At 36.1% G+C, this 115,343-nt stretch carries 104 protein-coding genes and 2 tRNA genes (2 of these 106 running past the window's edge); 63 read left to right on the top strand and 43 right to left on the bottom strand.

The features are described 5' to 3' along the window. Positions 1-683, top strand: the end of a protein-coding gene (locus ACMAZI_RS03615; protein ID WP_412473760.1) for a hypothetical protein. The gene continues 1,630 nt to the left of window position 1, outside the view; 683 of the gene's 2,313 nt are visible here — the last part of the coding sequence; its start codon lies beyond the left edge, outside the window; the stop codon is at positions 681-683. A gap of 36 nt (positions 684-719) precedes the next feature. Here ACMAZI_RS03615 and ACMAZI_RS03620 read toward each other — a convergent pair whose 3' ends face one another. The 3 genes from ACMAZI_RS03620 to ACMAZI_RS03630 form a co-directional block, all read right to left on the bottom strand. Beyond that, the gene (locus ACMAZI_RS03620) at positions 720-1,091 is read right to left on the bottom strand and encodes a hypothetical protein (protein ID WP_114705549.1); all 372 of its coding nucleotides are present in this window, start codon (positions 1,089-1,091) and stop codon (positions 720-722) included. A gap of 81 nt (positions 1,092-1,172) precedes the next feature. Beyond that, positions 1,173-1,814, bottom strand: a complete 642-nt coding sequence (locus tag ACMAZI_RS03625; RefSeq protein ID WP_114705548.1) for a hypothetical protein — start codon at positions 1,812-1,814, stop codon at positions 1,173-1,175. A 28-nt stretch (positions 1,815-1,842) separates the two neighbouring features. Continuing rightward, a tRNA-Arg gene (locus ACMAZI_RS03630) sits at positions 1,843-1,919 on the bottom strand. A 116-nt stretch (positions 1,920-2,035) separates the two neighbouring features. On the opposite strand from ACMAZI_RS03630, the gene rsgA reads away from it, so the two are divergent. The 5 genes from rsgA to ACMAZI_RS03655 all read left to right on the top strand — a co-directional run bounded on the left by rsgA (position 2,036) and on the right by ACMAZI_RS03655 (position 6,042). Next, on the top strand, positions 2,036-3,025 hold the full coding sequence (rsgA, locus tag ACMAZI_RS03635) for a ribosome small subunit-dependent GTPase A (protein ID WP_120405351.1): 990 nt from the start codon (positions 2,036-2,038) through the stop codon (positions 3,023-3,025). Positions 3,026-3,151: 126 nt separating this feature from the next. Then, positions 3,152-3,613, top strand: coding sequence for a PilZ domain-containing protein (locus tag ACMAZI_RS03640; RefSeq protein WP_114705546.1), 462 nt, complete (start codon positions 3,152-3,154; stop codon positions 3,611-3,613). Between the two features lie 47 nt (positions 3,614-3,660). Continuing rightward, entirely contained in the window at positions 3,661-4,734 is a 1,074-nt protein-coding gene (locus tag ACMAZI_RS03645; protein WP_412473759.1) for a hypothetical protein, read from the top strand. Between the two features lie 14 nt (positions 4,735-4,748). Continuing rightward, positions 4,749-5,492 carry a hypothetical protein gene (locus ACMAZI_RS03650; protein WP_334678044.1) on the top strand — a complete coding sequence of 248 codons (744 nt, stop codon included), beginning with the start codon at positions 4,749-4,751 and terminating at the stop codon, positions 5,490-5,492. Positions 5,493-5,502: 10 nt separating this feature from the next. After that, positions 5,503-6,042: a peptidylprolyl isomerase gene (locus tag ACMAZI_RS03655; RefSeq protein WP_412473758.1), complete on the top strand. Its 540-nt coding sequence runs from the start codon at positions 5,503-5,505 to the stop codon at positions 6,040-6,042. A gap of 7 nt (positions 6,043-6,049) precedes the next feature. Here ACMAZI_RS03655 and recJ read toward each other — a convergent pair whose 3' ends face one another. From recJ to ACMAZI_RS03670, 3 genes are all read right to left on the bottom strand, one after another. Further along, positions 6,050-7,780 carry a single-stranded-DNA-specific exonuclease RecJ gene (gene recJ, locus ACMAZI_RS03660; protein ID WP_334678045.1) on the bottom strand — a complete coding sequence of 577 codons (1,731 nt, stop codon included), beginning with the start codon at positions 7,778-7,780 and terminating at the stop codon, positions 6,050-6,052. Positions 7,781-7,826: 46 nt separating this feature from the next. Next, on the bottom strand, positions 7,827-8,069 hold the full coding sequence (locus ACMAZI_RS03665; RefSeq protein WP_114705541.1) for a hypothetical protein: 243 nt from the start codon (positions 8,067-8,069) through the stop codon (positions 7,827-7,829). Between the two features lie 148 nt (positions 8,070-8,217). Continuing rightward, positions 8,218-9,585 carry a hypothetical protein gene (locus tag ACMAZI_RS03670; protein WP_412473757.1) on the bottom strand — a complete coding sequence of 456 codons (1,368 nt, stop codon included), beginning with the start codon at positions 9,583-9,585 and terminating at the stop codon, positions 8,218-8,220. A gap of 148 nt (positions 9,586-9,733) precedes the next feature. Here ACMAZI_RS03670 and ACMAZI_RS03675 point away from each other — a divergent pair, with 148 nt between their 5' ends. Further along, on the top strand, positions 9,734-10,477 hold the full coding sequence (locus ACMAZI_RS03675) for an acyl-[acyl-carrier-protein] thioesterase (protein WP_158536748.1): 744 nt from the start codon (positions 9,734-9,736) through the stop codon (positions 10,475-10,477). A 1-nt stretch (position 10,478) separates the two neighbouring features. Here the strand turns inward: ACMAZI_RS03675 and ACMAZI_RS03680 are convergent, their stop codons facing one another. From ACMAZI_RS03680 to ACMAZI_RS03695, 4 genes are all read right to left on the bottom strand, one after another. Continuing rightward, positions 10,479-14,048: a fibrinogen-like YCDxxxxGGGW domain-containing protein gene (locus ACMAZI_RS03680; protein ID WP_412473756.1), complete on the bottom strand. Its 3,570-nt coding sequence runs from the start codon at positions 14,046-14,048 to the stop codon at positions 10,479-10,481. Further along, complete coding sequence (locus ACMAZI_RS03685; RefSeq protein WP_412473755.1) at positions 14,045-17,821, bottom strand: tail fiber domain-containing protein; 3,777 nt, start codon at positions 17,819-17,821, stop codon at positions 14,045-14,047. The genes ACMAZI_RS03680 and ACMAZI_RS03685 overlap by 4 nt, the downstream gene beginning before the upstream one ends. A 266-nt stretch (positions 17,822-18,087) precedes the next feature. Next, a complete protein-coding gene (locus ACMAZI_RS03690; RefSeq protein ID WP_334678049.1) occupies positions 18,088-18,879 on the bottom strand; it encodes a hypothetical protein in 792 nt (263 codons plus the stop codon). Continuing rightward, a complete protein-coding gene (locus tag ACMAZI_RS03695) occupies positions 18,879-19,358 on the bottom strand; it encodes a hypothetical protein (RefSeq protein WP_412473754.1) in 480 nt (159 codons plus the stop codon). Before ACMAZI_RS03695 ends, ACMAZI_RS03690 begins: the two co-directional genes overlap by 1 nt. Positions 19,359-19,525: 167 nt before the next feature. On the opposite strand from ACMAZI_RS03695, the gene ACMAZI_RS03700 reads away from it, so the two are divergent. Next, complete coding sequence (locus ACMAZI_RS03700) at positions 19,526-20,902, top strand: M48 family metalloprotease (RefSeq protein ID WP_412473753.1); 1,377 nt, start codon at positions 19,526-19,528, stop codon at positions 20,900-20,902. 32 nt (positions 20,903-20,934) lie between these two features. Here the strand turns inward: ACMAZI_RS03700 and ACMAZI_RS03705 are convergent, their stop codons facing one another. Further along, complete coding sequence (locus ACMAZI_RS03705; RefSeq protein ID WP_412473752.1) at positions 20,935-23,763, bottom strand: hypothetical protein; 2,829 nt, start codon at positions 23,761-23,763, stop codon at positions 20,935-20,937. Positions 23,764-23,829: 66 nt separating this feature from the next. After that, a complete protein-coding gene (locus ACMAZI_RS03710) occupies positions 23,830-25,020 on the bottom strand; it encodes an APC family permease (RefSeq protein WP_412473751.1) in 1,191 nt (396 codons plus the stop codon). Between the two features lie 71 nt (positions 25,021-25,091). On the opposite strand from ACMAZI_RS03710, the gene ACMAZI_RS03715 reads away from it, so the two are divergent. Further along, complete coding sequence (locus tag ACMAZI_RS03715; RefSeq protein WP_412473750.1) at positions 25,092-25,724, top strand: NAD-dependent epimerase/dehydratase family protein; 633 nt, start codon at positions 25,092-25,094, stop codon at positions 25,722-25,724. 186 nt (positions 25,725-25,910) lie between these two features. Beyond that, positions 25,911-27,764: a CheR family methyltransferase gene (locus tag ACMAZI_RS03720; RefSeq protein WP_114705530.1), complete on the top strand. Its 1,854-nt coding sequence runs from the start codon at positions 25,911-25,913 to the stop codon at positions 27,762-27,764. Between the two features lie 7 nt (positions 27,765-27,771). On the opposite strand, the gene ACMAZI_RS03725 is transcribed toward ACMAZI_RS03720, so the two are convergent. The 6 genes from ACMAZI_RS03725 to ACMAZI_RS03750 all read right to left on the bottom strand — a co-directional run bounded on the left by ACMAZI_RS03725 (position 27,772) and on the right by ACMAZI_RS03750 (position 31,527). Further along, entirely contained in the window at positions 27,772-28,524 is a 753-nt protein-coding gene (locus ACMAZI_RS03725) for a phosphoribosyltransferase (protein ID WP_114705529.1), read from the bottom strand. A 9-nt stretch (positions 28,525-28,533) separates the two neighbouring features. Then, positions 28,534-29,034, bottom strand: a complete 501-nt coding sequence (locus tag ACMAZI_RS03730; RefSeq protein WP_120405337.1) for a CBS domain-containing protein — start codon at positions 29,032-29,034, stop codon at positions 28,534-28,536. 262 nt (positions 29,035-29,296) lie between these two features. Next, positions 29,297-29,372, bottom strand: a tRNA-Gly gene (locus tag ACMAZI_RS03735). Between the two features lie 62 nt (positions 29,373-29,434). Further along, positions 29,435-30,364 (bottom strand): KamA family radical SAM protein, encoded by a 930-nt coding sequence (locus tag ACMAZI_RS03740; protein ID WP_412473749.1) that lies wholly within the window; start codon positions 30,362-30,364, stop codon positions 29,435-29,437. After that, positions 30,361-30,621 (bottom strand): hypothetical protein, encoded by a 261-nt coding sequence (locus ACMAZI_RS03745; protein ID WP_120405335.1) that lies wholly within the window; start codon positions 30,619-30,621, stop codon positions 30,361-30,363. The genes ACMAZI_RS03740 and ACMAZI_RS03745 overlap by 4 nt, the downstream gene beginning before the upstream one ends. 15 nt (positions 30,622-30,636) lie before the next feature. Beyond that, positions 30,637-31,527 (bottom strand): exonuclease domain-containing protein, encoded by an 891-nt coding sequence (locus ACMAZI_RS03750; protein ID WP_412473748.1) that lies wholly within the window; start codon positions 31,525-31,527, stop codon positions 30,637-30,639. A gap of 135 nt (positions 31,528-31,662) precedes the next feature. On the opposite strand from ACMAZI_RS03750, the gene lpdA reads away from it, so the two are divergent. Both lpdA and sucB read left to right on the top strand, forming a co-directional pair. After that, a complete protein-coding gene (lpdA, locus tag ACMAZI_RS03755; protein WP_114705524.1) occupies positions 31,663-33,051 on the top strand; it encodes a dihydrolipoyl dehydrogenase in 1,389 nt (462 codons plus the stop codon). Between the two features lie 24 nt (positions 33,052-33,075). Then, positions 33,076-34,728: a 2-oxoglutarate dehydrogenase, E2 component, dihydrolipoamide succinyltransferase gene (sucB, locus tag ACMAZI_RS03760; protein ID WP_412473747.1), complete on the top strand. Its 1,653-nt coding sequence runs from the start codon at positions 33,076-33,078 to the stop codon at positions 34,726-34,728. Between the two features lie 34 nt (positions 34,729-34,762). On the opposite strand, the gene ACMAZI_RS03765 is transcribed toward sucB, so the two are convergent. After that, positions 34,763-35,371: a hypothetical protein gene (locus ACMAZI_RS03765; RefSeq protein WP_412473746.1), complete on the bottom strand. Its 609-nt coding sequence runs from the start codon at positions 35,369-35,371 to the stop codon at positions 34,763-34,765. 92 nt (positions 35,372-35,463) lie between these two features. Beyond that, positions 35,464-36,186, bottom strand: a complete 723-nt coding sequence (locus ACMAZI_RS03770; RefSeq protein ID WP_412473745.1) for a methyltransferase domain-containing protein — start codon at positions 36,184-36,186, stop codon at positions 35,464-35,466. Positions 36,187-36,307: 121 nt separating this feature from the next. Between ACMAZI_RS03770 and ACMAZI_RS03775 the strand changes: the two genes are divergently transcribed. Beyond that, a complete protein-coding gene (locus ACMAZI_RS03775) occupies positions 36,308-36,439 on the top strand; it encodes a hypothetical protein (protein WP_255509250.1) in 132 nt (43 codons plus the stop codon). 54 nt (positions 36,440-36,493) lie between these two features. Here ACMAZI_RS03775 and ACMAZI_RS03780 read toward each other — a convergent pair whose 3' ends face one another. After that, positions 36,494-37,321 carry an endonuclease I family protein gene (locus tag ACMAZI_RS03780; protein WP_162929683.1) on the bottom strand — a complete coding sequence of 276 codons (828 nt, stop codon included), beginning with the start codon at positions 37,319-37,321 and terminating at the stop codon, positions 36,494-36,496. Positions 37,322-37,568: 247 nt separating this feature from the next. Between ACMAZI_RS03780 and ACMAZI_RS03785 the strand changes: the two genes are divergently transcribed. Next, positions 37,569-37,967, top strand: a complete 399-nt coding sequence (locus ACMAZI_RS03785) for a hypothetical protein (RefSeq protein WP_114705517.1) — start codon at positions 37,569-37,571, stop codon at positions 37,965-37,967. Here ACMAZI_RS03785 and ACMAZI_RS03790 read toward each other — a convergent pair. Beyond that, positions 37,964-39,202 (bottom strand): replication-associated recombination protein A, encoded by a 1,239-nt coding sequence (locus tag ACMAZI_RS03790; RefSeq protein ID WP_120405331.1) that lies wholly within the window; start codon positions 39,200-39,202, stop codon positions 37,964-37,966. The two genes, ACMAZI_RS03785 and ACMAZI_RS03790, sit on opposite strands and share 4 nt — an antisense overlap. A gap of 163 nt (positions 39,203-39,365) precedes the next feature. Here ACMAZI_RS03790 and rpsU point away from each other — a divergent pair, with 163 nt between their 5' ends. Next, positions 39,366-39,590: a 30S ribosomal protein S21 gene (gene rpsU, locus ACMAZI_RS03795; protein ID WP_114705515.1), complete on the top strand. Its 225-nt coding sequence runs from the start codon at positions 39,366-39,368 to the stop codon at positions 39,588-39,590. 112 nt (positions 39,591-39,702) lie between these two features. On the opposite strand, the gene ACMAZI_RS03800 is transcribed toward rpsU, so the two are convergent. From ACMAZI_RS03800 to ACMAZI_RS03835, 8 genes are all read right to left on the bottom strand, one after another. After that, entirely contained in the window at positions 39,703-40,521 is an 819-nt protein-coding gene (locus ACMAZI_RS03800; protein ID WP_114705514.1) for a hypothetical protein, read from the bottom strand. Positions 40,522-40,560: 39 nt separating this feature from the next. Beyond that, on the bottom strand, positions 40,561-41,109 hold the full coding sequence (locus tag ACMAZI_RS03805) for a hypothetical protein (RefSeq protein ID WP_114705513.1): 549 nt from the start codon (positions 41,107-41,109) through the stop codon (positions 40,561-40,563). A 142-nt stretch (positions 41,110-41,251) separates the two neighbouring features. Then, positions 41,252-42,094 carry a pyruvate, water dikinase regulatory protein gene (locus tag ACMAZI_RS03810; RefSeq protein WP_233500239.1) on the bottom strand — a complete coding sequence of 281 codons (843 nt, stop codon included), beginning with the start codon at positions 42,092-42,094 and terminating at the stop codon, positions 41,252-41,254. Between the two features lie 42 nt (positions 42,095-42,136). Beyond that, the gene (gene miaA, locus ACMAZI_RS03815) at positions 42,137-43,096 is read right to left on the bottom strand and encodes a tRNA (adenosine(37)-N6)-dimethylallyltransferase MiaA (RefSeq protein ID WP_412473744.1); all 960 of its coding nucleotides are present in this window, start codon (positions 43,094-43,096) and stop codon (positions 42,137-42,139) included. Then, positions 43,093-44,763 (bottom strand): DNA mismatch repair endonuclease MutL, encoded by a 1,671-nt coding sequence (mutL, locus tag ACMAZI_RS03820; protein WP_412473743.1) that lies wholly within the window; start codon positions 44,761-44,763, stop codon positions 43,093-43,095. The genes miaA and mutL overlap by 4 nt, the downstream gene beginning before the upstream one ends. A gap of 9 nt (positions 44,764-44,772) precedes the next feature. Continuing rightward, positions 44,773-45,678 (bottom strand): GGDEF domain-containing protein, encoded by a 906-nt coding sequence (locus tag ACMAZI_RS03825; RefSeq protein WP_114705509.1) that lies wholly within the window; start codon positions 45,676-45,678, stop codon positions 44,773-44,775. 114 nt (positions 45,679-45,792) lie between these two features. Then, entirely contained in the window at positions 45,793-47,019 is a 1,227-nt protein-coding gene (locus ACMAZI_RS03830) for a glucose-6-phosphate isomerase (protein WP_412473742.1), read from the bottom strand. Beyond that, positions 47,019-48,152, bottom strand: a complete 1,134-nt coding sequence (locus ACMAZI_RS03835; protein WP_114706233.1) for an acyl-CoA dehydrogenase family protein — start codon at positions 48,150-48,152, stop codon at positions 47,019-47,021. Before ACMAZI_RS03835 ends, ACMAZI_RS03830 begins: the two co-directional genes overlap by 1 nt. Positions 48,153-48,380: 228 nt before the next feature. Here ACMAZI_RS03835 and ACMAZI_RS03840 point away from each other — a divergent pair, with 228 nt between their 5' ends. Both ACMAZI_RS03840 and ACMAZI_RS03845 read left to right on the top strand, forming a co-directional pair. Then, complete coding sequence (locus tag ACMAZI_RS03840; protein WP_114705507.1) at positions 48,381-48,560, top strand: hypothetical protein; 180 nt, start codon at positions 48,381-48,383, stop codon at positions 48,558-48,560. A 131-nt stretch (positions 48,561-48,691) separates the two neighbouring features. After that, positions 48,692-49,384 carry a hypothetical protein gene (locus ACMAZI_RS03845; protein WP_114705506.1) on the top strand — a complete coding sequence of 231 codons (693 nt, stop codon included), beginning with the start codon at positions 48,692-48,694 and terminating at the stop codon, positions 49,382-49,384. Here ACMAZI_RS03845 and ACMAZI_RS03850 read toward each other — a convergent pair. The 3 genes from ACMAZI_RS03850 to ACMAZI_RS03860 are packed head-to-tail and all read right to left on the bottom strand — an operon-like array spanning position 49,381 to position 51,435. After that, entirely contained in the window at positions 49,381-49,932 is a 552-nt protein-coding gene (locus tag ACMAZI_RS03850; protein ID WP_412473741.1) for a hypothetical protein, read from the bottom strand. The genes ACMAZI_RS03845 and ACMAZI_RS03850 overlap by 4 nt on opposite strands. Continuing rightward, positions 49,919-50,650, bottom strand: coding sequence for a flagellar motor protein MotB (locus ACMAZI_RS03855; protein ID WP_412473740.1), 732 nt, complete (start codon positions 50,648-50,650; stop codon positions 49,919-49,921). The genes ACMAZI_RS03850 and ACMAZI_RS03855 overlap by 14 nt, the downstream gene beginning before the upstream one ends. Positions 50,651-50,652: 2 nt before the next feature. After that, complete coding sequence (locus tag ACMAZI_RS03860) at positions 50,653-51,435, bottom strand: motility protein A (RefSeq protein WP_120405323.1); 783 nt, start codon at positions 51,433-51,435, stop codon at positions 50,653-50,655. A gap of 299 nt (positions 51,436-51,734) precedes the next feature. On the opposite strand from ACMAZI_RS03860, the gene ACMAZI_RS03865 reads away from it, so the two are divergent. The 9 genes from ACMAZI_RS03865 to ACMAZI_RS03905 all read left to right on the top strand — a co-directional run bounded on the left by ACMAZI_RS03865 (position 51,735) and on the right by ACMAZI_RS03905 (position 70,086). Then, positions 51,735-53,627: a hypothetical protein gene (locus ACMAZI_RS03865; RefSeq protein WP_412473739.1), complete on the top strand. Its 1,893-nt coding sequence runs from the start codon at positions 51,735-51,737 to the stop codon at positions 53,625-53,627. 53 nt (positions 53,628-53,680) lie between these two features. Continuing rightward, on the top strand, positions 53,681-58,834 hold the full coding sequence (locus tag ACMAZI_RS03870) for a fibronectin type III domain-containing protein (RefSeq protein WP_412473738.1): 5,154 nt from the start codon (positions 53,681-53,683) through the stop codon (positions 58,832-58,834). Between the two features lie 14 nt (positions 58,835-58,848). Beyond that, a complete protein-coding gene (locus ACMAZI_RS03875; protein WP_412473737.1) occupies positions 58,849-63,837 on the top strand; it encodes a choice-of-anchor D domain-containing protein in 4,989 nt (1,662 codons plus the stop codon). Between the two features lie 163 nt (positions 63,838-64,000). Then, positions 64,001-65,302, top strand: coding sequence for a hypothetical protein (locus ACMAZI_RS03880; protein ID WP_412473736.1), 1,302 nt, complete (start codon positions 64,001-64,003; stop codon positions 65,300-65,302). A gap of 9 nt (positions 65,303-65,311) precedes the next feature. After that, positions 65,312-65,860: a hypothetical protein gene (locus ACMAZI_RS03885; protein WP_412473735.1), complete on the top strand. Its 549-nt coding sequence runs from the start codon at positions 65,312-65,314 to the stop codon at positions 65,858-65,860. Next, positions 65,847-66,734: a hypothetical protein gene (locus ACMAZI_RS03890; RefSeq protein WP_412473734.1), complete on the top strand. Its 888-nt coding sequence runs from the start codon at positions 65,847-65,849 to the stop codon at positions 66,732-66,734. Before ACMAZI_RS03885 ends, ACMAZI_RS03890 begins: the two co-directional genes overlap by 14 nt. Then, positions 66,724-67,350 carry a hypothetical protein gene (locus tag ACMAZI_RS03895; RefSeq protein ID WP_162929681.1) on the top strand — a complete coding sequence of 209 codons (627 nt, stop codon included), beginning with the start codon at positions 66,724-66,726 and terminating at the stop codon, positions 67,348-67,350. The genes ACMAZI_RS03890 and ACMAZI_RS03895 overlap by 11 nt, the downstream gene beginning before the upstream one ends. A 13-nt stretch (positions 67,351-67,363) precedes the next feature. After that, a complete protein-coding gene (locus tag ACMAZI_RS03900) occupies positions 67,364-67,960 on the top strand; it encodes a hypothetical protein (protein WP_120405315.1) in 597 nt (198 codons plus the stop codon). Further along, positions 67,960-70,086, top strand: coding sequence for a hypothetical protein (locus ACMAZI_RS03905; RefSeq protein WP_412473733.1), 2,127 nt, complete (start codon positions 67,960-67,962; stop codon positions 70,084-70,086). Before ACMAZI_RS03900 ends, ACMAZI_RS03905 begins: the two co-directional genes overlap by 1 nt. A 37-nt stretch (positions 70,087-70,123) precedes the next feature. Here the strand turns inward: ACMAZI_RS03905 and ACMAZI_RS03910 are convergent, their stop codons facing one another. Beyond that, positions 70,124-70,966: a hypothetical protein gene (locus ACMAZI_RS03910; protein ID WP_334678064.1), complete on the bottom strand. Its 843-nt coding sequence runs from the start codon at positions 70,964-70,966 to the stop codon at positions 70,124-70,126. A gap of 131 nt (positions 70,967-71,097) precedes the next feature. After that, entirely contained in the window at positions 71,098-72,240 is a 1,143-nt protein-coding gene (locus ACMAZI_RS03915) for an acyl-CoA dehydrogenase family protein (RefSeq protein WP_162929680.1), read from the bottom strand. Positions 72,241-72,422: 182 nt separating this feature from the next. Between ACMAZI_RS03915 and ACMAZI_RS03920 the strand changes: the two genes are divergently transcribed. Together ACMAZI_RS03920 and ACMAZI_RS03925 are read left to right on the top strand one after the other, a co-directional pair. After that, positions 72,423-74,150: a hypothetical protein gene (locus tag ACMAZI_RS03920; RefSeq protein ID WP_114705503.1), complete on the top strand. Its 1,728-nt coding sequence runs from the start codon at positions 72,423-72,425 to the stop codon at positions 74,148-74,150. Positions 74,151-74,152: 2 nt separating this feature from the next. After that, complete coding sequence (locus ACMAZI_RS03925) at positions 74,153-74,533, top strand: hypothetical protein (protein WP_114705502.1); 381 nt, start codon at positions 74,153-74,155, stop codon at positions 74,531-74,533. Here ACMAZI_RS03925 and ACMAZI_RS03930 read toward each other — a convergent pair. Both ACMAZI_RS03930 and ACMAZI_RS03935 read right to left on the bottom strand, forming a co-directional pair. Further along, positions 74,523-75,365 (bottom strand): endonuclease/exonuclease/phosphatase family protein, encoded by an 843-nt coding sequence (locus ACMAZI_RS03930; RefSeq protein WP_114705501.1) that lies wholly within the window; start codon positions 75,363-75,365, stop codon positions 74,523-74,525. The genes ACMAZI_RS03925 and ACMAZI_RS03930 overlap by 11 nt on opposite strands. A 103-nt stretch (positions 75,366-75,468) precedes the next feature. Further along, entirely contained in the window at positions 75,469-76,308 is an 840-nt protein-coding gene (locus ACMAZI_RS03935) for an endonuclease/exonuclease/phosphatase family protein (RefSeq protein ID WP_412473732.1), read from the bottom strand. 145 nt (positions 76,309-76,453) lie between these two features. Here ACMAZI_RS03935 and rlmN point away from each other — a divergent pair, with 145 nt between their 5' ends. After that, the gene (gene rlmN, locus ACMAZI_RS03940) at positions 76,454-77,518 is read left to right on the top strand and encodes a 23S rRNA (adenine(2503)-C(2))-methyltransferase RlmN (RefSeq protein ID WP_412473731.1); all 1,065 of its coding nucleotides are present in this window, start codon (positions 76,454-76,456) and stop codon (positions 77,516-77,518) included. 10 nt (positions 77,519-77,528) lie between these two features. On the opposite strand, the gene ACMAZI_RS03945 is transcribed toward rlmN, so the two are convergent. Then, the gene (locus ACMAZI_RS03945; RefSeq protein WP_114705498.1) at positions 77,529-77,801 is read right to left on the bottom strand and encodes a hypothetical protein; all 273 of its coding nucleotides are present in this window, start codon (positions 77,799-77,801) and stop codon (positions 77,529-77,531) included. Between the two features lie 159 nt (positions 77,802-77,960). Here ACMAZI_RS03945 and sppA point away from each other — a divergent pair, with 159 nt between their 5' ends. The 12 genes from sppA (at position 77,961) to ACMAZI_RS04005 (ending at position 88,904) form a co-directional block, all read left to right on the top strand. Beyond that, positions 77,961-78,920 (top strand): signal peptide peptidase SppA, encoded by a 960-nt coding sequence (gene sppA / locus ACMAZI_RS03950; protein WP_114705497.1) that lies wholly within the window; start codon positions 77,961-77,963, stop codon positions 78,918-78,920. 10 nt (positions 78,921-78,930) lie between these two features. Next, the gene (locus tag ACMAZI_RS03955) at positions 78,931-80,160 is read left to right on the top strand and encodes a hypothetical protein (RefSeq protein ID WP_114705496.1); all 1,230 of its coding nucleotides are present in this window, start codon (positions 78,931-78,933) and stop codon (positions 80,158-80,160) included. Next, positions 80,148-80,549: a hypothetical protein gene (locus ACMAZI_RS03960; protein ID WP_412475108.1), complete on the top strand. Its 402-nt coding sequence runs from the start codon at positions 80,148-80,150 to the stop codon at positions 80,547-80,549. Before ACMAZI_RS03955 ends, ACMAZI_RS03960 begins: the two co-directional genes overlap by 13 nt. Next, positions 80,549-81,424 carry a hypothetical protein gene (locus tag ACMAZI_RS03965; RefSeq protein WP_114705494.1) on the top strand — a complete coding sequence of 292 codons (876 nt, stop codon included), beginning with the start codon at positions 80,549-80,551 and terminating at the stop codon, positions 81,422-81,424. Before ACMAZI_RS03960 ends, ACMAZI_RS03965 begins: the two co-directional genes overlap by 1 nt. Position 81,425: 1 nt before the next feature. Then, entirely contained in the window at positions 81,426-82,229 is an 804-nt protein-coding gene (locus tag ACMAZI_RS03970) for a hypothetical protein (RefSeq protein WP_114705493.1), read from the top strand. Further along, positions 82,229-82,927 (top strand): MotA/TolQ/ExbB proton channel family protein, encoded by a 699-nt coding sequence (locus ACMAZI_RS03975; RefSeq protein ID WP_158536744.1) that lies wholly within the window; start codon positions 82,229-82,231, stop codon positions 82,925-82,927. The genes ACMAZI_RS03970 and ACMAZI_RS03975 overlap by 1 nt, the downstream gene beginning before the upstream one ends. Positions 82,928-82,936: 9 nt before the next feature. Continuing rightward, a complete protein-coding gene (locus ACMAZI_RS03980; protein WP_114705491.1) occupies positions 82,937-83,350 on the top strand; it encodes a biopolymer transporter ExbD in 414 nt (137 codons plus the stop codon). Between the two features lie 88 nt (positions 83,351-83,438). Then, on the top strand, positions 83,439-84,128 hold the full coding sequence (locus ACMAZI_RS03985; protein ID WP_334678069.1) for a TonB family protein: 690 nt from the start codon (positions 83,439-83,441) through the stop codon (positions 84,126-84,128). An 8-nt stretch (positions 84,129-84,136) separates the two neighbouring features. Beyond that, complete coding sequence (locus tag ACMAZI_RS03990; RefSeq protein WP_114705489.1) at positions 84,137-85,471, top strand: PD40 domain-containing protein; 1,335 nt, start codon at positions 84,137-84,139, stop codon at positions 85,469-85,471. A gap of 130 nt (positions 85,472-85,601) precedes the next feature. Then, positions 85,602-87,149 carry a sigma-54-dependent Fis family transcriptional regulator gene (locus ACMAZI_RS03995; RefSeq protein ID WP_114705488.1) on the top strand — a complete coding sequence of 516 codons (1,548 nt, stop codon included), beginning with the start codon at positions 85,602-85,604 and terminating at the stop codon, positions 87,147-87,149. 68 nt (positions 87,150-87,217) lie between these two features. Continuing rightward, a complete protein-coding gene (locus tag ACMAZI_RS04000) occupies positions 87,218-87,391 on the top strand; it encodes a hypothetical protein (RefSeq protein WP_158536743.1) in 174 nt (57 codons plus the stop codon). A gap of 82 nt (positions 87,392-87,473) precedes the next feature. Then, positions 87,474-88,904, top strand: a complete 1,431-nt coding sequence (locus ACMAZI_RS04005) for an HD domain-containing protein (RefSeq protein ID WP_412473729.1) — start codon at positions 87,474-87,476, stop codon at positions 88,902-88,904. On the opposite strand, the gene ACMAZI_RS04010 is transcribed toward ACMAZI_RS04005, so the two are convergent. Further along, positions 88,905-89,732, bottom strand: a complete 828-nt coding sequence (locus tag ACMAZI_RS04010) for a hypothetical protein (RefSeq protein WP_114705486.1) — start codon at positions 89,730-89,732, stop codon at positions 88,905-88,907. A gap of 169 nt (positions 89,733-89,901) precedes the next feature. On the opposite strand from ACMAZI_RS04010, the gene ACMAZI_RS04015 reads away from it, so the two are divergent. The 6 genes from ACMAZI_RS04015 (at position 89,902) to ACMAZI_RS04040 (ending at position 96,675) form a co-directional block, all read left to right on the top strand. Then, positions 89,902-90,660, top strand: coding sequence for a cell division ATP-binding protein FtsE (locus ACMAZI_RS04015; RefSeq protein ID WP_114705485.1), 759 nt, complete (start codon positions 89,902-89,904; stop codon positions 90,658-90,660). Further along, complete coding sequence (locus ACMAZI_RS04020; protein ID WP_114705484.1) at positions 90,648-91,445, top strand: hypothetical protein; 798 nt, start codon at positions 90,648-90,650, stop codon at positions 91,443-91,445. The genes ACMAZI_RS04015 and ACMAZI_RS04020 overlap by 13 nt, the downstream gene beginning before the upstream one ends. After that, entirely contained in the window at positions 91,430-92,494 is a 1,065-nt protein-coding gene (locus ACMAZI_RS04025) for a murein hydrolase activator EnvC family protein (protein ID WP_114705483.1), read from the top strand. Before ACMAZI_RS04020 ends, ACMAZI_RS04025 begins: the two co-directional genes overlap by 16 nt. Before the next feature lie 15 nt (positions 92,495-92,509). Further along, positions 92,510-93,862, top strand: a complete 1,353-nt coding sequence (locus ACMAZI_RS04030) for a S41 family peptidase (protein ID WP_412473728.1) — start codon at positions 92,510-92,512, stop codon at positions 93,860-93,862. A 66-nt stretch (positions 93,863-93,928) separates the two neighbouring features. Continuing rightward, positions 93,929-95,230: an exodeoxyribonuclease VII large subunit gene (gene xseA, locus ACMAZI_RS04035; protein ID WP_114705481.1), complete on the top strand. Its 1,302-nt coding sequence runs from the start codon at positions 93,929-93,931 to the stop codon at positions 95,228-95,230. Beyond that, the gene (locus tag ACMAZI_RS04040; protein WP_412473727.1) at positions 95,227-96,675 is read left to right on the top strand and encodes a histidine kinase dimerization/phospho-acceptor domain-containing protein; all 1,449 of its coding nucleotides are present in this window, start codon (positions 95,227-95,229) and stop codon (positions 96,673-96,675) included. The genes xseA and ACMAZI_RS04040 overlap by 4 nt, the downstream gene beginning before the upstream one ends. On the opposite strand, the gene ACMAZI_RS04045 is transcribed toward ACMAZI_RS04040, so the two are convergent. The 3 genes from ACMAZI_RS04045 to ACMAZI_RS04055 all read right to left on the bottom strand — a co-directional run bounded on the left by ACMAZI_RS04045 (position 96,672) and on the right by ACMAZI_RS04055 (position 100,239). Then, the gene (locus ACMAZI_RS04045) at positions 96,672-98,009 is read right to left on the bottom strand and encodes a PolC-type DNA polymerase III (RefSeq protein ID WP_412473726.1); all 1,338 of its coding nucleotides are present in this window, start codon (positions 98,007-98,009) and stop codon (positions 96,672-96,674) included. The two genes, ACMAZI_RS04040 and ACMAZI_RS04045, sit on opposite strands and share 4 nt — an antisense overlap. An 89-nt stretch (positions 98,010-98,098) precedes the next feature. Continuing rightward, entirely contained in the window at positions 98,099-98,920 is an 822-nt protein-coding gene (locus tag ACMAZI_RS04050) for a purine-nucleoside phosphorylase (RefSeq protein ID WP_114705478.1), read from the bottom strand. Next, positions 98,920-100,239 (bottom strand): thymidine phosphorylase, encoded by a 1,320-nt coding sequence (locus ACMAZI_RS04055; RefSeq protein ID WP_120405304.1) that lies wholly within the window; start codon positions 100,237-100,239, stop codon positions 98,920-98,922. Before ACMAZI_RS04055 ends, ACMAZI_RS04050 begins: the two co-directional genes overlap by 1 nt. A 167-nt stretch (positions 100,240-100,406) precedes the next feature. Between ACMAZI_RS04055 and ACMAZI_RS04060 the strand changes: the two genes are divergently transcribed. From ACMAZI_RS04060 to ACMAZI_RS04120, 13 genes are all read left to right on the top strand, one after another. Next, positions 100,407-100,799, top strand: a complete 393-nt coding sequence (locus ACMAZI_RS04060; RefSeq protein ID WP_162929679.1) for a hypothetical protein — start codon at positions 100,407-100,409, stop codon at positions 100,797-100,799. A 38-nt stretch (positions 100,800-100,837) separates the two neighbouring features. After that, the gene (locus ACMAZI_RS04065) at positions 100,838-102,052 is read left to right on the top strand and encodes a NupC/NupG family nucleoside CNT transporter (protein ID WP_114705475.1); all 1,215 of its coding nucleotides are present in this window, start codon (positions 100,838-100,840) and stop codon (positions 102,050-102,052) included. Between the two features lie 181 nt (positions 102,053-102,233). Continuing rightward, a complete protein-coding gene (locus tag ACMAZI_RS04070) occupies positions 102,234-103,805 on the top strand; it encodes an Rne/Rng family ribonuclease (protein ID WP_114705474.1) in 1,572 nt (523 codons plus the stop codon). A 47-nt stretch (positions 103,806-103,852) separates the two neighbouring features. Further along, a complete protein-coding gene (locus ACMAZI_RS04075) occupies positions 103,853-104,467 on the top strand; it encodes an LON peptidase substrate-binding domain-containing protein (protein ID WP_412473725.1) in 615 nt (204 codons plus the stop codon). A gap of 321 nt (positions 104,468-104,788) precedes the next feature. Continuing rightward, the gene (gene rpsR, locus ACMAZI_RS04080) at positions 104,789-105,400 is read left to right on the top strand and encodes a 30S ribosomal protein S18 (protein ID WP_158536740.1); all 612 of its coding nucleotides are present in this window, start codon (positions 104,789-104,791) and stop codon (positions 105,398-105,400) included. 53 nt (positions 105,401-105,453) lie between these two features. After that, entirely contained in the window at positions 105,454-106,464 is a 1,011-nt protein-coding gene (locus ACMAZI_RS04085) for a DUF2232 domain-containing protein (protein ID WP_114705472.1), read from the top strand. A gap of 1 nt (position 106,465) precedes the next feature. Then, positions 106,466-107,080 (top strand): 50S ribosomal protein L9, encoded by a 615-nt coding sequence (gene rplI, locus ACMAZI_RS04090; RefSeq protein WP_158536739.1) that lies wholly within the window; start codon positions 106,466-106,468, stop codon positions 107,078-107,080. 108 nt (positions 107,081-107,188) lie between these two features. Continuing rightward, a complete protein-coding gene (dnaB, locus tag ACMAZI_RS04095; protein ID WP_158536738.1) occupies positions 107,189-108,535 on the top strand; it encodes a replicative DNA helicase in 1,347 nt (448 codons plus the stop codon). Further along, positions 108,528-109,664: a chorismate-binding protein gene (locus ACMAZI_RS04100; protein WP_412473724.1), complete on the top strand. Its 1,137-nt coding sequence runs from the start codon at positions 108,528-108,530 to the stop codon at positions 109,662-109,664. Before dnaB ends, ACMAZI_RS04100 begins: the two co-directional genes overlap by 8 nt. 134 nt (positions 109,665-109,798) lie before the next feature. Then, positions 109,799-110,029 carry a hypothetical protein gene (locus ACMAZI_RS04105; RefSeq protein WP_114705468.1) on the top strand — a complete coding sequence of 77 codons (231 nt, stop codon included), beginning with the start codon at positions 109,799-109,801 and terminating at the stop codon, positions 110,027-110,029. Positions 110,030-110,259: 230 nt separating this feature from the next. Continuing rightward, positions 110,260-111,033 (top strand): motility protein A, encoded by a 774-nt coding sequence (locus ACMAZI_RS04110; protein WP_412473723.1) that lies wholly within the window; start codon positions 110,260-110,262, stop codon positions 111,031-111,033. A 50-nt stretch (positions 111,034-111,083) separates the two neighbouring features. Then, entirely contained in the window at positions 111,084-111,926 is an 843-nt protein-coding gene (locus tag ACMAZI_RS04115) for a flagellar motor protein MotB (RefSeq protein WP_114705466.1), read from the top strand. Then, entirely contained in the window at positions 111,886-112,812 is a 927-nt protein-coding gene (locus ACMAZI_RS04120; protein ID WP_167849479.1) for a pseudouridine synthase family protein, read from the top strand. The genes ACMAZI_RS04115 and ACMAZI_RS04120 overlap by 41 nt, the downstream gene beginning before the upstream one ends. Here ACMAZI_RS04120 and ACMAZI_RS04125 read toward each other — a convergent pair. Continuing rightward, positions 112,762-113,262 (bottom strand): hypothetical protein, encoded by a 501-nt coding sequence (locus ACMAZI_RS04125; RefSeq protein WP_120405299.1) that lies wholly within the window; start codon positions 113,260-113,262, stop codon positions 112,762-112,764. The genes ACMAZI_RS04120 and ACMAZI_RS04125 overlap by 51 nt on opposite strands. A 90-nt stretch (positions 113,263-113,352) precedes the next feature. Here ACMAZI_RS04125 and ACMAZI_RS04130 point away from each other — a divergent pair, with 90 nt between their 5' ends. The 3 genes in view from ACMAZI_RS04130 to ACMAZI_RS04140 are tightly spaced (at most 12 nt apart) and all read left to right on the top strand, a layout consistent with a single transcriptional unit that may run on beyond the window. After that, positions 113,353-114,138 carry a WYL domain-containing protein gene (locus ACMAZI_RS04130; protein WP_114705463.1) on the top strand — a complete coding sequence of 262 codons (786 nt, stop codon included), beginning with the start codon at positions 113,353-113,355 and terminating at the stop codon, positions 114,136-114,138. 12 nt (positions 114,139-114,150) lie between these two features. Further along, positions 114,151-114,741, top strand: a complete 591-nt coding sequence (locus ACMAZI_RS04135) for a septation protein IspZ (RefSeq protein WP_412473722.1) — start codon at positions 114,151-114,153, stop codon at positions 114,739-114,741. Then, positions 114,728-115,343 carry the 5' portion of a protein kinase domain-containing protein gene (locus tag ACMAZI_RS04140; RefSeq protein WP_114705461.1) on the top strand. It continues 131 nt past the right edge of the window, so only the first 616 of its 747 coding nucleotides appear in the window; its start codon is at positions 114,728-114,730; its stop codon lies off the right edge, out of view. Before ACMAZI_RS04135 ends, ACMAZI_RS04140 begins: the two co-directional genes overlap by 14 nt.

A 115,343-nucleotide genomic window follows, 5' to 3' on the forward strand; every position in this document is an offset into this window, starting at 1 on the left:
GTCCATCTCCTGAGAAATATTTAGTAGATGGTGTGAAAGGATTAAGTAATGTTGGCTTTTCAATCCCAGGCGGGTTTACTGGTGCCATGGTTGATGCAACAAATGGGCTAAATGGTGCTGATACAATAAGTCCAAAAACTCAACATGCGATTGATGTAATGGGTAAGAGTGCAAATGCTATAAATAAGCAAGCAGGGAAGGCTCTTAAAAAGACTTTAGAACGTATTAATAAACAGAATAATGGAAACAAAGGCACGAAAAGATTACTTGCTTCTTTAGGCAAGGGCTTTAATAACTTAAATAAGAAAGCTGGTGGTAAAGGTGGACTTATGTCGGCCCTTCCATACTTATCACAACCACCAAAACAAGATGGTGAAGAAAATGGTGATGAGACTGCTGGTCAGCAAGATGGATTAGCAGCAAAAGCTAAAGGTGGAAATGGAATAGGTAAGTATAAAGCACCTAAGGCAGAGAAGTTTAAGTTTGATTTTGGTGCAGATGATGCACAAGCGTATGCTGCTCAAAAACATGCAGAGTTTGATGAAACAGCTCAGGCCGTTGCAAATATGGAAGAGACTCCAGATGGTGAAATTATTGAAGATAAGAGTGTTGATATCTGGAAGGTAATTTCTGTGCGCTATAAAAAGACTGCATATGATCGATTATTAAAACGTATTGAATAATTAGAAAATAAAAAGGGCCTTGATGAGGCCCTTTTTTTATAGATCGATTTTCTTAATTCTCTTATCAATTCCTAAATTCTTCTTACGATATTTATCACCGAAGTTTCTTGGGCAATCGACTGATTCGTAAGTGAAGAGTTTTGTATCATTAAAATAAGAAAGATTCTTCTTTCCATTATAATACCACTGCGAATTTGACCATGAGCTAACTTTCATCTCTGGCTCTTTGCTCTTCTCGTTGATGACAATATCATCAACACGATAGATAGAGCTTGGAGTACGACCTGACTTTGCGTAACGAGTATCTATTTCCTTCACGCATGAGTCAACTTCATAAGCAATCTCATAACTAGGAGAGCAAGCTACAAGTGTCGATAATGTAAGGATAGCTAGGCTAATTCTTTTCATAGGTATCATATCGTCAGATGAAGTGATTTTCTTGAACTGTCTAAGTAATTTTAAAGAAAAATTAAGTACTTACGATATGAACTAGTTATAATATCTTAAGACAATGCCTAGAACGATATAGAAGAAGAAGTGGCAGCCGAGAGAAAGTAAGTAGCCACGATAGAAGTAAGCAATCAGGTAAGCAAAGAGCGTTCCCCCTAGAATTGAAGGAATAATAAAATAAAGGGCCTTCAGTCCAAAGATGTAAAATAGTGGGAGGTGGATAATTGCAAAGAATATTCCAAAGTATTTAACGCTATCTCTTCGATTAAAAGTCTTAATATAATATTCCACTAGAATATTAATTAGTATCTGTTGAAAGATAATATCACTAGATTTTGCAACGAAGATATTCCAACTAAAGAGTGGGAATAAAATCTTTGAATTTGTAATTTCTAATTTTTTAATAATAGAAATTGGAAAGATATAATCAATGCAAAGGGCAATGGCCAAAAAAATTGCAATGATCTTTAAGTAAGAAGCGATATGTTCTTTTGAGATCTTAAGAGAGTTTGTTGTGTAATTAAAAACAAGAGCACTTGATAGAAATATAAGTGAATTGATTGCCCATCCTGAGTCGTAATCTAGGCCATAGTTTTCTTTTAGAATTAAATTGAGAAATCCCATAATGAAAACCCAAAAGGCCCCTAGGATAACTGTAAATTTCAATGTTTCTTGTTTCATATTTTGAAGTGTAAAGTCGTAAGAAAAATGGCGCACTCGTCAGGATTCGAACCTGAGACCGTCCGCTTAGAAGGCGGATGCTCTATCCAGCTGAGCTACGAGTGCGTAACAGTGACTTTGTGTTCAGTTAAAATAATGGCACATGCCACATTTGTCAATATAAGATGTAAAATATGTTGAAGTGATGGTAAAGTTTATATATACAAAATCACTAGGAAATTATGTCAGAAAATGCAATTAAGGCCAAAATTATTCGCTCTCATCAGCGTGACTTCGACTGTCTGATCGAGGGGACGAAGGATGTTGTCAAAGCAACTGCCCTTGGTAACCTTTTGAAGAAAGGGGAGACCTTGGTGGTTGGCGATAATGTTTGTTTAGAGACGATCCCTGAAACGGGTGAGTATCTAATCAAGGAAGCCTTAGAGCGTAAGAATGAGATTTTTAGAGTTCTTGTAAGAGTTTCAAAAAAGAAAGTTACCGCAGCAAATTGTGATTATCTGGTCATTCTCTCAAGTGCAGCAAGGCCAAAGTTTAAAAGAGGAATCGTTGATCGCTTCCTTGTAAGAGCATTCCAATGGGGAGTCGAGCCTATCGTCGTCTTTAATAAGATGGATGGTTATGACCCTGAAGAATTTGATATTCAATACGAAGTACTACGTCTTAAAGAGTTAGGAGTGAAGTACTTTGAGATCTGTGCTCTAGATCAAGATTATGAAACTCAATATCTTAAAGGTGGTATGCACGAGTTTAAAGAGGCCTTAAAGGGCAAGACCGCTCTGTTCGTTGGCCAATCGGGTGTGGGGAAATCGGAGACGATTTCATGTCTTTCAGATGGTGAAGTGGAGTTAAAGACAAAGAAGGTTGGAAAAGTCGGTAAAGGCTCTCACACAACAACTTGGTCTGAAATTGTTGATTTAGGTGACTTCTATCTAATTGATTCACCAGGTATACGTTCATTTTCTTTAGATGATATCGATCCTGAAGAACTAATTGAGTACTTTCCAGACTTAAAAGAGATTTCACGCCACTGCCAATTCTCAAATTGTACCCATGAGCCTCACAATAAGGGCTGTGCCTTTTATTCTGAGGAATATGATCCAGATACAGAAGAGGGATTAATGATTCATTCTCGACTTGAGAGCTATCATTTATTCTATTCCGAGATCTCTGAGACCCCATTTTGGCAAAAGAAGAAAAAATATTCTAAGTGATTGATTTTATGAACTTGTTTGTATGGAATTTCTTGCCCAAGTACGAATTTATCTAATGTTTACCTCATGAAATTCTCCCTTTTGACGACAAGTAAGTCAGTAAATTTATCGTTATAAGGGGTAGAAATGTCTGACAATAAAGTAATCAACTTCCAAGCTAAAAGAGAAGAAAATATTGAAAAGAAACGTCGTAGTTTTGAGCGTATTTGTTTCAATAATTTTATGGGAGCTTACTCGGTAATTGAGTCAGATGGTTATTCTTATCCTATTAATATGGTTGATATCTCAAAAGATGGACTTTCATTTAATGTTCCATGGAATGAGAAAACAGATACAAAGATTAAGCTAGGGGAAGACCTTAAGCTTAAATTCTACTTCACTAAAGGTTCTTATATTCCTGTAATCGTTACGATTCGTCATAGCGCACTGACAGAGGGAGCTGATGGTGTCACTTATATGCAATATGGTTGTGAGTTTGATAAATCAATGCACTCATTCAAGGCCATGGAGCAGTTCATTAACTTTATCTACGCATTCTCAGAGTATTCAGTAGTGGATAATGGTGAGATGAAGTCACTGTTCATTTAATCGCTTATCTAATTGCAATTAGGCTTTGAACCTTATAATATCGGGCCATGAAAATAGCTATTTTAGGAAGTGATAGAGAGGCTCTTGACGCCTACCAGTATTTTACTGAGCTTGGTGTTCATGTGAAGCTTTTTGGTGAATTTAATCCATCTATGGATTTAAGTGGTGTTTCACACAAGAATGTGAAAATTGCTCGCGTACACAAAAGATTTATTGCCCCTTCTCATCGCTTTGAGAGTCGATCTCGAATGGCCGACACGTTTCGAGTTGTTTTCAACGTTAATGCAACCAGCGAAATAGAAAGACAGAAATTAGAGAATCCTGAGATCTTTGAAAAACTTGGAGAAGATGTTTTGGAGTCTCTAAAAAACTCAATTGAGTCCTTTGAAGACTTTGACTTCGTTTGTTTCTCAAATGAATTATATCGTCCCAATGCTATGGGAGCTGCGAATGTTTGTGCTCTTAATGAAAAGACATTAAGAAATGATGAGAGACTAACTTATCACAGTGAGCATCAGTCTTGTCTTGATGCAATTAAGCAAGCACGTAACTTATGTCTTGTTGGAAGTGGACGCGAGAACCTAAGACTCCTTAATGAGCTTAAGGATGTGTATCTCGAAGACCTAACAAAGACAATTCAACTTGTAACAAGTGAAGAGATCCCGTTTGATGGGATTGATTTAAAAGATAAAGAATTAATTTATGGTTTTAGAGATCTTCTTGCAAAAGATCGTGAACAATTTAATTCTGAAGTCACTGAATTTGAAAAGAAGATTATGGAGTGGCGCTCTCTTGAGCCTCATATTAAAGCAAAGACTCCAGCTCCGGCCGAACCAAAGCCACGTCTCATGATTTATAATAGTGCTGTTGTTTCATCAGTTGATAAACTGCTAGATCGAGAAGGACTTTTTGTTACGATCGAAGGTAGTGAACTTCTTGGAGGAGCAGAGCAATTAAAGACATTGGCCTGTGATCGAATTTGTGTTGATCAAGGTTTATATCTTGATACGGAGAAAATAAGAGGCTTAGATCACAATGAAGAAGGCTTTTATTCACTAATTGATATGTCATTAGATGAAATTAAAGAAGATATGTTAAAATACTTTTCTAAGCAAAATTAATTAAAGGTTAAGAATTGAAATATATTTCGCTATTACTATTAACAATCTTATTCTCGTGCTCAACTGTGGTCGAGCGTGACTTTGAGAGAGTTCAGACAGATGAGTATTATCGAGACTCTGGAGCGGCAGTATACTTTCTTCCTCTTATTCCTCAATGGCGTGACTATTCAAGTGCATCTCAATGTTCTCGCTCAACTCAAATCCGTTATTTAAATATTAAAAACTTAATGACGAGTTTTTCTCTTGATCACCAGAATGCTTCACAAATTCAATATGCCTTTAATAAAATCTACCGTGAAAAGGCAAAGGGAATGGATCGAAGTCCAACACTAAAAGAAGTCGAGCAAATCTTTTTTAGTGCAAATGACCTTGTAAGTGCAACAGGTGGATACTTAAAAAGACCAAAGTTTAAGAATGTTAATATTATCTGGTTTGATAGCTACCGAGAAAACTTATCGAGACTTTCTCGATTAATGAATTCTAAGTCAATGCTGCAAGGTAGACCTATTTTTGTTTCAACTTGTTTTCTAGAAGATGAAATGAAGTCAATGATGAAAAAGGCAAATGTAGTTTATGAAGGTGCTTTCTTTGTGGACTTTAGTTACTTAACTTACTTTGATGAAGCTGGAGAGTTAACATCAGAAGAGTCTTTATATATAAGAAGCTATTTAGAAAAGAGTGTTAAAAATATTAGAATATATTCTAATTCAAAACGTCCTTCATTCGTTAAAGGTCGTTATAAATTTATTAAATATTAAGGAGTAACCAATGTTTGGTTTAGGAACAAAGAAAGATTCTCACAAAGAAGAATTAGATCGTATTTACGCAAACTTCCAGACAAATATGGGAGATTTTAAAGTTGAACTTTATGCAAAGGAATGTCCTGAAACGGTATGGAATTTTGTTAACCTTGCAGAGGGAAGACAGAAGACTTCAGCAAAAGAAGGGCCATATTATGATGGGCTAATTTTCCACCGTGTTATCTCTGGATTTGTTATCCAAGGTGGATGTCCAGAAGGTTCGGGAATGGGTGGACCAGGTTATAAATTTGAAGATGAATGTCTTCCAGAACTTCGTCATGAAGATGCGGGAATTCTTTCAATGGCAAATGCAGGGCCTGGAACAAATGGCTCTCAATTCTTTATTACACTAGGTGCAACACCACATTTAGATGGACGCCACACTGTATTTGGTAAAGTGATTGAAGGAATGGATGTTGTGGAGAAGATTGGTGCAGTTCGTACAGGTATGCACGATCGTCCAATGCATGACATCGTTATGGAAAAAGTAACAATTGAGAGACCTTAGAATTTAATTAATTCATCTCAATTCGATCAACCATCAGTTGAATATACTTATTACCATTAAAGTAATTTAAAGCGAGCGTAAAGTAGACTTCTAATTCACAATTAGGGTCTGCTTGGCGCTCAAATATTTCATTTGGCGTAAGCGCTCCCCATTTTGTCATATAGTTGAAGCTAATTCCCTTAAGATTAATTTTCTGATTTGTAATTGAAGTGAAGTTCCAGCGAACGTGCACATCTTTTAGTAGATCATAACTCTTAAGCATTGCTCCTTTAAGCTTAAAGATAGGCTTTGCATTTCCCATCCCATAAGGCTCAAGGGCATCAAGTCCTCTTAGAAGAGCAGGGTCGATTTCATTAGGTGATATCTCAAGATCATAGAAGTTCTGTACCGTTCTTTGAATCAGCGGAATAGCACGAAGCTTTTCATTCATTGATTGTTTGAAGGCTTCATAATTTTCTTGTTTCATGGAAAGGCCTGCTGCAGCTTTATGGCCTCCAAATTTTAAGAAGAAATCACGATGCTCATTTAAGAGATGATAAATATCTAGCTCTCCAGCAGAACGAGCTGAGGCCTTGATAACACCTTCATCTTCAGCATCACTGAAAACAATGGCAGGTACTTTAAAAGTTTCAACAAGTTTTGAAGCTACAATTCCAATAACACCTTCATGAAAATGAGGAGCGTAGACGATGGAGATATCGTGATCTCCTCCACCTCTTTTAATTTCATCGATAACTTGTTGTTGGGCCTCTTCAAAGACTTCTTTTTGAATGGCCTTTCTCTCTGTATTACAATTAACAAGTTGGTGATAGTACTCACGTGCCTCGTTATAATCTTTTGAAATTAAAAGTTTTAATGCGATCTCAGGATGATCAAGTCGACCTTTCGAGTTAATAAGAGGGCCAACATTAAAAGATAATTTCTCACTTGGAATAACATCTTTTGAACGATCTGTAGGATCAAAGAATGCTTTTATTCCTTCGTATTGAGTATTTTTAATCAGCTTCATTCCATGACGAACAAGCTTCATATTCATTGGAGTTAAAGGAGCAAGGTCACAAATCGTTCCAATAGCAACATATTGAAGAAGATCATAAACTGAAGGAATATCTTCACCACGTGCAAGAAGGATCTTTCTAATTTCAACACAGATTGCAAATGCAACACCAACACCAGCTAGAGGTTTCATATCTGAGTCTGCCGGTTCATCACGACGAGAAGGATTAACAACGGCCACTGCATCTGGCATTGTTTCACGCCCATCTTTATGGTGATCTGTAATGATTAATTTAAGCCCTTTCTCTTTTGCATAAGCTGCGGCTTCAACATTGGAGATACCACAGTCAACAGTGATCATCAGATCAATGCCATCTTCAATAGCACGATCAATTGAACAATTATGTAGGCCATAGCCTTCAATAAAACGTGATGGTTGTATAAGTTCAACTTCACGATTTAATTTTTGAAAGAATTGATAGAAGAGAGCACATGAAGTTGTACCATCCACATCGTAGTCACCGTAAATTGCAATCTTTTCACCTGCATCAAGTGACTTGATAATTTCATTGGCCGCTACATCAATATCAATGAGCTCCCCAAAATTGGGCAAAGCTTTTAAATCCCAAGAAAGAAACTCACGAATATCTTCATGAGACATGCCTTTCTTGTTCAAAAGTCTTTGAACGACAGGGTGTAAATTAAAGGTATTTTCAGTACTTGTGTGTGTTGTGTTCTCCATTATTGAACGATATCACGTTAAGTAGAGAACGAGAATTAATAAAGTCTTACCAAATGACGGTAATACCCTTTATAACGTCTTCTTCGTGCAGGTCGTTAACTTCAGAGAAAAGCATTCTAAACTCTTGAGAATTAGAAGCATGAATCTTATTAAAGTAGTTTGAAGGAAGAAATGACTTCTTGCAGCTATGACATTTTTGAACTTCTGTAGCAGTGTCATGCATATGGCCACACATATGGCATTTCTTAATGAGTCTTTTTTTACTATGAGTTTTATTTAATTCTTTCATGAATAGACCTTATTTCTTAAATGTAACAAGTATCTCTTCGAAGAATAGATGAATAAGTTTAGTAAAAATGGCAAAAATTTCCATTAAATCACAAAAGGCCGACTATTGAAGTCGGCCAATGTATCAAATAAATGGAGGGGGTGGGGTATTAAAATAGCCTAAAGTCACCTGTACTAGAGGCATCTAAAACATTTGATTGGTTGTTCATAATTGGAGTATTGCCAGTTGAATTCATACCACCGTAGCTTCCTTTTGTTGCTGAAGCTCCTAGTCTAAAGTTTTGAGCTGGGATTTGTGTTCCCCATCCAAAACCGTAGCGTGAGTAATCATAATTCTTTACCTGAATCGCTTGATCTGGTGCCAATTGCGTTCCCCAAGGCATTGATTCACTGAATCTCATCATTGGTGCATCTTGTCCGTAATAGTCATTGTAACCGTAATTCCAATTGTTGGCCGCGTTCAAGCTCTGGATAAATTGTGTCTGCTGTCTTAAATCAAGCATCATAGACATATAATCACTTTGCTGATTATTAAAGGCATCAAATGATCCAAAGTACGAATTAATCTGAGGCTTTGTAAATGACTGGGCCATTGGATTAATTAGTTGTTGCATCATGAATGCTTGCTGCTCTTGTCTTTGTTGTGCAATTTCATTTTGCATTGATTGAATATACTCAATAAGGGCAAGTTCTGTTTCTGTAAATTCAGAATCATCTTTATCTTTCTTGTCTTCCTTCTCTTTTTTATCTTCTTTTTCTTTTTCAGATGAAGCTACTTTAGGAGACTCTTCATTTGAATCTTCTTTCTTATATTCATCAAGTTCAGCTGTAATCTTAGCTAACTCATCTTGAAGCTTTTTGATTTCATCAGTATTAACTTCTGATTTTGCATTTTGAATTTCACAAACAAGTTTTGCATTCTCTTCTTTTAATGCTTCATTTTCTTCTTGAAGAGTAATAAGTTTTTCACTTATTAGTCTTAAGTTTTCTTTTGTTTCTTCAAATTTAGAGATTGCCTCTTTTGCAGTTTCTAGCTCAGCTGTTCGAGCTTCGATAAGCTCTTCGAGGGCCTGAATTTTCTCTTGTTTGATTGCTTCATCGACATTGTCTGTTGATGATTGGACTTCACTCAATTGTGATTTAAATTTTGAAATCTCCTCACTACTTCTAGCAAGCTCTTCAGTCATTGTACTAGACTTCTCTTGCAATTCGCCAAAGCGTTTTGTGAGATCTTTATAATCATCGATTAATTTCTTATCTTTTAATTGAATCTCAACTTTTGTAACATGCTCAACCTTTCCAAAAAGTCTTGCGGAGTCAAACCAAAGGTCAAAGATTCCTTTTTGATGGACCTGGTAATTAGAGACCGTAATTTCTTGCACATTTTGCTCACCTGCAATTTCACGATAGTGTCCTGTGCGTTCTACGTTATTAGAAATCATCATTTCATTTTGTACGTAAGTACTCGATAGAAATAATGCACTCATAATAAATAGCTTTTTGTAACAAGCCTTCATAATTCCTCCCATTGATACAATTTATATGTTGCAATAGGCGTGCCAAGAAAATAGCCTCAAAAGCCTAAATATCGTGCAAAAATGCCATAGTTGGTGTTCATATTTTAGACACTGGCCAAAACCAATGCGCTTTTGCTTAAATATAGGCATGAAAGAAGCAATATATAAGAAGACCTATCAGGTTAGTATCAATAGCGTTAATATCAACAAGAAGCTAGGCCTCTACGGCATTTTAGGCTATTTGCAGGACATTGCTACAGTTCACGCTGAGGAGATGGGCTTTGGGCTTGAGGATATGATTAGAGACCAGTCTTTTTGGGTTCTTGTAAGACAAAAGCTTCGAATGACGAGATTTCCTGGTTGGAATGAAAAATTGGAAATTCAAACTTGGTCACGCGAGCCTCAGGGGATGTACGCTTTCCGCGATTTTGAAATTTTTCAAGATGGTGAAAAAATAGGGGATTGCTCAACAGTGTGGATGATCCTCGATGGAAAGACCAGAAAAGTTAAGAAGCCAGACTTTCCTTTAGAGAGAATTAATCCCCGCACAGATTATCAATTAGATTATATTGCACACAAGGTAGAGCCTCGTGAAAACTTTGAAAAAGTTAATACGATTGTCGTTAGAAATAGTGATCTCGACCTTAATATGCATGTGAATAATACAAAGTATTCTCAGTGGATCTTAGATTCAATTCCAATTGAATTACATAAAACAGCAAAGCTAAATGAGTTTGAAATTAACTTTATGGCCGAGACTCATCTAGGTGATGATATTGATATTTACCGCGCTCGAAATGAAGAAGGTGAACTTAATCACGATATTGTTTATAAAGGAGTTAGGCACTCGGATGGTAAGACTTGCTTTCTTGCTAAGATCTTAGCTAATTAAATTAGCGTAGATAGAATTCAAATGTACAAGCACCCTTTCCTGAGTAGCAGACTTCTGTTCCGTATGCTGGAACAATACCTTCGTTACCTGAGTTGATCGCGATATTAAAGGCATCGGCCGTAGTGTAGCTATCATTGGCATTTTGGCCTGTACAGCCGGCCGTACGACTGGTATGACGAAGGTTTCCGGTACAATCAGTATAGTCGTAATCCCATACCCCTGTACCATTTTCAATTATTGGTGCTCCTGCATTGTAAGAAGGTGAAATGAACATGGCATCAGTTGTTCCAACTGCACGTGAGAATTGCTCAGGATTAATAGATGCTCTTGTATTAGGAACACTTCGATGTACTAAGAGATGGTCAGCGACAGTGCTAACCATAATTGAGTTATCGAGATCTGTTACACCACTTGAGCGCACAACTAAAGTCCAGCCGCCACCGTCAGTTGTCATATCACAATAAACAGTTCTTAAAGTGTTGCCACCAGGTGTGAAGTTAATCGTGTAATTTCCTGAAGGTGCATTTGGATTTTCTTCGAGTATTTGTTTACAAGAAGACTTGTAATTACCATATGAGTTTGCTTCTCGGATCATAAGCCAGCCATTTCCTGCGCCAGCTGCAGTTGCTGGGTCAGTGGCCCAGGCTTTTGACGAGCTTATCCAATAAGCACCGTTATAATAGCCATTACCGCTTAATTCTCCTCCACCATCAATTTTCCCACTCCAGCATGCAGCATACCAAAAAGGTGTCGATGAATATAGTGTTCCACAATTATCAGTTGAATTACTATCATTATCTTGATCAATTGTTGTCCATGGATAACCTCCATGTGTGATAGCGATTCCTGGTTTCACTGAGCCAAGAACTTGTTGATAGGACTCAATATTTAAACGGTATTTATCAGCAGGATCAAAATTCTTTACTGTCATAATCGCCTGTTGCGATATTGGTTGGTCATAGTCATAAGACCAAGAATAGAGTAATTGAAAGTCATCATTGCCTGAAATTTTATCCCAGTGCTCCAGTCCTACAAAGTAATTCAAAGTTTCTAAGTATTCATTAGGAGATTCTGCTCCAATGCTTTGTCTTGAGATTGGAGAACATTTGCCTGTAAAGTCACTTGAAGTTGATCGATCATGAGAACAACGTGGCAGTGTACTAATTGAATTACTATAGCTAATACCTGTTGTTGGCTTATTTGTTCCTTCTCTTGTATTTCCCCATACAAGAGTCCAGCCACCACCTTGAGTTTCCATGTCACATATTGTCGGAAATGGATCATCTATTCCAAGTGGCCCATCAGGGTCAATTAAATAAACTCCTGTTCCAGCAGAATAGCCGCGATCAAGAATTTCACGGCACGATCTCATCGAAGGAAGTGAGCGGACCCATACTCTTGTTTCTTGGTATTGTTTAAGGTTTAGTCCAAGACCGGTGTCAGTTTCTGTTGATGTAAAGGCACTTGTACAATAGTTATTTCCTGAACTTGCACATGTCGATATATCGGTGGTCACAAAAGTGTCTCTAGGCACACATCGCTTACCGTAACCACCACCAAGGTATACTCGGTCTGTTGTAGCAGGGTCAACATTAATACAACTATAAAAGACTCGCCAGCCATTACCATAACCATAGAAGAAGTACTGACCAACTAAACCTACGTTTTCATTCCCATCCATATCCGCAAACATGACATTGGGATTAGTTGCATCCCCTAGGGCCGCTACTTGTTGAAAGTATTGTGGAATTGTCTTATCTAAGTATGCAGTCTCCCAGGTATTATCGGTAATATCAAAGCCTGTATTTACACCTTCAATACGCATTTGATTAAAGGCTATAGAATTTGATTTTGAATAAATTTCTGCTGAGGTTTCACCTCTGACTGCGTGAGTAGGGTAACCGTGCCATACTTTTGTCCAGCCGCCACCATCTGTCGTCATATCACAATCAACAGTAACAGCACTGCCTTCTGGATAAATTGTATAGCTTCCATTACCACGAGATTTACCACTTAAAAGAATATCCATACAGTTTTTAGGACGGTCATATTTCTCTCTTAAAAAGTAGCGCGCCTTAACATTTGCCTGACCAGTGTTAAATCCTCCGACACCTCTTGTTCGATAGATATCACCACTATTTGATGTATGATAGATATAATGTCTCGGTTGGTCGTGAACATCAGAAGTTGATGTTTGCGTATAACCTGGCAAGCAATCTCCCCATCCAAATCCTACCCAACGAGCGTGGCGATCAAGGTAATAATCAGTTCCATTACTATTTCTAAAGCGAAATTGAGAGCCACCTGTGAGCATGTCACAATCACCAGGGTTCGAACGATTTGGCCCCGATTGCATATCGACGACTAGATTAAAGTCGTTAGGGTTAAAGAACTCAACTGTTGAAAAGTCAGTTGCTCCCCAGTTTGTAATATCTCTTGCCATCATTTGAGTAGCCGAGAAATCAAAGAAGTTATGCATACCAACTGTGTTTATATCGCTGAAGTTCGTTGCGGTAATATTAATTCCTGAAAATTCATTTTTCATTTCATCATATGACTTCTTAGTCGTCATTGTAGCATCAGCAGCATTGGCATAGAAGAGAGTCCAACCACCATTATCGATATCCATTTCACAATATATTTGTGTAGGAGTTACTTGATCTGGATAAATCGTATAAACGCCTGAACCTTTTGATTCTCCCAAATCAAGGATATGTTGACACGACATAGGCCTCATCCCTTCATCATGTAGGTAGAGTTCAACAAGGGCAGTACCTGTATCATTATTATAAGTTGAAGGAATTCCAGTTTTATAAACTTGATCTGAACCAATGGCATAATACCAATTTGAGTGATTTACTGAACCATCAAGTAATGAAGAATTACCATTAGAGTAGGCGAAGGTATTATTACCTAACTCAAGTCCACCCCAACGCTGTTCATTTCTATCGATAGAGATGCCGCGATAGCCAGAGACAGGAGTATCATAGATTGGGTTTGTGTATTGTGACCAAATATTTCTCCATGATTCATTTGGATAATTAATTTTAAAAGTAAATCGATTGAGATTCTCAAATTCATCAATATACTGAAGAATTGAGTATAGGTTTGCTGTTGGAGTTGTTTGATTATATAAAAGAGCATCATTTACAGTTGGAAAGTATCCACCAGTAATATTGTGTTTGAAAACGCGGGTCCAACCACCACCGTCATTATCCATATCACAATAGACATTCATTGCACTTAATGGGCCTGCCCCATCGATATCAACTGAATAGACGCCACTTGCATAACTGCCTGTTTTATTCATTGTCGAACATGAAACATTACAATCTCTAATAACCAGGTCAGAGGGATTGTTAGCATAGAAATTCATCCACTCAACATTTGTTTTAGTTGCAACAAAGTGCTCTTTAGTTGATGAAGTATTCCAAACTTTCTTACAAGTTCCATGAGCTACTATCGTACGTAACTCATTTGAGGTAAGTTTAAAACCTGTATCAACAGTGTTAATCCCAAAGGCAGCTTGAGAGAAGATAAAAGTAAATAGAAGACCTATTTTAAAGTTCATTCTTTATTTGCTTTTTGTAACTCTTTGATAGCAGCACGCATCTCTTGCATTTCAGCTTTTAGTTGCTCATTCTCTTCTTTTAAAGAAGCGATTTCTCTTTTAACTTCCTCGTCATTTGAAAAGAGCTTGTCTAATTGCTCTGAGATTGACTTCACTGCTTCAACAAGAAGTGCAGTGATATTTCCGTACTGAACTGATTTATATCCATCCTTACTTGTTTTAACTAATTCTGGTTGAACTTTTTCAACTTCTTGAGCAATAAAACCAACAGTCTTCTCTTGCGGGAAGTTTCTGTCAGGAAACTCATCTGTCTTCCAGTCAAAAGTTACACCTCTTAATGACCTAACTTTATGAAGTGGATCAATAATGGTTTCGACATTCTCCTTGAAGCGTTCATCTGATGTATAAAGGTATGAAGCTGCAATCACATTTCCTGCAACATGTAACTTTTCAGATGGTGTAATTGTTCCTACACCAATATTTCCTAAAGTATCAATTGTCATATGTGTATTTTTATAAGAGGCGTCATCATTTCTTTGACCTAAGTATAATACTCCGTCATTGTTGTTAAATGACCAGATCTTGTTATCAACTCCACCAGAACGATCTTCAAGGTAAATATGAGAATTAAGTGCTCCGCTTACATGGAGAAGGTTTTGTGGTGTTGTCGTTCCAATACCAACGTTTCCAGTATTGAAATATATATTACTTCCATTAGTGGTCCATTGTGATTGGTTAATTGTCCCCATCTGAGTTGTTACATAATTTTTCACCGCACTAACAGATGGTGCTTGAGTCGTCTCTGTTCCAGCTGTTGAATTTACAACTGCTGCTGTTTGAGCACGTGCCGTTGTGAAATATAAATTTGTCCCTTCGGCCACGTCATCAGTATCAAGGCCTGTAATGGCCGTATAGTTTGCATTAATTTGTGCCTGTAATTTTCCGTAGGCATCAAGAACTGTATCAGTTGCTGCAAGTACTGAATTTGTTCCCACTGTATATCCCGTTAACGGAGTATTTAATACAGTCGTGCCATCAACAACTGATGATGGAACACGTCCAGACCCATCGAGTCTTAAGAGTTCATTAGCACCATTAGATGTATTAACTCCAATCTGAATGTCATTAGCATTCTCAGTTAAGGCTATGTCACTTGTTGCTGTTAATCCCTTAAATGGAAGGTCTGTTCCAGACTTTGCTAGAACGAGTGATGCTCCACCAGCACTTGATGCTGTATTTTGCTCACCGCTTGCCGCTACTACTGTTGATAAACAGCCACTACCGTCAATACAGATATCGTTTCCAGTAGTCACATTCATTCCACCATCTACCGTTAGCTTTTGAGTTGGAGTAGTTGTACCAATTCCGATATTTCCTGAGCTTAGAATATTAAATTCATCAACTCCATTTTTTGTTATTTTAAAATCATTACCATTTGAATTTATAATATAATCTGGTGTCATTGCTACGCCTGTTGGCGGTGTCCCTGCATCAACGGTTAGTGTCGGTATATTTGGCTTTGTTGAAGAGATATAAACATTATAAGCAAATGAATTTCCTGATTGCCCAAATCTTAGGGATGCCGTTTGAGTAGAAGAGTCAAAGTACCATTGGTAGCCAACAAAGTTATTGCTAATATTGGCAGAAACGACTTTAAAAGTATTACCGCCATTGGTAAAGGCAACATCAAATTCCATATTTATGATACTAGAGGAATCTGCAGTTGTTCTCACACTCCTAATAATTACTTTTGTGTTTTGTACACCTGGTGTCAGTGTCAGTAGGGCACGATTTCCTACAGAGGCATCAGCATGGGGAAGACTTATTCTCTGTGCCCATTGGTATTCGGCAGTATTTAATGAAATGTCCCCCGCGATATCCATCTTTGCTGTCGGAGTCGTTGTTCCGACACCAATGTCACCAGTGTTAAAGTATATATCACTACCTGTCGTCGTCCATTGTGATTCGTTAATAGCACCGGTTTGAGCAAGAACATAGTTTTTCATTGCATCGACAGAAGGTGCCTGCACTGTTTCTGATCCTGCAGTGGAATTAACAACAGCTGCTGTTTGGGCACGAGTATTACTGAAGTATAAATTTGTCGTACCTTCTGCTACATCATCAGTATCAGTGATAGCGTTACCTGCAATTGAGCTGGCATGAGCATCTAGTTGTGCCTGAACTTTTCCAAAGGCCTGTAGAACTGTATCTGTTGCAACAACGCTTGAAGCTGTTCCATTTGTAAAGCCTGTGAGTGCTACATCAATTGCTGGATTATAATTGATAATTGAATCAGCAAGTTTCCCTCCAGCACCTATTTGAGGTATTTGATTTGCACTTGTTCCAACATCAACATTGATTGTTCCTGTTGTTGTAATTGGGCCACCAGTAAGTCCAGTTCCAGTTGAAACAGATGTAACAGTTCCGTCACCAGAGCCAACTGTTGAAAGACAATTACCACCATCAATACAGATATCATTTGTTGTTGTTACATTTATATTTCCATCAACTGTTAGTTTCTGTGTCGGTGCAGCCGTTCCAACTCCGATATTTCCTGTATTTCCTTCTAACACTAATGCTGTATTATTAGCGCCATTAAAGAAGTTGAAATGAAGTTCGTTCTGACTAGAAGTGGCCACTGAGTTTGAACCAAATGCCATGATATCCCAGTAAGAAGCAGCAGAATTTCCTGTTTGCATTCTAATTGCACTCTTCTTATCTTCATGTCCAAGAAGGTTTAAGCTAGCTCCCGCAGCGGAAGTTGTACCTTCAATTCCAATCTCTGCCCATGTGGCATTTTGGACATGTAGTGGGTAAGTTGGAGTTGTTGTTCCCACTCCAACATTTCCTGAGTTGTAATAGATATCACTACCTGTTGTTGTCCATTGTGTTTGATTAACGTTACCAATTTCTGTCGTAACATAGTTTTTAACTGAATTAACAGAAGGGGCGATTGTCGTTTGAGTCCCACTCATATCATCAATAACTTTAGCATCAGCATATGTATCGACGTATCCTTTTACCGCTAATTCACTTGGTACTTGTGTTGAAGAATCAAGAGTTCCCGAGTTGTCGAGATCACTAGCAGGAATTTGAGCAACGTTTAAGACATTACCTAGGCCTACATAAGTTTTATCAATAGTTGGAGCGTTTATCTTTGACCATGAAATTGCGGCTGTTGAACTAATATCTGCATCAACAATAGACCCATCAGTAATATCTGCTGAACCCACTTCTGGGTTTGATCCACTTGTAACACGTCCATATTGATCAACTGTAACTGATGTATAAGTTCCCGCTGTACCAACTGTGGCCTGACCTAAAACTCCAGCATTATTTACTAATGTACTATCAACAGTTAATGCCGCGGTTTGATTGATACAATCAAACTGATTACCTGATTTAATTAAAACCTGATTATCTAGACAGCCGCCAACGAAGTCGAGGCTATCTGGAGTGATTGCCGCGTTAGCAATTGAATCCGCCGTTACGGCCTTATTTGCATAGAATGCCATCGGAACAGAAAGTATTTTTTGATAGTCAAAAGTGAGTCCATTAGTAACATCAGTTACTCTTATTAAAAGAGTTTCACTACCAGTAAGGTCTTCAACATGAGTTTGATAATTTGGTATTACAAGTTCTGTGCTATAGATTCCGTTTGAAAGTGTTACAGAATTAATATTAATTGTCTCAAGAAGAGTCGGACCTGTAGAGTTAAAGACTTCAAAGCGTAAGTCGACAGTTCCCGTAATAGGGGTTCCATCAGTTTGCACAAGCCTTCCCGAATATCCGATGAGGTCTGTAGAGGCACCTATATTAGAGCTAAGTATTAAGCTTAATGAGATGACTAAAGAATATATTAATTTTTCGCCAACGTTCAACTAAATCCCCTGTTAGTACAGTGGTTTATCGACATCTTAACTTAATTTTATTAACTAATTGAATATTAGTGACTTAGTGAAGAATTTCTTTCCGGATTGGCATTTATTAGCCAAGAAATTGAGGCTTAAACTCAATTTCTTGACAGAGATTTAATAACTTAAGGTGTTGCTTTACAAGGAGGGTAGTTTCTAACTAGCTCACCAATAGGCCCACCAGTTTGACTATGATTAGGTCTTAGCTTTTCCCAATAAGAATTAGTTGGAAAAATTCTACCTGAGCCGCGATATATTCCGCGTCTTCCTTTGAGGATTTCCATCATAATGTCCATGCTACATTTTATCTGATTCTCTGGTTTGATTGTTGCGGTATAACCAGTTTCAAACTTACAATTTTCTCCGCGCCACATTCTATTTCTTTTAACTTGATTGAGCTGAAATAGTCCCGTTGGACGATCTGTGGCATCAGGAACAGGCCCTGTATTTACTTTTGTCGGATCACATGATGACTCAACTTGTGCAATTGAAGCAAACATCCAAACCCAAAACCTCTTTCTTTGCTGGTTATTTAGATTGTACCAATTAGGGCAAGTGTATGGGCTTGCTGTCATTCCTCTCACTTCATCATAGAGGTAGATATCCGATGCTCCCTCTGTATTGTCGATATAATTAACAATCATATCTCCCCATACACCAAGGCTACCATCTTCTTTTACAAAGTTCTCACACATCTTATTAAAATAAAGAGAGCCTCGTCGAAATGTTGTCGGTAATGGATCTGCCTCTGAAATAAGATTATCTTCAACTTTACAGTCTATACATGGCTCTTCAGGTGGGGCCACGACTTGATCAATAACAACATTTATTTCTTCTAAAAATTGAGCTGTCGAATACGGAGTTGTTTCATTTGCGTATAAATTAAAGCTTAAAAAGAATATAACTAAAGTCTTCATTAGTTACCTCCCTTTTTGCGTTTGAATATACACTTGATCTTACTCTCGATTGAATTATAAGAGACTTGCTCATCACTAAAACTTAAAACCTGAGTACTTGTGGCTTCAAGCTTTTTAAACTTTTTAGGGCATTCTATGATTTCTGAAAATTGAGTTACCTTGTTATTTTCAAACTTATAACGAGATGTTGACTTGCAGCCATCAGAAGTCTTTTCAATTTGTTTTTCTTTTGAAAATGGGCCAAAGAAAATTGTCTGTCCAATTCTAAGGCCATCATTAGGTTTGCTTGAATTTAGAAAAGCGAGAGTACCCGAGTCACAAAATCGACTATTTGATTTGATGACTTCATATTCTCCAACATACTTCTTGGCCACATCCAAAAAGCTCTTAATCTCATCTCCAAAGCTTGGGAGAGTTATACAAATAACTAGTAGTAATTTCAGTGTGTTAAGCTTAGTGCTCTCTTGTCGATTTCTCATTCTTATTTCCTATTTTACCTACGGAAAACCTTGTAAATTATACCATCTTAAGAGGCTTTCTGAGGCCATAGAGTCATGATTGCCTCTTTTATTCCTATCTTATTTACACTTCAATGGCATAACTTCTTAAAGATTGATACTGATACTCCAAACATTAGGAGATAGGTATGAAGAATATAGGTATGCTAGCGGTTCTTGCGTTACTCGTATCGTGTAATGCAGAGAAGATAACAACGGTTAAAGTTGTACACTCTCTTGACTCTGATGCACTTAGTGGTGAGATCAAGGTTAATAGTCAAAAATTAAATTTCAATGGATCATCTGGTGAAACATTTGAAATCAAAGGAACTTATCCACGTAATCTTTCAATGGATCTAGATTACACTCATGCAGAAGCTTTCTATGCAAATAGTGTAAACAAGCTACCTGCTACAGAAATCAATATGAAGTTCGAGGTAAGAGGTTATAACTCTGAAAAAGGAACTGTTGATTTAAGAAGAGAAGGAAGTGTTAAGCTTCAAGGTGAAAAATTCAAACTTACTAATTGCTCTAATACTGTTGATTTCAAAGTTGATGCTAGTGAATTAACAATTGATATGTCTAAGTTTAAAAGTTTAGCTTCATGTAAGTTCGTAGGAAAATATAAGAACCACAATCGTATTGGAGAGAAGGGTAGACTACATAATGGTTTTGGACGTAACTTCTTTAAATTCGATTCAGATAAAGATATGGGTCTAGAGGCCAGTTATGCAATCCGTAGCCAATTTTCAGGTTATGTTTATAAAGACGGAGAAATGGCGGAGTATCTACAGAAGATGCTTACTAAAATTGCAAAAGCCTCAGATATGCCTGATCTTGAACCTAAGGTCTACTTCATCAATGCACCAATTGAGAATGCATTTGCTCTACCTGGTGGATATGTATTTGTATTTAGAGGTCTAATTGAAGCACTCGAAACAGAAGCTGAGCTAGCCGGTGTTCTTGGACATGAGTGGGCCCACGTTACTGAACGTCACGGAACAGAATCTGTTTCAAGAAACTTAAAAAATATTGCTACAAAGTATGTTGGAGCTGGACTTGTATGGGCACAGTTTAATATCTTTGGTGCAGCAGCAGCTTATTATATCTATGATAAATTAGAAGAAATTCCACTTATGGGATTTAGTCGTCTTCAAGAGCTTGAAGCGGATAAAATTGGTGTACAATACGCTCACGAGGCTGGTTATTCACCATATGGCCTATCAAAGTTTTTTGCAGCAATGGGTGATCGTCAAGAGTCTTGGTTAGAGTTACTTGTTTCAACGCATCCAAGACCTTCAACTCGTGTTGAAAAAATTGAAGAGCTTGTTTTTAATTATATTCCTTATTCAAGAGATGCTGTTGTAACTTCAGAAGATTACCTTGCAGCTAAGGAAACAATGAATGAAATTGAGCCAATGCCTTACTATATCGCTATGAGAGTGATGGCCCAGATGGGTGGTTTAGTTGAAGAAAGTATCAAGAGCTCAGTTAGAAAGAAATTTAAATTAGAAAAAGAAGACTAGATTAAAGGGCCCTCGATAGAGGGCCTTTTTTATTAGAAAGCTAAACTTGTTCCTAAGTAACCTTCGTATTCATCTTCTTGTGTTTCATACTTATGAATATATCTCACCCCAAAGTCCACAGGTAATGCCCTTAAGATATTTGTATTAAAGACGAGCTCAGCTCCATAACTACTTAATTGTATACTCTTTCTTGTATCTGATAATTTGGCCTTAGTGATATCATAATAGAGATTCATATAAATTCTCTTGAAATAAATTAGCGCCGCAATATTATAATCAGGATAGAAGAGTGGAAAGAGATAATTTGCACTCGATTTTAAATACTTCTTAGACGCAAAATAATCATATCCGCGAGAGTATGCATAACCCATAAATTCATTTGAAGATGGTTGGAAGCGATAGTTGTCACCATCACCATATTCTTCACCAACTACTGAGATCTTAATTCCATTATTTGTAAAAAGCCCTGGTGTTGTTATTGAAAACGATCCAAACCAGCGATAGTCATCTTCTAGTCCTGTTTCATCATCTGTTGAAGCATCTTGGTACATTCCAAGAAGTGAAAAGCTCCAAGGTGAAATAATTGAACGAGTGGTAAAGTCCTTATATAGACTTAATGATAGTGTTGTTGATAGTCTGATAAAATCCGCTTCACCAGAAACTTTAGTGTCGTATTGGATATATTCATCAGTCATGACTTGTTCAGCTTGATAGCTTAAACTCAAATTTAAATTATAAAGATTATGTTTTTGTACGAATGGTAATTCGACTTTTATACCATAAGCAACTTCATCCCATCCATAGTCATCAGAATCACTTGCAAGTTGACTTACCATTCTCTCTCTAAGATCAACGGTTGCACTTAGAATTGGCCAGTACCTTTTATAATAGACTATAGCTGATGAATAGGGAGAGTTTTCTGAAGCTTCATAACCTAAATTTACATTCCAGCTAAAGTCTCTAAGATAATTATCTGCATAGAGGCTAAGGCCGTAACCATTACCTACAAAGAAACTCCAAGAATGAGGTGTCGCAGACCTCCAATCAAACCCGCTATAATCTTCTTCTGTATAGTTATTTGAGTTCTTTGTTTGAATCTCTTTTCTATCTTTAATGTCAATTAATTCAAAGTTGTTATAGCTGTCACTTGGGTCATTCTTTGCAAAATACTGACTGCGATTAACTAGAGAATTGATTCCAAGATTTCGACATGAATTAAGAGAGCTGCTTCTTATTCTCTTTCCGTTAATTGTTTGTTCAGTAAAATAAAAATTACCATTTGAAAAGGTTGGCGAGTATGAAGCAATATTTGAGTCAGTACATTTCTCAAGCGATTTTGTCGTTGTGTTTAATTTGAAAACTTCAATTTTCCCTTTATATTGAGCTTCAAAAAGAACAGAGTTGTTACCATCATAATTTAATGCATAGAGATTGTTATATGTAGGTGGAATTAATTCTAGAACTCGATTGTTTGAATAGTTTGCTTTAACAATTGTCTTACCTTTCCCATCTCTTGTTGCTATGGCGATAACTTCATTATTATTTAGAATTATTGCTTCTAAGAAATCATATTTTGAATTTGTGATAGACCTAAGTTTCGCACCTTCTAAATTTAATTCTTGGATAATCCATTTTCCATTTTTATCAAAGTTTATAGCTGTAATTTTCGAGCCATCTTTGTTGAAATGTGGATTATATAATCTTTCACCTGATGTTATATACTTTATATCCCCATCTTTAAGGCTTATAAGTGATAGGTCAGAGTAACTTTTAAAACCATATCTCCAATGAGGTAAGAATTGTGATTGAATTGCATAATCTTTACTGTAGCTAAGTCTTGTGAAGTCTTCACTATAAGCAATATCTGTTAGAACTTCCTTTTCATCTTTTGATTCTTTTATAAGACGGTAATGGTTATCTAAGTCGTACTCAACGTAGAAAAGGTTAGCTCCATTCTTATATTGATTTGTTTTTACATTGTATTCAGAAATAGGAAGATTATTAAACTTATCTCCAATCCATTCTTTTCTTAGATCATCAAAGGCAGCATAGTAGAAATCATAAAAATCCACTCCTGAGGAATTTTCTATCGCTCCCACAATTCCATTTGGATAAGGCCTTGCTGTAACATTATTCATTACAACATTCCAGAATTGATCACCATATTTCTTATACCCATAAGAAACCAGTACATATCCATAGATATACCAGTTAACAAGTTGATCATTGTAGGAGCCACCAACAAATTGATCATAAGTTGGAGTCTCGCCTTTAAGAAGAAGCGCTTTAAGTCTTGCCATAAAGCGAGGAGAGCGTCCTCGACCTGCTGGTGTATACTTAGTCTCTGTATAGACGGCATCGCCTTCCATATACCAAGGCTTCCTTGCAAGAAATGAAAGAACCTGTTGTCCTGTATCTCCCATAAGAATATCAAAAAACTTCACTGTTTTCTTATTGAAAATATCTTGTTGAATAACGTGACGATATTCATGAATTGAAAGCATTTCGTGCCATTCTAAAGAACTAAGACGACTTGAAAATTGTGCCGAGTCAAACCATTCAGTACGTCGTGGAGCAAGAGTAACAAACCCATTTGGATTGGCCATCTCTGGTCGATAGATCAAGGCCACTTGTTCAGGCTTTTTTACACCATAAGAAAGTCCAACATATTTTGAATAATGCTCTATTAGGTTGGCCATGTAGATTGCTCGATCCTTATAGTTTTCTGGATAAATAACTTGGGCAAAATCATTTTCAATAGATTTCCAATTCATTGGAGTACTTTGTGACTCTGTGAATGAATATTGCGCATTTGTATTTAACGATAAGAAAAGAAGAATTAGTAAAACTTTAAGTTTCATTGCTGATGCCCCGTATTGGTATATGAAATATCTATTTATTAAATAATAATGGTTGTTGAATGTAAATTAGTAGAGAGCAGTAAAAGCTAGAAAGACGATATTTGATATACTGGCAATAATAGGAATGGTTAAGTACCTAAATTGGATTTCACGGTTTTTGATACGATAGGAAACAAGTGAAAGATTGATTAAGGTAAAAACGATTAGAATGATGAAGCTAGTGGATGCAGCTAGTGTCTTTATAGGAAAGAGACTTACTAAGAGTGAAATAATTATTGCAACGACAATAGTTGCATTAATTGGTGTCTGTGTTTTTTTATTAATTACTGATAAAAAATTCATCCATTTTAATGGGTGTCTAAGGCCATAAAGAATTCGAGAGGCCATTATCACTTGAGCAATGATTCCGTTAAAGATTGCAAAGATACCAATGGCGCTGATGACAAGGGCATTGCCTCCGTGATGGACGTACATATCTTTAAGGGGCGCTTTACTTTGATTGAGCTCATCTAAGGGAATACTTGCAATTGCAACTAAGGCCACAAAAACATATAAGATCGTCGATACAAGAACAGCTATATAAATAGAGCGACTTATAGTTGGGCCAGGAAAATTTGTTTCTTCTGCAAGGTTTACCATATCTTCAAATCCGATATATGCATAAAAGGCCAAGAATGCGCCTGATATAATCATTGGAAATTGGGACCACGAAAAATTTTGTAATAATGCAGGAAGCATGAATTCATTGGCAGAGAGGTCTTGCCATGCACTCCCACATATTAAAATAAGGCCAACAATCTCAATTATAGTGAAGAAGATAACGATGTTAATGGATTCTTTTATTCCTTTTATGGCCAGTGCAGTAACTAAGATAATAATTAGAAAAATAACTGAAAAATCTGACCAATGAATAAATGTTTGAAAATAGCCGACAAACCCTTTTATTAGTGTTGATGCACTGACGACACCAGTAAAGGCAATAAGCCAGCCAACAATATTTGAAAGTAATACGCTATGAAATCCTTGAAAGATATACTCGGCCTCTCCTGCACTTTTGGGAAATAATTTAACTAATTGAGTATAAGAGTAAGCAGTCATACTTGCTAAAATTGCCGAAACTATAAACGACAGTGGTGCCATCATTCCTGCTGTTGCTGAAATCTTTCCAATTAAGGCATAAATACCAGCACCAAGAATTGTACCAATTCCATACATTGTTACCTGAAAGGTATTTAAAGATCGCTTAAGTTTTACCATTTGGCTTGATTGTAGAAAAATATAGGATAAATTGAAATTATATATTTAGTTAATATTTGATACGAGGTCATATGAAAGTTTTAATTCTAGGTGCTACAGGACTTGTTGGAAGTCATATCTTGTCGATGGCCTTAAGTGATGATCGTGTAGAAAGAGTTATTGCACCTGTACGTAAAAATATAGATGCACATCCAAAGCTTTTTGCACCGATAATTAACTTTGATGAAATTACAAAAGAAGAAGTATGCTCTTGGAAATGTGATGTTGTTATCTGCGCCTTGGGGACAACAATTAAAAAAGCTGGATCGAAAGCTGCATTTAGAAGAGTTGATCTCGAGTATCCCCTGACTTTTGGAAAGCTTGCAAAAGAATGCGCCGCTAAGTCTTATGTATTAAATTCAGCAATGGGGGCCAATAGCGATTCGCTTGTTTTTTATAATAAAGTTAAGGGGCTAGTGGAAGAAGGACTTCAGTCTTTAAATTTTGATGCCTTAACAATTGTCAGACCGGGGCTTATTGGTGGCCAAAGGGATGAATTTCGTTTTGCAGAAGAAATTGCCAAGAGTTTTTTAAAAATTTTAGGTCCACTACTTCCTAAGAGGTTACGTCTAAATCCGGCCAAGAGGATTGCTCAGACAATGCTAGAATCCGCTTTAAGTGACCAATTAGGCGTAAAAATTATTTCATCAGATAAGTTAGTGTAAAAAACTCGAGATATTTTTTATTGGCTGCATACAAGATTTCAAAGCCTTACTTGAAGAATTCATTTCTATTTATTTAGAGTCAAAAAAATATGCATAAGTTGTCGTAATTACAGTAAAGTTTTTTATAAAGATGTCGAAAAGTTAAGGAACTTAATGTCGAGTTAGTTTTTTATTTGGAGTGCATCTGTGAGTGAAGCGTTTAAGAAGGGAAATGATTGGGATATCATCAGTTTAGCAAATTATGTATCTGAAATTGTTTCAAAAGAAAGTGGGAATATACTGGGGCCAGCGCAACAATCTATGGTTATGAGTCGTTTAAAAAAGCGCATGATGACCTTAGGTACTCATACTCCAGAATCTTATTATGAATATTTAACTAAGAACTATAATAAAGAGTCTTCGCAACTTATTTCAATGCTTACGACTCACCATACATACTTTTTTAGAGAATTTACTCATTTTGAATATCTCCTTACAAATCTTGATTCCATTGTAGCCAATGCGAAAAAGAGGGGAGATAGCACGATACGTGTTCTATCAGCAGCATGTAGTCGTGGACAAGAGGTTTATTCACTGGCCATGTTCTTTAATCATCACTTGAAGAATTACCCAGGTATGAAATATGAAATCGTTGGAACAGATATTGATCCAGAGAGTGTTAAGATTGCTCAAAATGGTGTTTATCGATACCGTGAAATTAAATCGATTCCTACTGTCTATTTAACAGGGAATTGGATGAGAGGGTCTGGAGAGATCTCTAAGTTTGCAAAAGTTAATTCTCATATTAAAGAAAATTGTAGCTTTGGTGTGATGAATCTTCTTGCACCAGAAAAGTTTATCGGTGGAAAGAAATTCGATATCGTATTTTGTCGAAATGTATTTATCTACTTTGACCAAACTTCCATTGAAAAGATTGTAAATAATTTCTCAAAGTTTTTACACAAGAATGCTCTATTTATAACTGGTATTAGTGAATCTTTAAAACATACAAAATTAGAGTTTCAAACAATGGCGCCAAGTGTTTATTGTCTTGATCCTGAAGAGAAAGTTGTTGAAAAACCTAGACCACTATCTATCGTTAAAGATAAGACGGTACCTAGAACTTCACCAATTGCAAAAACACCAATCATTCCTAAGCCTATTAGAATGCTTGTTGTTGATGACAGTTCTTCAGTTGTTAAGCTACTTTCAAAAATATTTGAAAAAGATGATGACTTTGAGCTTGTTGGAACAGCAATGAATGGTCTAGAAGCACAAGAGTTCTTAAAGAATAATAAGGTCGATGCCATGACTCTTGATATTCATATGCCTGAGATGGATGGTGTTGAATATTTGAAGAAGAACTATCGCTCTGGCCACCCAAATGTTGTTGTGGTTTCTAGTGCTTCACGTGAGGATACTCGTTATGCTCAAGAAACTCTTAATAACGGTGCATGTGACTTTGTTGAGAAACCAGCACTTAATAATTTAAAAGAAAGAGCAGAAGAAATTAAAAATAAGATTAAGATGTCTTTCTTAAATGCAGCTCCAGTTGTAACAAAAGTAGATCGTTCATTCCAAAAGAGCTTTGATATTAAGAATCCTGAAACTAAGGCCCGCTTCTTTGTTGGATCTTTCAGTGATAAGAAAAAGATCATTGCTTCACTTGATGAACTTCGTGGTAATCAACCTCCAGTATTTCTTTTCTTTGAAGGAAACGGTAATTTCTTAGAAATGATTAGCGAAGAATTTAAATCAGTTCCTAATATTCAAGTCTATGATGGAAGCACTGAACTTGAAAATAATAGTGTTTATATATGTGACTTTAAAGAACACTTTGAAGATATCAATTCTAAGACAAAGAGCTTTAAGAAAAGTCTCTCTGTATTTGGAATCGTTTCAAAGTCAGTAGAGAATGCGTTCTTTGATTTAAATGAGACACAAATTCTTATCGAAGATACAGGTGATATCAACGACAGTATAAAAGAAGTTGTCTCAGATATTTTCCCTTGGACGAGTTTTGCTCACCTTGGAACTGAATATTTAGCAGATGATGAATAATTAATTCTTATTTTGAATGGTAGTGCTTTTTATTAATCGTAAAGTCTTGTGATTCATAAATAGCACCACCTTCATTTTCAAATCTACGTATACTTTCTTTTTTTTCTTTCTGTCTTCTTAGCTCATTTGATGTCTCTAGATACTCACAAACTTCTTTGTTGGAAACTTGTGGAAATTCAAGATAGAACTCACCAACTGAAAGAAAATTATGTGGTGTCTCTAGGACTAAAATATCATCAACTAAATCTATAATTTCATTATATGACTGACGTGAACTAACTGGTGCAACTGCAAAAATATTTTTTATATTATGGTCTTTCTTTAAAAACTTTATGGCCGCTTTCATTGTTGCACCTGTTGCTATTCCATCATCAACGATAAAGATACTTCTCCCTGATAGGTCAATCGGTGGCCTGCTATTTCGAAATTCTTGAGCTTGCTTTTTTACTTCTTCTTTTTTCTGCTTTGTTAGACGATGAAGTTGTAAGTCATCAATATTTAAATGGTTAATTATCCTCTGATTAAGGTAGCCAATACCTTCTTCCGTAACTGCTCCAAGTGCTAATTCTTCATTATTTGGAGCTCCTACCTTCTTAACACAGAAAATATCTAAGGGTAGCTTATGCATTTTCGCAATTTCAAATGCGATGGGAACACCTCCTCTTGGAAGTGCAATGATTGCTACATTCTTAAATTCAAGTAGCTTCTCTTTAAATTCTTCACCTAAAAGTTGGCCTGCTTCTTTGCGATTCTTGAACATAGTTCTTTCCTAGATGACAATTTTTATCTGTGGATTGAGTTGGCGATCCTTTTCTACGGGACTTGAAATATAGGCTTCTTTTTCTATTTCTAGATTGATAATCTCAGATAGATCGTGAAGTTCATTTCCCAATCTCTGTATGACATCATCAGCAGAAATAATTCCTACAAGTTGATCTCTTTCATTAACTACTGGGATTCGTCTAACGCCATTGGCACGCATTTTCTTTATTGTATCGACGATACTGTCTTTAGGAGAGCACATCACTACATTTGGAGTCATGATCTCGCTCACTTTCGAGTAGGGTTCTATCTTTCCTTTCTTTCCAAAAGATAAGGCGATATCACGGTCAGTTAAAATGCCCATTGGAGTTTTCTTCTTTCCTTCTTTATGACCGACTACTATGATGGCCCCGACATGTTTTTCATACATCTGTTTTGCAGCATCGTGGATGGTAGCATCAGAGTTAATTGTTACAATATTTTTTTGGATAATATGCTCAATTGACACGTTTATCTCCTTTGAAAACTAGATTACGTCCCAATTATAATTGCATTCTCTTTTGCATATAATTTAATTCTTTCCAAAGAAAAGTTTCGATTAACTTGTAAACTTGTTCAAAAAAGCGAAGCAAGCGTTCGAAGAACGCAAATGTAACCGATTTCGAAATTAAGAGGAGCGCGTGATACCGAATGCGTAAGCATTCGGTTGTTTAGCAAGCGTTAGCGCTGCGTATCTTCGATGAAATTTAGTATCTTATTAAAAAAAAGAATGGAGCGCGTGACAAGATTCGAACTTGCGACATCCACCATGGCAAGGTGACACTCTACCAACTGAGTTACACGCGCTTATTTGAGTGGAAGAAATATATTGCTGAGGAAAAAAATTGTCAATACTCAAAATTAAAAAATTATAAGTTCTTCTTCCCCGACCCGTCAGGTGAGTCCAAAATATATTGCGGAAGAAGCCAACCTGGAATTTCACGACGCAGTTTACGATATATTTCACGTCCTTCTTCAATTGGTAGGTAAAAGTGCATGGCACCCTTGGCCTGATCTGGGTGGTGAAGATAGTAGGGACGAATATTTAATGCATGAAGCTTAAGAAATAAATCCTTTAAGTCTTTAACATTATTATTAACATCCTTTAAAAGGACAGACTGTGAGAGAAGGCCAAAGTGTGCCCCCAGTTTTTTGATACAGTCCATAGCGTCTGTTGTGATTTCTTGAATATGATTGATGTGGATAACTACATTTATATCGTTAAATCTGTTATTGAATTTGTGAATAACTTCAATAAATTCGTCACTAATATATTTTGGTAAAGAAATAGGTGTTCTAGTGTGAAAACGAATGAACTGTATATGTGATAATTTGCTAAATTCTTCAAGGTAGAACTTTATCTTAGATGCTGAAAGCATAAAGGGGTCTCCACCTGAGAAGATTATTTCATTTATTTCTGTATGAACTGATAAATAGGAAATAACTTTTTCAAAGTCGGCCTTAAAAATTTCGTGCTTGCTACTTAATTCATTTTTGCGAAAACAATAGCGACAAATGACCGGGCAAATAGTCGTTGGTGTAAACAGCGCTCGGTTATCGTAACGATGGATAAGCTGGGGGGCGACGTATTTTTGTTGATCTCCAATTGGGTCTTCTAGTCCATCGTCTGAGTTCTCTAAATTAGATGGGAGAAATTGTTTTGCGTGTATGCCCTCAAGTCCTTCTTTTTGAATTAGTTCATTCATGTGACTTGGAATGAATACTTCATATGAAGATGGTTCTAGATTAAGACCAAAATGCGAATTGACTTCATTTGTTGAGCGAAGTCCTTTTCTCATTTTTGATTATTTTCTTTATCTTGTTTGTCTTGAAGTTTTTTTATGTCATTGAGGTGATGCCATTTTGCCCAAGCGGCACATCCGCGAATTAGTAGAGCACCGTAGATTGCAATACCTGTGAAATGGGCCATCACTTTCATCGTTGATAGGGCCCCTGTGTTTTGAAGAAGCCAATAGATCCAATAGAGAAGTGCGATGTGAATAATGAAGATCACAACAAATTGGAGTTTATATGAAAGTGGTTTTCCTGCTAGCATGACGTCTTTATATAATTACTTTGAGTCTTTATCAACATGATCACGAAGATCTTGAATCTTTTTAATAGCAAAAGATTTGTAGATATCAGTGAGTAAACAATGGGCATAGAGTACATCTCCAGCTGGCATCGGTAGAAGAGCAACAGGTTTTATTGGTCTAAACTTACCCTTGTAGCTTCCACCTTTGTATTTGATATCGATTACTTCTTGATTTGCTATCTTCTTTTGTAATTGTTGAATAATCTCAGGTGCTTCGGCTATATTCGCCCTTGTGAAGTCACGGATATTTAAGATTTCGCCTTCTTTTAGCTGACGGTTTGATTTCACTTCATCAAGGGTCTTTGCAAAGACACGAAGGCAGGCAATTGTATCATCTAGTGCTCGGTGATGATTTTTTAGTGGAATTTCAAAGTGCTTACAAAGTGATGAAAGCTTATGATTCTCACTTCCTTTCACATACTTACGAGATAATTTACATGAACAGAATACCTTGGCCTTGTGAAGCTCAATCTTTTGCTGGTGCATGGCAAAGACAATAAAGCCAATATCAAATTTTGCATTATGAGCAACAAGTGGCGTATTTCCAGAAAATTCGAGAAATTTAGGTAATACCTCTTCAATTGAAGGTGAATCCTTAACCATGTCATCAGTGATTCCATGGATTTTCGTTGTAAATTCAGGAATTGGGTTTTTAGGTTTTACGAGGGACTCAAAAGTTTCTATTTTGTTTCCAACGACTTTAATAGCCGCAATCTCGATAATTTCGTCAACTAAAGGAGACAGTCCAGAAGTTTCTAAATCAAGTGCTATTAGCCCATCTGGGAAATACTTATTGATATTTTTAATTTCGCTCTGAGTAAAATTGATAGTAATTCCTTTAATGAAGCTAGTAGTAGGGGTTTCCAACGTTTTGTAAATATTGGTATGTCGTAGCAATGTGTCATGCCAATTTTAATTAATTTTAGTACGTTGAAGAACCTTAAAATTAAACTTTTAATACTGATTATGGGCCTTACGGTCAATAGTTTGAGGAAATATTTTATGAAGAAATTTGATGTTATTGTAATTGGTTCAGGGCCAGGTGGATATGTCGCCGCTATCCGTGCTGCCCAACTTGGAAAAAAGACTGCTATCGTTGAAAGTAAAGAATTAGGCGGAGTTTGTCTTAACCGTGGCTGTATTCCTACGAAAGCGGTTCTTAAAGCTGCTCACAGTGTTCACGAGCTAGCAGATATGAAAGATTTAGGTATCGATGTTGAGCTTAAGGGCCTAGACGGTGGTCAAGCTGTTAAACGCGCTAAGGGGATCTCAAATAAGATTTCTGGTGGTGTTGCTTACCTAATGAAGAAAAATAAAATCGAAGTTATCGAAGGTTACGGTAAACTTCGAACTAATACTCAAGTCGAAGTTACTTCAAAAAGAGGACATACTGAGACGATTGAAGGAACAAATATCATCCTTGCAACTGGTGCTCACTATCGTTCATTCCCTGGACTTGAGCATGATGGGAAGAGACTTATTGGTGCTTGGGAAGCGATTAAAATGGAAGAGCTTCCAAAGTCAATTGGGATCATTGGTGCTGGTGCTATCGGTGTTGAGTTTGCTTACTTCTGGAATGCATTTGGTGTAGACGTTCATATCTTTGAACTACAAAAACACCTTCTTCCAATCGAAGATGAAGAGTCTTCAAAAGCTGTTGAAAAAGCTTATAAGAAATACGGAATCAAGATGTCTCTTGGTGTTGAAAAAGTATCTGCTAAAAATAACGGAAATGACATTACAATCACGGAAGTTAAAGGTGGAAAGACTGTTGAACACAAATTTGATATGGGACTAATTGCTGTTGGTATGACTGGAAATATCGAAGGTATTGGACTTGAAACTGTTGGTGTAAAAACTGATAGAGGTTTTGTCGTAGTTGATAATAACTACCAAACAAATATTCCTAATATCTTTGCTATTGGTGACGTTGCGGGACCTCCTTTACTAGCACACGCTGCTTCTCACGAGGGAATCATCGCTGCTGAAAAAATTGCAGGTGAGCATCCACACCCACTAGATAAGATGAATGTTGCTGGTTGTACTTATTGTCAGCCACAAGTTGCATCTGTTGGTTACACTGAAAGAGCTCTTAAAGAGCAAGGTATTAAATACACTGCTGGTAAGGTTCCATTCTCTGCAAATGGTAAGGCCATGGCATCTAATGAAACTGATGGGTTTGTAAAAACTCTAATGGGTGAAGATGGTGAAATGCTTGGTGCTCACATTGTAGGAACTCACGCGACAGAATTAATTCATGAGTATGTTCTATTTAGACAAATGGAAGGTGTTGACGAAGAAATGTTTGCAACAATTCATCCACACCCAACTCTTGGAGAGTTCTTAGCTGAGTCTGTACTTAATGCTAAGGGAAGATCGATCAATTTTTAATTTTAATATATAAGGATAAAGATTATGAAAAACGATATCGTAATGCCACAAATGGGTGAGTCTATTACAAACGGAACGATTACAAAGTGGCACAAGCAAGTTGGTGACACAATTGAAATCGATGAGATTCTTCTTGAGATCTCAACTGATAAAGTTGAATCAGAAATTCCATCACCATATTCTGGAAAGATCGTTGAGATTCTTTTTGAAGAAGGTGAAACAATTGATGTTGGTGTAAAAATCGCAGCAGTTGACGATGATATGAATGCAGAGGTTTCAGCATCAGGTTCTTCTGAAGCAGCAGCTCCTGCTCCAGCGGCAGCTGAGCCAGCACAAGCAGCTCCTGCAGCAACAGGATCTTCAGATACTCTTGAAGATGTTGTTATGCCACAAATGGGTGAGTCTATTACAAATGGAACAATCACGAAATGGCACAAGTCTGTAGGTGATATGATCGAAATTGATGAAATTCTTCTTGAGATCTCGACTGATAAAGTTGAGTCTGAAATCCCTTCACCATTTGAAGGGCGTATTGAAGAAATTCTCTTTGAAGAAGGTGAGACAATTGATGTTGGTGTAAAAATCGCATCTGTTGAAACAGATCCATCAAAACCTCAGGGAAGCGCTGGGAGTTCTGCTCCAGTAGCAAGTGCACCTGCTGCTAACCAAGCTCAAGAATCAGCTCCGGCAGCAAGCTCATCTCAACCAAGTCCAACGACAAAAGGTGGACGTCGTTTCTATACTCCTTTAGTTAGAAACCTTGCTAAAAAACATGGTGTTGACCTTAATGAATTAGCACATATTGAAGGAAGTGGAGCAGGCGGACGTGTTAATAAGGCCGACTTCATGAACTTCTTAGAAAATAGAGGCTCAGCTCCTAAGGCAGCTCCTGCGCCAGCGGCTACAAAGTCAGCACCAGCAGCTCCGAAAGCAGCGCCAGCTCCTCAAGCCTCTTCTGTACCATCTTCGACAAGTGGTAGAGTTGAAGTAATCCCAATGGATAATATGAGAAAAGCGATTGCTAAGAATATGATCGCTTCTAAGATGACTTCTCCACACGTTAACTCGATGGATGAAGTTGATATGACAAAACTATTTAAGTTCAGAGAAGGATTTAAGCATCAGTTTAAGAAAGAAGAAGGTTTCTCTCTTACTTACACTCACTTCATCCTTTATGCTCTAGTACAAGCTCTTAAAGAGTTTCCAATGGTTAACTCTTCAATTGTTGGTGATGAAATCCACATGAAGAAAGATATCAACCTTGGTTGTGCTGTAGCTGTTCCAGGTAACGGACTTGTCGTTCCTGTTATCAAAGGTGCTGATAACTTAAATATTAGAGGAATTGCTAGAAAGCTAGATGAACTAGTACAAAAGGCAAGAGCTAAGAAGCTTACGCTAGATGATATGTCAGGTGGAACTTATACTTTCACAAATAATGGTTCTTTTGGAATCCTTATGGCAACTCCAGTTATCCTTCAACCACAACTTGGTATCTTCTGTGTTGGTACAATGAAGAAGCGTCCAATTGTTACTGAAGATGATGCAATTGCTATTCGTCAGATGATGTATGCAACTCACACATACGATCACAGACTAATTGATGGTGAAGTAGGGTCAAAATTCCTAAGACACGTAATCAACACTCTTCAAACAACAGATTGGGAAGGGTTATTCTAGGCGAATAAGAACATTTTAATATAGAAAAAGGACCTCAAATGAGGTCCTTTTTTATGTCTTTTAAGTTCTCTTTTATAGGAACATTGAATTGGCATTTATATTCGGATTTCTTCTCACCGGAATGCATATAGCAATTTAGATGCTTTCCACTTCTTAGCTCAAACTTTTTACCATTTATATTATGAAAACTATCTTTAATGAGATCAAGTTTAAGCCAGAACCTTTCGGCCAATTTTCCAGAAAAGTTTATTCTTAGATGGTTGTTATCGTAGCTGATTTTTGCTTTACCATTTTCACGCTTTGTTCCTAAGAACTCACTAATTGCCCCTTTTCCAAAATCAGTATCGGTATCATAGGCGGATAATTTCCCTTGTCCTAGGCCATTTAAGTAGAGGTGACAGTGAAATTTATGTGAAGGCTCTCTAACGCAAAAGAAGTATTTATGATAGCGAAAGACTAATCCATGTACGAGGTCCGCATAGGTGTTTTTCACAGGGAGTCCTAGAAAGATCTCCCTTGCATATTTTGAATCAACGATTGAAAACTCATTCACATGGCTTGAGATCGCAATATTATTGATTTCACTTGCAAAGGTTTTAAATGTTAGAAAGAGGGCAAAAGAGATGAGTACGATAGTCTTCATATTTTAAAATATAAAGTTTGAAGATATCAAAGTAAAACTAGTTCACAAAAGCCTGACAAATAAGACTCTTGGCCAACATTTCTTCTTTCTAACTACTTATAAATTGTTACTAGACTGCGATACATCTTTCCATTTTGGTGTGAATCAACATTCTTCTTGATTTCGTTGTACTTAGTATGAAATAGACTAGAATTACCTTCTTCAATAAAAGAAGACTTCATTTCTTCGAGAAGATCTTTTGCCTTATTGTTGAAGACCTTATCATCTTGAGTGAAGTCTTTTACGTCATGTTTTCGTTTTTTTAATGCCTTACCAAGACGAGATTTATCAAAAGGTCTCTCAGAGGTGTAGGTAAGAACAAACTTTCCCTTTGGCTTAAGACTATCCATTACTTTATTAAGAGTTCGATATAGATCATTTAGCATGTAGAAGCCATCTAATGAGATGACTAGGTCATACTCATTCTCTCCAAGCCATGTCGTTTCAAAATTGGCCTCTTTATATTTGAATTTACTTTCGACAAGGTCCATTCCTTTGGCCTTTAACTTATAATTCTTAGCAAAGTAGTCGGTGAGATCACCAGTTCCACAGCCGATATCTAGAACTTTCATATTGGGCTTAAAGTGTGCTGTGAGGGCCTCAAATTGCTTTTTTGAGAGGTTGTTTTGCATGAAGCACTCAATACCATGCATCTTATTGCAATAAGAGAGATACGATTTAGACTCTCTTGCAAAGCGATAGTAATTTGTGAATGCTCGTTTGGCCTTGGCGTTAAAACCTTTTTGATTTAATAGATTGCGTATAAATTGAAACATACTTTCTTATACTCCTATTTTCTTTAAAATTCTATCTTCACACAATCTTAATAATTTAGAATTTGAGAAAATTTTATACGAATGTTACAAATATATTATTAACGGGAAAAGGAGTCTCCCCATGCTCAAATTTCTATTCTTTCTTAGTGTTTTAGTAACATTGGCCAATGCAGCTGTTGCAACAGTCTTTCTTGAAGGACTCAATGAGAGAGGTCAGCAAGAAGTTCAAAAAGTAATAAGTATATTTAAATAAAAAAAGCCTTCTATTCAGAAGGCTTTTTAATTTTATATCTAAAAGTGTTGATTTCTAGAAATCACTGATTCTGTCAGCAAGGTTTGGAATATCGATGAATGGGTTTCTGTTGTTTTGAACTCTAAAGATTGTTTCATTTCTTTTTAGTTCTTCAGCATCGATTGGATCTTGCTTATCCCACTCTCTAAGTACTTGTTCTTGGTGACTTGAGATTTGGATATCGTATCTTACAGAGAAGTAGAAAAGTGCTCTTGCAACATTTCCTTTGTGTTTTGCAGGTGGCTCGAAAGCACCGTTTCCTTGAGTTTGAGAAGCTGTACAGTTCTCATAATCTACAGGGAAACCATCAACATTATCAAATTCATAATTTCCTCTTACTGAGTTCGCTCTTGAATCTGTTGGGTATAAGTGGTGAAGGTCTGATTTTTGAAGACCTTTTGAAAATCTTCTTGAGAATTTTGATTGTGGCCAAGTGTGCTCACAGTTTAAAACATTTGAATTAGGGATTTGTCCTGGTCCCATTGAACGTGTTTGACGTCTTCTAAGTTTCTTTTGGCAGTAAACATCTTCAATGAAATATCCATTGTTATCTTCTTGTAGGTGTAGCTTTCCGAAAAGAACTTTTCTAGCACCTTTATAACCAAGGCTTCTTTGTCTATAGCACTTTCCTCTTTTATTTGAGTCACATCCTAATAGGTCACGACCATTTGTTTCTTGGTGCATTGAATTTAGTACATCAAAAAGATGCTCTTTTAGAGCTTCACTATTATTTGATTTCATTGATAGGTGAAGTTCAGTTTCTTTTGGATAGTAGTTGTTTAATTCTGTTGCGTTAGTCGTAAGTGCGAAAAGTAGTGTTGCTAGTGCGATAGTGAATTTCATCATTTACCCCTCGGTTTTCCCTATGATGTTTTGTGTGTGTGGAGCATTTATAGGACAAAACTATTAAAATGGCTAATACTAAAATTAAGTATCTCTAATAAAATATCTATATCTACCTAATAACAGTGATTAGACGCGTTGCTAAGATGTCATTTTTTTAAATATATACGAAAAATGTAGATTTCTGAGGAGCTCTTTTGTATAAGACCCTCTAACAAAGAATATAGTTTATTAGGGCGAACTTATTATGAAATACATTTTACTAGCGTGTTTACTAATATCTTTTAATGCTACTGCTTACACAAAAGCATCTTTAAATTGTATTAAGAAATTAACATATGACCTAAATGTGGATAGTCGTGCCTTCAAAGTAAATATGGATGAAGTTGATATTGATCTTGAAGATAAGCCTCTTGAGGAATCAATTGCCCTTATTCGCGCAACTCTAGAGCTTTATGGTTGCAATAGTAGGAATGCGATTAACTTCTCAAAGACGCCATCAGGAAGGGCAAAGAGTCGATGCCTAGAGCTAGTTCCTGGTCAAGACTATTCAATGAGCTGCTATATTGAATCAAATATTGGTTTCTTCTTTATTACAAAAGATCTACAAACTGACGCTTTCATTATTTATTCGCGTTGGGATTAATCTCCCCACAGCTCAGATAAACGCTTCTTAATATTATTTTCCACACCAATTTCTTTTGGGTGATAAAACTTGGGCGTACCTTCTGGAGAGTATTGTTGTCTGACAAATGATCCTTCAAAGCTATGTGGATATTGATATTTCACTTTATGGTATTTATCTGGAAAGTTCTTTAAGTGCTCTGGAACTTCAATTGTTTGAGAGTCTTCTACGTAAGCGAGGGCCTCGTTTATGGCCATATAGGCAGCATTGCTCTTTACTGTGCTTGCTAAATAAGTTGTTGCTTGGGCCAGTGTAATACGTGCTTCAGGCATACCGATATTTTGAACAACATGAAGAGCATTTGTCGCCACTGTTAGTGCATTTAGATCGGCGTTTCCGACATCTTCACTGGCAAAAATGACGAGTCTTCTTGCAATAAAGACAGGATCTTCTCCACCATCAAGCATAACAGCAAGCCATAAAATGGCCGAGTTAGGATCGCTTCCTCTCATACTCTTTATAAAGGCCGAGATAACATCATAGTGACGGTCTCCACCGGCATCAAAGTTTCGAGAATTTTCTTTGATGATATTTTTTACTGTTTCAAAATCCACATCCTCATCAAGAGAATAGATAACCTCTAAGCTTCCTAGAGCTATACGTGCATCGCCATTAGCGTAATCGCAAATAAGATCAAGGTGTTCTTTTGAAAGTTTACGCTCTAGCTTTTCAACTGTTTTCGTAATAAGAGAGCGGATCTTTTCTGTGGAAAAAGATTTTAGCTCAATGATTTTCATTCGAGACAGGAGTGCACGATTTACACTGCGTCGGGGATTTTCAGTTGTTGCACCAATTAAGATGAAACTTCCTTGTTCAACGTGTGGAAGTAGAGCATCTTGCTGGGCCTTATTGAAACGATGAATTTCATCGATAAAGATAATCGATTTTCTTTGGTAGTCCTGAGACTCCTCTTGGGCCTTTTGAATGAGTTTCTTAAGGTCTGCCACTCCAGAGAGAACGGCACTGAATTCATAGAAATTAGCATTGATTTCATGGCCTAAAACCTTTGCCAAAGTCGTTTTCCCACTACCTGGAGGTCCCCATATTATTAATGAAGGTATATTTTCGCCACGTAAGAAAGGAAAACGCTTAGCAAGTGCGTCAAATCCTTCGTAGTCTTGCCTGCTTTCAGGCCTTACCTGATGAGCGAGGGGAGTTGATTTAGAATCTGGTGCGTTAAATAAACCTTGTTGCATAAATTACCTATTTTATACTGGCCATTGACACAATGTGGGGCCGTCGTGTAATTTAACATACCAATTTAAGCTAGACAAAATTTGCGGCGTTAAGCCACGAAGAAATCTCATTAAAGCTGTCGTTAAAGGTAGTGAGAAAAAAAAATAGAAGGAGGTGAATGTTATGTCTAAAGATTACTCAATCAAAATCGAGATCGATGAAAGATTAAGTGCGGAAAGAGCTCTTAAGAAATTCAAGAGATACTGCGAAGCTTTCGGTGTTATTAGAGAATACAGAAAGAGACAAGAGTATAAGAAACCTTCTATTAGAAATAAAGAGAAGCTACAAGCTGCTGAGAAGAGAAGAAAGAAAACTCAGACGAAGTACGGTAGAGGTTCTAAAATCTAATTAAGATTTAAATTTCTTATATAAAGAGAGGCTCCGTAAGGAGCCTTTTTTATGTCCAGGATGGACGGTATGTCGACGAGAGGCAGGAGCCGGAGTCGACCTCTATGCATGATTAGAACATCAGTTTTAAAATTGAATTCCAACGACGATGCATGATTTTTACGTTTCTAACGTATTCTTTTGGAAAACCAGTCTGACCTTTTTCAAGATCCATGTGAAAAACATTCCACTGCATATTTAAATCACCTAAGCGATCAAAGAACCAATCTTTATTCATTTGAGGAATCATATAAACTTCAACAGGGGAGAGGAAGTTATCAATAAATTGCTCGAAAGATGGTTTTAGTTCCGTAGGTAAAATATAAAGAAATGAGTCGTTAGCAAGATTATAAATTTGTTTTACATAGCTTCGATACTTATCAATACGTGGTGCATAGATAGCAAAGTTAGTCTTATCTGTTAGATGTAGTAGTTGAACATAAGACTGTATCTGTAAATTATAACTGTCGATTTGATCAAGATTTGAAAGTAGTGCTATGTAGCCATCAACTTTATCGTATTGCTTTTTTGGTAGTTTTATAAAGTCATCTCTAAGACTTTTTACATTTCGCTCAATTGCCTGGATTCTTCCCATGACATCTTTAAGGTCTTCATAACAAAGCTTTTGATTCCTACGACATTTTTCATAGGCTTCATCAAAGGCAAGGTTTAAATTAAGGCTATTTTCTCTTAAGTTGATAAAGTCTTGAGATGTATAGGTGATTCTTTTGACGACATAATAAAAGTCTTTCTTCATGGAACGAAGTTGAGGCCTAATATAGCGTCGATAGGTATATGAGTTTAACTTTAAGCTAGACGTATCAAAGTCTAGATAAGGATAATTGGCCAATGTACTGGCACAAATAAATAGAAGAAAGATTAGTTTTCTCACTAATTAAATGATTGAAGGAATGTCGCCAATTGTCAATGTTTAGCCAACGAGATCGAGGTCTTCTTGTGGTGAAATATGACTAAGTTCAATATGATCAGGAACTTTCTGTAGAGAACGAAAGTCTGTTAACCAACTTTCTGAATTACATATTGAAATTGAAACATTATGTCCTGGGAATCTATTCTTAGCTAATTGCTTTGGAAATAAACTCAGCGGAGCAGATTTCAACTTAAAATGGACATCAATATGTGATGGAATCTTTCCCGAGTAGATTAGTGCAAGACAAATAAGTGTACCTGCATGATCTGTTTCTACTTGAACTCTATCTTTCTTTGATTTTTTAATGAGTGTTAAAAGGTTGGTTGCGTATTTAGAGATTTCTTTTTGATTGAGATGTTGAAAGCGGTAGATGTCACGACGATTTTTTGCGGTTAGGACCCTTTTTTCTTCTTCGCTAAATTGCAGGTCCCTAAAATTTGTCATCATTATCTCATCAAGAGTGGGCTCTTTTGTTTCAAATTTATAGAGAACATCTGCCCCAGCTCCCTTGACCTTGATCTTACCAGAAAATAAACGCTTTAAAGACACGATGAACCCTTTGTTAAATACGTAACATTCACAGCCTATATATCTGTGTATACTCTTTTTCGGCTTAAAGGGTTATTTAATTTAGTAAAATAATAAGAAAAGCTAGATTAATTCTTATTGAGAGTTTCGTAATTCTAGTGACTTATTCGTCTGACTCACTCATAAGTTGTTTAAATATGTTATTTTTTCGCATTTGTAACAACTTCATAATATCAGTGGCCGTCTCTTCGAGAGCGCGGTCAGTAACATCAAAAACCGGCCAGCGTTTATTCTTATTAAAGATTTGATTGGCCCATTCGATCTCTTCGATAACTTTATTTGTATCGGCATAGTCACCAGTGTGCTCTGTTGCCCCAAGTTTATTTAAGCGATTTTTACGAATTGAATAAAGAGCTTCAGGATCAATTGTTAGAGCAAAGATTTTTCTTTGATCGATTTCATAAAGTTCTTTAGGAAGTTCTTGTCCATTAATGATTGGGATATTTACAACTTTAATACCATGTTGAGAGAGGTACACTGAAAGTGGTGTTTTCGAAGTACGAGAAATACCAACTAAGATTACATCTGCCAGATGAAGAGTTTCAACATTTCTTCCATCGTCATGATTTAGAGTAAACTCCATGGCCGCAACTCGATCAAAGTATTCAGAGTTTACCGCATGAAGTAGACCTGGTTCACTTTTTGGCTCTTGGTGAAAGTAGTTTGAAAAAGTTGTTAAGACAGGTCCCATAAGGTCCAGGGATCTAACATGCTTTTTCATTGAAATATCTTTTGTATATTCTCTTAATTCAGCTGAGACAATTGTATAGATGACGAGATCATGATGAATCGCTGCTTCATCAAAGATTGATTTGATTTGTTCTTTTGTTCGAACATTTTTAAAACCAGTGTAGAAGACTTCACTTTCTGGGAATTGTGTCATTGCCGCACGGCTAATGGCCTTTGCAGTTGATCCCGTTCCATCAGAAATAATAATAATTTTCATCTTCTTCAAAATTGACCTCTTTAATTTCTTTATTGTCTTACTTTATTCATTTATGAAGTTACAGGCAAGTTTAATGGCATCATTTCGCTCACTAATAGGATGAAATCGATTAAGTGGTAAAACTTTCTTTAAGAAAGTTTTTTGAGACTTTGCTAAGCGTCTCGTTGCAAAATAAATTTTCTCGCATAATTCCAGATGATCCTTAATTTCACCATCAAGAAATTGAATTGTTTCTTTATATCCAATCGTTTTTAATGCTTTTAGTTCTTTGTGATGGGCAGGGTCTTTCATAATTTGAAAGACTTCATCAATAAGGCCTTGGTTAAGCATATCTTTAGTACGTTTTAGAATAATTTCCCAATGCTCCTCCTTGGGAAGATCGAGACAAATATTCAAGGTATCCCAACCATGAATATTCTTTGAGAAGTCATATGCGCCTGCTTCATCAGCACTTTTCTTTTGATCAGAAATCTTCTTACCTGTCATGCGATGATATTCATAAGCTCTAATTCTACGATAGTGGTCATTCTCATGGAGGTTTTCAAGAGACTCAGGATCGTTCTTTAAAAGGTAGTTAACGATCGCCTCCATTCCACTTTCTTCATAGAGTTTCTTTGCTTCTTCTTGGATGGACTCATCAGTTGTGGGTGAGTCATACATTCCTCTAATAAGGCTTCGTAGATAAAATGCACTCCCTCCAACTAAAATTGGAACGATTCCTTTCTTATGGAGTTCATTAATTTTATTCTTAGCAAGTTCGACAAAATCAGAAGCATTGAGTTCCTGTGTGATAGGAGAGATGCTTACCAGATGATGAGTGACACCATCCATTTCTTTTTCGTCTGGCTTGGCGCTACCGATATTTAGTTCATTGTAGAAGAGGACGCTGTCAAAATTAATAACATGGCATTTTTCAGTACCTATTTTCTTGGCGAGATCGATACTTAATCCGGTTTTTCCAGAAGCTGTTGGACCTAATATGAGAATTAATTTATTTGTCATTTGAGTAACTTCTTCAGTTTTTTTGCACTAATGGTTTTAGCGAGTTTTAATTCCACAAGATCGTAGAAAGGAATGATGGATAAAAGCTTTCTAATATCACTTCCTTGAATGAAGACATCATTTATAATCTCTTCACCTTTTAATAAATTTTCACACATCTTTGCATAAGGTAGGTCCTCAAAGAGGTGAGAGACAGAGCGAAGAACACATGTATGTTCATCTAGACGGTCAACTTCAAAGCCGAATTTAAAGTATTGCGGAAGGTTTTCCATCTCTTTTTGATCATATGAAATTGGCTCAGAAATAAGAAGAGGAGTCATCTTATCGAGATCCACTACTTCCATTAGTTTCTCTATTAAATTCTGTGCATCTAGAAAGTATGCTCCGCGATCAATGTGACTTAAGAGAAATAAATTATCTCCAAGAGCACAAATTGTTAATTCGTGCTGAACACCAGAGTCAAATAAAGAGCTTTGACCATGGCCATCGATTTCTTGTTGAAAGCGAGAGAGATCTAAACTCGATTGATTAGAGTTTGATTCGATATGCCCAGAAAATCCTGTATTAAATAAACTATTTGAAAGTGAGTTTAAATTTGTTTCTTCTTCATCAATAGCAAGTGTATTGAGTTCTACTTTATCTTCATTTTCTGAAATTAACTTCTTTGCAGTAGCGCTGGTTAAAGAAAAAATCTCGTTTGCTTTTAAGAATTTAATAATCGTTTTATTTGGGTGTACATTTACATCGATCTCATTTTCTGGAACATGTAATTGCATGATATAGTCACCAGTTTGACCTGGTTGCCAAATCTTTTCCATATTTCGAATGATAATTTGATGAAGCTTCTTATCTGTGAAGAGTCGATTATTGACGAAGAGATACTGTTGTTTCCCGCTATATCCTTTAGACGAGTCTTTAGAGATATACATTTTACAGTGAGATCCAAGATATTCTCCATCAGTATCAAAAATCTCAGGGCGATGTTTTCGACTTTTCTTTTTAAAAATCTCGCCTATTCGAGTTTTTATATCATCTTGCGCTCTATATATTTCAGGGTCATTATCTTCCCATGTAATCGCAAATTCAACGTGAGGGTAGTTGATAAGAAATGAATTGATTACACGTTTAAGTGCATTCTTTTCACTCTGACCTGATTTTACAAACTTCAATCGTACAGGAGTGTTGAAGAATAAATCTTTTACATATGTAGAAGTTCCGCATTTGTGACTTGCATATTTTGAATGCTCGACAGTTTGCGCGCCATGAATGACAAATTTAGCTCCCTGTTCAGGATTCGCGCGAGGAGCGGAGTGACATGAGATTCTTGCAACAGATGAAATTGAAGCAAGTGCCTCGCCACGGAAGCCAAAGGTATTTAGGCGATATATATCTTCAAAGTTATTAATTTTAGAAGTTGCGTGACGACAAAAAGCGTAGGGTAGTTCATCAAAGAACATACCATCACCATTATCTTCAATAGCAATAAGATCAAGGCCATTATTTAAAATGGTAACTCGAACCTTACTCGAATTTGCATCGATTGAGTTTTCTAGTAATTCTTTTAGAACATTGGCCGGGCGCTCGACAACCTCACCGGCCTTGATTTGATCAATTAAGTGTTCAGGAAGAAGGTTAATTCTATTTTTAGTATTTTCTATTATTTCCATTAGTACGAACTAGTCGCGATAGAAATTAACCTGGTTTCTTCCTCCCTCCTTGGATTTGTAGACAGCAGCATCGGCTCTTTTAAAAAGATCTGTTCCGCTACTAACTCCTTGTCTGTAGTCGGAAACGCCAATAGATGCAGTTACAGGCAACTTATTATCGTCGTAAATAAAATCGTGAGTTTCAACTGCCTTTCTTAGGCGCTCAGCAATTTCGTATGATTGTTTAATATTAGTTTTTGGAAGTAAAACAACAAATTCTTCACCACCATAACGTGCAAAAATATCTGTTTCTCTAATTCCATTTGTACGAATAACTTCAGCTAGCTCTTTTAAAACATAATCACCAGCATCGTGTCCGTAGTTATCATTAAGTTTTTTGAAATGGTCTAGATCGAAAACAATTAAAGATAGGGGAGTTCCCGTTACTTTTGATTTTTTTACTTCTAAATCAAGTTTCTTATTAAAGTATGACTTATTATAACAAGAAGTTAATCCATCTGTATTAGCTTCTAGTTGAAGCTTGTCGTAAGTAAGCCTCTCTGGGTCTCCTTTTGGGAGATACTTAAGTGCAATAGCACCCATTTTAATAATGTCACCTTTTTGAAGTTCAGTAGGAGCTTCGATTTTACTATTATTTAAAAAAGTTCCATTACGTGAACCAAGGTCTTCTACATTATAACCTTCTTCAGTAGCGTTAAGCTTAAAGTGCTCTCTAGAGATACCATTGAACTCTAGTGGGATTTCACACTTTGCACTTCGGCCAACAGTAAGTTCTTGTTCTGTAAGATCAAAAAGAGTTCCGTTGAGTTCTCCTCCTACTACAAGAAGGGCCGCTGGCTTATCTTCAGCTTCTTTATTTGCCGAAGCTAAGGCTGCTTTAATATCAGTTAAAACTAGAGTAGCGTCATCACTCATTAAATTGTCCTTTCAATACTTTATGAAGTTCGTTATATACCCGTAAATTTTAACCACTGGCCCAATTTTAATCAAGATTGGAAAACATTTCTATGTGGATAAACCGAGTAATTCTCATAGGTTATCAAGCCATTCAAAACTATATATTTTCCCAGCCTCAACTCCCGGTTGATTAAAAGGGTCAATCTTTAGGCAAAAACCTGTGACGGCCGTTAAAAATTCAAAAAATATAACTAGTTTGGCCAAGTTTTCTTCATTAAGTTTATTTATATTAAAAACAATATGTGGAACGTTTTGTTCTTCAAGTGCTTTCTTTGTTCCAAAAAACTCTGAATCCATTAAATTCTTTAAAGTGAATCCACTGAGCTTTTGAAGTTTTGGGTGATCAAATTGATTTTCTAATTTTAAATCTTGCTCACTTTCTTTGATATTTATTAGAAGCATCACTTTATTAAGTGGGCCTTCCATGAATAATTGCATCTGTGAGTGTTGGTCTGTTGCACCGTAGCTTGGAATTGGTGTTAGTCCAACTCTTTTTCCATCTTTGTCTTTTTTCCCAAGACTCTCTGCCCACAGCTGAATAAACCAAAACGAAAGGTCTCTTAAGCGGCTTGAATAAGGCATAAAGACAGTTTGGTCATAACCATTTTCATGATGATTTAAAATCATGGATACCGCTTTTTTGAAGCTATCAAGATTTGATAATTCACTTCCAAATGAAAAAGCACTACGACATAATTCTTCGATATCAATTTCGGCAAATAGAGCAGGTAGTAATCCTACAGGAGTAAGAACACTGAAGCGGCCACCAACATTTGTTGGGATATCTAAAGTTGTAATTCCAAGGTCATCACCAAGCTCTCTTAATTGAGATGTTGATGGGTCACTGGCAAAGACAAAGTAATTAGCAAGCTCACTTTCTTTTACACCATGACTTTTTAGCTCATTAACCATAATGGCAAATGATGCGAGTGTTTCAGCAGTTCCACCAGACTTTGATACAACATAGAAAAGGGCATCTTTAAAATTAATCTGATTGATTTGCTGAGCAGTTTTATCTGGGTCGATATTATTTATGAAATGAAATGTGCGCTCTGTATTCTTTGATAGTGCCGAGATTAACATTTCTGGCCCAAGTGAACTTCCACCAATACCAATTTGAACAAAGTTTGAGCGATCTTTAAAGCGCTCAAAGATAGTATGACATTGATTTTGATATTTTTTATCAGATAGCGTTTTAACAAAGTCGAAACGTTCCGATGCAAGAAAGTTATCAACTTCCTTTTGGATTAAATCTGTCTTATCAGATTCTTGGATATATGAATTAAATTCGATTTGCATTATTGCCCATATTCCTTTTTAAGTTGTCTTGAAATAACAACTTTTTGAATCTGATTAGTCCCTTCAACGATCTGAAGAACCTTAGCATCTCTCATGAAACGCTCAACTGGATATTCTTTCGTATAACCAACACCACCAAGGATCTGGACGGCATCAGTTGTTACTTTCATGGCCGTATCACTTGCGCGCATTTTTGCCATTGAAGCAAGTTTTTGATTAGACTTTCCATCATCAATTGATTTAGCTGCTGCTTGAACTAGTAGTCTTGCAGCTTCTACATCACAGGCCATATCGGCCATCATGAATTGTAGTCCCTGGAAATCAAAAATAGCCTGTTTAAATTGCTGTCTTTCTAATGAATATTTAATTGCTTCATCAAGAGCACGCCCAGCACAACCAACTGAGATTGAGCCAATCGCAACACGACCTTTATCAAGCCCACTCATGGCAACTTTAAAACCTTCACCTTCTTTTTGAAGCAGGTTTTCTTCAGGGATAAAACAATTTTCGAAAAGTAGTTCACGAGTCGGAGAGATATTCCAACCCATCTTTTTTTCTTTCTTACCGTAAGTAAAACCTTCTGTTCCATCTTCAACGATGAATGCAGAAACGCCTTTTGCTCCTTCTCCACCAGTTCTTGCCATGACAACATAAGTTTTTGCAATTCCACCTGAAGTGATCCAAAGCTTTGAACCGTTAAGGATATATCCACCTTCAACTTTCTTAGCTGTAGTTTTCAAACTTGCTGCATCTGAGCCTGCTCCTGACTCTGATAGGGCAAAGGCACCAATGGCCTGACCACTCGTTAGAGGAGGTAGGTATTTTTCTTTTTGTTCTTTGTTTCCAAAAGTATTGATAATCGTTTGTACCATTGATGAAACTGAGATTGTTACAGCATAGGCAACTGATGATTTTGCAATCTCTTCAAGTGCGTAACTATAATCCTGACATGGTAAATCTAATCCACCGTATTCTTCTGAAGCTGTCATTCCTGTAAAGCCAAGTTCTCCAAGTTCGTTGAAGATTTCCATACGGAATTTACCTTCAAAGTCATCGTGCTCCATTAGAGGTTCTATTTTTTCTAGGCGAAAGCGCTTTAGGCCTTCAACGATTTCTTTTTGCATATCATTCATAGCTAAACCTTTAGAATTGTTCATTTAATTTTAAAATCCACATACACTACCAAATAAATCTTAAATGGTTAAATTTTATGAATTTAATGATCTAAGTCTGTTTTTTTAGTACGTGATTACAGTAGGTTATCATAATAACCATTTCACTAGGTTTTATTTAGTGGAAAACTACGTTACAATATAGAAAAGGGTGAAACTCCCTTCCACGCGCTAGCAAGGAGAATACTTATGAGACAACATGATGTTAATTTAGGCCATGGAGCTAAAGCCACAAGCGCCGAAGAATTTGAATTAACGAATTCGTTTCCTTACATGATAATTGTCACGTCTTTTGCAGTTATCACAATCATGCATTTACTTATTAATCCTATGGCAAAGCAATTTGCTAACCAGTTTCTTGGTCGTTAGGCCAATATTGTCCTAGGCCGCCAACTTTTTTGGCCTAGGATCTACTCCCAAAAATTACTCTAAGTATCTAATTTTACTTTTTCACTCTTAATATCCTTAGTTAATTTCCAGATCTTACTTAAAATAGGTACATGGAAACTTTAAAAGAATTTAGACCAGACAGTATTAAGAAGTATTCAACGACAACGAAGAAGCTTCGCAAATCTAGAACAAAGTCGAAGAAGAGTAGTGCATCTATTTTTTCGACGTCAAATATAGCTCTTTTAGTGGGTGTTCTACTATTAGGTTATGGTAAGTATCAAAGTAGTGTAAAACTTAAAAAGAAAAATCAAATCATCTCAAGTATGTCTCAAGAGCTTGATAAGCTTAAAATGGAAAAGATGAAATATATGGCCGATAAGAAAATTCAGGCCATTGCTAGTCAGACACTTGATAGTAAGAAAAGTCATATTGAGTCTTTAAAGGCCATCGTCGCTAAGAGTAAGAGTGATCTTACTAAAGTATCAAACGAATTATCGGAACTTAAAAAGCTAAAAATGACCGAGCTTCAATATAAGACTAAGCTTGCTCAAATAGAAAAGGATTACCAGCAAAGACTTGATGCTCACAATCTAGATAGTACTAGAACGATAAAAAAGATGGGACGCCAGATGATGGCCGAAGTTGATAAGATCAAAACAAGAGCACCTGCTTCAGCAAGTACTCATGTGGTAAATTATAAGTCATTTAAAAAAGTAAATAAGAGCCTTAAAGCTGTTCCTGCTAAATCAAGTCATGGTGATCTAGAGGTAGGAGAGTGGCACGATAGTAGTATGGAGTTTTAATTTCCATATTCAAAGCTAGCAATAGACTTTAAGGCCATTTCTCGACGATAGATAATTTCATTTGGAAGTCCTCTGAGATCAACTTCTCGTGCTTCTTTCTTTATTGAATCGACAAGCTTTTTCAGATCCTTCTTAGTTTTACTTATAAAGAATATATCAAAGAAATCAATCGAGTTTCGATCAACTTTTACTTCACGTGAATGATTTAGGTAAATCACAAGGTTTTCTAAATAGAGTAGATTAACAATTGCCTGTTTTTCATTTGTGGCAACTTTCTTTAGATCCATTTTATGTAGATATGAGATAAAGTCCTTAATATTAATAATATCAATAAGTCGTGCGGAGCCAATTAGCTGAATGAGATCTCGTCGATAACATTCTTGTATATATTCTTCACATCGTTTTAATCTATCTTCTTCTTTTAGCTCACTTATTGTTTCTTGCGCTTTAGACGGATTAAGATAGTAATATGTTGGAAGAGTTATCGCTAAGAATAATACGAATACAGTAATAAATTTAATAACATCTGATAATTTATTTTTTGTCATTAAAATATATCCCAAAACCAAATTTGATTTTACTCTTAGGGTCCTTTGGTTCAACGACCTTAATCATTACGCGACGATTAGGATTCCAAGCATTTGGATTCTTTTTCTTCTTAGCTTCAAAATCTTCTTCACTTAATAGTGGTTCAGAGTCACCTTTAGTAATTGCAAGTAGAGTCTTTGGTCCAAAACCATAGTACTCAAAGCGAGATAAGACTTTTGCTGCTCTAATTGCACCTATTTGCCAAGGGCCATTTATTCCCTGAGTTCTACTTTCTTCCTTTGAATCAGTGTGTCCTTCTATAATGATTCGATAATTTGGATTCTTTGTTCTAATAATATCAATCATCGTATCAAGTGATTCAATACTACTAGAGCTAAGCTCAACACTTCCTTCTTCAAATAGAATACTACTTGAAAAAGAGATCACTAATTGATTGTCTACAATGGAGATTTTTGAATTCTTATCAAGCTCAGGATGTTTTGAAATTTCTTCCCAAATCTCATTGAGTTTTACTTCGGAGGTTTTGTACTTTCCTTTTTGGAATGATTTAGAAAGTTCATTTGCTTTCTTATTAAAGCCAACCGGATCATAATTAGCAAAGGCCATCATAAGAATGAAGAAACAAGCAATTAGTGTCATCATATCTGCATATGAGACTAGCCAACCGCCTTCATCATCTCCTCCGCCTTGCTGTGGTGCTTTCTTCTTTATTGCCATAATTAGCTCGCAGATTTCCAATCAAGTCTTTCATTAGGTGAAAGGAAAGAATTTAGTTCCTCGGCCACTAAAACTGGATTTGATTTTTCTAAAATATGCTTAACACCCTCAAGTACAATATTGTCTTTAGCTTCCATTTTTCTTTGAATTTCTTCAAGATTTTCTGAAATAGGGATAAAGCCTAGGTTTGCAATGATAACTCCATAAAGAGTTGTAATTAGACAAACTCCCATGGCCGGACCAATCATCTTCATGGCATCTTCTCCACCAAGGTTTGCTAGAAGGACAATCATCCCAATAGTTGTTCCCATCATTCCAAATGCTGGAGGGAACTTTCCAAGAGTCTTAATCTTTCTTGTATCTTCACTTCTTAGTTGATTCATATTGTATGCACGTTGCTCAAGAATCTCGATAACTTTCTCTTTTGATAAAAAACCATCAGCAATTAACTCGAGTCCTTCTTTTAGAAATTCATCCGTTGCTTTACCTGGTAAGTTTTCTGCTGATTCACCCGATCGATATGCTTCACAAATCTGCATGATTTCTTTAATTACAGCAGGTGAGTCCACCATTTTTCCACCAAGAAATTGCTTGATAAATATCTTTAATAAACCACCAATTTTATTAAGTTGGAATGCAACAGATGTTGCTGCAAATGTCCCACCAAGAACAATAAATAGTGATGGACCATCAAAAAATAAATTTAAGTTATCAGAAGATAGCTTTAGGCCCGCAAAGAGGATCGCGGCAGAAATGATTAACCCAATGATTGAGAAAATATTCATTAAGAATTCCTTGTAAATAATTAATATTTCAAGTTAGATATCGGAACCTCTTAATATTACTTAAACACAATTTAAGAAATTCACGCCCCAGATTCTTTGCGCTTTATGAAAAGATTCAAAAAATGGCCAAGACATCGAGCATAAGCCGAGAGATAAGATCTCATCTCTAAGTAATTGAAATTATTGGTAGGTAAATAATTCCTTTGTATTGTCATCTGCCTGATTAACTGAATTTTCTAAATAAGATTACGATAGGTCTTATGAATTTTTAAACGAAATTTACTGGATTTACAAAAATTATGAAACAGCTTTTATTTATATTAACGATCCTGACGCTACTTTCTTCTTGTATAGGGAAGGTTGAGGATGCGAACTCGAAAGAGACTAAGGGAATCAACTCTGGTGATACAGTACTGAACTTCGAAGGGATTGTTGAAGCAGTACCAATTGCTCCTGATAAAGTTGAGGTTTACTTTGCTCCGTCAACTGTAGATGCAGCTGAAGTTACTTATGTCATTAATTACGATGGAGCAGCAAACCCTATAACAGTGCCAGGTGAAACTCTCATACCAGACTATCGAGGATTACTTCGCTATACAGTAAATGATCTAAATATTAACACCTCTTATCTATTTAATGTACAGGCCCAAGACAGTGACGGTGTTCAGTCTGTTAATGATGCCCTTCAAAGTGCTAAAACATTTTCAAATGAGACAGCAAACTTCTTTGGTGTCGGAAATGTTAGGAACCTATCTGGAGGGGATTCTAAAAACTCATTATTGGTAGAGTGGCCAGCTGCTGAAATTGTTGGTGGGTTTATTCCAGATGATGTCGACCCTTCAAAATACGAGGTAATTTTAATTAATTCTGACTTAGCAACACCTATTGCTTTTGATGATGACTCATTTTCACCACCAGCACGAATTGTAAATTATGTAAGTAGTTCAAAAGTTTCACAACAGATAAATGGACTATTACCTGGAACGATTTATTATGTAAGGGTACGAGCTATACATCACGGCTATAGCACATATGGAAGTGATCCAGACTATCTAAAAGAATCAAATAATCGCTACCTTATTGCGGAGACTTTAAGTGATGATGCATCTGAAATTAATGTTGATCTTGAAAGTTTAGAGGTTGAGGTTCCTGCAGACCAAACAGGTCGAACTTCATTAAATTTGTCTTGGTCTCAAGGTGTAGGTGCCATTGATCATTACCGAGTTTATTATAAAGAGAACTCAACTGGTTCAGGTTGGTCTATTTATAAAAATGGACGTGACGACATTTGTAATGGACAGGAAACAAGTGATCCTGCCTACTTCTGTAAGAAAGTATCTTTTGATGTTAACCAGACAAAGATAGTAGAACTTGAATCATATACTGATTACGAAGTATATCTTTTACTATGCTTAAATAGCACATGTACTCCAGGTAACTATATCGAGTACACGTCGTCAGGTGTACATCGTACAAGTCCTCCTAATGCATCATTTTCTGGAATTACTGAAATTAAAGGTCCAAAGAACTTTTGGGCATTAAATGAAGTATATCTTCAATATGATCCGGTTGATTTATCAACAGGTGTTTTAGACGGATTATTAGTTGAGGTTAAAGCTCGTTCAACAGGTGAGCCTTCTATTGATACATTTATCAACCATCCAGATACGAGTAATCCAACATCAATTTATAGTTCTGAAATTGATTTATTTAATGATGATGAAGTCTCTATTCGAGGTGTTGATATGAATGCATCTGAAGAATATTGTTTTTCACTTATTCCTTATGTCTACATCGACAATATCGTTACACCAAATCGTTCAAGTGAAGTTACAAGTTGTATTCTTCCTCGAATTGTTGCTCCAACTGTTGAAGACTTTGGAGGATTTGTTGGTAATTTACAATTTGATGCCGGAACAGGCTCGAGCACTGTCTCGTGGTTACCACCAGAAGAGGGTGTATTTGATCGTTATGTTATTTTTGTAAAAGTAACAGCTGGGCCATTTAGCTTTAGCGATGCAGTTAATGGCCATGCAGACTATTTACGTTATGAAATCGATTATACAGATATTAGCTTTACGCTTTCATTTATGCCTAGCGGTAACTATACGTTTGGTATTTTAACTTATTTATCACAAGAGGATTTATATTCTGAATATAATTCTGGCACTCAGACAGTGTCGATTCCTTAATGAGAAAGGTGTTTATTATAATGTTGAAAAGGATTTTTATTTCGATTTTACTAATGACTGCAATTACAAGTTGTATTGGTAAAGTTGAAGATGCAAATTTAGAAGAAGCAAGGAATGCTGAAAGTGGAAAGACGGCCATTTCATTTAGTGGTCTCACTAAAGTAATACCAATCTCACATGATAAGGTGGAATTATATTTTTACCCAGCAATTGGGCCAACTTCAGAATTAACTTATTTAATTAAAATTAATAATTCAATCGTACCAATTGAGGTTAAGGCCGACTCCCTAATGCTAACAGATGAAGGCTTATATATCTTTACTGCAACAGGATTAGACGTAAATACAGATTATACGTTCTCTGTTGGAGTACGTGATGGACGAGATGGTAGTCAAAGTGCAAATGATCGTACATTAGCAACTCGAACTTTCTCAAACTATACAGCAGACTTTGCTGGAATTTCATCAGTTGAGCCTGTCGTCGGTTCTGCCGGTCAAAATTCTGTTACTGTTAAGTGGGTACCAGCTGTGACTTTAGGATCAACATTTAATGCTAAACCAAATGATCCAGTAGCATATACAATTTCTTATATAGCAGCAGAAGATGGTGGTGTTTCAGATTTAATTCAAGATAACCATCCAGCAATTCAAAGAGAGCAAAACCCTAGTAGTTTATCATCTACTCCAAGTGGAAGTACCGAAAGAGAAAGAGTTATTACAGGTTTAATGCCAGGAAAGAAATATTATTTCAGAGTAAGAGCAATACATAAAGCATATGCTTCATATGGAACTCTTGAAGGCTATAAAACTGAAAAGAATAATAAAGTAATGGCCGTGGATACATTATCGGCCGGAGGTTTATTTGATTGGAATACAAATTCACTTCAAGCAATAACACCTGATGGAGATGCTGGACTTTCAAAAATGGGATTTTCTTGGGTTAGCGCTGTTGGCCCATTTGCTGGTTATCGCTTTTATAATGTTAAAATGGCCGATGCTACAGACTCTCAGGCAATAGCTGAGTCTAATAGTGCAGCAGCAGCTGTTGATACGGTTTATGTTGATAACTTAAATGCCTCTTCTGATTATGAAACTTTAGCTGCTGATGACTTATCTACAGATATTATCAATCTTGATAGTTATGCTTATTACCGTGCTTTCTTAGTCGCTTGTCGAACTATTACATGTGGAGATGGAGAAAGAATTATTGGTAATCCTGTCTTGTATAGAGTGGTTCCTAAAATGGCTTCATTTTCAGGTATTTTAAAAATTAATAGTCCTCAAGACATTGCAAACTTAAACCAAATTAAAATCCAATTTGATGCCCCTGTTATTGAGACTGGTTATATTAATGAATTTGATATTTATTGTTACGAAAGCTCTACGGATAATTCACCAACTGTTCTTAATTACAATGTTGCAAATACAAGTGGAAAACCCGGTTGTAATGGTCTGACACGATTAGAGCCAACACCTAGCTATAATGGTTTTTCTACTTTCAATGAGATTACGATACAGTCAAACTTCTTTGCTCCAGGTGATACTGTCGCTGATAGAGAGTATTGTTTTTCTGCTGTTCCACGAATCGTTGGGACCAATTATACAAATAGCGATTTAGAAAATGCCATTATTAGATGTGTAACTCCAGTTATTAAAGTTCCAACTATTGATGATTTTCCAGGAGTAAATACAAATACATGTACAATGGGAACTGATACTTTAGATGTATCATGGAATGCTCCTACAAATGGTATTTACGATAGCTATGTACTTTTTTATCGAGAAAATGACGGTACAGATTTTAAGTTTTCAGATGCTCTTGCTGGTGATGCTAGCTATACTCGTGTGGATAGTATTACAGCAACTAATTATACAATACCATCTTTAATTCCTGGTAAAACTTATCAATTTGGTGTGCTTCCTTACGTTACAATGGGAACTCCTATTTATGGAGAGTTCAATGTTGGAGTTGGTAATTGTACAATACCAATCCCTAATCCTCGTTTTGAAGAATGGGTTGATATTTTTGCTGTTGGACCTAAGGCCGATGGACTAATTACGCCTACTGGACCAGATAGACAAAAAGAATATTTATTCGAAACTCTTAATAAATACGGTCAGCCTCTTGAGGTAGAAATTGTTGATGGAACATATGGGCCGACTTCTGCATTTGAAGATCAGTTTGGTCAAATCAACGGCTCAAATATCTTTAATGGGGCCTATGGTTCTAAAGACGGTGATGTTAGTAACGGTGTTCATCAGTATTCAAATTCTGGGATGATCCGTATCGCTTGGAAGGATATTACTTTTAATTCTGGCTCTTCAACAATGTCAGATATGATTACGACATATGAAACAGGAGCAATTAAAAGAGACCGAGAGGTTGGATATCGTGTCTATCGTTCAGATGATAATCAATTAACTTGGAAGGATATCACTTCTGATGACTTTGAATTTCAAACTGTTGCTAATAAAGGTTTACTACATCCTGAGGACTATTCAGAAAGAAAGAGATCAAATGCAGCTGTTGATACATTCAAGGCAGTAATGTTTACAGATTATTCAGTAAAAAGCTTACGTGATGAGAATGAATTTAATAGAGCTCGAATTTATTATTATAAAGTTGTTCCTGTATTTAAGGGGAGTGAGCTTGAATATGATCGAGAAAACGAAAATCCACAGCATATTATAAAGGTTGTTCTACCTCCTGAGAATATGGCCTTAGTTCATCGTTTAATGGCCAATCGTCAAACATGTATGGAAGTAGGTAAGGATCATACAACAGATGTTAGCCAATACTACACATGTAGCTGGAATGGTGTTGGGGCCAGAGGCTTAAGTACTCCATGGATTAATGGTACTACTGTATACGATTTTGGACCTTCAATGTTAATTGATCGCTTTGAATTAGGTTGTAACTTCACAAGAGGTGATTATGGAAATGAATCCAGTAATCTTTCTGGCGCTCCTTTTGACTTCTTTGGATTAAATGATAATGGAACAAAGTTTAAAGGTTGTTTCAATCCTTTTGGAAGTAGTGGTACAAATCAAACGAGTGGAGCAGATCATCCTGCCCCTGGTGCATCTTATGCCGATCGACGTCAGTACCGAGTTGGTGACTGTATAGGCGATGATAGCACGATGATGTTTCCTGGAGATAGTACGTGTAGTAATCCTGCAACTTCACTTTTTAGAAGATTTTCTGCACCAGGAACGCCTGATAGTACTAATTTTCAAGACTGTAGTGATGCCGATCAAATTGCTATGAATTTCTTTAATCCATATGGTGATTCAAGTTCTTATAATGGAACGGCAACGCAAAGTGAATTTGCGGCCGTTTTCTATAATCGAAATGGAACCAATTCTATCTATGATCAAAGCACGTACGGCTACTATCGTGGTGCTGGTGGTGCCGCAAATATGGACAGCAATAATATAAGTCTATCTTATAAGAATGCACCATCAAGATGTTTAATAAATATTCCTGTCCAAGATAACTCTATTGGTGCAATGGGAAGTGGGCGCTTAAAGTCACGTTGGTTACCTGTAAATAAGCTTAATCGCTTAAGGCATAATGGAGCTGACGTCGATATAATGAATTCAACTCTAAATGAAGTTATTTCAAATAACTCGCTATATGATTCAGGCGCTAACTCTGTGCCTAACTCTACTTATTTAGATCTTGCAGGATCTTCTCGATACCGAGGGGATACAAAAGTTGCGAGAATCTTTTCTTCGAATGATTCTAAACTACCTGCTTTAACTGGTCTATCTCAAGAGCAGTCAAATGCCATCTGTGAAGCTTATACCGTTAAAATTGGTACTTATAATGATGATTCGAATACTTTTACTCAGGTCGGTAGTGATAGACAAAAACGATTAATGAGAAGAACAGAAGGAATCGTTGCAAATCGATACCCTAAGGATTTCGATGATCTCTTAATTGATAGTCTTGAAAAAGGTACTTTTGTACAAGCTGCAGAAACATCTGGTGTAAGTTTAAACTCTTCTTGTAATGTTGAAGGAAGAGATATTGAGGACGGAGTTCATTACTGGGAAACCTATTCTGGTGAGGCAATACAGACTCGATATACTTCTAATCTTAATGGAGATGCTGCAAATCCTAGTAATCCTCCATTTATGACAGGGTCTAGTTTTTACGATGCTGATGGACAATTTCATAGTACGCAATCATGTATATCTCGCTTTGGTTTACAGGATGTGATTGGAAATCTTGCAGAGTTTTCTTCTGAGCAATTCTATTGTGACTTCAGCGGAGAACAACTAATGGTTGGAGGTGGTGCACCTTCAAATTCAATCTCTGTTGGTAGTGGTGCAACCTATGATAGCTCTTTGACAGCATGGGTTCAATCTTCTCCAGATACTGGGAGATGTTCAGTTTCTGAACTTGGGTCTCTGAGATCAAATACACATAGTGTTAGTGGAACACAAATTCCGATATTTGATATTTTTGGAAATGTTAATACAGGTGTTGTTGGACAAGAAAATATACTCGACAATAGCTCAATTGGCTTTTTAAGAAACGGCGGAGATGGATTCTTTTTTGATTTTGGACAAACAAACTTTGCTCCTCCATTGTCAGATAATGATACGATGTCATTATTCTGGACTGATAATGTTAAATCTCGTGCTAGAGATATTGGAGCTGATCCAAGACGTGGCCGTTACTTTAGTCCTATTTTTGGAATGCCTCTTGAGTGTCAAGGATCTGTTTGTAATACAAGTGATGACAATAAATCAATTACACTTGATGAATTCGTTACCTCATTTTCTCTTCTTCCTTCTGAATTCACAATCTCTGATTTTCCAGTAGGTAATAGTCAAATTTTTTCAGATGGTATGTCTGAAATTAATGTGAATATTGATGAATACAAATCACCTGATACATATGCATATTCATACAACTTTATTCAATCAGTTGATGCTGGTACAGGAACATCGACAACTTATGCAGATAATAATGGAGGAGCATTAAAGTCCTCTCTTGATAATGACGGAATCTCTGCTAATCGAGTCTGGTGGAGAGTTAATCGAGGTCGTATGAATATTCAAAACTTTGGTAGTTCAAAGGATGAAAGAACAGGTCGCTACAATGCTTTTATTAGAGGTGTGAGTGAATCAAATGAATCAGCTTATACAACTGTCGGTATACGTTGTGCAGTAAGAATTGAAGAAAGTAATGAATAAATAAGAGAAAAACTATGGTACGTATGCTCTATATCTTAACATTCATAACTCTTTTGGTGTCATCTTGTACACCAGTCGAGAAAGCTTCTGAAACAGCATCTATTTTAAATGATGGTGTTTATAAGCCTGTTGAATTCGAGATCATCGGTGGATTAGAGCGAGGTGAGTTTCTATTAGGTGGAAGTGGCGACGACATTTACATACGCATTAAGAATAATACAACTTATAATTTGACTGATGTCGCTTTAAATATTGATGAAAACTCATCTGCAGCCGTAAAGTTCTTCCCTGAAGATGATGGAAACGTTGCAAGTCCTGGATTTGGAGGAACTTGTGGAGTTATCGTTACTCCTGGGCAAGAATGTACTTTTCGTCTCTTTTATGGGGCGACAGTATCCGGTTCACATACGCAACCTCTTGACTTTGTTTATAAGACACTTGTTGATGAATATTCGGTAACAAAAAGCTTATCATTCTTTACAGGTACTGCCGCTTCACTCGTATTTGCTGAAGATGAAATTAATTACTCTTTTGGCGTTGTAGAAAGAACTGAGCCCGAAGTACTTAGAAAAACTCTCGTTGTAAGAAATGCTGGTGAGTTAACGGCCAGAGGTATTGCTATTACAAAGAATGACAATACGGCCTCAGGTGCATTTACAATGTTAAATAATACTTGTGGCATGGAATTAAAGAGTGAAGAAACTTGTCAGTTTGATGTCGAATTCATTCCAAAGAACTATGGTGTTGGTGCTCCTGACGGTAACGTTGACTTAGATTATACTTCTAATATTAGATTTGATTATAATCGTGATCCAGAAGGTGGGATTAGTGCTCTTAATGTTTACTTTGATGCTGTCTCAACTACAATTGAAGGTCGAATTGCTATTGGCGGTCTACCAAATCTTGAATTTGAAGATATAGTCGTTGGAAACCTTGATGATCTAACAATTAAAATCACAAATAAAGGTTATAAAGAGGCGATTATATCTAGTATTGATATTCGTGATCCTTCAAATAATCTTGTTGCTCGATGTATAAGAGATGGTAGTGCACTTCTATCTTGCCGCAGTCCTCTTAGTGATTTGACTGATCCGGCTAACGAGTTATCTCTACCTGATAACCCTTTTAAAATTACCGATACTGCAAATTGTGTAACGGATGTTTCAACTATTGGATATAGTAGAAATCCTGATGGAACTCTTGATACTGCTGGCATACGTGAAGTTGGTGGGCGCACTATTGAAGCACCAGGAGAGTCATGCTTTTTTAATATTGTATTTCATCCAAGTGTAACTTTTGAAACTGATGGTAATTTTAATAATTATAAACTCAATGTAAGATTTGATAGTACTTGGAAAGATGGGATCCATATATTTAATGATCAGAGTTCTGATGAGAACAATTTCTGGTTTGATGTCGCTGAATATTATTCTGCGGCAAAACTATCTTTTGATAATATTGAATATCGAGACCTCACTTATACTAATCAGGATCCAACTGATAATGATCTATTTGAGTTTAATTTAGGTCGAGTCTCTTTAATTGCTGATTCAAATTACAAAAGTCGAATGAAGATCAGAGTTTTAAATACAGGGACAACTGTAGGAGAAATTACATCTGTATCGGATGGAGCATCTCCAACTCCAAATACAATTACTGAATCAAGTTATCATTTCAATACTTATTATCAAAATGTTAAGCATTCAAACTGTGAATACTTAGCTGGTGGTAATGGTCAATGTGATATTTTATTTGATTTAAATCCACTTGCTTCTTCTAATCCAGATAGTGCAGCAGCAGAATTAGAAGAGAATGGTGCAATGTATGACCATATGGGAGTATTCCCAGACCGTTATAAAATTTTCCGTATTAAGTACACAGACGGAACCACTTATAACGATGATATGTCACTACGTTCAGAACAAGAAATTGAAATGAGGCTAAAGGCCTTACTTGTTAGAAAAGGCTTTCTTGCATTTAGTGATTATTCAATGACTGCTGGAACAACAATGTCTATCCCTGCCACAACGGACACAAAGTATTTCCATATGAAATTGGAAAATGTTGGAACGGGTGGGATTACTTATATTAATATGCGTGATCCGATTAACTTTCCTGGTCATCCAAGTTGGAGTCCTTCAGCTTCAACAAATCAAAGGCCTTATCGTATTATTGATAACCCAACAAGTGCTCTTATAAGTGGTGCAGATAAAGACTGCTATGATATTTTAGATTTTGGTGGAATGAATGGACCTGTCTCTGTAACACCAGGTAATAATGCACCTTCTCTTCTATCTCCAGGAGAGATCTGTACTCTAACTTTTGAAATAAAGAGAAACTCTGTCGATAAGATAGGTGAGTCTTACTATAATAATGCTGATCGAAGATGGTTAAGAGAGTTTGATACTGATACGAACGGTACAAATGATGCTAGAACATTTAATAGTAATATAACAGGTGAAACAAACTTTTCATTTGAATTCTACGATGGTGATGGAATAGCTGATGCAGCAACAGGTTATACTCCGTCTTTAAGTGGACATGGGGGATTATCAGCAACTTCTCAATATCCAATGCGTAGTGGTTCTCGTTCTCCTGCTCGATTAGTTCCTGATGCGCCTGAGCCTATGATTAGTGCTCTTTTATGGAGACAGGCCATTAGTCTTCCGAGTCAAGCACCTCTTGCTGGAGAATGGGGAAATACTTTAGCTGCCACAACTATGCCTGCAATGTATCGAGATCTTTCAAAGAATCAAGCCGCTCCTCCAATCTCTTATGCATTATCTAACTCTATAAATAGAATTGCACCTGAGCTTGATACAAGTTTTGATTATGTATTCTATGGTGGAACTTACTATGCTAATGAAACAAATGTTGTTTCAATGAGGCTTTCAAATAGTGGTGTTCTTCCAGCAAGATCACTTTCATATTCAATTACGGGAGATAGTGAAATAACACTCAATCAGACAACTGGTTTTATCTCTGGTAATTCACAAGGTATATTAAAATTAAACTTTGCACCAACTGCACCGGGACTATATCTAGCTACAGTTGACGTTGATTATCTCGATAGCTCTCAAACTTTGATTGATCGAGATACGTATTCTTATAATGACAATATCAAGACATTAACGATATCAGTCGTCTTAGAAGCGGTTGCGGCAACTAATGGAAGACTGAGTGTAACTTCTCAGCCTTTTGAAGTTTTATATGATGAGGCAACTGATTCACATACTGAAAATCTTCTTCCAGATTCATCTAGTCATATTTTAAAAATGAACGAACTTGATACAAGTACTTATGCTGTAATTGAAGCAGTACGTGGCTCAAGAGTTTATGCAAAAACTCGATTCTTTGCTGAAAACACTGGATCAACAACAATTACAGATTTGAATTTCAATATTAAAACGGGAGCAGGAGCCTCTGTACATGCAAATATTTCAGGTGGATTAGGTTATATTCTAGAAAGTTCAACATGTACTGGCCCACTGGCACCAGGAGCTACTTGTTACTTTGATATTAAGCATAATGCTTCCTTGAGTGAGCCTAATCAAACTACCAGAGTAGGGGTTCTATCTTATGATCTAGGTTCAGATCAGTATTATAGTGAAATGTTTCAGATAGAATTTCTTGCTGTTGATCCAGCGAAAGTAGAAATAGGAAGTATTTCGACAAATAATATCGTTGATGAAAATGGTGGCTTCATTCAAGATGCTTTCCCAATTGATATTGGTTTTTATGATGATACTAACCACCCTCTTCTCACTACATATCCAGGGGGAACAGTAGTAAAAAATGTAAACCTTCAAAATCCAAAAGCTGAAAAAGCAAGTTTCTTAAAGCAGTATCGTAACTATGTTGGTGATCAAAATGCAGTGATTCCAGCTGGAGTTTATCATACTATTTATAACACAGGCTCAATTCAGATCGAGGCCAATCGAGCATGCTTTTACGGGGATGATGAAGGTGGCCCACTTTCTGTTGATGAATGGGGATTTAATCAATCGACAGGAGCAAATTGTATATTCAGAATTACATATAATTTTGATGAATCATATGTTGGTCAAAAGATACCAGAGTCTGAGAATTATGCTGTTTTAGAATATTACGATAGTAAGCGTGCATCGAGTACAACGATGCCAATTTATATAACTGGATTTGTTGAACCAAATAGAAGCTCTGTTGGTGATGACTCAATTACTAATGTAAGTGTAACTTCTGAAGGTGAGGTCTACTTAGAATGGGAAGCGTTTACTCCTTCTAACATAAACTGGGGAAGTATACTTCGTTATCGAGTATTCTATTCACAACTTTCAAATAGCTTCGATAATATCTTTGATGCTTCAGGTGTTGATTATTTTGATACTGTTGGAAATGAAACGTATATAACACTTACCGGGCTTGCTCCTAGTCGTTTCCACTATATTTATATTGCAGCTGTGAGACAAACTCCTGGTGGAACGGAATACTTATCTGTAGCGCCAACAATGACGACGAAAGAAATTGTTGTACCAGATGAAACTGCAATTTACGATTATGAGAGTAAAATGATTATTGACCGATATGCTCTACCATACGGTTCTGGTGTACCTGATTTTGCTAATAAAGAAAGTGCAAGGCAGTCGTGTGCAACATCAAGTCGCACAATTAAAAAGCAGGGTGTAAATCGAACAAAATACAAGTCTTTAATTGATTATAATGATTACTTATTAATTAATTCAGATAGCAACAATAGTGACTATATGTTCTACGCATTTCCTCATTGGTTAGATGATGAAGCAACAGATGTAGAGCCATTATTTTCTCCAGACTTTAATTGTAGTGAAACTAGTAAATACAATAGTGTTGATAATATTATGTATGTTAAAGATTGTGATACTTGTGCGTGTAATATCTTATCAATGATTGTTGGTGGAGATATGTTCCCGATGGATTCAGTCGTCTATACGTATGATGACTTCAACGGGGCCGCTCGATGTAAGATTAAGCAGTCAGATTTCTAAAAATCATCTCTAAGTAATCGTTTTTATTTAAGAGATAATTTTTCCTGATTAAAATAAATTTAGTTTTAAAATAGAATGGTGATTGATGAGAGTGTTCAATTTTCTCACATTCACCATTTTATTTGCATTCTGCGTTGAGGGGTTTGCAGACGTACGTCCGTACATGTCCTTAAAGCTTGATGGACTCAATGATTTAGAACAGGTGGATAAGCGTTTCCTACGTAAGTCTGCCTTGGAAATTATCCTTGCCTCAAATGAGTTTGAGGTCCTTTTAAACGAAAATAGTACAAATTCAGTATTTGAAATAAATAACTATGTACTCATCGCTAAAGCTGATCGAAACAAAGATAGGGGATATAGGCTTAATTATTCTTTAAGAAATATTTCTGCAAAGAAGACAATTGCATCTGTTAAGAGATCTTCAATTGATCGCAAACGTCTCCAACTGGAATCTCGACGAATGCTATATGAGCTCTTCTATGGAGAGAACTTTGATCTCTCAACTAATGAGCTAAAGGTAAATAAACTTAGAAAAGAGCTTATTGCAGATATTGAAAAGTCTCAGAAGGACTCGCTAGGCCCTGAGATCGATACACCACCATCTGAAAGCGTTGATACAGCTGATAATAAGGAAAATGAAGCAGCAGTTAAAACAGAAAGTTCAAAAGTTGTTAAAGAGGAAGACGAATTAAAAGTTGCATCTAAAAAGAAGAAAAAGAGAAAGTCAAAAAAAGAGACTGCCAAAATTAGTGAGTTTAAGTCACCAAATCTTGATTTACGTAGAAATATTAAGCGTGAAGAGAAGAAGGCCAGTAAGTTAACATTAATTCCAGATAGCTTCTACGCAATCGGTTACTTAAAAGAAACAACAAATGCAAATAACCTTGTTAGTGAAGGCGAAGAGGTGAAGTCATTAACAAATCTATCTAGTATTAATATCACTTATTTGAGCAATATTAAGATTGAGGAATGGGATGAGTACTTCAGTGTTGGAGGAGCATTCTCTTCTATTCTAAGTGAAAACCCTTACGGTATTGCCCCTCGCTTCTCTCTATATGGCTCATATAATAAAACTTTATTCACAAACACATTCTTTGGATCTGTTGATATTGAATATGAAAAGATCAGCTTCGCTAGTATTTCTGATCGTGGAGCAGGCTTAAAGGGCTTTGCAAATTCAACATTGTGGGCCGGTGTTGGGCTTAAGTATATTGATGAGATGTGGGGAAAAAAAGTGGTAACTCAAGGCTTTTATAAGAAAGCGCTTGTAGGTTCATCTGATTTAAGTAGCGATGGAAATAGTGTTGTGATTGAAGGAACAAAATTGACATTAGATATGAGTGTTAATTTTTATAAGAAGTTTGGAGCTGGACTATTTCTTGAGATGGCTAGCTTTAGCTCAACATCAAGTAAAGTGTTTAATACAGAACACCAAGTTGCTGGTGTTCGATTTGTTTATAATTAGGGAACTTTTGTGGATTTATTAGAAAAGGTTGAAGGTATTTTAAATGAGAGTGAGCATCGTTCCAAGAACGTTGTTGACGAAACTTTGATTTACTTTGGTGATAATTACAATAAAACAGAACTCGATCTTAATGAGTATTCTAAACGCTTACTGAAAATTAGTTTGAATCTATTTCAGCAAAGTGGTGTGGAACTTACTACAAATATCTTAAAGAGCTGTCGTGAGAATGAAATTTTAAACGCAATTAAGTCATATCAATTCTTTGCTGCAGAAATTGTAAAACTTAGCTCTGGGTTTAAATATTTAGAAAAGGTAAACCTATATGTTACGCCAACGGCTTTATCTTTACGATTGTTTGACTGTGGCGTTTCAAATGAAATTGTCGATGAAAAAAATAATAATCTTGTGAGAAACTTCAATGTAAATGGTGTAGCAATTGCTAAATACGAAGGTGAAACAGGATCAAATAAATTAATAATTAAACTAAATTATAAGAACCTTGAAAGAGTAAATAAAATTTTCAACAAGAAAGAGGCCGTTTGTGATGGAATTATTTAAGTCAAGTCGAACAGTGAAGAGTGATAATGAGGCGAGTGAAAAAGGGATAGATCTTTTTAAAAACCTATCTGGACTTGGAATCGTAGTAATTGATGATAACGACATCATTTTAAAAGCTAATAAAGTTTTCACAAAAATGTTTAGTGAAGTCGATGCTATAGGCTTGGCCTGGGAAAAATTCTTACAGTGTAACTTTAAGAAGGAACGAGCTAACAAATCAATGCCACAAATTTTCAAATATAAGAACGATATTCATAGTGATTTTATTATGCAAACAAGCATGGATAGAGAGACCGGGTATCGTTATTGTTGGGTATACAAAATCAATTCTCAATTATTAAATAATATTGCACAGAATAGAACGATGTTAATGGAGTCAAAGAAGTTTGATGTATTCAATTATCTAGAGGATTCTATCTATAAGAAGAGCATTCGTTGGGAAAATTCTAGTTTAAAGTTACTTGAAACAACTTTTGCAGATGAAGCATATCTTTATTCTAGTAACAAGGATGCTCGTCGCTTAATTGATGACTATGTTGAATTAGTTTATTCAGTTATTAATTTAAAAGATATTAAAAGTCATGCAAATCTAATCTTAAAAAGAGAAGGTCAGTCTCTATTAATCAGTGCAAGGATTGAGGATTTTAATTTCCAGCTTTCAGATTTTCAGACAAGACTAAAGTGGAATGGTGCAAGTCTTAAACTTTCTGAAATCTGTCATGAAATCGAGCATCGATTAGAAGAATTATATGTTTCAGTTACACTTAAGAATAGAAAAGAGAATGATAAGTCATCATTGTTTATCGAATTAAATGTTGCCGATGTTGATGGAGTTCAATGGCATAAAGCTGATAACAAGGTAAGTGATGTATAGCATTTTAAAAATCACTTTCTTATTCTCACTATCATTTTGTGTTTTAGCTACTCAGAAATTTTATAACAGCGCAAGTGTGTCTTTAGGGATGATGAATCATTCTGTAACACCAAATGAAAGTGCTCTTGTGAGTACGGATGGAAGTGGCTCCTCTGATGAATCAGCTGAAGCAGCTGCGGCTGCTGTATCGGCAATTTCTCTTCAAGTTAACTGGGAATTTAAGTCAGAACTTACAAAAAGTTATTATGTAAGTGGTGTTCTTCCTATGATGTCGGCCGAAGGAACTGGTGTTTACTCAGCTGTGGTAGGGATTAATTGGTATTTTGGCGAGATCGGTACAAAGTATTCTTATACTAATGGTGGTCAAACACTAACGATTACTCCTTCAAGTAAATATTACTGGGGAGCATTTGTTGGTCCTGGTTATGTTGTCTACAACACTGAGTCAGCTAAGTTTACAGACATATTCTTTGATCTAGGTGTAAATCTTGGTGGATTTTGGCGCTGGGGAAAGGATCGAGGAATAAGGGCCGAAGCAACTGTTGGTCGAGCAACAGGAATCAACACAACGGGAATTAAAATGGGGGTCTTTGTAGGTATAAGCCAATATCTATAAAGGATTAATTTTTATGAAGTTATTTATTATTTTTATTACTACACTAAATACATTTGCCGCAACAATATCGATTAATTCAAATCCAAGTGAATGTGATGTTTATGTTGTTGATAAGAACGGTAAGAAAGTTTCGATTGGTCAGACACCATACAAAGCTGAGATGGAAACACTTCAATCAAATTATGGAAGTGATGGACCAATTCAAGTTGAAGTATTTAAGCCTGGGTTTGAAGCATATAGTATTTCTGTTCCTTTTCTAAAAAAAGGGGATGTTGATATAAATGCAAACCTAAAAGTAGAGAAGAATATTCGTTTAGCTCAAGACTTTGACTTCTTAGTAGCAGATTTATTTGATGTACTAAGGTTAATGCGAGGAAAGAATCTAGAGTTAGCTTTTAAAAAGTTAGAGAAGCTAGAGGCGAAGTTTCCTCATTTTTCAATTATTCATGAAATGAAAGGTTCAATATCATATATGAAAAAAGACTTTAAAAACTCTTTATCTTTCTATCGAAAAGCTTTTGGGATTAATCCAAAAAATATGGAAGCTTATAGAATGAAAAAATATTTGGAGAAGAAATTTAATATTGCTTCAAATAAAGGTGAAAATTAATGAGATTACGTGCTTTAGTAGTACTTATATCAGTTTCTTGTTTAACGGTATTTGCAAATTCAGGAATGAGTGTTCTTCCTAGCTTAGAATGGCAAAGAAGTGAATTAGAAGCAAAAGTTTACGTCAAGATGAATCGTGGTGTTAGAGTTATTCTTAATCATGATTACTACTTTGTTGATGTCGAAATTGCTACAACAGCTCCTGAGGTTCCAAAGTTTAATATTCCTTTAAATAAATCTAATAATAAAGGCCTCTCAGGCAATGATAGTGTTGAAAGTAAAACTGTCGATGCTGAAAATGAGGCTAAAGCAAAAAAAGAGCAAGAAGAATTAGATAAAAATGGAAAGAAAATTAAGTTCACCAATGACTTACCTGAGGCAGATTATGGTGAAACTGTTGTGTTTTCAAAGTTTGGTATGGAAGCTCCTCTAATTGATGATTTCAATGACTTTTCACCAAGCGGGAAAATCCTACTGACAATGGGGGATGATTCAAAGGCCAAAATTGAAAAAATTAAAGAAGGCTTCAAAAAGGAAAAAGAAGCATTAAATAAAGAAATCTCAAAGCTTAAAGAAGCAACAAAAGAAAAGCCAAGCTTTGTAGAACAAATGTGGAAATATAATACTTCAATTGATATTTTTAAAAATATTTCAGCTGTTAATATTCTCGTTCGTCTTCCAGAGTCTATCGTTAAAGAAGAAAGAATACGAATTGAAAAACTTATTCAATCAATTAAGCTAGGGGTATCTGGTGTTAAACCAAAATTCACTTTTGAATATACGGTGAAAATGCCTATACAAGAGAAAGAAACACTCACACCAAAAGACTTTATTAGTGCATTGAGTGGTGTTTCAAATATTATTGCAATCGTTCTAGGTGTTTTACTTATTGGTTTAGTGGGAAATCGATTAATATCAAAATTCTTTGAGTTAAGTAGTGGCTCTCAATCGGGTGGTAATTTTACTATGCAAAATGATAGTGCCGATGATGAAGATGAAGGGAGCTCAGGAGATGCCATCGCAGCTGGGGGAGCCGGCGGAAGTGATGGTATTGGTGTACATTCTTTAAATGGGGTGGAAAGATTTAAGGTCTTTGTGGAAAATACTCCTCAAGAAGCAATTCTACTTGTTAAGAAATGGCTTGCACAGGGAGATAAGAATTCTAAAGCAGCGTTAAGAGCATTGGTTCAACAAATTGATAATAATGCACTTAAGGAGATCTTTAAGATGCTTAGTGAACCTGAAAGGGCAGCATGGCGTGATCTATTGAATTCTCCTTTGACAGCAAATGAGCTAACAGGGGCCAATGACTTCATTAGTAATCAAATTGTTCAAAGTGTTATTGTTCCTTCTCTTATTGAAGATCCAAATACTTATGATTTACTTTTAAAACTTAATTCAGATGTAGTTAAAAAAGTTTATCAAGAAGAACCTTATATTGTTGCACTTGTTCTTAATGCATTAAATGATAGTTTTGTCGCAGAGGTTTTATCGACTTGTGATGATGAAATCGTTTCAGAGATTTTGCAAAGTTCAGTAGTTATAAAGGAAGAGGAAGTAAGAGATGGACAGGCTAAGATTAAAGATACTTTAAGTAAGTATATTGAAACAAAGTCTAACTTACCATTTGTTGAGAAGTTATTTGAAATACTTCCTAAGGTAACTTCAAAAGTTGAGAAATCAATATTTGAGACTTTAAAAGATAATGTTACATTTGAGCAATTCTTAAGTCTTAGTAGGGACTATTATCCGGCAGAGTTAATTGATTCTTTACCTGAGAAGTTCTTAAAGGAAGCTTTAACTCAATATGACTTAAAGAAAAGAGTTGCAATGTTAATGGGTCTAGATGCAGAGATGAGAAATTACTATCTCGATATATGTGCGCCAGATGGGACTAAGGCAAGAGATCTAATTTCAATCGAATTTGAAACTATTGAGCGAGATGAAACACTTTTAAATAAAGTGATGAATGAGAAAGAAGATAATTGGAAAGATTTTGTTTCATATGTTCGAACTCTTATTAGTAAAGATAAAGAGTTTAAAAGCGAGATTGACTCTGTTGTTCATAATTGGGTTAGTCAGAAATATGGTGAAACAAATAGTGATTCACATCTAAAAGTAGCATAAATAAAAAGCAGCTCTAAGAGCTGCTTTTTTTATATTTTTAATAACCTTGCCAATTTTCATCAAAGCATGAACTATCCATCTCTCGACAGCCATAGAATCCACCATGGTCCTCTGTTGTTCGATAAGCATTCTTCATACATGAATAAACATCTTTATTCTTAGGCTTACAATTTGCATAAATAATTGTGTCCATATGCTTTGTGAATATTACGTCTTTTCTATAATTCAAATACCCGTGATTTCTCATGACGGAGTGCTTAGCTCCTAAGACACGACAATTCATTGCAACAGGTGCACCTGTACTTGTACTCACAATTGGTTTCGATGTTACACGTGCAAGAATATTTGGATTCCAAGCATTCCACTTCTCTTCGTATTCATCTACTAGGCCCATTAAGTGAAGTGCTTCATGAACAACAGTTCCACAAGATAAATCAACAGCGTAATTTCTCGAATTTGAACGAGCACCTCTACCTTGGAGACCGATATTTACCTTTGGTGGTTTATCAACTCTAGTGCTCTTATCCCATAGTCTTAAACTTAGTTTTCTTCCTGCACCATCAACAAGGTTTGATCCTTTGGTTTCATAGCAGCTTTTAATATGTCTAAGTAAACGAGTGCGTAATTTGGAATTATCAGATTTTATATTTAAATTGATATAAGCGAGGTAGTGTTCGCCTGCAACGTTTGCACGCTTAAGCGTGTACTTCATCTCAACTCGTGTACGACTGAAGCTTGGTGAGAAGTTTACTCTCATTTCTTGGCCACGCTTTAACTCATTACAATTATAGACATCGACTTTTCCATCAACTTTTACAAGTGCAAGTGCCTGTGTTGAAACAGCAGCAAGAAGTATTAATTTTTTGATTTTGTTGTTCATTATCCCTCCCATCGAATTGAGGGATACTACCTAACGTTTTTGCGCGTCGCAATGGAGTTGTAATATTTATCGAAATAGATAGCCAAGTAGCTGAAACTACTTGGCCTATTATATGAAAATTGAATTCTGAATTACGCTTGAGCGGCCTTGAGTAGGTTCTTGGCGATAATCATGATCATCACCTCATTTGTCCCAGCACCAATCTCATTAAGCTTATTATCTCTCATCATACGCTCAACTGGGAACTCTCTTGAGTAACCGTATCCACCGTGAAGTTGGATAGCATCAAGAGCAATCTTAGTTGCCATCTTTGGAATCGCAAGTTTAACCTGAGCTGCAACTACTGGACCTTTCTCTCCTTGATCGTAACGGTAAGCTACGTTGTAGAGGAAGTTTCTCATCATTTCAGTTTCTGTTGCCATCTCTGCGATCATTTTTTGGATCATTTGATATTCACCAATATTTTTTCCAAATTGTGATCTTTCGTTAGCATATTTAATACACTGATCAACACAAGCTTGTGCGATACCAAGTGAGATACCTGCAATTGTGATTCTTTCAATCTCAAGATTTTTCATCATGTGATAAATTGAATCACCTTCGTTACCAACTAGTTGTTCAAGTCCAACTTTAGCGTTGTCAAAGATTAGCTCTCCAGTAGGTGATGCACGCATTCCCATTTTGTGGATAGGGCTACCAAAGTCAAAGTGACCTTTATCTTTTTCTAGGATGAAAGTCGAAAGGTTCTTTCTCTCTTTTCCTGTTCTTGTGTAAACGTAAGCGATATCTGCGTATTGAGCATTTGTGATCCACATCTTAGTACCGTTAAGAAGATAGTGGTCGTCTTTCTTTTCAGCTTTTGTTTGGATACCAACTGCATCTGATCCGTATTCTGGTTCAGACATTCCCATACAACCGATGTGCTCACCAGTGATTAGTTTTGGCAGATATTTTTCTTTTTGTTCTTTAGAAGCATTGTTTTCGATGTTGTTAACACAAAGAATTGAATGAGCTAGATATGAAAGAGTAGATGAAGCACAGGCCTTTCCAAATTCTTCCATAACAATCGTTGCTGATAGTGCACCCATTCCTGCACCACCGTATTCAGGATCAGCAGTAATACCAAGGACTCCGATTTCACCCATCTTCTTGAAAGCATCCATGTTGAAGCTTTCTTCTGTATCATGCTTTTCTGCAACTGGAGCAAGCTCCTGTCTAGCAAAGTCGCGACACATTTTTTGGATTTGTTTCTCTTCCTCTGTGAAATACCACATAAATCTGTTCCCCTCTGTCATATTTTAGTCGAAATAACTTACCGTGTCTTACATCCAATGGCAAACGGCAGGGTAAATGTTTTTTGACAATACAATATATTGATTAAGTAGGTGAAATTTGTAAGTACTTGAAATTGTCAAAGCGATTCACATGCCCTACAATTTTTTTAAGGAGTAGATAGATGCTTACAACACCTGTAGTCAAGGATGAGGACACGGTATTTCCAGGGGAGAATTGGTTCTTCTATTGGAAAACTTCCGCTTCCCTGTGGAAGTCCAAAATCGAGAAAACGTCATTAACTGATAAGATAATCGTACCAATTAATTGGAGTTTCCATACGGACACTGGGGATAAGATCGACTTTGCGGATCAAAAGCCCGAAACAGACTTCAAAAGACTCTATGATATCTGTCGTGAGCTAGAAAAAGAGATTATCTTTTTACTTCCGATTACTCCTGTTCCTTATTTACCAAACGGTGGTATTCCATATCTCTTGGCCCGCACGGCAAGTTGTGATGAGTATGGAATTAATCGAGCAAGCGCAGATAGTGAAGGAACAATACATAAGTTCTATAGCTTTTATGACCCTCGTGTCTATAAAGGCTTTTCAAGATTTTGTTCTCAGCTTTCTGAATACTTTGAAAAGAACGAAATAAAAGCTCCTCTTTGGGGTGCTAATTGTGGTCATTATACTCATGGCTATTTTCGCTCTTATCTCTATGATCGATCAGTTGCTTTTAATAGTGGTTTTTCCAAATTTATTGAAATGAAAAAAGCTGAGTTAAAACTAGACAAGATTACGGCCGATCAAGAGCAGGATTTTATTATTGAATACAATGATACGATCTCAAGTATCTATGAAGATATTTCTAAGAACTCACTAAAAGAAAATTGGCAGGGAGTGAAGAACTTCTCTTTCTTAGAAGGGGAGATGAATTCAATTGAAGCTCGTATGCTAGATCAGATTAGTGATACTAAAATTATCGATGATGCACTAAAGAGTCTCGATAATGGCATTATGCCTTCTTCTATTTTACTTCCTAACCGCAATAAAGTTGGTATTTATTCTGACTTGAAAAAGCAGGTTATTAATTCATCTCGCCTAGATGAGTTTTTTAATGAAAAAACGATAATTGCGGATAATGATTTTATTTTTAAAGCCTCAAGCGCCGTCAATATCTTTCACAATGTAAAGGATCAAAGAAGTAAGGATCAAATTGCAACATCTGGTTTTTTAGACTTCTGTAAGAAGCACTTTAGTTGGGATTACCGATTTTCTAATATTGAAAATTTTGATTGGGAAGACTATGTCGAAAGTTCATTTCAATTCTTCTACTTTAATGGAAGTGAGATATCGACTGAGAGATTGGGGAAGGTGCTTAAGCTCTTTATGAGTGGTGGAAAGGTTATTATTGATATTGCAAAGCTCGATGTGGCCCTAAAAAGAAGACTTGAATCCTTCTATCTTGAAAATGAATTAAGTGTTGAAAAAATTCGTTATCTAACAGAGATAAATACCATCACAATGGGTGAGGGAAGATTATTAATATTTAATAGTGATGACTTTTCAGAAAGCTCAGATGATGAACTCGATAATTTCTGGAAGAAAGTGACAACAAGTATTGGCCATAGCTCTTGCCAGATTTCTCATAGTGGTGAAATCAGATACAAGTGGCAGGAAAGAGGAGTGGCCTCTTCAGACTTAAAGTATGACAAGGTTAAAAGAGTTAGTTTCTTTAATCCTTCTAGTTATAAACAGAAATTAAGCTTAAAGTATCCTTCGGAATATGTGTTTCAAAAAATGATCGATCAAAATCATGTTGAAATCACGAATACTCCTCATGAGATTGAATTAAGTTTTATGCCTAAGGGGACAATCTCTTTAGACTTTGGGATTATATCGGAGTAATTATGGCATCACGTGAAGATAAAATTCTCTATGTAAGTTACGTGTATAGTGAAAAGGTTAATCTCTTTTTGATTCGTGCATTATTTACTCTTAAAACATCGATCAACTTTCATGATCTCGACTTAGATCAAAGAATTGAAGTTACATCAGATGGGTATATCAGTGGTTTCTTTGATGAAGAAGAGCTGACGAAGTTTAGTTACGATTTAAGCGAACAATTCAAACAAGATAAGGTTTGCCTTATATCTCCAGAGGCATTTAATAATTCTCTAGAAGCTTCAAATAAGATTGGAGATTTAATTGATAAGTTTATTGAACACGGAAATATTTTAGAAAACCCTGATCGAGTAAAAAGGGGATTCCTATCGAATATTATTCGATAGGAATTCTAAAGCTTGCTTGCAGAGGCTTGTGATCTGCACCCTGAATATGTCCAAGGACATTGGCTTCAATAAGCTCTAGGTCACGATACCAAATATAGTCTAATTTATTACCAAGCCATTTCATTCTTTTATCTTGGCCAGTAAAGCTAGCTTCAGTAAAACCTTGTTCTGATAATAGCTTTCTCATCATCTTAATTTTCTTTTTAGAATTTGTATTAAAGTCTCCAGCAAATACAACTGGTCCGGAAGTCGTTTTGATATATTCAATAACTTGTTTAAGTTGCTTTTCAAGCTTTCTCTTTCTTACAAAATTGATTGCATGAATATTGATAAAAGTAATATCTCTACCATCTTCAAGACGATAACTGCTTGCTAAAGAGAGCTTTGGTGTGCGAATAAAAGGTTCTTTCACCTTACTTCTTAGGGGTGTTATTTGTACTGTAGGGTATTTAGAAATATTTGTTACACCTGTTTTATACTTACGCCAGCTAATAAATGAAGTTGCTAAAATCACCTCTTGTTCAAAAGGGTTTATAAGTCTATCTTTCATTTCACCTTTAAGCTTAAACTCTTGTCCTAGCAAGATATCACTTTCATACATGAGATCATCAAAGTCATTTGCCCAGCTTTCATTCTTTCCTTTATACATATTCCATACAGTTAATTTGAACTCATTTGGAAAATAGCAATCACGACAAGAAAGTCCTTGGTGAAAGTCAATAATCTTATTCTTAGCTGGAATCTTGTGAATGAAAGAGTGTTTATTATTTACTGATGCAAAAGCAGGTAGTGATACCATAGAAATTAGCATGCTTATCATAAGCATTTTCATAACAAATCCTTTTGTTTGAAATATTAATTTCTAAGATTATCTCTAAGTTTTAGTATTTAAGCAAAAATAGAGAGGTGAAATTTTCTTTTTCTTAGATATAGTGTCAATAACTGACTTCAAAGGTAGCCTGCATTGGTTTATGATCCGATCCTTCATTTTCATTTAAGACGCGGGCCTCTAGTAGTTGGAGTCCTCGATACCAGAAATGATCGAGTTTTTGCCCTAGAAAAGTAAGGCGATCATCTTTTCCAGAGAATTCAGTTTTCTTAAAGCCTTGAGCTTTAAAAAGTAGATTCATTGAAATCGTTTTAGATGGAGTATTAGTATTAAAGTCGCCCGCAAAGATAATTGGACCTTCTAGATCTTTCACCTCATCAATTAATTCAGAGACTTGATTATAGAAAGGAATTATTCCAACAAAGTTTAAAGCATGAATATTTACGACAGTAAGGACTTCGCCATTTGAAAGAGGGTAGCTTGTTACAAGTCCCATCTTTGGTGTATTTGCTAGAGGCTCACGTGACTGACTTCGGTATGCTTTTTTTGAAATTGAACTAACTTTTGAAGATGTGAAGACACCTGTTGCTTCTTTTTTAGTATTGATAAAAGATGTGGCCATAACTACTTCTGAATTAACTGGGTTTTCAAGTTCTGTTTTCATATCCCCAGAAAGAAGGAATTCTTGACCTAATATAAGATCACTCTGCGCATCCATTGATTGATATTCTCTTGGCCAACTTGGTTCACTACCTTTGTACATATTCCAAACAGATACAGTAAAGCGCTCTGGAATTGTGCAGTCTTGGCACTTAATAGAACTATTTGATTCTAATATTTGAGACTTAGCTGGAACCTTAAAGATGAGATTTGCTAGGTTATTTCCTGCATGAACATTGATATTAATGAATGTTGTTAAAATCATGAAAATGCTTAACTTTTTCAAATCGAATCCTTTTTCACTGTTTTTTATTGTATTTCTTCCAAATCTAACTATAAATCTAGCTGAAATCGCAAAAAAACTACAGACAAGCTTGTAAATATTATGGACTGACCATATATATAGCACTTAGCATTTTTTGGAGTATTTAATGGAAAGGCCACTTTTCTATTCACTTTCACCTAAGTCATTAAAATCATTTCTTGAAAGTAATGGTCAAAAGGCTTTTGTGGCCACTCAGATTCTTAAATGGGTTTATGAAAAATATGAGTTTAACCCTGAAAATTGGACAAATATTTCCAAAAATCTAAAAGATCTTCTGCTTGAACACTTTGATTTTAACCTTCCTAGAATTGTATGGAATGGCCTATCAAAGGATGGAACGAGAAAATTTCTTGTGGCCATGCGAGATGATAAGACAGTTGAAACTGTTATGATTCCTGCTCGTTCAAACCGCAAGACTCTTTGTGTTTCCTCTCAAGTTGGTTGTGCTATTGGCTGTACCTTTTGTCACACAGGGACAATGGGCTTAATGAGACACTTGGAAGCAGGTGAGATCATTGGTCAATTCCTGGCCGTAACAAAGTTTCTACGTGATAAGGTTGGGCCAGAAGAGCGTCTATCAAATGTCGTCTTTATGGGACAGGGTGAGCCTCTTCATAACTTTGAAAATGTAAAAGTAGCAACTGAGCTAATGGTTAATGAAAAGGCATTAGGTCTTTCTCAAAGAAGAGTTACGATTTCAACTTCCGGACTTGTTCCTCAGATTAAGAAATTAGATGATTTTCCGCCTGTGAATATCGCTATTTCTCTACATGCTGCCCATAATGATATTCGTACTGAATTAATGCCAATTAATAAGGCATTTGATTTAGATCGTCTTCTTGGTGCCATTAAGGAAATTCCGCTAAAAGCACACCGTTATATCACATATGAATACTTATTAATTGATCAGTATAATGATAGAGCTGAGGATGTGACAGCTCTCTTGAATCTACTTCCAAAAAAGGTTTCAAAAATAAACTTAATCCCATTTAATGAATATCCAGAATCAAACTTCAAGCGTCCAAGTGTAAGTCGAATCAATTGGTTTAAAAACCAGCTAGAAGATGGTGGAATAACGACGACTATTAGAACGACAAAGGGAAGTGATATCCTTGCAGCATGTGGACAGCTAAAGAGTGAGCTTGAAAAAGATGCGAATCTTTGGGACTAATTAAAGACGATTATTTCTTATTCTCGTAATCCCAGTATTTAACTTTTGAATTCTTTGATGATGGAAGACGTTTTGACTTTTCCGCTTGCTCATCTTGATCAACAGTATAACCATCTTGCCATTTTACTGTAGCTTTTTTGTTAACTACTTTCTGCTTAAATGAGATGGGCTTCTTTGATTCTGAGTGAAAAAATGCAGGTGCTTCATATTTCTCAGCAGAACATAAACCCGACTGTATTACTAAGGTAGTAAATACCAAAAGTTTAAAGTTTACTGATTTCATAAAATCCTCACATATTCCCATTAGGTTAATATCCAATATACTTTTCGGAATGCAGCAGATTTACTTTAATAGGCAAGTTTGTAACATGTTAAAAAGTTTACGAAATCCAATATTTCTGGGAAGATAGAGGTATGGTTTTATAAGCTCAGGGAGGATGCTTTGTCGAATAATAAATCAAAAGATCGTGCAGTTGTGGGCCTTATGGCCTTAGTGGCGGTTTTCTTTGTCGTGCTTATTTTATTTTCAGTATATACGGTAAATATTTTTAAGGGTAGCAACGACTACATTGCATCATCATCAACGAAATCAAAAGATAAGATTGCTCTCATTGAAGTTGAGGGTGTCATTATGGAGTCTAAGAAAGTCATTGAACTTCTCCATAAGGCAGAAGCTGATGAAGCAGTAAAAGGTATTATCTTAAGAGTAAATTCACCTGGTGGAGCTGTTGCTCCAACTCAAGAAATTTATCAAGAAATTCTTCGTATTCGAGGAGTTGGTCAGTATAAAGAAATAACAAAAAAACCTAAGCCTATTTATGCTTCTTTCTCATCAATTGCTGCAAGCGGTGGTTATTATATTGGCGCAGCTACAGAGAAGATTTGCTCTTCACCAGGAACTCTTACGGGCTCAATTGGTGTAATCATGCAATTTGTTGATTTATCAGAATTATATAAATTCGCCATGGTAAACCCACAAACAATTAAAGCTGGTCGCTATAAAGATATTGGTCAGCCAAATCGTTCCATGACACCAGAAGAAAGAGAACTTATGACAAGAATGACTTTAGATGTTCATAAGCAATTTATAGATGACGTATCAGCGCAAAGAAAAGAGCGCTTAACTTCACCAATTAATGAAGTTGCTCAAGGTCAGGTTTTTTCTGGAGCACAAGCTAAAAAGCTTGGTCTAGTAGATGATCTTGTTGGACTTTGGCCATGTGCACGTGGTCTGCATAAAACACTTGAGCTTGAAGGTGACTTAAACCTAAGTGAAATTAAAATTAAAAAGAAAAGCAACTTCTTCTCTCTTATTCAAGATCTAGAGGATGTGAAGGGTGCTGTTTCTAGCTTTGTTGAATATGTGAAAATGAGCAATTCGACGAATATCATGTACAAATAGTTGAGGTATAATGCATATCTACTTAAATTGGCTACAAGATCATATATTAGCTGTTGTGGCCTTTGTTTTTACTCTTATCCTGATTTATCACTACTTTAGTGAGAAGGATACAGGTGTAAAACTTTCAAAAAGATATCGAAATTCTATTTTCGAAGCTCAGTCAAAAGTATTCTTAAATGCTACACAATATCTAATCTCAGGTAATCGTGATCTTGCTATTAAAGAATTCCTTAGTGCTGTTGATATTAACCGTGAAACAATCGATACATATTTCGCGCTTGGTGGACTATTTCGAAGCAATGGTGAAATTGAAAAGGCCATTAGTATTCACCGCTCTCTTATCGCAAGGGATAATATCTCTGAGTCTGATCGAATAAGAGCTCTTAAAGAGTTAGCAATTGATTTTGATAAAGGTGGCTTCGTTGATAAGGCCATTGAAACATATAAAGATGTTTTAAAAATCAATCGCGATGAATTTGATGTTATTCAATCTCTTTGTCGAATTTATGAAGATATTGGTGACTGGGATCAGGCATATAATTATCGCATTATGCTATCGAAAGTAGGACACGAAAATCAATCAGAAACGATTTCTCATATTCTTGTTCAAAAGGCCAAGAAACAATTTGAGAATGGACAGCTTTCAAAAGCGGCTGAAGACTTAGAAGATGGCTTTCGTTTTGCTCCTTCTGTATCGGCCAAAATATTAAAGCTTAGAATTCTTCTTCATGAAGGTAATGTTGATGAGGCTAAGCTTAACTTATTAGAGCTTTTAAAAGAGCAACCAATGTATGCTTCATTTGCTTTTGAGTCTTTAGAAGAAGGATTTAAGGGAAGTGAAGATGAGAAGGAAAAGTATTTTAAGAGACTTAATTTAGTCGTTGAATATTTCTTAGAATTAAATGATGCTGATCTTCTTTCAAATGAATCGATCATTTTAACTAAGATTAGACTTTTTAAGCAACAACACCAACTCCATAAAGCTTATGAATTATTAAGTGCTTGGGAAAAAGGTGAGAATACTACTTCTGATGCTCTTAAGTCTGAATATATTAAGATCTTAATTGAGCTCGGTAAAAAAGAAGAAGCTGTTACACAAATGAAAGGACTACTCGATAATATGCGCCAAACAGTTACAAAGCACTATTGTCGAGAATGTGGTTATAATTCAGATGATATTTTTTGGCGTTGTCCACAATGTCATGAATGGGAAACGATACAATTCAGATGGAAAGTATAAAGAAAACTATTCTAATTCTATTATTTGCAACCCAAGTTTTTGGGCAAGCAAAGAGTGATAAATCTTCAAATGTTAAGAAGACGATTTATTACGTGAATACTGTATACTCTCAGCTACATCAAAATCCATCGAAGTTCTCAAGAGTTCTTTCAACTTTTGAGTGTGGTCAACCTTTTTATGTAAAAAGTGCTCCGCTGTCGAATTTCTACAATGTTGAATATTCTAATTACCAAGGTTTTATGAGTGTGGATGTTTTATCGAAAACAAAACCACAAGAGTGCTGGCAGGATTTATATCGCCGCTTCTTTGATAATATTGAAATCGGTGTAACTGAAATTCACTATTGGGGACGTCTCCAGGATCTATTAAGAAGAGGGGAGAGTCGATAATGAAAAGGTTATTAATTTTAGGATTTATTCTTACATCTTTTTCATCTCCATTTGCTCAGTCAGATCAAAGTGAACTACCTGTCGAAAATGAATTTGTTAATTTTAATAAAATTCAAAAAGTATTAAAAAAAGATGGCCTTGAAAAAGTTGCCAAGAAGAAAAAGATTAAAGCTCAGGAAAAGAAAGACTCGATCGAAGATAAGAAGAAGGCTTTCTATAATACACCAGGAGGAAGACACTTCTGGGAAATTATGACTCAGTATTGGCTTGTCAAAAATGTAAACCTACTAAAGTGGGATTTTCATAAACCTGAATTTGGAGTTACTGAGTACTTTGAAAACTTCCTAAAAGAAGTTGGCTACTTTGGCCTAAAGTTTAAAGTTCTGTATGTGAACTCTGCTAATATCACGCATTTTGGTTTTCCACTTTCAAGAAAAGACTATCTCTTTGTTGTAAGTGTTCCATTTATCCGTGCTATGGACTTATCAAAACTTCAAATATCTCTGTTAATGTTTGAGGACTTATTAAGATTAGAAAATGAACAATTTATTAGTAAATTCGATGATGCGACATTATTGAAGTTAATGAATAGTAACTTTTATAAGAAAGAATTCCCAAAGGAAGCATTTGAAAAGGTTCTAGCTAAGTATTCAGATATTGCTTTTAACTCTGGCTTTTCTTTTAAAGATCAGTTTACAGTAACGAAGAAAATGGATGTTATTTTGAAAAATAATCCTAAATATTGGAAGAATTACTATAGTCTATTAGAGAAGATCGACTCTTTAACAAAGGGGAACTTACTTTATAAGCATTATTCAAAGATTTATCCATCACCTGAATTACAGCTAAAATGGATAGACCCAACGACTAATTAATATGAAGTTATTCGCCAAAGAAAAAGCTATTTATACCTCAAAGTATGCAATCTCAATTTTTATGTATTGGGTAATTTACTTTATATTAGTTTCTATAGCTTCGTTCTTTCACTTTCGTCTTGGCCATAAATTGATAATTGTAGAAAATTGGCTATATGACTTTTCATGGCAACTACTCGTGATGGCCAGAATTCTGGGATTTTTTGCATCAGCATATCTATTTTCAGATATTCGAATTAAGGATATTCGAAGTCAGCTCTCTTTTGATTGGTATAATAATATTACGACACCTACTTATTTAGTATCGTTTGCTTCAATTTTGGTGTTCTTATTCTTTATTCGTCCAAGTCATTTAGAGAATGTTCAATTTTCTGTTTTTCAGTTAATTATCCACAATATCTTAATTTTCGCCTTTTTCTTCTTTGATTTTTTAAATTCAAAATTATTTCTAAAGAAGAAAAGGGGAGTTGGAAGGTTATTTCATATATTTGTTGAAGGATCTTTTGTTTATCTTTCTTTATTTGTTCTTTTTCCAAGAAATACAAGTTTAGAAATTGGTCACCTCTTATTATTTTATATGGCCTATATTCATCTGTATTTATTTAACTATTCAGTCTTAAAGGGAATGATCTTTGTATCAATAGTCTTTGTTCCGCTTTTTGCATTCTTAGGTCATGATCCATTGTGGGGGACATATTACTCGATGTTTTTCTCTCGCTTAACGAGCCTTCTAATGCCGGCCATAAGTTTATTAATTGTAACAATCGCTTACTCATATTTTTTACGTAAGCAAGGAGAAGTATAGTGCAAGGTCACAACTTAGATATTTTTCAAATCTTACTTGATTCTAGTATTGTCGTAAAAATCGACTTACTATTACTTGTTGCAGCCTCAGTGCTGTCTTGGACAATTATCTTTCAAAAGCTATCTGCATTCAAAAAAGCGGAAAGGGCCAATAATGACTTTAAAAACTTTTTTAGTGGAGTAACTTCATTAGAAGAAGCATATCACGATGCACAGACCATTGAAGAAAGTCCTCTAAAGAGAGTTTTTCTTTCTGGTTATCGTGAACTAAAGAAAACAGAAATTGCTCTGGGTGAAAATTATGCTGCTATTAAAGAACACTATGCTTCGATAGCAAACCAATCAATGGAGCGTACTCTTAGTAATGAAGTTGTTGAAGTCGATCAGACGATGAGTTCAAACCTAACAACATTAGCTTCAATTGGATCAATTACTCCATTTGTTGGTTTATTTGGTACCGTTTGGGGGATTATTGATTCCTTCTCAGGGCTTGCTAGTGGTGGAGCGACACTAGAGACTGTTGCACCTGGTATTGCTGAGGCCCTTGTTGCTACAGCAGTTGGTTTAGTCGCAGCGATTCCTGCAACTTGGTACTTTAATAAATTTGGTCAAAGAAGAAATAAACTTAGAGAACAACTTCATATTTTTAGTAATCAATTTATTAATGAAGTAGAACGCTATATTTCTTCAAAGTCTTAGGAGTATTTCATGGGAATGAATACAGGTGGAAATGGCGATGGGCCAATGTCAGAAATCAACGTAACACCTCTCGTGGATGTTATGCTGGTTCTTCTTGTTATCTTTATGATAACGGCACCTCTTATGCTTAATGGTATTGAACTAACTCTTCCAAAAACTAAGGAAGTGAATGTTATGAACTTAAGTTCGTCTCAAGTTGTTTTAAGTTTTACGAATTCTGAAGAGTTCTATGTTGGTAAAGATAAGATCTTAATGGCCGAACTGATTAAGGTTTTAAATTTGAAGCTTCAGGAAACAAAGTCTCAGACTTTATTTTTAAGAGCTGATTATCAGTTAGAATATGGAAAAGTTGCAAAACTCATGTCATATCTGAAATCAAATAATATTAACAATATTGCATTGGTAACAGAATTAGAGGAATAGAATTATCGAAAATAATTTTAATAAATACATTTCAATATCATTAGGGGGACACGTTCTCTTAGTGGCGGCTTTGTATCTATTTTCGATCATGAAATTAGGAACTCCTTTTGATCCAGAGAAAGCAAACCTTAATAAAATGAGAGTCATTGGAAAGGCCATTAAGGTTGATGTTGTGGCCATGCCTAAGATGACTTATCAGGAATTAAAGAAACTAAGCCCACCACCAAAGAATAAAGTGGCAAAACCTAAGGTTGAAACGAAAGACACAGGTGGAAGTGATAAGGCAATTTTAAAGAAAGAAAAGAAAACAAAGTCATTGGCCGATATGCTTTCTAAATATGCCACAAGAGATGTTAAAGAAGACAATAAGCCTAGAAAGAAAGTTAAAAAAATAGAAGAAGTCGAAGATAATACTGATTATAGCGGTGTTATCGCTGCTGGTAATAAACTAAGTGAAGGTAGCTCATATACTGGAACAAGTAGTGTCCAGGCTCAAGGTGCATTTGATGAGTATGTTTTAAGTGTAATGGAAGAGGTTAGAAGATATTGGAAGCTTCCTGCTTATCTTGCAAATTTAGAGCTATCTTGTCATGTGCAAATTTTTATTAATGCCCAAGGAAAGTTATTAGATTATAAAATTATAAAGTCTAGTGGTAATAAAGAATACGATAATAAAGCAATTAGCTCAATTCGTTCCGTTAAGAAGTTCCCTAGACCAGATAAGGAAATCACCAATAGGTTAGTCGCTGGAGAAATTGTTCTGGCCTTCCCTATATAGGAGGTACAATGAAGTATATTTTAAGTGTTTTTATATCATTACTATTATTTACAAATGTTTTAGCTGAAAATGGGCTAACTGTTGTTTCCGTTGGTGAAGCAGAAGTTGTAAAAGAAACCCTATTAGTTGAAAAAGTCTTCTCTGAGGGTGCATTTACGCCTAATGAATTAGAAGCTGCTGAAAATTACATAAATATCGTAAGAAATGATTTTAAGTTCTATTCAAATTATTTTCAGGTTCTACCACGACGAATCTCTCAAACATCTTTTGATAATGTACGATTCTCTACTTATAAAGCAAAGGAGACAAACTTTCTTGCTCGCTTTCGTGTTAACCGTGATAATGGGACAACAAATCTAGAGTATCGTTTATGGAATACTTCAAACGAAAAAGAATTAGTAACAGGAAGTATTGCATATGATCAAAATAACCGTAGTGCAATCCATGAAATTGCAGACAAGTTTTATCGCGCTATTGTAGGAAAGCCATCAATCTTTAAAGATAAGATTGTATTTGTTTCAGATCACAAATTACCAGAAGGAAAGAAAGAGCTTTTCATCATGGACTTTGACGGTGCAAACCCAAAGAGACTTACTTGGCACAACGGAGTTGTTATCTCTCCTGCTGTTTCTCATGATGGAAGTAAGATTGTTTACAGCTTAATTGATGAGTCAGTAAAAGGTGCAAAGAAGAACGTAAACCTTATGATCTACGATGTTGCGACTAGAAAAACAAAGATCCTTTCTAAACGTAAAGGTCTTAACTCTGGTGCAATCTTTACTAACGATGGGGAAGAGATCATTTTAACTCTTTCTCACCAAGGAAATGCAGAACTTTATCGTATGCATTTAAAGACAAGAAAGCTTACGCGATTAACAAAGAAATTTGCACCAGATGTGGACCCATCTCTTAATGCAGAGGGGACAATCCTTACATTCCTTTCTGGAAGACCTGGTAAACCAATGATTTATACGATGGATCCCTCTGGAATAGAGAAGGATGTAAAGCGTATCAGCTACGTTGGAAAGTATAATGCGACTCCACGATTTCACCCAAATGCCTCTGAGATTGTCTTCTCTAGCTGGCTTGATAACCGTTTTGACCTGTTTAAGGTAGGGGCCGATGGCCAAAACCTAGTGAGATTAACGAAGGATTTCGGCTCAAATGAGGATCCTGAGTACTCAAAAGATGGACAGTTCATTATTTTTACAAGTTTGAGGGTAATTTCACAATCTAAGGCCACTCAGAATGTCTATATTATGGACACTTGGGGTAAAATCCTGGGTCCACTAACCTCAAACTTCGGAAAGTGTACAAGTGGTAGATGGCTTAAGTCATTGTAATTACTGTATATCTATATTTTTTTTGAACACCCGAGTATTTTAGTCTTGTAAAAAATTCAGACGCACTGTATCATGAATATAGTTTAACACTATGCGACACATACAATAAAAAATACACGGGAGTTTTTACATGACAATCGAAATGAAAAAAGAATCAACAAAAATTGAAAACCTACTGTCTACTCTTCTTACAACTTTAGATGAGCAGATTTTCTTTAGTGAGTTATCAAAATTCTTCAAATCAGAGATTGCATGCGATGAAATCATCATCAACCTTGCTCACGAAGATGGAAGCTGTCGAATCGTTTCTAAGAATGCTAAGGCAGTTAAAAACGCTAAGAGAGTTTCAAAAGGACTAGGAGCTGTTGGACATGTAATTAAGTCTAAGAGAGCTTACTTTTCAAATAATGTACAAAGAGATCCACTTTTTGCTTCTACTAAAGAAGAAAATTCACACTCTGAATTATGTGTACCAATGATCATCGACGGAGTAATCATCGGAACAATCTCTTTTAAAGGTAATAACGAAGAAGTTAATTTTAAGAAAGAAGATATCAATACTGTGCTTGAAGGACTAAATGCTATCCAAAAGCCACTTAAGAATATGAAGATGTATCTTTCAGCTAAATTCTTAAATGAGTCACTTAAGCAAAAAATTGAAGAAAAAGACCATGAGTTAAAGAACTCTGTACCAGGTGTAAACCTTTCTCGTTCAACTACTCAAGAGAAAGAAATCATTGGTAAATCAGAAATCATGCAAGAGCTTCTAATTGCTGTTGATCGTGTAGCAGCATCAGATGTTAACTCTTATATGGCCGGTGAAACTGGTGTTGGTAAAGAGATGATCGCAAGAAGAATTCACTGTCGATCAGAAAGAAAGAACCACGCATTCATCGTTGTAGACTGTTCAATGGGGAACGATGACTACCTTGAAGCAGAAATCTTTGGAAAAGAAGAAGTAGATGCTGTTAGAGGATTTAGAGTAAAGAAAGGTGCCCTAGAAGCAGCTAATGGTGGAACAATTTTCATCAATAATATTGAAAAAATGCCTGTAAAAGTACAAGCAAGACTAATGAGCTTCATCAATGACCTAGCTTATTCTAGAGTTGGAACTCATGAGAAACTAAGATCAAACGTAAGAATTATTGCTGCATCAGCACATAATATGAAAGAAAGAGTAGAGGAAGGAACTTTTAGAGAAGACCTATTCTACAATCTATCAACTATTGGTCTAAGAGTACCATCTCTTAGAGAAAGAAAGTCTGATATCGAAGTTCTAGCTAACCACTTCCTTAACCTTGGAAAGTCAGCTGAAACACAAAAGTCGATGTCTCCAGGTGTTGTAAAACTTCTTGAAGATTACAACTGGCCAGGAAACGTAAGAGAGCTTCAGTCAATCATGGAAAGAGCTTATGTTCTATCACCAGGAATGATTGTTGAAAGAGATCACTTAGCTGATAGCATTAAAGTTGAGCAACAAGAAATTAATGAAGAAAAAGAAGAGATTAGAGTATTTAGAGAAATGACGCTTGGTGAAATTGAGAGAGAGCATATCTGTCATACACTTGAGCACTTAGGTGGTAACAAGACTAAAACAGCAAAAGTTCTTGGTATTACTGTAAAGACTCTTTATAACAAGCTGCATAGCTACGGAATGATTGAAGCTAAGGAAGCTTAAAAGAAGTTTAAACAGAATTGATAAAGCGTGTTTTTGAAGTTAATATGTCAGTCTAATAAGGAGAAACCATGTCAACAGAAGACAATAGACTACCGAAGAACTTCAGAAATTCACCAGATTTAGAGAATTTTTACCGCTTTATCTATGAAAATAACTTAAGAGCTGAAGCTAAGAAGATGTTCGAAGCTCTAAAAGTTGCTACTACTCCTGTAAAGAAAAGAGGAAGAAAGAAAAAATCTTAAAATCTTGTCAAAAAGTCGCAAAAATATCATACAATATAAGATGCCCGTATTTTACGGGCATCTTAGTTTTCAAAGGATCAACATGGAAGTTGCTGAACAAACCAAAAAAGGTTTAAAGGTCTATGACCCTCTCTATGGTTTTATTGATTTAACTCCTCTAGAGATGGAAATCATTCACAGCCCATTCTTTCAACGTCTTAGATGGATCAAACAATTAGGATTTTCATTCTATGTATTTCATGGTGCTGAGCACTCTCGCTATGGCCATTCAATTGGTGTTTTAAATAATGCTCATCATATTCTAAGATCTGTTGGACGAGGTGTTGAAGATCACGAGTTATTTCAAAAAATTCAAATAACCAAAGAGGCCAAATATCATCAGGCAATTCGTATATCTGCCTTACTCCACGATATTGGTACTTTTCTCTTTTCTCATACTACTGAGATGGCCTATATCAAAATAGGGGAGACTACTAATAAGAAAGGTGGAAAAGGTCTTAAAGATGACCACGAAAATCTTGGTTCATTTATTATTAAAAATACTGATTACGAAGGTGGTCTAACACGTATTCTTAAAGATCATGGAATTGATCCACAAGAAATTTCAGATCTTGTAAAAGGAACTCACTCTTCAATTCTTGCCAATCAAATTCTACACTCTGAAATTGATTGTGATCGTATGGATTATCTTTTAAGAGATGCTCATTATACGGGATTAAAATATGGAACTTATGATCGTGAGTATCTTCTTCATCATTTCACAACGAAGAAAGTTGCGGGACATGATATCTTAGCAATCAAAGAAAATGCTCTTCACTGTGTTGAGGACTTTCTAAATGCAAGGTTTGCTTGGTACTCACAAGTTATTCGCTCTCCTCGTGGATCAAAATATGACTCTATCGCTGATACGCTTTGTTATCATATGCTAGAGAAAGGCCATATTTATCGCTACAGTGAACTCTTAGATATTATCAGTAACGATCCAATGAGATTCTACGGTTTCAATGATTCATACTTTATGAATACGATTCATAAATTATTAGTTGATGGAAAGTTTGATGGTTATCCACATATTAAAGATATGGCAAAAATCCTTCTTCTTCGTCATGGAGCTAAGAATATTGATATTAGCGAATTCTCACAAAGCCTATTGGAACAAGATAATACTGGCTTTAATGACAAGCTCTATAAGAAAACAGAAAATAAGGCCCAAGATATTGTCAATATTGTAAAGATGAAAGGTGGAGCTGCTGATTGGGTTATCCCTGATCTTCCTAAGAAGAAAATTATCTTTGTTAAAAGTCCTCGAGAGTTAGCAAAGGAAACAAATAAAACGAATCTTTTACTTGAAAGAGATCCTGTGAAAATTTGTTTTGATGATGGCCAGGTACAGCTCTTAGCAGATGTGGAGAACTCAATAATCTCTAAGCTATCAAATACCATGAGCTACACGCCAAATTGTTTCTGCTCAGATGGAGCTTATCAAATTCTTCAGGATGAAGGGATTATCTAATTAATTTAGACGTCCCTTCGCTCTCTTTATAAGTGGTAGATAAATACCTTCAAGGCTTGCACCATCGTAATCAATAGTACTGAGATTTCCCGTAAGCAAGTCTAGCTCTGAATTTACAAATAGGACTTCTGTATAATTATCAAAAGTAGGATAATCGCGAACAAAAGCTCTCTCTTCAATTGAGTTTTCAAGATTTAATAGCAGGCAAATAATATTAGCACTACCTTTTGGCTGAGGTATTCTTGGAATAACAAAGCTTAAATTATCAATAAGGTTATTGAGATAATCTTGTCTTTCTTCACTTCCAAAAGTGACAAGGCCTTTATTTGTGATTGAAAAGAATGTTGCTTCAACACCCATAAAGCGGTGAGATTCATTATCAATTGATAATAATGATATGGCCTCATCTCTTGGTGATAAAATATATTGGCCAGTAATTTCATCAAATGGTGGAACAAAGATAAAGTTTTCAAAATTTGTCATACCAAGATCTTTATCCATATTTAGCCCAACGACTTCGATAGATTTTGATTTTGTTTCTCGACAAAGCATTCCCACTGTAATGGGACGAATCCTTTGACCTTCTTGAATTTGTTCTTCACACAATTGGCGATCAGTATAAGCAAGAGTTAAATTGATTTCTAGTTGATCAATATACTCGGTTTTAAAGCGATTACTTTCAGAATTGGTGTCATTTTGGATTACATAGATGATGTCATAAAATGATAGACAATTATCGACACTTGAATCATCGATACAATTTCGTGATCTAAGAAAAGATGAAAGGTGTTTCGGATCCACTTGTCTATTGTTAATTTTTTCAAGCACTTCTGACTCCTTGAGCATCAAATTTATATGATTCTACGTTCGAAATTGGCCATGTTCAAGGTGAGTTATGTTAAGTTTTTCTATAACTGACGCGGTGGGTTGGTTTTTTCATCCACCTTTGCTTAATATTTGATTTTGTTATAAAATTGTACTGTGGCAAAGAGGATTTTTGCCCACATTCAAGTTAGGAAGATTTGAATATTATAATGAAGGACTCATATCAATGATCTCAAGCAGTTACGCAAATCAAACTCATCAACTCTTTGGTAATCAAAACCTCAGCACCAATATGTGCTTTAACCTAGAAAATGTAACGGTTGATTTTGGTGGCATCAAGGCCATCTCTTCAATTAATTTACAGATTCGAAAAGGTGAAATCGTCTTTGTGACGGGAGCTTCAGGAGCTGGTAAGACAACGTTGTTAAACGTACTCGCTGGTAATATTGCACCAACAAGTGGAAATATTAAGATTGATGATCGCGTTTTCACAACTCAGGTTTTTCAGGACTTAAGATTAGTTGAGCACATGAGCTTACTAGAAAACCTTCAGTATTCATTTGATCCAAGTGTTTATCGTTCAAAAAAAGAATTTGAAAGTGATTTAAATGAGTTAGTAAAAATTCTTGGAATAAAAAATCGTATAAAATTAAAAGCAAAAGATGCCAATGGGGGACTTAGGCAAAAGGTTGCCATCATTCGTGCACTTCTTTCTAAGCCAGATGTATTCATTGCTGATGAGCCATCAAGCTCTTTAGACTTTGATAATACGAAGCGCTTATTTGATTTATTAAATATTTATAATTCTAAAAGAGGAACAACGATTATTTGGGCCTCTCATAACCGCGAGCTAGTGCAAAGATTCACTGGTCGTATTATTCACTTAGACAACTCTAGACTTATTCATTCGGGGCATGCATGTTTTATTTAAAGGAATTAGCAAGATTTTCAAAGAACAATCTCTTTGGTCAAATCCTATTTTCTATTTTAACAATGACTCTTGTTGTTGCCGTATCAAATTATAATCACTTTGAGGCGAAGATCTCTCGTGCTCTTCCATCAATGCAAAATGAGTACTACTTTAATGCTCTAGTTGATGGCGACCTAAATACAAATAGTATTACAAGAAAAATTAAAGGTCTTCCAGGTGTTAAGGCAATCGAAAGTATTAGTGCTTCTAAAAACTTAAATGTTACTAAACAGTTAAAAGATGTTCTTGATCTAGATAAGAATGAAATTACAGAAGTTATCTCAATGAAAGGATTAAAAATTATTCTTGATGAGAAAGTATCGGAGAGTTCAACTAATCTCATACGTGAGTATTTAGTGAGACTTACAGGTAAAGATAACGTCGTTTTAGGTGGTATTAGAAAGAAAATCTCGAATCACCAGTCATGGAAGGAAGTTATGACGGAAGTTAAGCGAAGACCATTACAGGTTGCTATCGTTGTTCTTTCAATCTTTTGGATCGTTGCATTTGTTGCAATTAGAAAAGACCTTAAGCAAGTGTCATATTTAATTGAGAAATTTCAAAGAAAAAAGAACGTAGCTCTAAAGATGTATTTAACAAATATTCTTATATGGACTCTTTTTGGAATTGTTATCTCATTTGCTTTCTTTGCTCCAAATGAAATCTTGGTCGCAACTATATGCGCTTTATTAATTTCAACATCAGCTTTGTATACGCTTGGGAAACTTGAATGGCAAAAAGCTTAGTACTCCTTTCATTTTTAATTGCATCTTCAATTGCTTTAAACTCTAATGCAGCGACAAATTATAACGCTGTAAAGAAAGAGGTTAATAGTAGTCGAGAAAAGATTAATTCTTATAAAAAGAAGATTCGTTCAATTGAAGAAAAGCTACAAATAAAGAATGAAGATTACTTGCAAGCAATGAAGTCAAGACAGGATCTTGATTATAAAATATTTGAAATAGAAAAAAATCTTAATCAATCATTATATGAGTTAGAAGATGATAAGACGAAAGTTAAAAAAGCAATTCGTCATGTGGCCCTAAGTTATCTTGAAAATTCAACTCATGAAGACTTATTAAAAAATCAACTACTCTTAAAATCTTTAAAGAAAGAAAAGAAAGAGATTCAGTCTAAGATAGAATATTGTACAAAACTAAAGAAGAAAGTTTTTGACCTAAGAACACGCTTAACAGAGACTGCCAAAGTTGAAAGAGAGCTTTATTCAGTTCTTAGAAATCTTGAAAATGAAAAGAATTCAACAGTTAAGGTCTTTCTTACTGAAAAAGAAAATCATGAAAAACTTAAAAACGAATATGGTGAGTTAAAAAAGTCTTATCTTGCTAAACAAAGAGCAAAGAAAGAAAGAGCTCGTAGAAAAGCTGCAAAAGCGAAGAATGCGAGTAAGTCTTCTGCCGCAACTCTAGCAGCAAATTTTGCAATTCCTTTAAAGAAATATATCTCAGCTGAAAATGGATCAAAGGGGATTACTTATACAGTAAAAAGTGGCGAAGGTGTTTATGCTACTAAAGAGGGAACAATTGAGTATGTAGGTTCTCTTGCAAATGTTGGTAATGTCATTATGGTTGCTCATGGTGGAGATGTTAGAAGTATTTATCTTGGCGACTTTGCTGCGAGTGTGAAAAAAGGACAAAAGGTTAAACTTGGTTCCACGCTTGCTAAAACTCGTTTTTCTATCAAGAAAGGAAATCTTAGTAAGGTTTACTTTGAAGTTAGAAAGAAGAATACTGCACAAAATACAGCACAGTTAATTAACGATAAAATAAAATTATAAGATTAGGATTTATATATGAAGAAGATAGTTTTGGCCCTTGCTCTAAGTGCCTTAGTTACTCCTACCTTTGCCAAGGAAAAGGATTCACAAGCTTCACGTTTTGAAAAACTAGAGCTCTTTAATAAAGTTATCCATATTATTGAAACAAATTATTATCGAAAAGTTAATATCGATAAGCTCATTGATGGGGCACTTAAGGGTATGTTTCAAACACTTGATCCGCATTCCGCTTTCTTAGATAAAGAAGTATTTAAAAAGATGCAAGAAGATACAAGTGGTGAATACGGTGGTCTTGGAATTGAAGTAACACAAAAAGATGGTGTACTTGTTATTACGACACCAATTGAAGACTCACCTGCGGAAAAAGCTGGTCTTAAGCCAGGTGATAAGATTGTTGAGATCAATAATGAGTCGACAATAGGTATAACTCTTGATGAAGCCGTTGATCGCATGAAAGGTGATCTTGGAACTGTGATTAATTTAGGTATCCTTAGAGCTGGTGAAAGAGATATCCGTTACTTTGATGTTAAAAGACAAAAAATTAAAACGAAACCTGTTAAGTCGTATGCTGTTAAAGACTATGTAGTCATTCGATTAAGCCAATTCCAAAAAGATGCTGCAAGACATGTTGTTCGTGCATTAAAAAAGCATAAGAAGCAATTAGGTAAGAAGTTTAAAGGTGTTGTTCTTGATCTTAGATCAAACCCTGGTGGACTTTTAAATGAAGCAGTAAATCTATCTTCGATTTTCTTAAATGATGGAGTCGTTGTTTCAACAGAAGGACGTGACCCTAAGAATAAAGAGATACGTTATGTGAAAAAGAGCGGACATAAAGAATTGGATTGTCCTCTGGCCGTTCTTATTGATGGAAAAAGTGCTTCAGCTTCTGAGATTGTAGCAGGTGCTCTTCAAGATCATAAACGTGCAATCGTCGTTGGAACAAATTCTTTTGGTAAAGGAAGTGTGCAAACTGTTTCTCAAATTACAGAAGATGCAGGAATTAAGCTTACTATTGCTCAATATATGACACCAAAGGGAAGAAAGATTCAGGCCCTAGGGATCAAACCAGATGTTATGGTTTCTCAGGTCGAAGGCGAGTTTGTTGAAGAGAATATGTATGACGATGGTGGAATTCGTGAAGTTGATTTAAGAAACCACCTAACTGCTACTGTTGAGACTGAAGAAGAGAAAAAAGCGCGACTTAAGCGTGAGAAAATTGCTCGTAAAAAGAGAATTGAAAGAGCACGTGAAATTAATAAACATATCAAGAATAAAGACAAAGATAGAAAGTATTCGGCCTCAGAGGACTATCAGGTTATTCAGGCGATTAAATTCTTAAATACTGTTAATAAATTCAAGAAGATGTAGAAATATTCGAAGTGGGATGACGCTGTCCGTCTTCTCACTTCGCACCTTTCAAGACATCATTATTAAATGACCAATAAAGTACCTTCTGTATCCCAATTAATTACCCATATAAAAAATAATCTCGAGTCTAATTACCAAAATATTAGTGTCACAGGTGAGGTCTCAAATTTGAGTTCTTCTGGTGCTGGTCATTGGTATTTTTCACTAGGTGATGCAAATGCTTTGATGAATATGGCCCTCTTTAGGGGGGACGCCATGAGAAATCCGATAATAAAAAATATCAAGGCCGGAGACAAGGTTATCGTTTCTGGTTCAGTATCGGTCTATCCAAAAAGAGGATCGTTCCAGTTAATTGTTAAGCGTATCGTTCCAGCTGGAAAAGGTGATCTACAGGAGCAATTTGAAAGATTAAAAAAGAAGCTTCAGGCAGAAGGTCTTTTTGATATGAGTTCAAAAATACCAATTCCTTCAATGCCTAAGAAAATAGGTGTTATTACTGCTCGTGGCGCAGCAGCACTACAAGACTTTTTAAATGTTGCAGCAAGAAGGTCTGATTATCACCAAGTCTTATTATCTCCGGCACTTGTTCAAGGGGATAACGCACCAGCTTCAATTAGAAAAGCATTAGAGAAATTAATTGCATATCATCTCAAGGCAAAAGAAGAGGGACGCACTAAGGATATGTTAGACGTTATTGTTCTAACTCGTGGTGGTGGTTCCATGGAAGATCTTTGGGCATTTAACGATGAAGCTTTAGCCTGGGATATTTATAATTGCCCAATACCAACTATTAGTGCAGTAGGACATCAAGTTGATTTTACAATTTCTGATTATGTAGCAGATCTACGAACAGAGACCCCATCAGCGGCTGCAGAAGTTTTAACGCAGAAGTTTTTATCAATTGAAACTGATTTAAATAGAGTCAGAAAAGATCTTAAAAACGCAATGGATGGCCAACTTCGAACTCGATATGAAGTTCTGGCCGAAACGTCACCACTAAGTTTCTTACAAGCACTTAGATCAAAGATTTCAGAATATAAACACGATCTTGAAAAACTTAATTTAATAAAAAGAAAGGAACAAATTCTTTCACTATATGAATATAGCTATGAGCTTGATCGTATCGCTCAAAAGCTATCTCGTGCTATTAAAGAAAAGGTACAAGTATTTAAAAATCGCAACCTAGAATTTGAAAAGATTCTTTCAGCATTGAATCCTCGTAACGTTTTAACTCGTGGTTATGCTTATACTCAAATTGGAGATAAGGTTATAGGAAGTGCAAAAGAGATGAATAAATTATCAAATGTGGATGTTGATATTCATTATGCGGATGGCAAGGTTACTCTTCATAAGGGGACAAAGGCATGATTAATTCATTGGAGCTAGGTGCTGAAAAGGCCAATACGACTTCAAGTGGTGTTGATAAGTTCTACTATCATACTAATATCTCACTTGAGGAAGAAATTTTAAGAGAGCTCGTTTATGCTGGCTTTACTCCAGTTCATGAAGACCTAGAATATCCAATTGAGTTTGAAATAGAATCAGGATCACCACTTATTATAAAGCTTCAATCTTGTCTTATAGAAGTTGAAAGTATTGATCACCTAAAGAACTTAGTGCACTTTAACCGCGCTCTACAGCGACTTTATAAGTTAAATAAAAGTATGCACTTAGCAAATTTAGATGAACTTGGAGAAGGTGGGGTAATACTTGAAAAGGTCTATCAAGAGAGTGATAGTAACTTTATCGGTACAATTTTTAAACTCAATGATGTTAAGAATGAATTCGCTATTACAAAAATAAAAAAGAATACTTCTCAAAACTACTTAGTCGTTGAAGACTATTGTTTTGAAGATGAGGAGAATTATTATCTTTTAAAAGATAAAGGCGAAAATACTCAAGAGTTTGCCAGTGGAATAGCAAATGCCATAACCCTTATCAGTGCTAATGATAAAGACTTGGCAAATGAAGCAATTGGTATCAGTGAGCTGATCAATCAGCTTAGTTTTCCGGTGGTAATTTTAAATGATGATATTGTAAACTTTCACAACGATCATTTTTCAAAATTAGGAATAACTCCAGGGCAACTTCTGAAGTCTGTTGATAGTAGCTGGATTGATATTGATGAAAATAAGTATAAGATCCTATCGTCAACATCTAATCATCTACAAATCATCTGTCTTGTAAGGCAGGAATTTAATTATTCAAAATCACATTCAGAGCTTGGTATTATTACTAGCTCTATTGCTCATGAATTAAATAATCCACTGGCGGGAATTCTAGCGGCAATTAATATGTTAGAACTTGAAGACTGGGCCGAAGAAGATGCTGCAACCTTAGAGGAGATGAAAGCTTCAGCGAAACGTTGTCAAAATCTAGTGAGTACATTCTTAGGTTTTTCACGTCTTAAAGAAAAACAAGGTTTCGACCAAAGTTTTGGAACAATTCTAGAGCAAGCAACAACACTTCTTAGTAATCGAAAAATTGAATCAGGGATTTCAATCGAAACTAATGTTTCAGCACAATTAGAAAATGCAAAAATATGTGGTGCTTCACTACCAATTATTCTTTATTTAATTTTAAGTGAGATGATGACTTTGAAAAATCATGAACTTCTCATTGAAAAAGGGGATAGTACTATAAAGTGTTCTTTCACTTTAAATGGAAGTGATATCAAATTAAATGTGAAAAATTTAAATCTAGAAGGTCAAAAGAGTAAGATTCTAGGGCGACTGATTGGCCACTTATTAGGACTTGAAAATTCCCGTGTGGATATCATTGGCCAAGATATAATTATCTATAATCTTCTCTAAATGAAGGCCTTTGGGTAGTTATACCTATTAGGGTTTGCCTGTGTGAATTTCTCAAACTCAACAAAGAAGAATTCTTTATTCTTTAAAGCAAAAGAGTCTTTAAAGATGATAAGTTCACGCTCTTCTCTCATACACTTTGCCATATAGAGATTTGTAATATCAGCTAGTGCTTTTGGAAAGTTAACTTCTTTTAGCTTCCCTGACTTCTTGCGGTTGGTTTTTGAATTAATGTATTGAATTAATTTCTTATCGTGTCCTGGATAGCGAAAGATTAGGCCTTGGCGAATACCAAGTGCACCTAGAGGGTAGATTGTATACTGCTCTGGTACCAGGTGATTCATGAGAACAAAGTCACATTGTTTTATTTTTTGTAACTCATCTTTGTATTGGCCTTTTAGCTCTTCAAGGCTTTCTTTACCAATGAGGTTCTCTTTTAATAGATCAATTGATTTCTCTTTGTCCGTCTCATCCATTTTTGCATATGAATGATTGAATCGAATAAGAGATTCAAGGATTGGCCCTGAAAGCTTCATTGAGATTGTCTGCCATTCAAGTTCAGCAATACGATCACAAATATATGTAATTTCATTTTCTTTATTTGTACAAGGATAAGAGAAGAGAATAATTCCATTCTTTCCTTTTACTGTAATAACAAAAGGAGCAAAAATCGACTTCATTTTATCTCGAATTTCTTCCAAGTTACTCGATGCTTTTTTGAAATTACAAAGGTCCAATTCATAGCGGTTTTTAGGGTAGTAGAGATGGTTGATCTTTTTGATACCCTTAGCAATAAATATATTTAAGTAGTTTAGAAATAGCTCCGCTGTTGCAATTGAATCATCAAGAGCGCGGTGGGCCTTGTTATGTGAGATTTCAAAGATTCTCGACATATAATTTAGATTTGAGTTCATGAGGGTTGGAATAAGGTATTTTGTCATAAGGTTTGTACAAAGGCCCTTATTCTCTAGCTCTTTTCTTCCAAGTCTTTTTAAAACAGAATTTAAAAATGGGATATCAAATGAAGAGTTGTGTGCGATGAGAACGCGATCTCCAATAAATTCTAAAACCTCTTCGATGACTTCATCAATCTTTGGTGCATCTTCTACTTCTTCTTGGGAAATTGAAGTTAGTTTTTGAATAAAGTCTGGAATCTTTCTTTCAGGGTTGATGAGAAAACTTTTTGTAGCACCAACTTTTAAGTTATCAATTTGGACGAGCCCGATTTCGATAATCTTATCTTTTTTCTGATTTCCACCTGTCGTTTCAAGATCAAAGACACAAAAACTCATGTCCTCGAGCATTTCTCTAGATGATTGATTCGAATTTGATTCCATTTACAATCCATGAAAGCCGAGTATTCACTCGTGGTTAGATATTGTATTTATTATAACAAAGTTCTCTCTACCGAGGTAGAGAGAAATTATTAAATTTGGGCTATTGTTTCTTTTAGTAATTCTAGGAACTTTTCCATCACACGTGCTGCTTCATGCTTAATATCATCGTGATTAAGTACAGTATTTTCAATCCCTGCCGCCATATTTGTCACACAAGAGATACCTAGGACATTTAATCCCATATGATTTGCAGCGATACATTCTTGAACTGTGGACATTCCAACGAGATCTCCACCAAGTCCACGATACATGCGAATTTCGGCAGGTGTTTCATAAGTTGGTCCAAGTACACCAACATAAACACCTTCTTTCAGGTCATATGAAATTGCCTTTGCTGAAGCTAAGGCCACTTCTCGAAGAGCAGGTGACCATGCATAAGTCATATCTGGAAAACGAGTTCCAAGCTCTTCTATATTTTCACCGACAAGACAATTCTCGCCAGTCATATTTAAATGATCAGTGATAAGAACAAGAGATCCTGATCCATAATCAAGATTAATTCCACCTGCTGCATTTGTAATAATAAGATTCTTTACACCAAGTGTTTTTAAAACACGTACTGGAAAAACAACTTCATCAAGAGAGTGTCCTTCATAGCGGTGAATTCGTCCTTGCATAACTGCAACAACTTTTCCTGAAAGTTCACCAAGTACTAATTGTCCTTTGTGTCCTTTTACTTTTGTCTTTTTAAAACCTGGAATTTCCTCGTAAGGAAGCTCGACTTTATTTTCTAAAAGATCCGCAAATCCTCCAAGACCAGAACCTAGTACAACTCCTATCTCTGGTGTCTTATCAAATTTGCTCGCAATATAGTCTTTTGATTCTTCAAGTCTTTTAAGTAAATCACTCATTAGATTTCCTTCGTCTCAAAAATTAACTTAGTTGGCTTTGGCTTAGCAGTAGTGATTTTAATATCTTTTTTAAGATCAGCTAAAATACCATCAACTTGTTTTTTCTGATTCTTATTATGATAAATCACAACAAGCTCATCACCCTTAGCAACTTGCTCACCAACTTTCTTATTTAATACAAAACCAACACCAAAATCGACTTTATCACTTGCTTTAGCACGTCCACCACCAAGACTTACACAGTGAAGTCCCATCTGCTTACATGCGATAGCTGAGATATAACCTTTCTTAGGTGCTTTAAAAACTGTCTTATGTTTTGCAACAGGTAGGCGAGAGTAGTCATCACAAACTTTTTCATCTCCACCTTGAACTTTTATAAGATTCTTGAAAACTTTAAGTGCTTTTCCGTTATCAATAACTGCACGTGCTTTCTTTTCACCTTCTTTAATTGATTCTGCTTTTCCTGCAATATAAACCATGGCACCAGCAAGCTTAACACTTAGGTCCGTTAAATCTTTTGGCCCATTTCCTTTAAGAGTTTCAATTGATTCAATAATCTCAAGTGAGTTACCAATATATTGACCAAGTGGTTGGTTCATATCACTAATCATTGTAACCATACGCTTATCAAAACGCTTTGCTGTATCTCTTAAACTCTTTGCTAGAGCTTTTGCATCTTTAAGATCGCTCATGAATGCACCATCACCAGTTTTGATATCCATAACAATACCGTTGGCACCTTCAGCAAGTTTCTTACTCATAATAGAAGCTGTAATTAAAGGAATTGATTCAACTGTTCCCGTTACATCTCTTAGTCCGTAGATAATCTTATCAGCTGGAGCGATATCTTTTGTTTGTCCAATCAGAACAATCTTTTCTTTATTAAGTTGCTTCTTAAATTGCTCTAGAGTCAGTGATGTTTTAAATCCTTTAATTGATTCTACTTTATCAACTGTCCCACCTGTGTGACCTAGTCCTCGCCCGGCCATCATTGGAACTTTTACACCACATGCTGCAGCGATTGGCCCAAGAATAAAAGAGGCCTTATCACCAACACCACCTGTTGAGTGTTTGTCGATCACGTTCACACCTTTAAACTTGAGTGTTTTTCCAGAGTAGAGCATGGCATCTGTTAGTGCCGCTGTTTCTTTTACATTCATCCCGTTTAGGTAGATGGCCATAAGAAGTGCAGACATTTGATAGTCAGCGACGTCGCCATTAGTGATTCCATTAATGAACCATTTTATTTCTTCGTCTGTTAATCTCTTCCCATCTCTTTTTTTCGAAATGATCTGATATGCGTTGAAGTTTTGTGACATAGTATTCCTTTAATTTATTTTCAATTTCCATAATTTGGCGCGCATTTATTGCATCAAATTACTTCTGCGTATAGAATAGTAAAAGAGTCATTATAGTGGCGGCCTTTAGAGGTGGCAATGATGAAACTTAATGCGCTTTGCGCCAACGTTTTAGGATTTACATGTTCATGAAAAAATTAATTATAATATGTTTAACGCTTTGTTTTTCATTTTCTTCAATTGCTCAAACTGATTTCAAAGAAGAGGGGATTAGAGATCTAACAACAGTTGCTGGTCTCGGTCTTGGTGGAGCAATTCTAGGTCTATCAACACTTTCATTTGTTGAAGAGCCTAGTGACCATTTAAAGAATATTCTTGTTGGTGCTTCAGTTGGGATTGTCATTGGAGTTGGTGTTGTTGCTTATAATCAAGCTCAGAAATCTCAAGCAACAATTCAGCAAACAAGTATTAAGAATTTCGACACAAAGAGTCGTTTGAATTGGCATGCTACTAATACAGCTAAAGATATCAAGAAATTTAATAGTGTAAATCCGAAAGTGGGATGGACATTTAATTTTTAATCAATCTATAATGGCCCTGAATTGACATCGGGGACACAATGGAAAGACTTATCTCAGCACTTGGGCTAGTGGTTATGCTAGCAATCGCTTTTGCCTTATCGACTAATCGCAAAAAAGTTAATTGGCGACTTGTTATATCAGGTGTGCTTCTCCAGGTTTTCTTTGGACTAATCATTTTAAAAACATCTGTTGGGCAAAACTTCTTTGAAGGTGCGCGTGGATTTTTTACGGCCATTTTAAATTATACTAATGAAGGCTCTAACTTTATTTTTGGGCCATTAACAAATGTACCAAAACTAGGTTTCATTTTCTTTGTTATGGTTCTTCCAACCATTATTTTCATGTCATCATTAATGAGTGTTTTCTACCATTTAGGAATAATGCAAATCATTATCAAAGCTTTTGCAAAAGTAATGTCAGTGGTTATGGGAACTTCTGGTGCAGAGTCTCTAGCAGCAGCTGCAAATATTTTTGCTGGCCAAACTGAAGCACCGCTTGTGGTTAAGCCACTTGTTTCGAAAATGACGCAATCAGAATTAATGGCCCTGATGACTGGTGGGATGGCCACGGTTGCAGGAGGGGTTTTAGCCTCATATGTTGGATTTGGAATTGATGCTGCTCACTTACTGTCTGCATCTGTAATGTCAGCTCCAGCAGCACTTGTTTGTGCCAAGCTCATGATTCCAGAGACTGAAGAGTCTCTCACACAAGGTGATTTAAAATTAGAATTAAAAGATAATAGTGTTAATTTAATCGATGCTGCTGCCAACGGTGCAAGTGAAGGTGTAAAGCTTGCTATTAATGTTGGTGCAATGTTGATTGCCATTATCGCTCTTGTAGCAATGCTTAATGGTGCCATTGGTTATGTAACCGGTTTATTTGGAGCAGAAGGAATTACTCTTGAGCTCATTATGGGGAAATTATTTGCTCCATTTGCTTGGTTATTAGGAGTTGAGTGGAAGGATGCAGAAATTGTTGGAATGCTTCTTGGTAAAAAACTCGTACTAAATGAGTTTGTGGCCTATCTTGATCTAAAGGACAATATGGGTAACTTATCAGAGCGCTCAATTACTATTGCAACTTATGCTCTTTGCGGTTTTGCTAATTTCTCTTCAATCGGAATTCAAATCGGTGGAATTGGTGGTATTGCTGAAAATCGTAAGCAAGACCTAGCAAAACTAGGGGTTAAGTCTCTAATTGCTGGAACACTAGCATGTTTCATGACTGCTTGTGTGGCAGGTATCTTTATCTAAAATTCTAATTTTACAAAAAACTGATTAGTTGAGTAGGTTAACGCGGAATATTATATCTTCTAGCGTAAAACCTTGCTCACACGTACAATTATTAGTAGGTTAAAGTCTTGGCTTGAGCTGTGCTCGCCGGTTTACCTCGCGCGTTATCGAAAGAACGATATAAAGTTTAAAAGGAATATATATGTCTAAAGATTTGATTATTAACAAAACAGTTAACGAATGGCGTGCTGTTTTGATGGAAAATGGAGAGATTCTCGATTTTCTAATGGAGAGAGTCAAAGCAGACTCTAATCCTCATCCAAGGCTAGGGAATATCTACCGAGGAAAAGTTTTAAGAGTTCTTCCTGGAATGCAGTCTGCATTCGTTGATATTGGTTACGAAAAAGCAGCATTCCTCTACGTTGATGACGCATACTTACCAACTCTTGATGAACAAAGAGAGATGGCCAAGAAAGCGGAAGAGATTCGTAAGGAAAAGAAAGAGCGAAGCCTTGTGATCCCTGATGAGCTAGCAACACTTTCGGAAGAAGTTGATATGCGTATGCGTCCAGAGACGGCAACGATTGAATCATTCTTAAAAGAAGGGGATGAGATCATTGTTCAGGTTGCAAAGGAGCCAATTTCGACAAAGGGGCCACGAGTTACTCGTCATGTCACAATTCCAGGACGCTATGTGGTTTACATGCCATTTATTGAGCACACTGGTGTTTCTCGTCGTATTGAAAATGAAGAAGAGCGTGATCGTTTAAAAGAGATGCTTGAGACAATCCGTCCAGAGGGAAAAGGTGTCATTGCGCGAACAGTAGCAGAGGGGAGTTCATATAAAACTCTTAAAACTGACTACGATATGTTGACTAAGATTTGGAAAGAAGTTCAAAAGAAGTCAGAAAAAGAAAAAGCTCCAGCTCTTTGTTATGAAGACTTAACTTTTATTCAGAGAGTTTTACGAGATATAACTGATGAAGATGTTGATAATATTATTATCGATGACAAAGATGGTGTTAAGGAAGTTGAGAAATTTGCTACTAAGTATCTGCCACAGATTAAAGGTAAGGCAAAATTCTTTGATGAGACTAATCCAATCTTTGAAAAGTTTGGTGTAGGAATTGAGATAGAAAGGGGACTAAGTAATAAAGTTTACCTTCGCTCGGGTGGATCACTTAATATTGATCAAACTGAAGCACTTGTTTCAATTGATGTTAACACTGGTAAATTTGTTGGGCGCAAGAACTTAGAGGAGACGATTCTAAGAACAAATCTTGAGGCCGTAAAAGAAATTGCTTATCAGCTAAGGCTTAGAAATTGCGGTGGGATTATCATTATCGATTTTATCGATATGGAAAAAATTGAAAATCGTGAAACCGTTTATAACACCCTTGTTGAGGCATTAAAGAAAGATCGATCAAAGACAAAGGTCTTACCTATTTCTGAACTTGGACTCGTTGAAATGACGAGAAAGAGAACTCGCGATACCCTGACTCGTATTATGTGTGAGCCATGCCCGTATTGTGAAGGAAATGGAATTGTTAAGACAGTACATACTGTTTGTTACGAGATTGTTCGCGAACTTAAAAAGAAAATTCGTAACAATCCACAGCAGAAGAAGATTTCAATCTACGCTCATCCTGAGGTTACAGCTTCTCTTTGTAGTGAAGAGCTGGATATCATAGAGACGATTGAAGAAGTGTTTAGCGTAACGCTACAGATTCGCTCAGAGAACTCGTATCACGTTGAACAATACGAGATTTTCTAAAATAGCCGGGTTGCTTCGAATCCTGGCTGTACGATAGGGAACTTTATATGAGAGCATTTCTATTCCCATTACATAAAGTTTCGTATCAGGCAATTCTGAGAAAACCCCTCAATATATTTGAACCCCGCTATATTCGCATGATTCATGATGCTGAAATGGAAGGGGTTCCGGTTGCTCTGACATATGCTAATCTCGGCCAGCATGTTTCAGCTGATCACGGAAGTATTCCTATAGAGCATGAAAAGTATGGAAGTGTGCGAAGAATTACTGGCCTTGGCCGTGTGCAGATTCTTCAAAAGTCGAAAGATGGCAGTATGCTCGTTGTTCTTGAGCCATTTGCAAAAGGTGAAATCATTAGTGTCTACAACGAGGATGCTCCATATAATACAATCGAAGTGGAAAATATTCCTGAGTTTTTAACAGTGATGCCAGAGCATATGATTTCATTGCAAAAACTGCAGCTCGTATTTCGTGAATGGGCCAAGTCGTTTTTTAAAAATCAGGCCGAGTATGATGCTCTTATGCACGCGGCGGAAGATCCGATTGTTCTTGTTGGGGCCATCACTGAATTTGTTATAACTTCCCCTGATTTGAAGCAGGGCATCCTCGAAATCGATGACATCAATGCCAAAATCGATGTTCTTCTTGAATGGATGAACTGAGGTACGCGACACCTTTATGCAATTTCAGTCCCTTAACTCCATTAAGTTCATGTATTTGTAATTATTCACCACTTATTTTCATGCTTTTTGCATTAGTCAGCCAGTTTATCCCTCTCAGTTCTTCCTAACATATTGAAAATATATAAAGGAGCGAGCGGAGTATCGATCTAAGTTACTAGAATTGCATAAAGGTGTCGCGTACCTTTCCTTGCTTTACACTAAGCCAACTTACTGGTAGATTAGCACCACATTTGACCGTTAATTTTACTCGCTTCCCTGTGGTAGGGAAGCCAATAACAACTATTGTCCAGGAGATAAAGTATGATTTATGAGTTAGCATTAGTAGCTCACGCAAGCGCTACTGAAGAGCAACAAACTAAACTTAAAAATTTAGTTGCTGAAGTTGCAAAATCTTATGATGGTGATGTTCACCTTACTGATGATTGGGGAATGAGAACTTTTGCTCAAACTGCCAAGAACGGTGCGAAACAAGGTAACTACATCTATTTCATCGTTTCAGGAAACAAAGACCTTAACACTGAACTTCAAAGACGTTTCAGAATTAACGAGCACGTACACAAGTACCTAATCGTTAAACTTGACGAAGCAGATGCTGAAACAGCTGTTAAAAACTACAAGACTCCATTCTCAAAAGCTCACCCAGGTTCACAAACTGATGAACTAGATAAAGGTGCAGAAAAAGATAAGAGAAGATTTGCTAAGAGAAAGCACTGCTGGTTCAAAGCAAATAGCATCACTGCAGATTGGAAAGATCCAAAGACTTATAACTGGCTTGTTAACGAGTTTGGTAAGATTCAACCAGCAAGAGTAACTGGTGTTTCTACTAAGCACCACAGATGGGCCCAAAGTGCTATTAAAAGAGCAAGAAACATTGGTCTAGTATCTCACGTTAGAGGTGACTTCGCTCACTAAGATGTGATTGAAGATTTAATGTAATTAAGGAAATAGTGGAAATTAAGTATTAAATGAAAGAAGAAAAGCCAAATACATTCACACCAATCTCAAAAGAGAACTTCACTATTGGGAAGCTTATCTTCTTGTGCGTGGTTTGTTTGATATTGAGCACAGCAGGTCCGCTTGCAATCTTCGCTCCACTTCCTGCTGCATTCGCATTCTTGCTATACGGGAACTTAAAGACTTTTGTAACTTTTGGTTCAGTAATTATTCTCTCATTAATTGCGGCGCAATTTGGAGAAGGACTCATAATTCTGGCGAATTCAGCTTATGTTGTTTTCTATGCTGTGATTATTGGATTCCTAAGTGCTTCAACAATTCTTCGCAATGAAAATCCTGTTACAGGGTTATTAAGAAGAGGATTTTTACTATTAATTGTAATCTTTAGTTTAATTGGGATGGTTGAATTAATTTTTCCATCGACATTTTCTCAAGCGATTACAACAACTGTTACAGAAAATATTGATCAATTAAAGAGTGCTCCTGACTATGAAGACTTCATTGCTCGTGGCGGGGAGATGGCAATAGCTTACCAAGACCTTATGGAGCATCCAGAGAAAATCATCAAGATGATTTATCAATGGTTCTTTTCAGTGGTTTTTGTTGGTACATTCTTTATCCTTTGGTTAACAAGTTTCATGTTACTAAGAAATGCAAAAATGTGGAAAATGCTACATGGGCATGAGTATAGCTTAAAAGACTTTGTGAAATTCCAAGTACCAGAGTTCTTTTCATATATTTTGATTGCTGGTTTAGCATTATTTCTAGGCGGGGAATACTTAGGAGGAGAAGTTGTTGAGGTTGTAGGCCTTAACATTTTAATGTGCTTAGGCGTATTTTACTTCTTTCAAGGAATGGGGGTTTACCTCGATTTCCTAAAATACATCAAGGTAACAGGTTTTGTTCGCTCAATTCTTGCTATCATGACTATTTTCTTTGCCCATCGCTTTATTGCGATTGTTGGACTCATCGATGGATGGGCCAACTTTAGAAGATTTTTTAAAAAAAATAAGGAGCTATAAAATGAAAGTTATTCTTAAAGAAACTGTAAAGTCTCTTGGTAACGTTGGTGAGATCGTTAACGTATCTGCTGGTTATGCAAGAAACTTCCTAATCCCAAATGGTGCTGCAGTTCTTGCTGATGAGTCAAACACAGCACAGGTTAAGCACTACGAAAAACTACTTGCTAAAAAAGTAGAAGAAAACAAAGGTGAAGCAAAGAAAGTTGCTTCAGCTATCGACGGTCTAAATATTGATCTTGTAAAAAGAGTTGGAACTAACGGTAAACTATTTGGTTCTGTTACAACTAACGATCTTGCACAAGAACTTGAAAAGCTTGGTCACACTGTAGAAAGAAGACACCTTCTTCTAGAGAAGCCAATCCGTTCAGTTGGTAAATTTGATGTTAAAGCTACTATCTTCTCTGGAATTGAAGCTGCTTTTACAGTAACTGTAAAAATGGATCCAAAGCAAGAAGAAGAGAACAAGAAAAAAGCTGAAGAACTAGCTGCTGCTAAAGCTGCTAAAGAAGCTCTTGCAAAAGAACAAGCTGAAAACGGTACTGACGGTGAAGAAAAAGCTGAAATGACTGAAGATGAAAAGCTTAAAATGGAAGCTAATAAAATTCTTAGAAGCTAATTTTTCTAAATATTAAGAGGGGGGCTTAAAGCCTCCCTTTTTCTTTCTATTACTTAATCATATTACGGGGCAGATATGGTTGACTTATCCAACGGCAACAATACAAACATGAAAAAGGGAATTACACTTCCTAATGATACTTTATCTGAAAAGTCGCTACTTTCTTGTCTAATTTTAGACAGTCAGTCTTTTGATGAAATCTCAGACTTAAAACTTGAAGGAAAAGATTTCTACGATCCAAAGTATGGAATTGTATTTGATGCTATTAAAGATATGGTCTATTCAAATAGTCCAGTTGATTACGTAACAATTTGTTCACATCTTTCAGGGCATAATCGTCTTGAGGAGATTGGGGGACAAGGATTTATCCTCGATATTACAGAAGATCAGGTTTCAAGTGTAAACCTACGTCACTATGCAAAGACGGTTCGCGATAAGGCATCTCTAAGAGAGCTTGTTCGTCAGGCCCGTAAAGTTGCAGATAAGGGTGCAACCTTTTCTGGAAATGCGCAGGATTTCATTCAAGAAGTTGAAGCAACTTTCTTTGGTCTTACAAATGAGGCCAAGCAAGGAAGTATGGTTAAGCTTAATGAATGTCTAAAAGAGAATATTAAAGAGATTGAGGATACTTCACGTAAAGCGGGTGAGATTCAAGGTGTACCTACTGGTTACCCTGCACTTGATAAGCTTTTACTTGGTATGCAAGCTGGTCAGCTAATTATCCTTGCTGCCCGTCCTGCCATGGGGAAGACGGCCCTCGCTCTTAACGTTGCTCAAAATACATGTGAAATCTCAAAGCTTCCTGTTGCTCTATTCTCACTGGAGATGATGGCAAAAGAACTTTCAATGAGACTTCTAACTCAAAGAGCTAAAGTTGATTCTAAGAGAATTCGTACAAAAGATTTCTTAGAAACAGATCTAAGAAGAATTGGGCAGGGGATTAAGCAACTTGCTGAACTTCCAATTTATATCAACGATAATGCTGGTACAAACCTACTTGATATTCAGTCTGCCTGTCGTAAGATTAAGGCATCTGAAGGTCTAGGTCTGGTTGTTATCGACTACCTTCAGCTAATGAGTTCACATAATAAGGCCCTACCTCGTGAGCAGCAGATTTCAGAAATCTCAAGGGGCCTAAAGAATATGGCCAAAGAACTTGAGTGTCCTGTAATCGCATTATCACAGCTTAACCGTGGTGTTGAGGCAAGACCAAATAAGCGACCTATGACATCCGATCTTCGTGAATCTGGTTCAATTGAGCAGGATGCCGATATCGTTATGTTCGTTTACCGTGATGAGTACTACAACCCTGATACTAAAGATCAAGGGATCGCAGAAGTAATTGTTGGTAAAAACCGTGGTGGTGAAGTCGGAACAGCGAAGCTAACTTTCGTTGGTGCTCATACTAGTTTTGAGAACATTGCATATGGTGCTGAAGACCAACCAGGTGGATAAGAGCTACGCTCTCTTTAAAACAGAATTAGGCTTCTTAAAACTTGAGAAGCCTGTCCAATATTTTCAAGTTACAAATAAATCCATTACGAATGTATTAACAAATGAAGTTCAAAAGTTTGATACCCAAGCATTTGATGAATTGTTTAATAAAAAGTGGCAAGTTCAAATCCTAGAATATGAATTAGGACATCTCTTTCAGTGGGATGATTTATTAACACAAGAAGAGGTTAATCTTGCTACATTCATAAACTTTGAATCAACTAGTGAGCTCACCACTATTGAAGATGATGCTCTCAGTGGTGCAAGGATTACTTGTGAAAGCTTTCGTGATGAATATCGTAATAAGTTTAAGGCAACTTATGAAAACCTCTTAGATGGCAATTGCTATCAGTTAAACCTTACTCGCATAATTCCATTAGAAGTTAATGATATTTCTTTATTAGAAAAGTCATTTCGATATGAATCAATCTTTTCAAGTCTGGGAGAGTTTGCACATTTAATAAACCTGCCGCTACAAGATCGACTTATTCTAAGTAATTCACCAGAGTGCCTTTTTGAGTATGATTTTATTGAAAAGAAAATCGTAACAAGGCCTATTAAGGGAACAATTAAAAAAGAGTTGGGACGTGATTCTTTAATTGGTGATGTAAAGAATGAAAGTGAGCTCAATATTATTACGGATCTTTTACGCCACGACCTTTCTGGCATTGGTGAGAATTTCTCAGTTGTCGAATCATTGCGTGAATTCTTTGAAGTACCAGGCTTAATTCATCAATACTCAAGAATAAGCGTGAAAGAAGATCATTTAAATATTCCAAAAGTACTCAAGGCCATCTTTCCTGGTGGTAGCATCACCGGTGCCCCAAAGAAGAGAGTCTTAAAGTTAATTAAAGAAATCGAAGCGCAAAAGCGTGGGCTATATACGGGTTCTACCGTTTTGGCCGTTGATAAGATAGCTAAGGCATCGATTAATATACGCTCTTTAGATGTAATTAAGTCCACTGGTGCGGCCCGTTACGGAAGTGGGGGTGGTATTACACTACTTAGTGAAGAAGTCAGTGAATTCGATGAGTTACTGGCAAAAACTAATAGTTTTCTTAAGGTTTTCTTTAAAGATGTAAATTTCTAATAAAATCTTACAATCAAATTGATAGTTTTGACATTCATCTTTGACGCTAGATATGATTTTTTTGTGACAAAGTGAAGCAAAGGATTGCTTTGCCAAGGAATAGGTTAAAAAACTTGTCACTGGAGAGGGAGTCAATGGAAATGGCAAACAAAGACAACACAACAAATATCGATAATACTCACAACAAGGAAGTTATGGTGCAATTAAAAGATTTAGTTGAAGCATCAGGCGTACCAACAGATTTCATTAAGAAAGAGTTGATGGTTGATGACACCGTTTCAATGGATGAATTGAGAGCAAAGATGCTAAAGTTTTTAGACGCGACTTTTGAAGAAAATGGCGTCGATACTACTCGATTAAACTAGTCAGTTAAAATTTTGGAAACATAGGACTTGTTTCTCAATAATCTCCTTTTGCCCTTTAAGTATTGCTTAAAGGGCATTTTGTTTATTTAACCCCCAAAATTCAATAAAGCGTTCAGCGGTATTTTTTTCCAAACATAGCAATTTAAAGAACTTACTAATTTTTTGTTAAGGTCAGCGTTCTTATTTCCGATACTTAGATTGATAAAGGAATATTTTCACAGGAATGTTGTATGGATATAGCATCAGTTATTGGTTTAGTTTTAGCGGTTGGTGGGATCTTGGGATCCATCATGTCGGGGGGAGCGATTTCGATCTTCATCGACGTGCCATCGATCTTAGTTGTTTTCCTCGGACTTGTTGGGGTTACACTCTATCGCTGGCCAATGGAAGTTATTAAAGGCCTTGTCTCAATTGCCATGAAGTCTTTCTTCTTTACTGCAGTTGATCCTAAAGAAAAGATTAATAAGATTAAAGAACTAGCAGAACTAGCTCGTCGTGAGTCGGTTTTCGCTCTTGAGAAAGCGGAAATTGATGATCCTTTTATGAAGAAGGCCATGACACTAGCAGCAGATAATAGACCACCTGAAGTTATTGCATCAATTCTACAAATGGATATCGACTCAATGGAGTCTCGTCACAAAACAGGTTCAGATGTTTTTGGTGGGGTTGCTGCTGACGGTCCGGCCATGGGAATGATCGGGACCCTAATCGGTCTGGTACAAATGCTTCAGAACCTTTCAGATCCGTCGGCCATTGGTCCGGCCATGGCCGTTGCCCTTTTGACAACGTTCTATGGTGCCATCATTGCCAACGTTTTTGCAAACCCGGTTAAGAATAAGATTGAATATCGTTCTCAATTAGAACTTATGTCTATGAGTATTGTTATTGCGGGAACGCTAGGGATTGTAGCGGGTGAGAACCCACGTATGATTATTGAAAAATTAAATTCATTCCTACCTCCAAGTGAGAGATCATCTGACGATGACGGCGGTGGTGAAGAATAAAATAGGTATTTGAGGATTAAATACGAATTTGGTGATCAAGGAGTAAGACCATGGCAGATGAAAGTGCTGCAGCAGTAGATGAAGGAAATGTAAAATGTCCACCGTGTGAAGAGGGTTTACCGGGGTGGATGGCCACGTTCTCCGATCTGGTTACACTTCTACTGACATTCTTCGTACTTCTATTATCGTTTGCAAAGACAGAAACAGCAAAGTATGAAGCCGCTCTAGGTTCGATTCGTAATGCCTTTGGAGGTAACGTTCTTCAACAAGGTGAAGTTATCCAAAAAGGTAAGTCTCCAGATAATTTTCCAACAATGATGGAATCTCAAACTCCTATCCGTCCTTTTCCAATTGAGTTTCTAACGATGGAAGGGATCCTTGATAAGCATGAAATCAATCGCGGCTCAGATGAGAGCCTAAAAAATATGCGCTATGACCTTAAAGAGTTTAACCTCAATGAAAACGTCACTGTGTATGAGCAAGCTGAGGGCATTGCCGTTCGACTTAAAGATAAGATTTATTTTAAGCGAGGCTCAGTTGAAATTGATTCAAATAAAATAGCGGTTTCAAGTTATCAGAGAATGATAAATCTTCTTAAAAAGAGGAATTGGAAGGTCTTTGTTATTGGGCATGCCGCTCGCGGTGAAGTCTCACGAGATGGAAAAAGTGATGCTTTAGAGCTGTCTTCAGCAAGAGCAACGGCCGTAACAAAATCACTCATTAGGCGCGGTGTCGCACCAGAGAGAATCTCAACAGTATTCTATGGTGATACACGTTTAACTGATCTTCCAGGTAGTTCTCAAATGGAAGTTGATCGTGAAAATCGCAAGGTTGTCTTCTTAATTAGAAAACGTGACCTTGAAGACAATGGCCATAAAGTCGATGCACAATAAGAATTTCTGTAATCTAAATGCAAAAAATACTTTAAAGGAGTTTCTCAAAGAGGAGCTCCTTTTATCTAATAAGGCCATTAAGACCTCATATATTTCTAAGAATGCTCTTCAATCCTCACTGAAGGAAAAAGGTGAGCTCTACCTTCCACATGATCTTCTAAATCGCTCTCTTGTAAACCCAATTTATCATGGGCCAGAAATTGAAGTGATTGAAGAAAATGATATTTTCATTGTTGTTAATAAGCCTCATGGAATCCATGGGCATCCAATGGATTATAGCGAAACCAATACAGTTTTAAACTTTATGAGAAAGAGATTCAACCTTTCAAGCCTTGGTAAAAAGGGAGGAGATTATGAAAAGGGCCTACTTTATCGCTTAGATCAATTAACAAGTGGTGTGCTAATTTACATAAAAGATGAGCTTATTCACCAAAACCTTAGGGACTCTTTTGGACAGATTGCAAAGGAGAAGACCTACCTTGCAATTGTTAATGGTAAAGTTGAAGAAGAATTAAAATTAGAAGATCGACTCATCTCCTCAGGAGTAAAAGGTGAGAAGATGATTATTAGTGAAGCTGGTAGTGAAGCATGTCTAAAGCTTCGTCCTCTTTATTATCATGAAAGCAAGGATCTTAGTCTTGTGGAAGTCAGTTTATATGAAGGTCATCGTCATCAAATACGTGTTCAACTTTCAAATGCAGGCTTTCCAATTGTAGGGGACCCTATTTATAACGATAATTATCAAAGTGGAGATAAGCGTCTATATCTTCATGCCTATCAATATTGCTTAGAGGTAAATGGCCACTTGTCTTGTTTTAAAGCAAAAACAGCTGATTTATTCTGTGATCTCTTGGACTTGAATAGTCTGGTGGATGTGGCGAGCTAAGTTATTCTTATTCTTAAGTGTAGCAAGTTTTACAACATATTTTCCTTCAGAAATCGAAGAGAGGACCATCTTTGGGTGAACTAATTTGACGACAACCATCATTGTTCTCTCAAGGCTTTCTGGTAGAGCGTACTTTGCAATAGAGATATAAGAATTTGCCAACGCCTTGTACATTTCCTTACGTAGAATCTCTTTATCTTCGATATTTTCTGGAATAACTTTTACGTCTGCTGGAATCGTTACTTCTAAATTATTATCATTACATCTTAGAGTCCAAGAAGGGTGAAGGTACTTGTCTAGGCGCACCTTTACTGAGCGACAAGACGTCGCCTTCATGCTTTGGGCCCTTTGCTCAAACATGTTGTTGTCTCTAAGCTGAAATAAAAATAAAATAAAAATTAAGATTCCAAAGCCTAGCACTGGGTTTTTTAGTAATGATTTCAGTACCATGGCCTTATTATCTCATTAATTTCTATAAAAATCACTAAAGGAAATCATGGCCATATCCGATAAATATAGTAGGTTATTTAAGGAGCTGTAATGACGTCATTTTCGTCTATTGAAGATCAAAATTTTTGGAATATCCTATTCCATTTAGAAGAAATCAGAAAGCCAGTGGACCTTGTGTCTTTCTTGAGAAAAAACGAAATAAATCGTGATGAGTTTTATCTCTTCTATGAGAAATCTCACTTCTACGGACTGGCAATTGACCTTCGTCCAAAGAATGAAGAATTTCTTCTTATGCCACTTTCTTGGCGTCGTGATTATGGAGATATTCTTCTACAAAATAATGGTCACCGTGAATTGATTAAAGATATTCAAGCTGCATCAAAAGATGGGAGGGTTTGTGAATTCAAATTCCTGGATCAGTCGAAGAAGAAAGTTCGTCCATGGCGAGTTGTTCTTTCCCAAAATCTTTATAAGGTAATTAGTGAGGATGTTCAGACTAAGCAATTGATCACAATTGATATGAATGAGGTGGAGGATATTGAATTCCAGGAATTCGATTATCGCTCTCTCTATTCTCGTTTTGAGATAGAGGAGTATATTAATGCCTTAAGGCATATTGATGGTAGTGATCAACGTCTCGTTCTTAAGGTTGAATATGGATTTGAAATTCCACCGATAAGTAATCTAATTTTTCTTGGTCATCCTTATTCCACGACCAATCAATATGGAGAGTTAATTTGGGCAGCGTCAGTTGAAAAGTCTCTCTACCTTTTTGATTGGCTTTATTCAATGCGTGATAATATTGAGATCCTTGAACCAAGTGATCTTCGTGATGAATTTGAGGAGTTTTGCCAGAAAAGAAAAAACGTCGCATAATTCAAATTAATTATGAAAAAGAATAACTTATTTCTAATCTCGTTTTTGCCAGCACTGCTTTATTGGTATCTGGAGGAGACGCAAACAGTAGAGATCGCCATTATTGGTGGGCTATCACTTGCTATTTTAGAAATCGCTTTTGAAAAGATATTCTTTAAACATATCCACTCAATTTCAAAACTAAACTTTGTGATTATCTTGATTTTGGGGCCAATTTCTTTAATTGGAAAAGATGGAGTGTGGTTTAAGCTTCAACCATTCTTTACTGGAATATTTCTTTCTATATTCTTGATATTTAATTTAAAAAGAGGAAAGAGTTTGATGCTTACGATGATGAAGGACATGGAGAAAAAAGTCCCCATGCCTGAATTTATTATGGAAAAAATAGAATATCATCTAGCATTCTTTTTGCTAATTAATGGTATTTTTATGGGATACTTAGCAATCTATGAAACAACTTCGACTTGGGCATTCTTCAAGTCTATCGGCTTCTATTTGGTGTTTCTTGTTTTCTTAGTTGCCGAGATCTTTGTTATTAGAAAATTATTTAAGAAATATATGTTAGAGAAAATGAATTTTGGAGAGCAGTATGGCGAGCATTAAGAAAAAAGATATGATCGAGTCATTTGATCTTGCTCCTGGGCGAAGAATCGCTAGCCGCTATATTGTTGTTGAAAGACTTGGTGCTGGATATGAAGGCGAAGTCTATAAAGTTAGAGAAAAGCACACCAATATCATCCGAGCTGTTAAAATATATTTTCCACAAAGAAATGAAAAATTCAAAGTTAGCACTCGTAGTGCCTTAAAACTTGAAAAACTTATGTATAGTCCAATTGTTATGGACTGCTTATCTCATGAAATCATTACACTTAAGAGTCAGAAGGTCGCTTGTCTTGTTTCAGAATTTATTGAAGGGGAGATGCTAGATGACTTTATTAAGAAACAAAGAGGAAAGCGCTTAGACGTTTTCTCTGCAATTCACTTACTTTATTCCATTGTTTGTGGTGTCGAGTCCATTCACCTTGAAGGTGAGTATCACGGAGACCTCCACACTGAAAATATCATCATTCGCCGCTTCGGTTTAGAGTTTGATCTTAAGATCATTGACCTTCACCATTGGGGTGATTCAAAAAAAGAGAATCGCGATGAAGATATTATTAAAATCATTCGCATCTTCTATGATATTCTAGGAGGACAAAAGCATT

It is taken from the genome of Halobacteriovorax sp. YZS-3-1 (assembly GCF_047084945.1).
GTDB lineage: Bacteria > Bdellovibrionota > Bacteriovoracia > Bacteriovoracales > Bacteriovoracaceae > Halobacteriovorax_A > Halobacteriovorax_A vibrionivorans.

Excerpts from the sequence above, each read along its gene's own strand:
- ACMAZI_RS03915 (WP_162929680.1), bottom strand. The coding sequence starts at position 72,240 with ATGTGGTATTTCACAGAGGAAGAGAAACAAATCCAAAAAATGTGTCGC.
- rplI (WP_158536739.1), top strand. The coding sequence starts at position 106,466 with ATGAAAGTTATTCTTAAAGAAACTGTAAAGTCTCTTGGTAACGTTGGT.
- ACMAZI_RS04065 (WP_114705475.1), top strand. The coding sequence starts at position 100,838 with ATGGAAAGACTTATCTCAGCACTTGGGCTAGTGGTTATGCTAGCAATC.
- ACMAZI_RS04005 (WP_412473729.1), top strand. The coding sequence starts at position 87,474 with ATGGAAGTTGCTGAACAAACCAAAAAAGGTTTAAAGGTCTATGACCCT.
- ACMAZI_RS03765 (WP_412473746.1), bottom strand. The coding sequence starts at position 35,371 with ATGAAGACTATCGTACTCATCTCTTTTGCCCTCTTTCTAACATTTAAA.
- dnaB (WP_158536738.1), top strand. The coding sequence starts at position 107,189 with ATGAAAAAGGGAATTACACTTCCTAATGATACTTTATCTGAAAAGTCG.
- ACMAZI_RS03640 (WP_114705546.1), top strand. The coding sequence starts at position 3,152 with ATGTCTGACAATAAAGTAATCAACTTCCAAGCTAAAAGAGAAGAAAAT.
- ACMAZI_RS03925 (WP_114705502.1), top strand. The coding sequence starts at position 74,153 with ATGGCATCACGTGAAGATAAAATTCTCTATGTAAGTTACGTGTATAGT.
- ACMAZI_RS03620 (WP_114705549.1), bottom strand. The coding sequence starts at position 1,091 with ATGAAAAGAATTAGCCTAGCTATCCTTACATTATCGACACTTGTAGCT.
- ACMAZI_RS03870 (WP_412473738.1), top strand. The coding sequence starts at position 53,681 with ATGACTGCAATTACAAGTTGTATTGGTAAAGTTGAAGATGCAAATTTA.
- ACMAZI_RS03675 (WP_158536748.1), top strand. The coding sequence starts at position 9,734 with ATGAAAGAAGCAATATATAAGAAGACCTATCAGGTTAGTATCAATAGC.
- ACMAZI_RS03825 (WP_114705509.1), bottom strand. The coding sequence starts at position 45,678 with ATGAGTGATGACGCTACTCTAGTTTTAACTGATATTAAAGCAGCCTTA.
- ACMAZI_RS03770 (WP_412473745.1), bottom strand. The coding sequence starts at position 36,186 with ATGTTTCAATTTATACGCAATCTATTAAATCAAAAAGGTTTTAACGCC.
- ACMAZI_RS04105 (WP_114705468.1), top strand. The coding sequence starts at position 109,799 with ATGGAAATGGCAAACAAAGACAACACAACAAATATCGATAATACTCAC.
- ACMAZI_RS04125 (WP_120405299.1), bottom strand. The coding sequence starts at position 113,262 with ATGGTACTGAAATCATTACTAAAAAACCCAGTGCTAGGCTTTGGAATC.
- ACMAZI_RS04020 (WP_114705484.1), top strand. The coding sequence starts at position 90,648 with ATGTTTTATTTAAAGGAATTAGCAAGATTTTCAAAGAACAATCTCTTT.
- ACMAZI_RS03845 (WP_114705506.1), top strand. The coding sequence starts at position 48,692 with ATGGAAACTTTAAAAGAATTTAGACCAGACAGTATTAAGAAGTATTCA.
- ACMAZI_RS03835 (WP_114706233.1), bottom strand. The coding sequence starts at position 48,152 with ATGAATGATATGCAAAAAGAAATCGTTGAAGGCCTAAAGCGCTTTCGC.
- rlmN (WP_412473731.1), top strand. The coding sequence starts at position 76,454 with ATGGAAAGGCCACTTTTCTATTCACTTTCACCTAAGTCATTAAAATCA.
- ACMAZI_RS03990 (WP_114705489.1), top strand. The coding sequence starts at position 84,137 with ATGAAGTATATTTTAAGTGTTTTTATATCATTACTATTATTTACAAAT.
- ACMAZI_RS04025 (WP_114705483.1), top strand. The coding sequence starts at position 91,430 with ATGGCAAAAAGCTTAGTACTCCTTTCATTTTTAATTGCATCTTCAATT.
- ACMAZI_RS03960 (WP_412475108.1), top strand. The coding sequence starts at position 80,148 with ATGGAAAGTATAAAGAAAACTATTCTAATTCTATTATTTGCAACCCAA.
- ACMAZI_RS03705 (WP_412473752.1), bottom strand. The coding sequence starts at position 23,763 with ATGAAACTTAAAGTTTTACTAATTCTTCTTTTCTTATCGTTAAATACA.
- ACMAZI_RS03890 (WP_412473734.1), top strand. The coding sequence starts at position 65,847 with ATGGAATTATTTAAGTCAAGTCGAACAGTGAAGAGTGATAATGAGGCG.
- ACMAZI_RS03680 (WP_412473756.1), bottom strand. The coding sequence starts at position 14,048 with ATGAACTTTAAAATAGGTCTTCTATTTACTTTTATCTTCTCTCAAGCT.
- ACMAZI_RS03745 (WP_120405335.1), bottom strand. The coding sequence starts at position 30,621 with ATGCTAGCAGGAAAACCACTTTCATATAAACTCCAATTTGTTGTGATC.
- rpsU (WP_114705515.1), top strand. The coding sequence starts at position 39,366 with ATGTCTAAAGATTACTCAATCAAAATCGAGATCGATGAAAGATTAAGT.
- ACMAZI_RS03625 (WP_114705548.1), bottom strand. The coding sequence starts at position 1,814 with ATGAAACAAGAAACATTGAAATTTACAGTTATCCTAGGGGCCTTTTGG.
- miaA (WP_412473744.1), bottom strand. The coding sequence starts at position 43,096 with ATGACAAATAAATTAATTCTCATATTAGGTCCAACAGCTTCTGGAAAA.
- ACMAZI_RS03710 (WP_412473751.1), bottom strand. The coding sequence starts at position 25,020 with ATGGTAAAACTTAAGCGATCTTTAAATACCTTTCAGGTAACAATGTAT.
- ACMAZI_RS03970 (WP_114705493.1), top strand. The coding sequence starts at position 81,426 with ATGAAGTTATTCGCCAAAGAAAAAGCTATTTATACCTCAAAGTATGCA.
- ACMAZI_RS03875 (WP_412473737.1), top strand. The coding sequence starts at position 58,849 with ATGGTACGTATGCTCTATATCTTAACATTCATAACTCTTTTGGTGTCA.
- ACMAZI_RS04085 (WP_114705472.1), top strand. The coding sequence starts at position 105,454 with ATGAAAGAAGAAAAGCCAAATACATTCACACCAATCTCAAAAGAGAAC.
- ACMAZI_RS04050 (WP_114705478.1), bottom strand. The coding sequence starts at position 98,920 with ATGAGTGATTTACTTAAAAGACTTGAAGAATCAAAAGACTATATTGCG.
- ACMAZI_RS04115 (WP_114705466.1), top strand. The coding sequence starts at position 111,084 with ATGGCAGATGAAAGTGCTGCAGCAGTAGATGAAGGAAATGTAAAATGT.
- lpdA (WP_114705524.1), top strand. The coding sequence starts at position 31,663 with ATGAAGAAATTTGATGTTATTGTAATTGGTTCAGGGCCAGGTGGATAT.
- ACMAZI_RS03780 (WP_162929683.1), bottom strand. The coding sequence starts at position 37,321 with ATGAAATTCACTATCGCACTAGCAACACTACTTTTCGCACTTACGACT.
- ACMAZI_RS03775 (WP_255509250.1), top strand. The coding sequence starts at position 36,308 with ATGCTCAAATTTCTATTCTTTCTTAGTGTTTTAGTAACATTGGCCAAT.
- ACMAZI_RS03785 (WP_114705517.1), top strand. The coding sequence starts at position 37,569 with ATGAAATACATTTTACTAGCGTGTTTACTAATATCTTTTAATGCTACT.
- ACMAZI_RS03670 (WP_412473757.1), bottom strand. The coding sequence starts at position 9,585 with ATGAAGGCTTGTTACAAAAAGCTATTTATTATGAGTGCATTATTTCTA.
- ACMAZI_RS03855 (WP_412473740.1), bottom strand. The coding sequence starts at position 50,650 with ATGGCAATAAAGAAGAAAGCACCACAGCAAGGCGGAGGAGATGATGAA.
- ACMAZI_RS03830 (WP_412473742.1), bottom strand. The coding sequence starts at position 47,019 with ATGCAAATCGAATTTAATTCATATATCCAAGAATCTGATAAGACAGAT.
- ACMAZI_RS03790 (WP_120405331.1), bottom strand. The coding sequence starts at position 39,202 with ATGCAACAAGGTTTATTTAACGCACCAGATTCTAAATCAACTCCCCTC.
- ACMAZI_RS03930 (WP_114705501.1), bottom strand. The coding sequence starts at position 75,365 with ATGAAAATGCTTATGATAAGCATGCTAATTTCTATGGTATCACTACCT.
- ACMAZI_RS04070 (WP_114705474.1), top strand. The coding sequence starts at position 102,234 with ATGTCTAAAGATTTGATTATTAACAAAACAGTTAACGAATGGCGTGCT.
- ACMAZI_RS03695 (WP_412473754.1), bottom strand. The coding sequence starts at position 19,358 with ATGAGAAATCGACAAGAGAGCACTAAGCTTAACACACTGAAATTACTA.
- rsgA (WP_120405351.1), top strand. The coding sequence starts at position 2,036 with ATGTCAGAAAATGCAATTAAGGCCAAAATTATTCGCTCTCATCAGCGT.
- ACMAZI_RS03840 (WP_114705507.1), top strand. The coding sequence starts at position 48,381 with ATGAGACAACATGATGTTAATTTAGGCCATGGAGCTAAAGCCACAAGC.
- ACMAZI_RS03880 (WP_412473736.1), top strand. The coding sequence starts at position 64,001 with ATGTCCTTAAAGCTTGATGGACTCAATGATTTAGAACAGGTGGATAAG.
- ACMAZI_RS03850 (WP_412473741.1), bottom strand. The coding sequence starts at position 49,932 with ATGACAAAAAATAAATTATCAGATGTTATTAAATTTATTACTGTATTC.
- ACMAZI_RS04075 (WP_412473725.1), top strand. The coding sequence starts at position 103,853 with ATGAGAGCATTTCTATTCCCATTACATAAAGTTTCGTATCAGGCAATT.
- ACMAZI_RS03920 (WP_114705503.1), top strand. The coding sequence starts at position 72,423 with ATGCTTACAACACCTGTAGTCAAGGATGAGGACACGGTATTTCCAGGG.
- sucB (WP_412473747.1), top strand. The coding sequence starts at position 33,076 with ATGAAAAACGATATCGTAATGCCACAAATGGGTGAGTCTATTACAAAC.
- ACMAZI_RS03985 (WP_334678069.1), top strand. The coding sequence starts at position 83,439 with ATGAAATTAGGAACTCCTTTTGATCCAGAGAAAGCAAACCTTAATAAA.
- ACMAZI_RS04060 (WP_162929679.1), top strand. The coding sequence starts at position 100,407 with ATGAAAAAATTAATTATAATATGTTTAACGCTTTGTTTTTCATTTTCT.
- ACMAZI_RS03715 (WP_412473750.1), top strand. The coding sequence starts at position 25,092 with ATGAAAGTTTTAATTCTAGGTGCTACAGGACTTGTTGGAAGTCATATC.
- ACMAZI_RS04110 (WP_412473723.1), top strand. The coding sequence starts at position 110,260 with ATGGATATAGCATCAGTTATTGGTTTAGTTTTAGCGGTTGGTGGGATC.
- mutL (WP_412473743.1), bottom strand. The coding sequence starts at position 44,763 with ATGGAAATAATAGAAAATACTAAAAATAGAATTAACCTTCTTCCTGAA.
- ACMAZI_RS03995 (WP_114705488.1), top strand. The coding sequence starts at position 85,602 with ATGACAATCGAAATGAAAAAAGAATCAACAAAAATTGAAAACCTACTG.
- ACMAZI_RS03905 (WP_412473733.1), top strand. The coding sequence starts at position 67,960 with ATGAGATTACGTGCTTTAGTAGTACTTATATCAGTTTCTTGTTTAACG.
- ACMAZI_RS03980 (WP_114705491.1), top strand. The coding sequence starts at position 82,937 with ATGGGAATGAATACAGGTGGAAATGGCGATGGGCCAATGTCAGAAATC.
- ACMAZI_RS03955 (WP_114705496.1), top strand. The coding sequence starts at position 78,931 with ATGCATATCTACTTAAATTGGCTACAAGATCATATATTAGCTGTTGTG.
- ACMAZI_RS03900 (WP_120405315.1), top strand. The coding sequence starts at position 67,364 with ATGAAGTTATTTATTATTTTTATTACTACACTAAATACATTTGCCGCA.
- ACMAZI_RS03645 (WP_412473759.1), top strand. The coding sequence starts at position 3,661 with ATGAAAATAGCTATTTTAGGAAGTGATAGAGAGGCTCTTGACGCCTAC.
- ACMAZI_RS04045 (WP_412473726.1), bottom strand. The coding sequence starts at position 98,009 with ATGGAATCAAATTCGAATCAATCATCTAGAGAAATGCTCGAGGACATG.
- ACMAZI_RS03810 (WP_233500239.1), bottom strand. The coding sequence starts at position 42,094 with ATGAAAATTATTATTATTTCTGATGGAACGGGATCAACTGCAAAGGCC.
- ACMAZI_RS04000 (WP_158536743.1), top strand. The coding sequence starts at position 87,218 with ATGTCAACAGAAGACAATAGACTACCGAAGAACTTCAGAAATTCACCA.
- ACMAZI_RS04130 (WP_114705463.1), top strand. The coding sequence starts at position 113,353 with ATGACGTCATTTTCGTCTATTGAAGATCAAAATTTTTGGAATATCCTA.
- ACMAZI_RS04055 (WP_120405304.1), bottom strand. The coding sequence starts at position 100,239 with ATGTCACAAAACTTCAACGCATATCAGATCATTTCGAAAAAAAGAGAT.
- ACMAZI_RS04040 (WP_412473727.1), top strand. The coding sequence starts at position 95,227 with ATGATTAATTCATTGGAGCTAGGTGCTGAAAAGGCCAATACGACTTCA.
- ACMAZI_RS03865 (WP_412473739.1), top strand. The coding sequence starts at position 51,735 with ATGAAACAGCTTTTATTTATATTAACGATCCTGACGCTACTTTCTTCT.
- ACMAZI_RS03945 (WP_114705498.1), bottom strand. The coding sequence starts at position 77,801 with ATGAAATCAGTAAACTTTAAACTTTTGGTATTTACTACCTTAGTAATA.
- ACMAZI_RS03690 (WP_334678049.1), bottom strand. The coding sequence starts at position 18,879 with ATGAAGACTTTAGTTATATTCTTTTTAAGCTTTAATTTATACGCAAAT.
- ACMAZI_RS03700 (WP_412473753.1), top strand. The coding sequence starts at position 19,526 with ATGAAGAATATAGGTATGCTAGCGGTTCTTGCGTTACTCGTATCGTGT.
- ACMAZI_RS04135 (WP_412473722.1), top strand. The coding sequence starts at position 114,151 with ATGAAAAAGAATAACTTATTTCTAATCTCGTTTTTGCCAGCACTGCTT.
- ACMAZI_RS03965 (WP_114705494.1), top strand. The coding sequence starts at position 80,549 with ATGAAAAGGTTATTAATTTTAGGATTTATTCTTACATCTTTTTCATCT.
- ACMAZI_RS03740 (WP_412473749.1), bottom strand. The coding sequence starts at position 30,364 with ATGAGAAAAGGACTTCGCTCAACAAATGAAGTCAATTCGCATTTTGGT.
- ACMAZI_RS03665 (WP_114705541.1), bottom strand. The coding sequence starts at position 8,069 with ATGAAAGAATTAAATAAAACTCATAGTAAAAAAAGACTCATTAAGAAA.
- ACMAZI_RS03725 (WP_114705529.1), bottom strand. The coding sequence starts at position 28,524 with ATGTTCAAGAATCGCAAAGAAGCAGGCCAACTTTTAGGTGAAGAATTT.
- ACMAZI_RS03655 (WP_412473758.1), top strand. The coding sequence starts at position 5,503 with ATGTTTGGTTTAGGAACAAAGAAAGATTCTCACAAAGAAGAATTAGAT.
- ACMAZI_RS03910 (WP_334678064.1), bottom strand. The coding sequence starts at position 70,966 with ATGAACAACAAAATCAAAAAATTAATACTTCTTGCTGCTGTTTCAACA.
- ACMAZI_RS04030 (WP_412473728.1), top strand. The coding sequence starts at position 92,510 with ATGAAGAAGATAGTTTTGGCCCTTGCTCTAAGTGCCTTAGTTACTCCT.
- recJ (WP_334678045.1), bottom strand. The coding sequence starts at position 7,780 with ATGGAGAACACAACACACACAAGTACTGAAAATACCTTTAATTTACAC.
- ACMAZI_RS03860 (WP_120405323.1), bottom strand. The coding sequence starts at position 51,435 with ATGAATATTTTCTCAATCATTGGGTTAATCATTTCTGCCGCGATCCTC.
- rpsR (WP_158536740.1), top strand. The coding sequence starts at position 104,789 with ATGATTTATGAGTTAGCATTAGTAGCTCACGCAAGCGCTACTGAAGAG.
- xseA (WP_114705481.1), top strand. The coding sequence starts at position 93,929 with ATGACCAATAAAGTACCTTCTGTATCCCAATTAATTACCCATATAAAA.